This is a genomic window from Klebsiella sp. 10 (genome assembly GCF_018223925.1).
GTDB classification, from domain to species: domain Bacteria; phylum Pseudomonadota; class Gammaproteobacteria; order Enterobacterales; family Enterobacteriaceae; genus Klebsiella; species Klebsiella pneumoniae.
In genome coordinates this window covers 1-113919 of the sequence record NZ_JAGRRB010000001.1, presented here as the reverse complement: position 1 = coordinate 113919, position 113919 = coordinate 1, and the positions used below count along the sequence as shown (strand labels likewise).

Sequence of the window (113919 nt, the reverse complement as noted above, 5' to 3'; positions counted from 1 at the left end):
CTGTCAAAGGAAGAATAATAAACATAAAATAATATCTGGAATATCTGCACGCCTCTCTTTACTTAATACATACTTCTTCCCCCAGGTGATATCCCCTACATTAATAATTTTTCACTTCGAACGCCAATTGCCAGACGACCTTATACTCGCGAAAATCGCCTTAATTACTATTGCATGCTCTATACAATAAAAAAAATACACTAACAACAAAATAATCAGAATTATAAGCAAATAAAACAGACATTTTCTGATTAGGTGGCAACAGTGGGTATACCTCGCTAATATGACGACTATTGCTCCCTATCATTTTGCGTTCGCCATAACCTATGGGAAATCCAAAGCGTTCGCGCATCCATCGCTGCGTCATTACTGGTTCAAGACTAAAAGGCAGCGGATTAGGAAATAACCAAGCCGTTTTATTTTCATCTTCTAACCGCAAAGTCACTTCCTCAAGATTTTTTCTGGTTATTTATAAAAGATGAAAATATTCTTTCTCGCCTCATATCCAGCCTGAAAATATCATCACTAACAGTAATCGTTGGTTTTGTTTTGTAGGGAATTAAACCTTGTTCATAAATATCCTGATAAGGTTTACCTAATTGCTTCACAAGTGTTCGATATCAATATTCATTTGCCACCAAGTCGCTTTTTCTCCAGCGCAATATGAATCTCCTTTGCTCGCTCCAGTGGATAAAAAGTCACGGTTTCTGAAAATAAATCCTTGTTATAGGTAAATCCGACAGAACTATTTTGATGAGGTATAGGTAAGGTATATATCTCTTCCCCCCTATAAGCAGTCATAACAATTTTTGCTTCAACGTAAACCATCGGAAATCCTAGATAAGCCCGCACCCACTGGTGAATCATAACTCGTTCCAGACCAAACGGCATAGGATTAGGAAACAGCCAGTCAGTTTTGGCTTCATCTTCAAACCTTAACATTTCTTCTTTCAGATTTTTAATGAGCACCACCTTTTCCGTTGACAATCATCGTTGATGACGATGAAATAATTTCACTACTGTACATGATTTTACCATCCATTAGAAAAAAACCTTATATGTTGAACGCCACCGATTTTTTAAAATAAGATATAGCATCACACATTATTTATTAACGACACAACGAAATACATACTGCGGACCAACACCATATTTTTCATAGTCACCATCAACTTCTTCTGGGAGTGGTGAAGCAGATTGTCTAAACATAGTCAATGCGTACTGTCTGTCGCCGCCAACATTCCCACGCAACACTTTCTTGGTCCCTTGCTCTGGTCCCTGAGGATTCTTTACCGGAGAGTTGGAGTAATAATCTGCTGCATACCAGTCATTGGTCCATTCTGAACCACTCAATCCCATATCATACAGCCCTAAGGGATTTGATGGGTATTTACCTACTGGATAAATGGGAAGCCCCATCCCGTCAGTGTATTTATTCAGTTCATCCTGGCTTGGGACATTTTTTCCTGGTGAAAACTCACCATTGTTAGTAGCAAACGGAAGATACTGACCTCTGGATCTTGCTGCAAACTCCCATTGTGCCTCTGTCGGCAAATCAATTTTTTTACCGGATTTTTTACCTAACCACTGACAATAATCTTTTGCCTGTTGCCAGATAACACCTGCAGGATAATCCCCCTTTAGCAGAGAAGGATGACGTTTTGCCAGTATATCCACAGGTGGATTTTTTTTATCTGTTACTTTCAAATAAACATTAAAATCATCGTTGGTGACTTTATATTTTGATATCGAAAAATCACTTAAAATAACCTTATGTAAAGTTTTATCATCCTGTTGTATGCTGAAAAGTAATTTTTCACCAACTAATGGACCAAAATCACCCATTAAAAACTCACCACCCTGAACAGGGACCATATTAGAGACCGATTTATCCACAAGTGCTTTAGCTGCTTTTTCACTCCCGGTGGTATTTCCCTGATCGCACCCGAGCAGTAAACTGGCGGCAACAGAAGCAACTACGATTAATTTTATCATCTTATCACCTCAGCCATTGCATCAGGCAGTCATTATCCCCGTCGGGTGCTGGTCATCAATCATGGCAAGATATTCTGACATCAGGAAATCCGGCGTAGATTAAATATCCTATCCGGTTCAGCCGAATATTCGTTGAGCATTCTGATTCGGTTAAAATAAGAGATAGCATCACACATTATTTATTAACGACACAACGAAAGACATACTGCGGGCCAACACCATATTTTTCATAGTCATCGTCTTTATCGATCTTCGGAACTGGCAATTTTGATTGCCTGAACATGGTTAAAGCGTACTGTCTGTCGCCGCCAATATATCCACGCAGGACTTTTTTAGTACCCTGCGCAGGTCCCTGGGGATCGTTTACCGGAGAATGAGAGTAATAATCTGACGCATACCAGTCATTGGTCCATTCTGAGCCACTAAGTCCCATGTCATACAGACCCAGGGGATTTGGGGGATATTTGCCTACTGGGTAAAATGGGAAACCAAAACCATCTGTATATTTATCTAATTCATCTTTACCCGGAACATTTTTTCCAGGTAAATACTCACCATTATTTGTTGGAAACTGAAAATATTGACCTCTGGATCTTGCTGCATATTCCCATTGCGCCTCTGTTGGTAAATCAATCTTGTTACCAGACTCCTTACCTAACCACTGACAATAGTCTTTTGCCTGTTGCCAGGTAACACCAACAGAATAATCTCCTTTTTGCAAGGATGGATAATTTTTTAAAAAAATATGGATGGGTGCTTTTTTTACCCCTGTTATTTGCAGATATTTATTATAATCATCGTTGGTAACTTTAAACTTTGATATCGAAAAATCACTTAATACAACTTTATGTAATACCTTATCATCCTGGTTTATGCTGAAAGGTAGTTTTTGACCGACTAATGGTCCAAAATCCCCCATTAAAAACTCGCCGCCCTGAACGGGAACCATGTTAGAGAGTGACTTAGCAACAAGCGCTTCAGACAGGGTTTCACGCTTGTCAGTACTCTTCTGGTCACACCCGAGCAGTAAACTGGCAGCAACAGAAGCAACTACGATTAATTTTCTCATCTTATCACCTAAGCCTTTGCATCAGGCAGTCATTGTCCCCGTCGGGTGCTGGTCGTCGATCATGGCAAGATATTCTGACATCAGGCTATCCGGGACAGGTTTAAACAGGCTGTCCAGCGGAATATTATATTCATTGAGCGTTCCGACTATAATATAGTATTACAGTCAAACGATATTATTTATTAATAACGCAACGAAATACAAAAAGAGGACTAACTCCAAACTTTTGATAATCATCACGCCCAGCAAATTTTGGCACAGGTTGTGACGATTGCCTGAATATAGTCAAGGCATACTGACGATCTCCGCCAACATACCCCCTTAAAACTTTTTCATTACCCTTAACTGGACCTTGAGGATCATAAACAGGGGAGTGGGAATAATAATCAGTTGAATACCAATCATTACTCCATTCGGCTCCACTTAGCCCCATATCGTATAAACCTAGCGGATTCGGAGGATATTTCCCAATTGGATAAATAGGAAAACCATAACCATCTGTGTATTCATCTAATTTCTTTTGTTCAGGTATATTAGAACCAAGCTCGAAATTTCCATTATTAGTCGAAAAAGGAAGATACTGCCCTCTTGACCTTGCCGCATATTCCCATTGTGCTTCTGTCGGTAAATCAATATTTTTATCGGACTCCTTACCTAGCCACTGACAATAATCTTTTGCCTGTTGCCAGGTCACACCAACAGAGTAATCATCTTTTTGCAAGGATGGGTACTCTTTTACCAGAATATTAATGGGAGGTTTTTTTATTCCTGTTATCTGCAGATATTTATTATAATCATCGTTGGTAACTTTAAACTTTGATATCGAAAAATCGCTTAATACAACCTTATGTAATACCTTATCATCCTGGTTTATGCTGAAAGGCAGTTTTTCACCGACTAATGGGCCAAAATCCCCCATTAAAAACTCGCCGCCCTGAACGGGAACCATGTTAGAGAGCGACTTAGCAACAAGCGCTTCAGACAAGGTTTCACGCTTGCCAGTACTTTTCTGGTCACACCCGAGCAGTAAACTGGCGGCAACAGAAGCAACTACGATTAATTTCCTCATCTTATCACCTAAGCCTTTGCATCAGGCAGTCATTGTCCCCGTCGGGTGCTGGTCGTCGATCATGGCAACATATTCTGACATCAGGCTATCCGGGACAGGTTTTAATAGTCTCTCCGGTTTATTGGAACATTCATTCAACGTTGTTGCTCCGGTTAAAATGATATATGTCACCACCAAACGACATTATTTATTGATGACGCAACGGAAAACATACTGCGGACCAACACCATATTTTTCATAATCATCGTCTTTATTGATCTTTGGAACTGGCAAATCTGATTGTCTGAACACGGTTAAAGCGTATTGTCTGTCACCGCCAACATTCCCGCGCAGGACTTTTTCGGTCCCCTTTACGGGTCCCTGAGGATCGTTTACCGGAGAATGAGAGTAATAATCTGACGCATACCAGTCATTGGTCCATTCTGAGCCACTAAGTCCCATATCATACAGACCCAGGGGGTTTGGGGGATATTTCCCCACTGGATAAATAGGAATACCTGCTCCATCAGTATATTCACTCAGCTCATCCTGGCTGGGGATGTTTTTACCGGGCAGGAACTCACCATTATTCGTTGCAAACGGAATGTATTGCCCTCTGGATCTTGCTGCATATTCCCATTGCGCCTCTGTTGGTAAATCAAATTTTTTACCAGACTCCTTACCTAACCACTGACAATAGTCTTTTGCCTGTTGCCAGGTGATGCCAACAGAATAATCACCTTTTTGCAATGATGGGTAATCTTTTAGCAGAATATTAATGGGTGGTTTTTTTACTCCTGTTATCCGCAGATATTTATTATAATCATCATTGGTGACTTTGTATTTTGATATTGAAAAATCGCTTAATACAACCTTATGTAATACCTTGTCATCCTGGTTTATGCTGAAAGGCAGTTTTTCACCGACTAACGGTCCAAAATCGCCCATTAAAAACTCACCGCCCTGAACGGGAATCATGTTAGAGAGCGACTTACCCACAAGCTCTTTAGCCGCTTTTTCACTCCTGGCAGCATTTCCCTGATCGCACCCGACCAGTAAGCATACAGTAACTGAAATAGCTATAATGTTATTTTCCATTTCAATGCCTCAGTAATTTAATCAAGCAATCATTGTATTAGTTGGATGCTGCTCGTCAACCATGGCAAGATATTCTGACATCAGGATGTCAGGTATGGGTTTAAATGGCTCATCCGGGTCAACAAAAACCGGGAGGTTATTATGCAGTAAGGTGAGCTTTTCGCCATAATTGGTGTAAAAAAACAATTTTTGTTCCCCGATACCTAAAAAGTTAATCACATCTTTTTCATTTAGTTCTTTATTACCTTTCTTCTCCCCTGGCGACAACGTCAAATGCTGCATGACATTGTTATAATCTGCCTGACTTTGTATCCACTTCAGCGCCATAAACACCGCTTGTTTTCGCCTCTTTAGAGGACCGAGCTTCCAGCTGTTAACGGAAAAAGAATCATTATTCTGATTGCGAGGGTCAAGCCAGTCCACCCAGTTCTGATCAATTAATGTGGCAATCACTGCCCCTTTTGTTTCCGGAGGGGTATATTTAAGCTGATCAGGATTAGACAAAATACTGTCCATCAAATTAACGCGTTTGTTTTCATCCTTAAGATCTGCTCTAATTTGTTGCAATATTACGACCATATTCTTAAGCATGGCCTCACCCACCTGTATCCCTTGCGCCGCCATAATAATAGGAATTGCACATAAAGATCGAAAGGCATCCCCTGCCATCATCTGCTCAAGCTTCTGATAATCCACATTCCTCTGCATATACATAAAGCTCTTCATAAAAGCCGCAAAGCTGCTGCCATCAACTTCAAAACCGACTTCCCCTTTGGCTCCCACTCCCCAACATAAAGCCGCTTTACAGTAAATACGAAAACGTCCCTGAATATAGGTGATATAAAAAACCCCACTTCCCCCAGCGCCTGCCTGCACCGTCATCCCCGCTTCCAGTTTGGCTATCGCGGCAAACTTCTTCTCTTTATTGACAAGGGGTTTGTTATCTTTCTCAACACCTATAGCTACTGGCGTATCATCAGGATGCGGGTCAAACCACTCAATGGCACCACTGATATTACCTCCCGCCTGAGCACCAACAAAAACACCAATTTCACCTCCCCCCTGTGCTTCAGGTATTGTTGAGGTCTTTAAATTCACCTGCTGCTGTCCTGGCAACGGTGGAGCAGTCAGGGTTGCAGGACGGCCTTTAATGCCATAGCCCTTTCACATTTCTCCACTCCAGTCTGCTGTCACCCCTAATTCAATTGCAGCACTGGCACCAACGCTACCTGACAATACCAGTTTCATGGCAAAACGCAGCGCTCCCATATTACAGACACCATCCGGTGTCTGTGGCGTCACTTTTTTCGCCGGAAATAAAAGGCTGACACCTAACCTGTCCGGCAGGTACAGGGCCGTTTCGGCCTTCGCCTCCCCCAGTGCAAAACTGGCATGACCTTCAATTTTTCCCTCCAGTTTTTTTTCTGACGGATTATATTCCGCTGATGCTCCCGCTCCATGACTGAAGCGCATCAGTTGAGCCAGTGCGCTAATGTCAATATACTGATGGATTAGGAAATAGCCAGTTGGTTTTACTTTCATCCTCGAATGTCAGCGTCACTTCTTTAAGTTTTTTTCCAGATCATTAATAAACGCTAGATATATTCCCTCACGTTTCATATCTAATCTATAAATATCATCACTAACCGTAACACTTGGTTTTGTTTCGTAGGGGACTAACCCTTGCTCATAAATATCCTGATAAGGTTTACCTAATTGTTTCACAAGTGTTTCGACATCAATACTCATTTGATAAATACACCACACGTCCTTGTATCCTGCTAGTACTATCTTCATTGCGCAAGGAAATGGTCCAGCTATGAGCGAACCATTGCAGAACAATTACCCACCCAACCTTTTTATCTCTAACGCGGCTTGTATTTCTTTGGCTCGCTCAATTGAGTAAAATGTGACTTTTTGTACAAAAAAATCTTTGTTATAGGTAAATGCAGCAACGATATATTGATGAGGGACAGGCAAAGTATAAAATTCCTTCACACCAACATAAATAGTCATGATTATCTGCGCATCAGTGTAAATCATTGGATGACCAAGTTTGGCCCTTACCCATTTCTGGGTCATTACTGGTTCAAGACCAAATGGCAGCGGATTAGGAAATAACCAATCCATTTTATTTTCATCTTCTAACCGCAAAGTCACTTCTTCAAGATTTTTTTCTTGGTTATTGATAAAAGATAAAAATATTCCTTCTCGCCTCATATTCAACCTGGAAATATCATCACTAATAGTACCCGTTGGTTTTGTTTTGTAGGGCATTAAACCTTGATCATAAATATCCTGATAAGGTTTACCTAATTGCTTCACAAGTGTTTCGACATCAATATTCATTTGCGACCAAGTCGCTTTTTCTCCAGCGCAACCTGAATTTCTTTGGCTCGCTCCAGCGGATAAAAAGTCACACTTTCAACAAAAAAATCTTTATTATAGCTAAATGACGCAACTATATTTTGATCAGGAGCTAATAGCGGATAAAACTCCTTTACTCCTCTATAGAGCGTCATAACCACTTTCGCATCAACATAAATCATCGGCAACCCAAAACGCGCCCGTACCCACGGCTGCGTCATCACAGGCTCCAGACCAAAAGGCATCGGATTAGGAAACAACCAGTCACTCTTGCTTTCATTCTCTAACGTTAATGTTACTTCTTTCATTTTTTTTTCAAGATCATTAACAAATGCTAAATATATACCCTCATGCTTCATATCCAGCCTGGCAGTATTATCACTAACCGAGCCATAAGGTTTTGTTTTATAATTAATCAAACCTTTATTGTAAATTTCTTGGTATGGCTTTCCTAATTGCTTTATCAGTGTTTCGACATTAACATTCATTTAATATAACCCCACATTTCGGTTTAACTTATGTAGTTTTGCTCTGATCTCTTCGATTTTCTCGTTACTCATACCATATTCATTCTTAAGGCATTCAGCATTCGCATCCCAGTTGGCATTGACGGCAGCTTCTAAGTCACGAGCATCTAGCTCTTTTTTAGTTATCATCTCGCCGCTTTCTGTCTCTACCTTACGATTATTACGCCCGCCATAGGTTTCACTACATTTTTGATGAACAGCTATTGGAATAGCAACTGAAGCAACCTTATCAACCATCTTATCTATATATTTACTTCCCTCATCAGGATATAAATCCTCTAAATATACACGAACCGCATCTCTAGATGGAATATGATCGACTTGATATTTTCCCTGCCTTGAACGGCCTTCAAAATTTTCATAATAGTCAACCTCATACTCTTCCACAGGGGCTTTCTTAAAATACACATAGATTGCCGGGACAACCCCCATCGGGTCAACAATAATAAAGTCATTGAAATCCCGGTCTTCGATGGGCAATGTTTCAATATTTGGTCCCTGTTCCTCCGGGATCGGCGTTCCCGGTACGGGCGGTAACGATTCCGGGGCCGGGTTAGGCAATCCCCAGACGCTCCGCGGTTCCGGAATGGGTGTAGGCGGTGTGGTAGAGCCGCCAGCGCTCCCGTCATGGACAGTCGTCTGGCTGGCTCCCCACTCAAATTTTCCCTGCCCGGCAGACCGGGACCAGACAAATGTTCCTTTAATTGAAGGCTCTTCAAAGCCCCATGTCTCTTTATCCAGCTGTTTTGCAAACCGCACCCGGACCCGATCCAGCCCGCTTTTTTCCCCCACCTCATAGCTGCGGGAAACCAGTTCCCCTGACTCAGGATCTTCTTCAATACGAAAGCGCACCCTCGTGCGCACTGTGCCATTTTGTCGGGCTATTTCCCGGAGTTCATATTCCGGGACATAATCCCCCTGAATGACCGTTGAGTTTACGCGGGTAAAAGCGCCCACCATCATCTGGCCATGGATCAGATTCTGATAGAGCTGGTCGCCACGTATATCTTGTAGCATTTCCGTCTCACCTTCATTCAGTGACGGAGAATAGAAGATAGCCAGCAGAGCAACGGTGAGGGGATTAGGCGCAGCCAGCGCCCGTGCGCCCGCGACGCCTTCTCCGACACCTGCCGCAGTCCCCGCCCCTAATGAAAGCGAATTTCCCAGCGTTGTGGCTGTTGGCCCTGCATAATAACCACTCATTGAGGCAGCCAGCGCCATTGATTCAAAAAATACCTGTGCGGGTTTACGTTCAACAACCGGCTCTTTTGCGGCTGATGATGTTTTTCCCTCTCCGGTTCCCAGTATTTGTGTCATCCCTGCTTTCTCCTGTCCATGGCTCACAGTAGCTCTATTTTTATTGATTCAGGCAATGCGGTATAAACGCTGGCCGTTTTCCCATCAGCATCTGCCCGGCCTTCGAATACCTGGCCTTTTTCAGTGGTGATGCGGTAACGGGCAAAAAGAACAATTTCATCGGTCTTATGATCACATTAGGGGAGCAGCTCTTCTTAAGAATGTGGTCAACATTGCGGGAACAGTACAGAGATCAGGGAATATGAATTAGCTCTGTAAAAAATCATCATTTACAAGCAGTAAAACATTAACGCTTATTTATTCATTAATCTATTTCGCTCTGACGCAGCCTGAATTGCTTCTGCATGCGCCAAAGAATAAAAAGTCACACTAACAACAAAAAGGTCGGCGTCATAAACAAATAAAACAGCAATGTTCTGATTAGGTGGTAACAGTGGGTATACCTCACTGATACCACGACTGTAACTCCCCATAGTTTTATGGCTCGCCATAAATCATTGGGAACCCAAAACGCTCACGCATCCAGTTTTGAGTCATTACAGGTTCAAGATTAAAAGGCATTGAATTCGGAAAGACCCAGTCTGTTATGTCATCATCTTCTAATGTTAATGTAATTCCTTTGAAGGTTTTATTTTTATCATTCTCGAAAGATAAAAATAATCCTTCTCGTTTCGTATCTAATGTAGCTGTATCATAGCCCACTGTGGCAGTTGGTTTTGTCTTATATTTAATTAGCCCACTATCATAAATTTCCTGATAATCTTTACCCAATTGCTTCACAAGTGTTTCGATATCAATATTCATTTACCACCAAGTCGCTTTTTCTGTAACGCGACCTGTATCTCTTTGGCTCGCTCCAAAGAATAAAAAGTGATTTTTTTTACAAAAAAATCTTTATCATATGTGAGCGCTGCTGCAATATGCTGGTTGGGCATTGGTAAAGCGTAAATTTCTTTAACCCCCATATAAATAGTCATAACAATCTTTGCCTCAACATGAACCATCGGCAAGCCTAAATTCTCACGAGCCCACTGCTGGGTCATCACCGGTTTCAGACCAAACGGCATAGGGTTAGGAAATAACCAATCTGTCTTACCCTCATCTTCTAATCTTAGTGTGACTTCTTTAAGTTTCTTTTCTGAATCATTAACAAAGACCAAAAGCATTCCTTCACGTCTCATATCCAGGTCAGCTTCATCTTCATCAATAGGACCATGGGGTTTTGTTTTATAAGGAATCAATCCTTTCTCAAAAATCTCCTGGTACGGTTTTCCTAAGTGTTTTATAAGTGTTTCAACATCAATTTTCATTTAGTACAACCCCACTTTTCTGTTTAAGTCATGCAATTTTGCTCTAACTTCTTCAATTTTCTCATCACTTATGCCATATCTTTCTTTAAGACACTTAGCATTAGCATTCCAATTCGAGTCAACGGCAAATTCTAAATCACGAGCATCAAGTTCTTTTTTAGATATTGTCTCACCATTTTCTGTTTCTATCCTACTATTATTACGCCCTCTGAAGGTTTCACTACAGTCACGATGTACATCTATAGGGATAGAAACGACTGCAACCTTACCAAGTAATTTTTTTATATCATCCTTTTCTGCTTCAGGATATTTATTAATCAAATATTCTCTAACCGCCGCTTTTGATGGTAAATGGTCAACCTCGTACATTCCTTCTCTTGACCTCCCATCAAAGTCGTTATAATAACCGGTTTCTAGAAATCCGGCAGGAGCCTTCTTAAAATACACATAGATTGCCGGGATAACCCCCATCGGGTCAACAATAATAAAGTCATCGAAATCCCGGTCTTCGATGGGCAATGTTTCAATATTTGGTTCCTGTTCCTCCGGGATCGGCGTTCCCGGTACGGGCGGTAACGATTCCGGGGCCGGGTTAGGCAACCCCCAGATGCTCCGCGGTTCCGGAATGGGTGTAGGCGGTGTGGTATAGCCGCCAGCGCTCCCGTCATGAACAGTCGTCTGGCTGGAACCCCACTCAAATTTTCCCTGCCCGGCAGACCGGGACCAGACAAATGTGCCTTTAATTGAAGGATCTTCAAAACCCCATGTCTCTTTATCCAGCTGTTTTGCAAACCGCACCCGGACCCGATCCAGCCCGCTTTTTTCCCCCACCTCATAGCTGCGGGAAACCAGTTCCCCTGACTCAGGATCTTCTTCAATACGAAAGCGTACCCTCGTGCGCACTGTGCCGTTTTGTCGGGCTATTTCCCGGAGTTCATATTCCGGGACATAATCCCCCTGAATGACCGTTGAGTTTACACGGGTAAAAGCGCCCACCATCATCTGGCCATGGATCAGATTCTGATAGAGCTGGTCGCCACGTATATTTTGTAGCGTTTCCGTCTCACCTTCATTCAGTGACGGAGAATAGAAGATAGCCAGCAGAGCAACGGTGAGAGGATTAGGCGCAGCGAGCACCCGTGCGCCCGCGACGCCTTCTCCGGCACCTGCCGCAGTCCCCGCCCCCAATGAAAGCGAATTTCCCAGCGTTGTGGCTGTTGGCCCTGCATAATAACCACTCATTGAGGCAGCCAGCGCCATTGATTCAAAAAATACCTGTGCGGGTTTACGCTCAACAACCGGCTCTTTTGCGGCTGATGATGTTTTTCCCTCTCCGGTTCCCAGTATTTGTGTCATCCCGGCTTTCTCCTGTCCATGGCTCACAGTAGCTCTATTTTTATTGACTCAGGCAATGCGGTATAAACGCTGGCCGTTTTCCCCTCAGCATCTGCCCGGCCTTCGAATACCGGGCCTTTTTCAGTGGTGATGCGGTAACGGGCAAATGGCACAATGGCACCGGTCTTCTGATCTTTGACAGTAAAACGCTCTTCGAACCCTTTAGGCAATTCCAGCGGAGGCACCCGAAAATCCGCCTTACCCATTTTCTGCACATTGGCCGATTTCAGCAGAATATTCCCAGGGCAGCCCAGCTCGATATTGCCACCACTTAGCCTGATATACGCTCCCGCACAGTTCACCACCAGTTCCTCCGCCGCCGTGATTTCCACTCGCCCTTCCACGCTGGTCACGGTGATATCCTTTTTCGCCGTCGCCTCCAGCGCATCATCCTGCGCCTGGATTTCAATCTTTCCCTTCGCCGCAAACAGCTTCATCCCCGCCTTTCGCGCCAGCAGGCTGACGGCTTCTCCCGCCGCCACCGTAAAACGTTTCAGCGCACTGATGTCCGTATTCTGCTGTGACACAATCCCCACGCTGGCGCTACCCGAAGACAACCGTACCGCCTGCGGACTGCTGATGCTCACGCCCTGCGGCGCATTCAGCACTATCCCCGGCTGCGCCAGCTCTTTCAGCGCATCGTTCAGCGTCTGCTGGTTGCCGGTATCCGATGGCAGGGCCTGAGCCGATTCCGCTGCCGACGCCAGGCTTTTCGCAATACCCAGGGCATTTTCAAGCTGCGCAATCGCCTCCTCCATTGCCAGCATCCTGTCGCCTGCCGAAGGCTGTTTATCCGCACTGATAAACACCCCCGCACCGCCCCGGATGCTCACCCATTTATCCGTACGCAGTTCCGCACCCTCGCCCCGCAACTCCCTCTGCGCATTCACGTTATGCCCCAGGTTCAGCTGCGTCTTGCCGCCGTACTCGGTGCTGAGCTTGATATGCTCCTCGCCGCGCTTGTCCTCCATTCGCAGCTTATTATTGGCCGGAGTACGAATCACATTGCGGGTGCTGTTTTTCTCCGTCACAGGATCGACATGCCGCGAGTCATGCAGCGCATGCGCAATATACGGCCGGTCGGGATCGCCTTCGTGGAAAGCAATCGCCACCTCCGTGCCCTGGATCAGCGGGAAGTGAAAGCCGTACACGTCGCCGCCGTAGGGTTTGGCGAGACGCACCGGCATGCTTTCCTGACCCTGCCCTTTCTCGTCTCTGTCAGCGTCAAATTTCACCCGGTACAGGCCGGACGCATCTTGCCAGGCATAGATATCATTCGCCTTCGCGCTGGTCACCCGCGCCGTCATGGTGCCAGTCACCTTCGGGCGCGGCAGCAGCGGCGGACGCCAGCACAATGTTTCGCTGTAGGGCACCGCAAGCAGGGACACCCGCAGCGCCTCCCGGCGGCTGGCGGTAAAACCGGTGCCGGTGATTAACAGCGGATCCTGTACGGGCGCAGGCAGGGTCGACGGCAGACTGTCGGTAACGTTCAGCACCTGGGCCGGCGCCAGCCAGGCTGCAGTACTGCTCGCGGTAATAAGCGTCTGGTGAGCCAGAAAACGCTCATGGTCGAGGCGGGCATAAAAGTTGGCGGTCTCCGTCTGCGGGTCGATTTTATCGCCACGCTCCCGGTGGCGAAGCTTATAGTGGTATACCTCACCGTAAGTGAGGCCTTCACCATTTCCCCGGGTCATATCCGCTGTTGCCGACTGGAGAACGCTCTGCGCATCGCGGGGGTTATAATCCCGGGTAGTGACGTTCGCCTCTACGACATTGTGGGTGATGCTCAGACCCCATATCGATTCCGTACCGCTGTCGCTCATCCCGGACGGGCTGTTTACAGGAAGTGTTTTATCGAACATCAGCGCCCGCTGCGCGTCGGCGAAATGGACCACTTCGCTCTGGGCCTCTTCCTGCAGGGTGAAGAAATAAAATATCCCCACCTCTGCCAGCAGGCGCTGGATAAACGCCAGGTCGCTCTCCTGATACTGATTAATTTGCTCGCGCCGTGGATAGTGTTGCTTGAGATTAAACTCATACTCCCAGTCATGCAGGTGATGTTCCTGCAATACCTGCTCCACCACCTCCGGTACCGATTTGTTGACGAAAAAACGATGGCTGCGAAACTGTTTATCTAGCAGGGAGAGAAACGGCTGGAGGGTTATCTGATAGGTCGACTGATCTTCAGAACGATTGACGCGCCGGAAGGTGGTAATCACACCATGGACGCGTTTGCAGTCCGCCAGCTGCTGCAGTGCGCCGCCGCCCATCGTCAGCATGGCGGGTTTGCTCAGGAGCTGTGCGGCATCAATATTTTTCTCTGCGCTGGTAAACGTAATAGTGTAATAATAAAGTTCACTCAGTTTTTCTGCCCCACTGAATTCTTCCACATCCAGCGATGCGGTACATGAAGGAATACCCAGCTGGTAACGGTTAAGGGTGGTGCCGGTAATTATTGAAGAGGTATCCATTATATTCCTGTTTTACTCCGCTGTAATGACTATCAAAAATCAATTCACAGGACGCCCTGTTTAATTTTGTTTAATGATAATCATCTCATTCATCATAAATATATTTATGTGCATATCGATATATCAGATACCCCACCAGGAGTTTCGTAACTAAAAGGTAACCCCAGGGATATTTATATTCACAGACTGAGAAATAAAAAAAGCAGCCAGAAACCGGAGCCTTCAACGTTTATCGCCGCCAGCATTTCTCTGCCACTGTCCTTAGCGCTATCCATAATGATCTCCTTTATCCATCCCCTTTCCTGCGCTTCATCCCCGCAGAGGCCGCGCTTTGCCGACAAGTTTGACTGGCTGCAGGCACGCTACCGCCCATCGCTGTTTCCTGTTTATCAGGGACCCGTAGCGCACAAGGTCAGGCAGGCAGATTGTTGTTCAACCTCCGCGATCGGGGTCGCTGATTACTCGGTTTCGCTTTTTAATCCGTTAGTCTCTGCTCCTGAGGTATTGGCCGTGCCCGGCGTCAGACAGGCGTCCTTCTGCGGGACCAGACTGATCTCCACCCGGCGATTTTGCGCCCGCCCCTCTGGCGTCTCGTTGCTGGCGACAGGACGACTTGCGCCGTAGCCCTGCACCGCAAAACAGCTCTCCGGCACATCGCCGGTATCGCGCATCCAGTCGCGGACCGCCTCGGCACGCTTCAGGGAGAGTTGTTGATTGGATTTATCGTTGCCGATGCTGTCGGTATGGCCTGCCACCACGATCAGCCAGCCGGGTTTCGCCTTAATGCCCAGCAGCGAGTTCACCAGCAGCTTTGTCGAACCCGGTTTCAGCGCCGATTTGCCGGTATCGAACAGCGCCATGCTATCGAGGCGGATCGTCTGCGGCCCCTGCACAACCTGCTTAATGACCGGACGCGGCGGCGGGGGCGGCGCCCAGTAATTGATAGCGGCTTCAACGAAGGGGATCAGCCGCCCCCCCTGATAAAGCCCCAGCCGATAACGCAGCGGCTCCCCCCGGCGCAACCAGTCATCCAGCAGGCGGCTGTCGGCACGCAGACGCTGCTGCGCCTGCAGCTTCGGCGTCGGCGGCGTGCCGCTGAGGCGGTGGTACACCGCCAGATGATCGCCGACGCTACGCACCAGGCGCTGGTTGTTGATAAAGGAAGCCAGCATCGCCAGCGCCAGAAAGAGGAAGCCCACCCCAGCGGCAAGACCGGCATCGCGCATCCGGCGGCTGACCCCGTGGCGGTGCGGCAGTGACGACAGAAGAAGATCCGGCAGCGGGTGAGGACCTGGCGCCGCGTCGTTGCCCGGGGAGAGCGTGGTGATCGCGGCGATTTGCTGTTGCCAGAGGTTGTTCGCCACCGCCGCTACCGGTGTCAGGCAGATGCCCGCGGCACACAGGTTCAGCGGAGGAAGTTCCGCCTGCCGGGCGCGGAATGGCCGGAAAAGAGCGTTTTCGGCCAAGGTCAGAATGCTCTCCAGCCACAGCGTCTGATGCAGGCGTGAGGCAGGGCTGCCCTCCCGCTGCCACTCGGCAACCGCCTGGGGCGCTTGTCCCTTCTGCTGCACCTGGAGACCAGGCCTCTCCGGCGTGACGGTAAACCAGCGGCTTTCCACGGCCTGGCCGCCTGGCGGCGTCACCCAGAACACGCTCCACACCGGCGGCAGACCGTTTAGCCAGGTTCGGCACTGAACGATACTCCGCCGCCAGTCGCGCAGCGACTGCGCCAGATGCTCCCCGGAGGGGTGGTGCTCCGGTACCACCGCCAGCAGCACGGAAACCTGCGATACCAGCGCCGGACGCGCCGCCGCCAGGTACTGCGCCAGCCGCGGCAATTGCTCCGCGCTGTCTCCCCGTAGATACCAGCCGTGACGGGTTTCGCCGTGCGCCGAACGCCCGGGAAACAGACCGTCGGTATCCCCGCAGACCAGAACCACTGCCCCCTGAAAATCCTCGGGTGGCAGGACGATTTCCGATCGCTGACGGCTGACTGCCCGGCGACGCTGACGCCAGAGCGCCGCGCCGCCCGCCAGCAGGATGCACAGACTGAAGATCACCTGGTTGCCGATGGACAGCGGCCAGAAGCCCAGCACTAGCCACAGGGCCAGGATGACGGTCAGTATCGTAAGCAGACGACGGGCGTTATCACGCATCTCTTATCCCTGCCCTGCTATCTGCGCCACCATCTGTGACAGCATGGCGGAGCAGGTCAACCACAGCGCCGCCAGCGCCACAATGCCAGCCGCCCAGCCGCACCAGTACATCCGCCGTCCGCTGCGCAGCCGGGAGGCACGAACCACCACCGGCGCCTCCTGGGTCAGGCTGAACGGCGGGACCCGCGCGCCAAGCGCTTGCGCCACGTCCTCACGCCGTTCGTCATCCTCGGCGCGGTACTGTCCGACAAACCCCAGTTGCAAAGTACGAAAGAAGCAGGTCAGCACTGCCGCATCCGCCGTGGGCTCTCGCAGCAGCTGGCGGATCCGTTCCCAGAGCTCTTCCCCGGCGTTGAGAGTGCTGAAAAAGCGCGCCTGCAGCGGATCCTTGCGCCACCTGCGGTAGCCATCATCCTGACTGGCGCGGTTGAGGACGCTCTCATCGAGCAGCGCGCAGTAGGCATAGAGCATCTGCTCAGCGCTGGCTTCACTGACTCCCCCCGCCGTCAGCGCCTCGCGCGCCTCGGTCACCCATCGACAGGCCTGGCGATAGAGCGCCTCGCCATCCGTCACCGGCTGGCCGCAGCGTAACTGGCTGACCATCAGCCAGCCCGGGTAAAAAGTTATGTTGATCAGATCGCTTTCAGAGGTATTCATGAGCGCAGTACCGCAAAGAGTTCAAGTTTCACGTCGCCAAGCGATTCCGGGGTATAGAAGGTGCAGTTGCCAGCCTCCAGCATCGCGCGGGCGGCATCGGTGGAAAGATCCAGAGCGAAATATTGGTTTTCCAGACGTAGCGGAATGGCCGCCGGCACATGGCTCAGCGGTTTGATCGCGATGCCGCTGAGGGCAATATTGACGACCTCGGCGACATCATCATGGCTACCCGCCTTACAGAGCTGCGGAAAGCGGCTCTGTAGCTGGTGAGGGGGGAGTGAAGAGCGCACCGACAGATAAAAATCCGCCCCCTCGCGCAGCCGCGCATCGTGCAGCCTGCCCCGCCAGATCTCCCGGTCGGCGCCCTGCTCCAGAACGATGGCGATCACCCTTGAGGGCAGGCTGACTTCGAGCAGCGTATCCAGCAGGGCAAACAGCGGTGGGAATACCTGCTCTGGCGAGGCATGCCGGTAGCGGGGGATTGCTTCCAGATGATGTTCAAGGGAGAAAGTCAGCAGACTGCCGGCCAGCCTGGCCAGTTCGCGATAGAGCAGCTCCGGATGGCGCGAAGGGTACTGATGCAGCTCGCTGAGCACCGGTTCAGCGCTGTTCAGCGCATTGAGCAGCCAGAACAAGGAGACATCCGCCACGGCAAAATCAGCCATCCGCGCATTGCTTTCACGGCGCATGGCCATCAGGCGTCTGCGTCGGGCCTGCAGGCGATGTAACAGCTCACCCAGCTCGCTAACCAGCGTCGGGCTTGCCGCCAGCGACAGCAGCGGCGGGATGAATTCCGGGTCAACGATCCACTGCCCCTGGGCGTCGCGCACCAGACGCGCTACCGGGCAGGTGAGGAAGGCTGCATTTTCCTCGGTGGAGAGACGCAGCGTTAGCGCGTGCCGCAGAACGGCCAGCTCGCTGCGTTCATGGCCGGCCAGCTCCTGGACGGTCACCTGCTCGGCGCGCCAGCGGCGCGGGCGGGCGCTCTCCTGGCCGTCATCAAGATTGCCGCCGCTGGCGCTGAGCAGCGGCAGAGCGAGCAGAACCTCCACGCTGTCCTGCATCACGTCCGATACATCGCGGACCGGTGGCAAAATATCCGCCAGCTCGGTGTCAATCAGCGTTCCGTCGGCGAAACGCACGATCAGCCGGGTAGCGTTGAGCCGGGAAAGGGTGAGCGCGCTCGCGTCAAACTCCGCGCGCAATACCCCCCACGGGTGGGCGAGCGCCATGCGGGAGACCGTATCGGCGACGTGCGCGTCCCAGCGGGCCTGTTGCTGAAACTGCTGCGGGACCAGAAAAGCCCCGTCGCGCCATAATGGGCGGAAAATCTTCATTGCACCTCCTGTGCCTTTCGCTTTCATTGGTCTGCAGACAGGACCAAATGCCCGGACGGATATCCCTCATCCGCCGTGTGTTCGGCTGGATTTATTACCTGCCGCTTCAGGGAAAGGAAATATCTCCCCTGCCCGCGAGAGTTTCGAAGTCAGATGGTATTTTTTGGTCAAGGGATGTTTATCATAAAGCGAAAGAGTCAGGGGGAGGTAACGCCTGGCCCTAAATAATATCTGAATTCAACCCAAGGTAGCTTTATTGCTCTCGGTCATCACATGTAGAAGGAATATTCCATAAGCGACCCTTTTATTATTTTCCTGTTGAATATTAATTAGCGAATTAATCCCTCCGTCAGGAATATTTATATTTACCTTAAATATAAATAATAATAAAAATATCACCGCAATCGATATACCCTCAGTAGCAATGAGTCCAGAGTCTCCCCGGCAACTGCCAGATGCCCGGAGGAGTGCCCCGCCCCCACCCGGCCATTGCCAGGCGCTGCATTACCCCGTATTTTGGTTTCCCGCTCCGCTGTGGGCGGGTATCAGGGCGAACGAGAGAGAGAAAATGAAACCACTATTTGTCTATGGGACGCTCTGTCCCGGTCGCAGCAATGCGCATATTCTGGAGGCGATCGGGGGCGAGTGGCGTCCCGGCTACGTCACCGGCACCTTTTACGCGCGCGGCTGGGGCGCAGCCGCCGATTTCCCGGGGATCGTCCTCGACGCTCACGGCCCACGGGTCAACGGCTATCTGTTCCTGTCCGATCGGCTGGCGGCGCACTGGCCCATGCTGGACGACTTTGAGGAAGGGTACGATCGGGTGCCGGTGGAAGTGACCACCGACGATGGACAGCAGATCAGCGCCTGGATTTATCAGCTTCAGCCCCGGGGGTAATCCCCCGCCGCGCTGCGCGGCATGGTACAGCAGCCCAGCGCGATCGCGAGTCTGGCGTCGTTTCTGCCAATGCAGGTATACTTGCCAGATGTTTCCTCAGTTTCAGACACGCAGATGACAAAACTCACCTTACAAGAGCAGATGCTCAAAGCCGGGCTGGTCAGCAGCAAAAAAATGGCTAAAGTCCAGAGGACGGCGAAAAAATCCCGCGTTCAGGCCCGTGAGGCCCGGGAAGCGGTGGAAGAAAATAAAAAAGCCCAGCTGGAACGTGATAAACAGCTTAGCGAGCAGCAAAAGCAGGCGGTGCTGGCGAAAGAGTATAAAGCTCAGGTCAAGCAGCTGATCGAGATGAACCGCATTACGGTCGCCCGGGGCGATATCGGCTTTAACTTTACCGATAATAATCTGATCAAAAAAATCATGGTCGACAAGCCCACCCAGACCCAGCTGATTAACGGCCGTCTGGCGATTGCCCGCCTGGCGGTGGATAACAAGCCCGAAGGTGAATATGCGATTATTCCGGCGGTGGTGGCTGAGAAAATTGCCCAGCGCGACGCCAGCAGCATCGTGTTGCACAGCGCCCTGAGTCAGGATGAGCAGGATGAAGACGATCCGTACGCCGACTTTAAGGTGCCCGACGATCTGATGTGGTAACCCCGGGCTTTCCCGCCGCGGGCGATCAAAACGGGCTCGCCTGCTGGATATGCATCGGCTCATGGCTGACGGGGTGGACAAAGCGCAGTTCGCTGGCGTGCAGCATCAGCCGCGGAGCCTGTTCCGTGCCGGGCAGCTCCCGGCCACCGTACAGATCGCAGCCAAGGATCGGATAGCCCAGCAGCTGGCAGTGAATACGCAGCTGATGGGTCCGTCCGGTCTCCGGAGTGAGCGTCACCCGGGTTAACGCCAGCGCCCTCTCGCCTTCTCGCGCCTGATACAGGCGGTCTATGACCCGATAGCGCGAACGCGCCGGTTTGCCGTGGCGGGCGCAGAGCGCCATGCGCGGGAAACGGGCCGGATCTTTGGCGATTGCCGCCTCCACTATCCCCTCATCTTCCGCCAGATGGCCGCACAACAGCGCCGTATAGACCTTGTCCACCGTGCGCTGGCTGAACTGCTGGCACAGCAAGGCGTTAATGCCCTTGTTGCGGGCGATCACCATCAGGCCGGAGGTGCCGAAGTCCAGGCGGTGCACCAGGGTGCAGCCCGGAAAGCGCTGTACCAGCCGGTGATGCACGGAGTCGAGGTTGCGCGGATCTTTGCCCGACAGGCTCAGCAGCCCGGCGGGCTTATTGATCAGCACCAGGTGTTCGTCCTGATACAAGAGGGTGATCTGTTCGCGACACGGCGGCGCGACAAAGGTATCGATAATGGTGGACATCAGGCGGCCCGAAGAAGGAGTGGCTGGCGATAGTACCCCATTTTGCCCAGCGGCACGATGCTGGCGCACAATCCGCCCTCGCGGCGGCGTCATTTATCACCCACACTTATCGCAAAGGCATGGCCTGTACAGGCAATGTGCTTTACACTGCGCGCTGCAAAATTTGTGTTAACCAACGAGTAATACGGTAATGGCGATGAACGGAACAATCACAACGTGGTTTAAAGATAAAGGTTTTGGATTTATCAAAGATGAAAACGGCGAAAATCGTTATTTTCACGTGATTAAGGTCGCCAATCCTGATCTTATCAAGAAAGACGCGGCGGTGACTTTCGAACCTACCACCAACAATAAAGGGCTGTCGGCCTACGCGGTGAAGGTCATTCCGGAAAGCAAATATATCTATATTGCCGGCGAGCGGTTGAAGCTGACCTCCATCAAATCCTATGTGGTGTACCGGGAAGAAGAGCCGGTCGAGACCCGCGTCGATAAAGAAAACGCCGTGCTGTCGGTCGGGCTGCTGATGAACAGCATCCGGCCAAAAGCCACGGTGCAGCCGGGAGAGATGCGCTCGGTGAAAAAGCTGGCGATCACCACCTTTCAGGGGACAACCCTGATCTTTTCGGAAGACGAAATCGATATCGATGCCACGGTAAAACTGCTTAAGGTGTAAGCCCTGGCGCGCGGTTTCCCGCGCGCCCGAAGTCCTGCCCGATATGCTACCCGCCATCGCCCCTCGCCGGACGGGGCGATGGCGCCAGAGAGCCGATAAGGATGCCACCATGCCCGTAAATTTTGACTTCAACGATCTCTACGCCTTTCGCGCCCTGATGGAATATGGCAGTTTTCGGCTGGCGGCCGAATCCATCTGCCTGTCGCAGTCGGCCCTTAGCCGACGCATCGAAAAGCTGGAGACGGCGCTGGGCAACCGGCTGTTCGATCGCACCACCCGGCGGGTGACCCTCACGCTGTATGGACAAAATTTTGCCGAACGTTCGGAGCAGCTGCTGGCCCATGTCGAGACGGTGCTGGCGGATATCAGCCAGGTCAGCAAGGCGCGCACCGGGCTGGTGACGGTGGCGACAGTGCCTTCCGCCGCCTACTACTTTATGCCGGAAATAATCCGCAGCTTTCAGGCGCGTTATCCCCAGGTGCGCATCCGGTTGATTGACAGCAGCGTCGGGAATGTGATCGAGGCGGTCAGCAGCGGACAGGCTGACTTTGGCCTCTGCTTTGCCAAAAACCTGCCAGCCAGTATCGAATTCACCCCTCTTGCCGACGACCGCTATGTGGCCGCCTGTCGGCACGATCATCCGCTGGCGCGCAAGACGCACCTAAGCTGGCAGGCGTATTTTGAACAGGATTATATTGGCCTGGATCGGGTCTCCGGCAACCGGACGCTGCTTGACCGGGAGCTGGCGCATCTGACGCCGGCGCGGCCAAGTATCTGCGAAACCCGCCACGTCACCACGATGCTGGGGATGGTGGAAGCGGGCATCGGCATTGCCGCCGTGCCCGCGATGTCGATGCCCGCCGGGGAGCATTCCGTTCTCCGCGCTGTGCCGCTCACCGACCCGGTGGTCACGCGTACGGTAGGCCTGATCCGCCTCAGCGGCCGTATTCAGTCCTACGTGGCGGCAGAGCTGGAGAAGCTGATTATTGAACAGTATCCTTCTGGCTGACCGGCGCGGCGGCGGCTACGCTTCGCATACCGGTGGCGTGGATGGTCTCCTGCGCCGCCGGTGACGCCAGATACGTCAGCAGCGCCTTGCCTTCCTGCGGGTGGTCGGCGCTGATGGTCACCGCCCCGGCAAAGCGGGTGATGTACTGCAGGTTATCCGGCAGTTCGCCGACGAAGGTTACGCCGGGCACCGGCAGCAGTTCGCTCACCTGCTGAAAACCGATCGCATACCGTCCCTTGGCCACTTCCGAGGCCACCGGAATGCGCTCCACCATCTGCGCTTTACTCTGCATCGCGTCATCAATGCCCAGGGTGTGGAACAGCGTCGAGCTGACATAGCGTCCGCTGGCGCTGTCGGAGTACGCGACCGATGGCGCCGCCCGCAGCTGGTCTGCGTTGTGGATAGCCGGCAGCGGCGCCCCCGCCTTCACCACCACGCCGATCGGCGAGTCGGCCAGCTCCCGGCGCGAATCCGGTTGCGTACGGCCCGCTTTCTCGAGGCTGGTCAGCGCGTCCCCGACCATGATCACCACGTCCGCGTGTTCGCCGCGCGCCAGACGGTTAGGGATCGCCTGCGGCGTTTTTCCCATCGACGGGCCAGGGATCACCACGAGGTGGTTGCCGGTTTGTTTTTCCCACGCCGGGGCCAGCTTTTCCAGCGCCGCTTTGAAGCCGCCGGAGATCATCACGGTGACCTCAGCGGACAACGCGCTGCCGCCGGTGGCGGCCAGCAGCAGCGTGGCTAGCAGGGTTCCTGTCGTTTTACGCATCATCTTCTCCCTGATTAACGTGCCGTCTGCAGCGCAACGGCGCTACGGCGATAGAGGTAGCAAGTGGCCAGCAGACCGCAGATGGCGGCAAAGCTCATCCAGTAGCCGGGAGACGCTTTATCACCGGTATACTCAATCAGCGCCGTGGAAATCACCGGCGTGAAGCCGCCAAACACCGCGGTCGCCAGGCTGTAGGCCAGCGAGAAACCTGCCACGCGCACTTCGGCGGGCATAATTTCGGTCAGCGCCGGGATCATCGCCCCGTTGTACATGCCGTAGATAAACGACAGCCACAGCAGCACGCTCAGCATCATCAAAAAGCTCGGGGCGTTCGCCAGCATGGTCAGCGCAGGCCAGGCGGTAGCCAGCGCCAGCAGGGTCATGGCGATCAGCACCGATCGGCGGCCAAAGCGGTCGGACAGCGCCCCGCCCACCGGCAGCCAGAAGAAGTTGGAAATCGCCACCAGCAGCGTGACCAGCAGGCTGTCAGAGGCGCTGAGCATCAGCACCTTTTTACCAAAGGTCGGGGCATAGACGGTGATCAGGTAGAACGCGGTGGTGGTCATCGCCACCATCATCATCCCGGCGATAACCACCTGCCAGTTCGCCAGCAGGGTGGCGAATACCTGGCGCATCGCCAGATGATGGCGGCGGGCAGTAAACTCCTGGGTCTCCTCCAGCTTACGGCGCAGGATAAAAATGAACGGAACAATCAGGCAGCCGAAAAGGAACGGAATACGCCAGCCCCAGTCGCTGATAGCGCTCGGCTCCAGTACCGCGTTGAGGGCAAAGCCCATCGCGGCTGCCACCATGATGGCAACCTGCTGACTGCCCGACTGCCAGCTGGTGTAAAAGCCTTTGCGGCCCGAGGTGGCGATCTCGGCCAGATAGACCGACACCCCGCCCAGCTCGGCGCCGGCGGAAAAGCCCTGCAGCAGACGGCCGATCAGCACCAGCAGCGGCGCCCACAGGCCAATGGTCTGATAAGAGGGGATCAGCACGATCAGGAAGGTGCCGGTGGCCATGATCGACAGGGTGACGATCAGCCCCTTGCGCCGCCCCACCTTGTCGATATAGGCGCCAAGTACGATAGCGCCGATGGGGCGCATCAAAAAGCCGGCGCCAAAGACCGCGAAGGTCATCATCAGCGAGGCGAATTCACTGCTCGCCGGAAAAAAGGTATGGGCGATGTAGGTGGCATAAAACCCGAACAGGAAAAAGTCGAACTGTTCGAGAAAGTTACCGGACGTGACGCGCAGAATGGCGCCGATCCGGTCACGGGTACTCATCTGTGAGGTTGTTGAATGCATGCAGGTCTCCAGTTTGTTATCCACGCGTTGTCGCGCGCCTGTCGCTGAAGACTGAAACAGAACCGGGAACGAAATAAGCGTAATAAACGCATCCACTAATGCATTTTACGCATGAATAACATTTAACTAATTAACATTACTTTTACATACAATCATTTAACACACACCGTCCTAACCACGCCGCGGGTGACGGCGAAAAAGTCAGTTTTCCGTTTTGTGACCGGGGCCAGGATATGTCGCCGTGGGTTGACGGCATAAAACCTGGCCTGGGGTAACGATATACGCTGCCGGCTGGAAAGCGCGTCAGGAAGCGGTGGACTCCCCCACCAGCGTCTGCAACAGGGAGATAAGCCAGCGGGTAGCCTCGCGTTTCCCGCTGCGTTGGTGGGCGTAAATCTTGACGTCAAACGGCGGAACCGGAAACGGCAGCGGGAAAATGGTCAGCCGGGCGGCGCGGGCCATCGTCTCCGCCGCCCGCCGGGGCAGCGCCATCAACAGGTCGCTCTGCTCAATAATAAAGGGCGCGCTCAGCATCGAGGGGGTTTTCATCGCCACCTGCCGCGAATAGCCCTGTCGCTCCAGCTCACAGTCCAGCACCCCCTGCCGCTCATTCCACGGGGTCACCACCAGATGACGGGCCGCAAGGTAGGCGTCCAGGGTCAGCGCCGTCCGGTTGGCCTGGCTGATGACCACATATTCGTCCCGCAGCCAGTTAATCTCCTCAAGATCGGGATGGGCTGGCTCGTCAGGGGTATTGAACCCGAGGGCCAGGTCGACCTCGCCCGCCAGCAGCTCGGTCAGCGCCGGGCTGTGGGGCAGATAACGGAGCTCAAACCGCAGCCCGGGCGCCTCACGCTGCAGATGATGCATCAGCGTCGGAAAGACGCAGAACGCGGTGAAATCGGTGATCGCAATCTGCATGCAGTCGGTGCTGGCGGCCGGCACAAACGCCGCCGGCGGCGTCAGCTCCTGGTTGAGAAACTTCAGCGCCGAAGCGATAGAGGGCGCCAGCTGGCTGGCATAGACGCTGGGGCACATCCGGTGGCCTTCGCGGTAGAACAGCGGATCGTTGAGGGCGCTGCGCAGCCGGGAAAGCGCATGGCTCAGCGCCGAGGTGCTCATCGCCAGCTCTTCCGCCGCCAGGCGTACCGAGCGGGAGCGATAGACCGCGTCAAAGACCGGCAACAGGTTGAGGTCAATCCGGCGCAGGACAGGATGCATAATATTCATCGTTTGCTGATTTCATTGCACTTAATTCTTTTCACAATACCGCTTATCCTCAGGGTCAGCAATTTTGCTCTCTTTTAACTATGGATACAGGACACCCCATGAGCATCACAATCCGCCAGGCCACCCCGGACGACGCCACCGCTATCTACGACATGATTTATGAACTCGCGGTCTACGAGAAAGCCCCCGAAGAGGTAGTGACGACGCCAGAGGAGATCAGAGAGACACTGTTTGCCAGCGGCAGCAAAACCGAAGCGCTGATCTGCGAGGTGGCGGGCAAAGCGGTGGGCTACGCGGTGTTCTTCACCAGCTACTCAACCTGGCTTGGACGCAATGGTATCTATATGGAGGATCTGTACGTCACCCCCGACTATCGCGGGATCGGCGCCGGAAAAGCGCTGCTGAAAACCATCGCGCAATATGCTGTACAACGTCAGTGCGGGCGTCTGGAGTGGAGCGTGCTCGACTGGAACCAGCCGGCGATTGATTTCTATCTGAGCATTGGCGCGCAGCCGCAGGATGAGTGGGTGCGTTATCGCCTCACTGGCGATGCGCTGCGGGCCTTTGCGGAGTAAAGCGGCTCGCCAGCAGGTCGGCGCCAGGCGTCGACCTGCTGGCCGCGGATCAGGCTTCGACCGCGCTCTTCTGCAGCTGCGGACCGGCCAGCGCCAGACGCGCACCCGCTTCGGTATCGCTGTACTGCTTGAAGTTATCCATAAACAGCTGAGCCAGGCTCTCGGCCTTCTCCTGCCATTTATCCGCTGAACTCCAGCCATTACGCGGATCCAGCACCGCGCTGTCTACCCCTGGAATGCTCTGCGGGATCGCAAGACCGAACACCGGGATGGTCTCCTCGCGCAGCGGGCCGGTAGTGCCGTTGAGGATCGCGCTAATGATGCTGCGGGTATCGCGCAGCGACAGGCGTTTGCCTTCGCCGTTCCAGCCGGTGTTGACCAGCCAGGCTTCGGCACCGGATTCCGCCATCTTCGCCGCCAGGACGCTGGCGTACTGGGTCGGGTGAAGCAGCAGGAACGCCGCGCCATAGCAGGCGGAGAAGGTCGGCGTCGGCTGGGTAATGCCGCGCTCGGTGCCCGCCAGCTTCGAGGTGAAACCCGACAGGAAATGGTACTGCATCTGCTCGGTGGTCAGACGGGAGACCGGCGGCAGGACGCCAAACGCATCGGCGGCAAGGAAAATCACCTTCGACGGATGGCCCGCGCGGGACACCGGCTTGACGATATTGTCGATATGCGACAGCGGATAGGAGACGCGGGTGTTTTCGGTTTTGCTGCCGTCGGCATAATCCACGCTGCCGTCAGCGCGCACTACCACGTTTTCCAGCAGCGCATTGCGGCGGATGGCGCCATAAATCTCCGGCTCCGCCTGCGGATCGAGATTGATGGTCTTGGCGTAGCAGCCGCCTTCGAAGTTAAACACGCCGTCATCGTCCCAGCCGTGCTCATCATCGCCGATCAGCTGACGATGCGGATCGGTCGACAGGGTGGTTTTCCCGGTCCCGGAGAGGCCGAAGAACAGCGCCACGTCCCCTGCTTCGCCACGGTTGGCCGAGCAGTGCATCGACGCGATGCCTTTCTGCGGCAGCAGGTAGTTCATGACCGAGAACAGCCCTTTCTTCATTTCGCCGCCGTACCAGGTACCGCCGATGAGCTGAATACGCTCGCTGAGATTAAAGGCGACAAAGTTCTCGGAGTTCATCCCCTGCGCCTGCCAGTTGGCATTGGTGCAGCCCGCGCCGTTGAGCACCACGAAGTCTGGCGTAAAGCTGGCCAGCTCGTCGGCGCTTGGCACGATAAACATGTTTTTGACAAAGTGGGCCTGCCACGCCACCTCGGTGACGAAGCGTACGCCAAGACGGGTGTCCGGGCTGGCGCCGCACCAGGCGTCGATGACGTACAGTTTTTTGCCGCTCAGCTGGCCCGCGACCAGGCTTTTCAGGCTGCGCCACACGTCTGGCGATAACGGCTTATTGTCATTACGGCCGAGGCCGGAGTCTGCCCACCAGACGGTGTCGCGAGTCTGTTCGTCGCGGACGATGTATTTATCGCGCGGCGAACGGCCGGTGAAGATCCCGGTATCAACAGCCACAGCGCCAGAGTCGGTCATCACGCCGCGGGCCGCGCCGGTCAGCTCAGGAGAGGTTTCATGTGCAATAAGCAAATCGTAATCAGGGTTGTAAAAGAATTCGCCGCTTGCATTAATCCCCAGCTCCTGCAGAGCCATTTTTACTGATTCAATTTGTTGTGACATGGAACTCCTGACAAACTATTTAAGGTAAGAGGCCTGGGTTATTCATTGCTTTCGTCATCGTCGCCGGCTATTTAATAAGATAAGTCCTGGACAATGAAATAAAGCAATAAATAACCGTGAGTCGCGATTTCATATCGTGCTCATGTAGGGTCGCCGATATGCATTCATAAATCTCAACTTTCCAAAAAATGTTAACACCTGTCGATAATTATGTTAATTGCATAGTTTCTATGCGCTATGCTAAAATTGCATAGCCTTTATTGCGTTTTTGAGGACTGGATCGGTGTTGGCAAATCTGGAAGTAAAATGGCTGTATGATGTGATTGCCCTTGAGGAGTCGCGCAGCTTTACCCTGGCGGCCAAAGCCCGCAACATCTCTCAGTCTTCGTTCAGTCGACGCATCCAGTCGCTGGAGGCTTCCCTCGGATTCAGCATCTTCGATCGTAGCGCCAACCCTCTGCAGCTGACCAACCGCGGGAAAATTTTTGTCGGCTATGCGCGAAATATGCTCGATGACATGGATTTTCAGATCAGCCGTATTAAAGGCTTAAATAACACTACCCAGAAAATAAGAATCGACGCCGCCCCTTCGCTGTCGGTGTTATTACTGCCGGAGATCATCGCCGGTTACACCGACCGTAAAAATAAGACTTTTCATGTTGAATCGATTAACGTCAACGACGCCGTATTTAACCTGAAAGAGGGAAAAAGCGATTTTATCCTCTCCTTCTATAATGAAGAATTAATGAACTATCCGTTTATTAATCATAAAATTTTTGATTCTTACCTGCACCTGGTCTCCCCCTGCGACGAACATGGCCGCCCGCTGTTTCATTTACATCGCGGCGTGCTGCCGCTGATGAAATACGCCAACGACAGCTATATGGGGCGCCAGGTGAACCAAGTGATCGACCGCACGCCGGAGATCACCTTCTCTCTCACCTTTGTCTCTTCCATGAGCGAGCTGCTCAAGCGCATGATCCTCAATGGCGACGGCGTGGGCTGGCTGCCGCAGTACTCCATTCAGCGCGAGCTGGACGAAGGCCGGCTGACGATCCTCGATGAGAGCCTGTCGCTGCCGATCGGCGCCTGGCTCTACCGCTCCGGCTCGCGGCTTAACCAGGCCGCCGAACGTTTCTGGCAGCACATTAAAACCCGTAACGAACCGCGGGAATAACCCCCTCAGCCGCTGATCCCCAGATATGCCTTACGCACCTCCGGGTCGTTGAGCAGCGTCTGGCCGCTACCGCTCAGGCGGATCTGGCCGTTCACCATCACGTAGGCGCGGTCCGACAGATTGAGGGCATGGCGGGCATTCTGCTCCACCAGAAACAACGTCATCCCTTGAGCCGTCAGCTCGCGCAGGATCTGAAAAATCTGCTTCACCACCAGCGGCGCCAGCCCCAGGCTCGGCTCATCCAGCAGCAGCAGGCGCGGTCGGCTCATCAGCGCCCGGGCGATGGCCAGCATCTGCTGCTCGCCGCCGGAGAGGGTCATCGCCCGCTGTCCCCGCCGCTCTTCCAGCCGGGGGAACAGCTGGTACATTCGCGCCTTGTCCTCGGCCTGATAGCGGTTGCCAATGGCAATGGTCCCCATTAGCAGATTCTCCTCGACGGTCATATCGGGAAAGATGCGCCGCCCTTCCGGGGCCTGGGCGATGCCGTTGCTGGCGATAAAGTGGGTCGACTTCCGGCTGATCGCCTCCCCGCGATAGAAAATCTCCCCGCCGGCAATGCGCGGCTGGCCGAAGACCGACATCAGCAGCGTTGATTTACCGGCGCCGTTGGCGCCGATCAGCGCCACCGTCTCCCCCTCGTTGACGGTGAGGGAGACCTGCTTCAGGGCCTGGATCGGCCCGTAGAAGACATCCACCTCATTAAAGGCAAGCAAAGGCTGGCTCATCGGCGCGTCTCCTCTTCCTCAGCGCCTAGATAGGCGGCAATCACGCTGGCGTTGGCCTGGATCGCCTGCGGCGCGCCGCGGGCGATGACGTCCCCGTGATCGAGGACGATGATATGATCCGAAATCTCCATCACCATCCCCATATCATGCTCGATCAGTAGCACCGTGATGCCGTGCTGCTGGCGCAGAAAGCGAATAATCCGGCTCAGCGCCTGGGTTTCCACCGGGTTGAGGCCGGCGGCCGGCTCGTCCAGACAGATCATCTCCGGACGGGTGCACATGGCGCGGGCGATCTCCAACCGCCGCTGCTGTCCGTAGGAGAGGGTCCCCGCCAGACGGTTGGCGCAGTCCACCATCTCCACCACCTCCAGCCAGTAAAAAGCGCGATCCAGCGCCTGATTCTCCGCCTGCCGATACCCACGGGTATTGAGGATCCCGGCCAGCAGATGGCGGTTGACCTGGGTATGCTGGGCCACCAGCAGGTTCTCGATCACCGACATCTCGCGGAATAAACGTATATTCTGGAAGGTGCGCGCCATGCCAGCGCGGTTCACCAGATGGGTGCCACCGAACATCTTGTAATAGATCCGCCTCCCCAGCTGCGCCGGGCGGAGAAAATCGTCCGGGTGAAGCTTCTGCCCCAGCACCTGAATGACATCGGTGACCTTTTCCCGCGCCCGCAGCACGATACTACCCCCCGTCGCCCGATAAAAACCGGTCAGGCAGTTAAACACCGTGGTCTTGCCCGCGCCGTTGGGGCCGATCAGGGCGGTGATCGACCCCCGCTCCACCTCCAGATTGACATCATTCAGCGCTTTGATGCCGCCGAAATGCATCATCAGATGCTCAACGCGTAAGATGCTGTCGGTCATGGCGCGACTCCTTTTCGCAACGCAACCCCGCTGCGGCTGGTGCGCACCAGGCCGCGCGGCCGCCAGATCATCATCATCACCATCAGCACGCCGAACAGCAGCACCCGATATTCGTCAAAACCGCGCAGCAGCTCCGGGGTGACCGTCAGAACAAACGCCGCCAGTACCACTCCCAGGGTGGAGCCCATTCCCCCGAGCACCACAATCGCCAGGATCAGCGCCGACTCAAAAAAGGTGAACGACGTCGGGTTAACAAACCCCTGATAGCTGGCGAAGAACACCCCGGCGATCCCGGCCGTCGACGCGCCGAGCATAAACGCCGAGAGCTTCACCAGCACGTGATTGAGCCCCATCGCCCGACAGGCGATCTCATCCTCTCGCAGCGCCTCCCAGGCGCGGCCGATGGGCATCCGCGTCAGGCGATGCTTCACCAGCAGCACCAGCATCACCACCAGGCACAGCACGGCGTAGAGAAAGATGAATTTCAGGTTGGGGTTGTAGCTGACGTGGAAAAACTCATGGATGGGGATGCCGCCATCCTTGGCCCGGCGGGTAAACTCGAGGCCAAACAGCGTGGGGGATGGCACCGGTACGCCGTTAGGGCCGCCGGTGAAGCTCACCCAGTTGTTGAGCACCAGGCGGATAATTTCGCCAAAGCCGAGGGTGACGATGGCCAGATAGTCGCCATGCATACGCAGCACCGGAAAGCCCAGCAACGCCCCGGCGAGGGCCGCCATCACCGCCCCCAGCGGCAGCATCGCCCAGAAGCCGAGGCCCAGGTACTGGTAGCCCAGCGCCAGGCCGTAGGCGCCGATGGCGTAAAACGCCACATAGCCCAGATCGAGCAGACCCGCGAGGCCCACCACAATATTCAACCCCAGGCCAAGCAGAACGTAGATCAGCCCAAGAATGGCCACGGTCAGCAGATATTTTGTGGCGAGAAACGGAAAGACAATGGCCAGCCCCACCAGCAGCGGTATTATCCAGCGCAGCCGCGAGCGGTAGCCCGGCGGCCGGACGTACACCCCGTCATCCGCCCCCTCAAAGCGGGCAATAAAGGCTTTTCCCCTGTGGCTCTGCAGCAGCAGACTGAGCGCCAGCCTGCCGGCCATCACCACCGCCACCAGAATCGCCACCCGCGCAGGCGCGAGGGTAAAACCATACCCTTTGAGCACCACGCCGACGATCGGGCCAAAGACAATTAACGCGCAAAGGCCGGCCAGTACGCTGTCGATCAGCGCGTTTTGGATAGCCCGCGCAGGCTGGCGCGTAATTTCACCCATAAAGCCTCCTTAGACCTTGGCCACCAGCGGACGTCCCAGCAGCCCCTGCGGGCGAAAAATCAGGATCGCCACCAGCAGCGCAAAGGAAAAGACATCTTTGTAATCCGAATTCACCAGCCCGGCGAACTGGGCTTCGGCCACCCCAAGCAGCAGACCACCCAGCATCGCGCCAGGCAGCGAGCCGATCCCGCCCAGCACCGCGGCGGTGAAGGCTTTGATGCCGATAATAAATCCGATATAGAAGTCGAAGGTGCCGTAGTTCATGGTCACCAGCACGCCGGCCAGACCGGCCATCGCCGCGCCGATGACAAACACCAGGGAGATCACCCGGTCGGTATTGATGCCAAGGATCGCCGCCATGCGCCGGTCCTGCTGGGTGGCGCGGCAGATGCGCCCCAGCCGGGTATACTGAATAATCCAGGTCAGGATAAGCATCCCCACCAGCGCCGCGACGAGAATAAACACCTTGGTCCAGGTGATCTGCACCACCCCATCGCCCACCGTCATGCGCAACGCGCCGCTAAGCAGCGTCGGGATCCCCTGCTGGTTCGGCCCCTGGCTCAGCTGGACATAGTTCTGCAGGATCAGCGACATCCCGATAGCCGAGATCAGCGGTGCCAGCCGCGTCGAGTTGCGCAGCGGCCGGTAGGCGATGCGCTCGATCGCCCAGCCGTATACGCCGGTGACCACGATGGTGAACACCAGGGTGGCGAAAATCAGCAGCGGGAAGGAGTGGATCCCGAAGAAAGAGAGCAGCGCCAGGCCGATGGCGCACAGGTAGGCGGAGACCATATACACCTCGCCGTGGGCGAAGTTGATCATGCCGATGATCCCATACACCATGGTGTAGCCGATGGCGATTAAGCCGTACACTGCGCCCAGCGTCAGCCCATTGATCAGTTGTTGCAGAAAAAACGCCGTCATAGCCCCTCCAGCCGCCAGGCAGACGGCCGCCGGGTTCCGTTCCCGGTCAACCGCCGTCATGTGACAATTCGCAAGTCAAAAGGACAGAGCGTCCTCAGGTCGTGGCCGATCAGAGCTGGTGATATTTGCCCTTGTCGTCCCACTGATAGACCACGTAGTCGGACACCTTGAGGTCGCCTTTGCCATCCCAGGCTTTCTTGCCCATCACCGTCTCGACGTCGTGGCTCTTCAGCCAGTCGCTGGCTTTGGCGTTATCGGTACCGACGGCGTTCCAGGCCGCGGCGATAGCCTGAATAGAGGCGTAGGCGTAGAGGGTATAACCTTCCGGCTCAAAGCCGCTGGCGCGGAACTTCTCGATCACCGCTTTGCCGTCCGGGAGGGTGCGCGGATCCTGACCAAAGGTCATCAGCACGCCGTTGGTGAACTGCGGCCCGCCGGCGGCCGTGACCAGCTCCTCGGTGACGATACAGTCGCCGGAGAAGAATTTGGCCTGCACCCCCTGCTCGCGCATCTGGCGCACCAGCGGGCCCGCTTCCGGATGGCAGCCGCCAAAGTAGACCACGTCCGGCTTGAGGGCGCCGATCTTGGTCACCAGGGCGTTAAAGTCTTTTTCACCGCGGGAAAGGCCTTCGTACAACACTTCTTTGGTACCCCGCTTCGCCAGCGCCGCGCGGGTGGCATCGGCCAGCCCCTGACCATAGGTGTCTTTATCGTGGATGACGGCGATTTTCTTCGCCTTCAGCACGTCCAGCATATAGTTGGCGGCGATCGCCCCCTGCTGATCGTCACGACCACACATGCGGAAGAGATCTTTCATGCCGCGCTCGGTGATCTGCGGGTTGGTCGAGCCGGGGGTAATGGTCAGGATCCCGGCTTCGTCATATACCTCGGAGGCCGGCATCGTTGAGGAAGAGCAAAAGTGCCCCACCACGGCGGAGACTTTCGCTTCATCCACCAGCCGGTTGGCCACCGCCACCGCCTGCTTCGGTTCGCACGCGTCATCCCCCTGCACCAGCACAATCTTTTCGCCTTTGATGCCGCCGGCGGCATTGATATCAGCCACCGCCTGCGAGGCCCCTTTCCAGTACTGGGCGCCGTAGGTGGCGTTGGGTCCGGTAAAGGGGCCGGCGACGCCGATCTTCAAGTCTGCCTGGGCGTAAAAGGCCATGCTCATACAACCTGCTATCACAACATGAAGCGTCATTGTTTTCAGTTTCAAAGACATTCGGATATTCCTCAGCGATGTAAAGCCTGGCGTCATGAAATGACGCAGAAAATATCACTTACCGTGTGGTGCCGACGTTGGCGCAGCGCCAGGACGGCCAGGGTGGAAGAAGCAAAAATCCCGCCAGGAAGGAGTGGAACACCGGAGAACAGTCGCCCCGGTCGGTACGCACGCGACGGCAACCCGTGCCGCATCGGCAAGGGCGCATTCCCTTTCAGGTCAGGAGATCGGTTGCCATCACGTGGCGAGCCGGACAACGCGGTATCCGTACCGGCCCGTGAGCTAAACATAGATGCAGTTAGCGGTCGCTGCGCGCCAGCGTGGTGCAAAAATGCGAATATGATCAACAGTGGTGATTATTTTGTTGCGGTAATGTGAAGATGATAACAGGAGAGCCCGTTAAAGGCTCTCCTGTGACCCGGTGGCCGCTCAGAGTTGACTGGTGAACGTTCGGGAGATCACATCCTGCTGCTGTTCGCGGGTCAGCGCGTTAAAGCGGACCGCATAGCCGGAGACGCGGATCGTCAGATTCGGATACTGCTCCGGGTGTTCTATCGCATCGAGCAGCTTTTCCCGGTTCAGCACATTGACGTTGAGATGCTGTCCCCCCTCCACCGTCTCCTCGTGGTGGAAGTAGCCGTCCAGCAGGCCCACCAGGTTGTTTTCCTGCGCTGACGGGGCTTTGCCGAGCGCCGCCGGCACGATGGAGAAGGTATACGAGATGCCATCTTTGGCGTAGGTAAACGGCAGTTTCGCCACCGAGGTCAGCGACGCCACCGCCCCTTTCCGGTCGCGGCCATGCATCGGATTGGCCCCCGGAGCGAACGGCGTCCCCGCCCGACGTCCGTCCGGGGTGTTGCCGGTTTTCTGGCCGTATACCACGTTGGAGGTGATGGTCAGGATCGACTGGGTCGGCACCGCCTGACGCCAGGTGGGGAGCGCCTGAATTTTGCGCATAAAGCGCTCCACCAGGTCGCAGGCGATGGCATCGACCCGATCGTCGTTGTTGCCGTACTGCGGATAGTCGCCTTCAATGACAAAGTCCACCGCCAGCCCGTGGTGATCGCGCACCGGCTTCACCCGGGCGTACTTTATCGCCGACAACGAATCCGCCGCTACCGACAGGCCGGCGATGCCGCAGGCCATCGTGCGGTAGACGTCGCGGTCGTGCAGGGCCATCAGCGCCGCCTCGTAGCTGTACTTATCATGCATGCAATGGATGATGTTCAGCGCGCTGATGTACTGCACCGCCAGCCAGTCCATAAAGTGGTCGAGGCTGGCCATCACGGTGTCGTAGTCCAGCACCTCATCGCGCAACGGTGCGGTTTTCGGCCCCACCTGAATCTTCAGTTTCTCATCCACCCCGCCGTTAATCGCGTAGAGCAGCGTTTTGGCGAGATTGGCGCGGGCGCCGAAGAACTGCATCTGCTTGCCGATCACCATCGGGCTGACGCAGCAGGCGATGGCGTAGTCGTCGCTGTGAAAATCGCTGCGCATCAGATCGTCGTTCTCATACTGCAGCGACGAGGTGGCGATAGAGACCCGGGCGGCATATTTTTTAAACGCCGCCGGCAGCGCTTGCGACCAGAGCACGGTCAGGTTCGGCTCCGGCGCCGGGCCCATGGTATGCAGAGTATGCAGATAGCGGAAGGTGGTTTTGCTGACCAGGGTGCGACCATCCAGCCCCATGCCGCCCAGCACCTCCGTCGCCCAGATGGGATCCCCGGAGAACAGCGAATCAAATTCCGGGGTGCGCAGGAAACGCACCATGCGGATCTTCATGATGAAGTGGTCAATGAGCTCCTGGGCCTGCACCTCATTTAATAAACCGGCGCGCAGATCGCGTTCGATATAGATGTCGAGGAAGGTGGCCGTGCGCCCCAGCGACATGGCGCCGCCGTTCTGCGACTTCACCGCCGCCAGGTAGGCGAAGTAGAGCCACTGCACCGCCTCCCGGGCAGTGCGCGCCGGGTGGGCGATATCGCAGCCGTAGCGGGCCGCCATCTCCTGCATCTGCAGCAGCGCGCGCCGCTGTTCGGCCAGCTCTTCGCGCAGGCGCAGGGTGGCCTCCAGCGCCTCGCCGCGCTCAAGGGCCGGCTGCAGGTCGGCAAACTGCAGCTCACGTTCGCGGACCAGGTAGCGAATGCCGTACAGCGCCACGCGGCGGTAATCGCCGATGATCCGTCCGCGGCCATAGCCGTCCGGTAGCCCGGTCAGCACCCCGGATTTGCGGCAGCGCAGCATATCCGGGGAATAGACGTCAAAAACGCCCTGATTGTGGGTCTTACGCAGCGCCGTAAACTGATACTCAAAGTCAGGATCCATTTCGCGACCATAGGCCTCGAAGGCGCTTTTGATCATCTTGATGCCGCCAAAAGGATGCAGGGCGCGCTTCAGCGGCTGGTCCGTTTGCAGGCCGACGATCTTTTCCAGCGGCTGGTTGATATAGCCCGCCGCGTGGGCGGTGATGGAGGTGGCGACATTGGTGTCGAAATCCACCGGCGCATGGGTGGCGTTCTCGACGCGGATCCCGGCCATCACCTGCTCCCAGAGGGCGGTGGTCGCTGGCGTCGCGTCGGCGAGGAAAGACTCATCGCCCTCGTAAGGGGTGTAGTTATGCTGAATAAAGTCGCGAACGTCGATCTGCGTTTGCCACGCCGTACCGCGAAAGCCCAGCCAGGCGTCGGCGTATCGTACATCCTGGGTATCGATATCTACTTTCATGAACATCGTCTCTCTACAGAATAAAAAGTCAGGCCAGCGCCGCCGCGGTGTGGATCCGGCCTAAGCGGATCGCATCGAGGGCAATCATGCGCTCTTCATTGGTAGGAATAACCGCGCAGCGCACCCGGCTGCCGTCGGCGGAGATCAGGCGCTCGCCGGCCGAATTGGGCTGCTGATTGCGGGCGGCGTCCATCGCAAGGCCAAAGACCGCCAGCCGCTCGCTCACCAGTCGACGGATCAGCACCGAGTTCTCGCCAATCCCGCCGGTGAAAATAATGCCGTCGAGACGCTGCAGCGCCGCGGCGTGGCCGGCAATATGGCGGGCGATACGATGGACAAAGGTTTTAATCGCCAGGCGGGCGCGGGCATGGCCCTCATGCCACGCCTGCTCCAGCACCCGCAGGTCGGAGGAAAGACCGGAGATCCCCAGCAGGCCGGAGGCGGTGTTGGCCACCCGCTCCAGGTCGCTGAGGGTCTGCCGGGTTTCCGCGGCAATCCACGCCATGGCGCCGAAGTCGACATCACCGCTGCGGGTGCCCATCATCAGCCCCTCCAGCGGCGTCATCCCCATCGAGGTGTCCACGCTGCGGCCGTTACGCACCGCGCAGATCGAGGCGCCATTGCCCAGGTGGGCGATCACCAGGCCGCTCTCCTGCTCCGGCAACCCGAGCAGCGCCAGGGCGCGCTGGGACACATAGCGGTGCGAGGTGCCGTGGAAACCGTAGCGGCGTACCCCGAGATTCTGGTAATACTCCCACGGCAGACCATAGAGAAAAGCTTCCGGGGCCAGGGTCTGGTGAAAGCTGGTATCAAAGACCGCCACCTGCATCACCTCCGGGAACAGCCGCTGCGCCGAGGCGATGCCGCTGAGACTGGCGTAGTTATGCAGCGGGGCCAGGGACGATACCTGGCGAATGTTATTGATAACCTCCTCGCTAATAATGACCGACTCGGTGAACAGGTCGCCGCCGTGGGCGACGCGGTGGCCAATCAGGGCCACGCTGTCGATGAGGTCGCGTTGGGCTAATGCTCCGGCAATCGCCTGCAGGGCGCCTTCGTAGCCGCGCTGCGCCAGCGCCACCGACTCGCCGCCGTTGAGCGAGAGAGACGCCCGTTCCGCGTTGATGCCCTCGGCCACGCCGTTGAGCAGGCAGTCGCAGCTTGCGGCGTCCAGGACGGAAAATTTGATCGACGACGAGCCGCAGTTAATCACCAGTACTACCGGAAATTCAGTCATGTTGTACTCCGCGTGGCCTGAGCCGGATTAGAACAGTTTGTAAGCAATGTTGAGGATGGTCAGCAGACCGATAGCGGTCACAAAGAGGTTGTCGAGACGGCCACGGTATTTGGCCAGCGAAGGCGCTTTACGAATGGCGTACATCGGCAGCAGGCACAGCAGCGAGGCGATAATCGGCGCGCCCATGGCCTCAATCAGGTCGAGGATATTGGGGTTGGCATACGCCACCACCCAGGTCGATCCCATGATGAACACCATGCTCAGGGTATTGAGCTTGCCGCTGGAGACCCGGGTTTTATCCCCTTTATAGCCGAAGCGCAGGATCAGACCGTTCAGCCCCTCGAGCGTGCCGAGATAGTGGCCGAAAAACGATTTGAAGATGGCCACCAGGGCGATGATCGACGCGCCATACTCCAGCAGGGTGGCAAAGGTGGATTTGGTGCCCGACATCGAGGCAAAGTGGTTCGCCAGATAGGAGAGCACCGGGATATTCTGCGCCTTGGCGTCCGCCATGTTCTGCGGTGAGAGGGTAAACAGGCAGCTGAAGGCGAAGAACATCACCACCGCCACCATCAGCATGCTGGCCCGGGAGATGATCTGTGAGCATTTGCGTTCGGTATACTCGCGGCCAAACTGCGCTTCATACTCTTCGCGTTTGGAGACCACAAACGAGGAGACGATCGGCGAGAAGTTGAAGGAGAACACCATGATGGAGATGCCCAGCCATACCGTCACCAGAATGCCGTCGTGACCGGTTAAGGCGATATCGCTGAGGTTGACCTGGTCAATCACTGCGCTATTCCAGTAGGGGATCAGGGACAGGGAGATCACCACCAGGCTGGCGATAAACGGCCACACCAGATAGCTCATCACCTTGACCATCAGGTCTTTACCAAACCAGATGACAAACGCCATCAGCAGCAGCAGGAGCAGCGCCACCACCCCGCGGTTGAGAGCCGGCATCTGCAGCTGGTTCTCCCAGAAAGTCATAAAGGTATTGGTGATCGTGACGCCATAAATCCACAGCAGCGGGCAGATGGCGAAGAAGTACAGAAAGGTGATCACCACCCCGCCGGTTTTGCCAAAATGCTCTTCCACCGTTTCGGTGATATTGCCGGAGGGGTTAGCCCCCGACAGGCATAGCCGGGCCAGGGCCCGATGGCAATAAAAGGCGATGGGATAGGCCAGCACCAGCATCACCAGGATCGGGATCAGCCCGCCGAAGCCGGCGCGGATCGGGAAAAACAGCACCCCGGCGCCGATAGCGGTGCCAAACAGGCCCAGGGTCCAGGTGGTGTCAGATTTACGCCAGGACGAAAGGCTTGTCTGGCTGGATGCAATGCTCTCAGTCGTACTCATATCCTGTCCTCACTTATGTATTGAATTAAGCGTCCACAAAACCGGTAATTTGCGATACCCGGGAGAGATCGATATTGCCCCCGGAAATCAGGCTGACCGTTTTGCGGTTCTGGATATAGCTGTCGAGTTTGCCGCTTAATAACGCGGCGCAGGCTAACGCCCCGGCCCCTTCGGTGATCACTTTATTGCGCTGAATTAAGGCGACCATGCTCTGGCGAATGTCATCCTCACTCACCAGGACGATGTCATCCACCAGCTGGCGGGCGATTTCATAGGTCAGTTTCCCCGGGCGGGCGACGTCGCAACCATCGGCTAAGGTGCCGGCGTGGCGATGGCTGGTGATTTCCCCGGCATACCAGGAGGCGGCCATACCGTGAACATTCTCCGACTGCACGCCGATAATGCGGATTGTCGGGTTAATGGATTTAATCGCAATCGCGATACCGGCAATTAAGCCGCCGCCGCCAATGGGCACGATGACATTATCCACGTCATACAGATCTTCTAATATTTCGAGTCCAATCGTCCCCTGCCCGGCGATAACCTGCGGGTCGTCATAGGGGGGAATAAAAATGCGGCCCTCAAGTTCAACAATATCGCTGGCTTTGGCGAGGGTATCGTTAAAATTATCGCCATGTAGCACCACTTCCGCCGAATAATCACAGGTGGCGGCAACTTTCGATTTCGGCGCCCCTTTCGGCATCACCACTTTCCCGTCGATGCCGAGCATGGCGCAGGAGAGCGAGACGCCCTGGGCGTGGTTGCCCGCTGAGCAGGCCACCACCCCTTTGCGTTTTTCCGCCGCGGTTAAACCGCACAGTTTATTAAAGGCGCCGCGAATTTTAAATGAACCCGTGCGCTGCATATTTTCGAATTTAAGAAATATTTCGCCCTGGCAGCGCTCGCTAAAATAATTCGAACGGGGCATGCCTGTTTTATATATTTTTCCCGCGAGGCGTTGTTTCGCTTCGAGAATATCGTCAATAGATACCGGAAGATCGTAGGTAATATGCATTATGGCCTCTGTATCTTAATATAAAGTCAATGACCGGGCGTCATCCTGCTGATAACAGCGAGGACGTGTGTTGGATTATTTAACGACTTTCAGTTACGCAATAATTTGTAATGGCTGCCAGTGGCGGTTGCCCTGCCCCGAGGAATAGTGTTTCGCCATCTCCACCAGCGACGCCGCGGCGGTTTTTAACCGGTAATTTTTCGACCATACCGCCGCATAGCGCGCCACCGGCAAGGCCTCTTTAATGGGGATGGTGACAAACTGGCTCGAGCCAAACGGCGTGGTCATGTCGCAGGGGATCACCGTCAGAAAATCGGCATTGAGCACCAGGTTATAGATCGTCACCACCGAATCGGTATTAACGATATTTTCACGGCGGATACCGCTGCGCTGCAGGGTGGTCAGCAGTTCGCTGTAGTAGCCCATATTGGTCTCCGGCAGCACCCACTGCTCGTGCTGGAGCGAGGCCAGGCGGACGGTGCCGTTGCCGATCCGCGCCCGGTTCGCCACCAGCACAAACTCAGACTCAAACAGCGGCTCGACGTGCAGGTCCTGCAGTTTCATCTCATCGCTCAGCGTCCCGATGGCGAAGTCGAGGCGCCCGTCGCGGATTGCCGGCAAAAAGGCGGAGAGCTGCGCCTCATACATCGAGACCCGCGCCTTGGGGAAAGTCATTTTAAACTGATGCACCATCTCCGACATAAAGGTAAACCCGACCAGCGAAGGGAAACCAAAGGAGACATCCACCACCGCGCTGTTGGTCAGAGCATTCATTTCATTGACCATATTTTTCATTTCACGGGTGATCGCTTCTGACCAGTTGAGAAATACCTGCCCGGCCTCGGTGAGCGAGACGCCGGTATTTCGCCGGACGATTAATTCGCTGCCAAAATAACTCTCCATGTCGCCAATAATTTTACTGACCGCCGGCTGAGTGAGTCCTAACGCTTTTGCTCCGGCCCCGATTGACCCGCTGCGGATCACTTCCTGGAAAACTACCAGATGCTGTGTTTTAGGCAGAGAAAAAGTATTCATCACGTCTCACTTTCATTCCTTTGTTGACGGCGGAAAGTGTAACAAATCGCAATTGCCGGGTTATGTGAGAGCTCTCACAAAGGCTCCGCCGCGGCGGATAAGCAGGATCCACGAGCCAGAATAAGTAAAGTAAAATCAATATATTAAAAGCATCATGAACGCTATTTGCGCGCCTTTTGCCGTGGCCGAATGCGGGGATAAAAATAATTGATGGCGATAACATCGACGGCGAAATGGCGATAAAAAATACGCCTTTTGTACGTTATTCGACCCGCGCTATCAGGGTGAGAAGAAAGCCGAAAATTAAATTAATGCTGTAAAGAATAAAAAGCAGACGTAATAAACGCCATTATTTAACGACAAGCCGGTCGGGCATCACATTTTATCCCCGGCGGTTGGGGAAAATGCACGGTCATTATTTACACCAAAGAAACATTAAATTCACAATTTTTCTTTTGGGTCGCGATAGGCAGCGATCTTTTTTCCGCCATAGCGCAGTTGGTCATACTTTGATTAAAATCAACCCTGGTAATTTATCTTTTACGACGGCCATTGGAGAGTCATTTGTGTTGCCGATCACAAATCCATAAAACAACGACCCGGCCTATCGTGAAGAGATGATCCCGCGGCTGCGCCAGCAGCTTAACGAGCAGCTGATGAGCGACCAGCTGGCTGTCGACCTGCTCTCTTCCTATCTGCGAATGGATCTCAGCGCCCAGCCGTGGGACCAGCCGCTATAGCCCGCCCCGGCGCAGATCGCTGGCCCAGGCATTTCGCCTATAGCTGGCTGACCCCCAGCGCCGCGGCCTCATCCCGCCACGCCAGCAGCGGCGCATAGGCCTCCCGCGACATATCGCTATAGCCGCAGATCAGCAAGGCGTCGCACAGGGAACGATAGCGATCATCGCTTACCAGCTGCTGGAGCGCCTCGCGCAGGCTATTCAGCGTCGCCGCCGGGGTGGCGCCGGCGGTGATCAGCGGCAGCCCTGGCGCGGCCGGGCTCCAGCCGATCGCCACCAGGCCAGCCAGAGCCTGCGGCTGATGGCGCTGCAGCAGCGCGTAGGTCACGCAGTCGATGGCGGCGATATCGGCGTTTTCCTGCTGCAGCTCACGCAGCGACTGCCGATGGCTGCCGCTGAACATCACCGCTGAAAAAAAACGCCCCTCCCGGGAGAGCGGCGCGACCATTTTACGCAGTACGTTGTAGCCGGACTGCGAGTGCTCGGCATTGCACACCGCCCGACGGCCAAAAAAGTCCCCCAGCATCCGGTGACTATCCGCTTCGCGGACCACCAGCAGGCTGCGATAGCGGCGCCCTTCGCAACCGGGCGCAGCGTAGTGGAAGCAGCCCACCGTCTGCACCTCCGGCAATTGGGTCACCAGCGGGTAGCCACAGGTCTGGCTCAGCAACAGCGTCGGCTGGCGCCAGTGAGCCAGCAGATCCCCGGGGTCAGCCGCCGGAGGGTCCCCCGCCACCATCACGCCGCGTTCGTCCAGCAGCGACTGCACCGCCTGCCACAGGGCCTGGGTCTGTTGACGGTGGATGGCATACATCGGAAAGGTCATGCGTTCAGCCATGTTCTCCTCCCGCCTGCGCCTGCTCGCCAAAGCCCGGATGGGCGTTCACCGCCACCGCCCGGCGGCTAAAATGGCGTCGCCACTCGCCGTACCCGCGCACCAGGAACCCCTGATTACGCTGCAGATACGCCGCCTGGCGATGCAGATACAGTTGACGCAAAGCGTACCAGGGGACCCCTGGCAGATCATGATGCACCGCATGGTAGTTGAGATTGAGGAACAGCACCCGCCAGGGGAGCCCGGCCTCGTTGATCACCGAGCGGGCCAGCGGGTCATCCGCGGCGCGGTGTTCGAGAAAAGAGCGTACTTTGGTCAGGGCCAGCGCCGGGTAGCTCACCGCCAGCACAAACCACAGCGGAGAAAAACCCTGCGCCGCCATCCAGGTCAGCAGGCCCGTCAGCAGCAACAGATGCAGACTCCACATGGCGATAGCGCGGCGGTCGCCCTCGCGGAAAGCCCACAGCGCGCTGTTCAGGGTGTGAATAATATCCATCATCGGCGCCAGCAGCAGACGCCCCCAGAAGGTGTTGCGCAGGTGGATAAGGCGGCGCTGCCAGGCTGAGAAGCGCTGCCAGCTTTCCGCCGTTACGTAGTACGATTCGGGGTCATCCTCAGGGTGCGTCAGCAGATGGTTGCGATGGTGCGCCAGGTGGCTGTCGCGGTAGACGCCATAGGGATACCAGACCGCCAGCGGCAGCGTCCCCAACAGCTGGTTAAACCATGCCAGCCGGGTGGGATGCCCATGGATCAGCTCATGCTGTAAGGACATATACCAGGCGGTAAACCAGATCAACAGCAGCGTGGCCGGAAACAGTCCCAGCGTCCGCCAGCCCGCCACGCAGGCAAACCAGCCGCCGTAAACCGTCACAATCAGCAGCCAGGTCGGCAGCTCGCTGCGCCACAGCCAGCCGCGCGCCAGCTGGCGGATCAGGATGCGCTGTTGGTCATCCACATAGACAGCCGTCTTCTTTTCCGTCACTTCCGATACCTTGCCGTGTTGCCTCATTCCCACCGAAGATGTGAGATAACACGTTAAATAACAAAGTATTTAATTGACTTAGCTTTGCCAAAAAGCGCGTTTGTGTTCAGCAGGACAAAGAGAATACCGTCCATGGCGCAACAGGTTGGCGGTGTTTACATTGCGCTCGATTCTCGCTGCCGTTGTACTTGTAACTGTTTGAAGATCTCCTCAACTGCCATCCGGTTATGATACTTCGCCTGAAGACTATAATCGTATTTTGTTAATGCGCGGTCCCAGTAGGTGGCAACAGCCTGCTGGACTTCAGGGAACGAGAGTAACTGAAGACCCACTTCAAACTCACCCTCAAACCAGATTTGCTGCGCGTGCGATAAGGCTGTTTTATAAATTGGTTTTTCAAACCCTCCTTTATGGTCCGTTACCCACTGAACAATATCGGGATAGTCCATGATAAGCTCATCTGCTAATAACATATGAATTTGACAATCGCGGGACCGCGTTGAAAAAGCGACTTCGTGGCTATGGATACTAAGCGTAAAATACCGGGACCATCCGCTATGCGCCCCTGGGAATAGACTAAACACCCAAACCCCTTCTTTATGTCGCCATTTCTCACAACCGGCGATAGCGAATAGTTTTACCAGGTAATCTCTCAACCCCTGGTGATGAAAAAGTCGGTCGATTTTAGGTTTAGTCGTCAACGGTTGTTGATCAAGGCTGGCAAGATGATGGGCAGCCAGTTCAGGCGTGACATTAAATAGCTCTTTCTGATTTGCAATAGTCCGCACGCGAGAATCGCGAAAAAGATAGTGCAGCCAGGTTTCGACATTATGCCAGTCAGGTACGCTACGGTAGTCTGCTACCCGCCATGGGGCATATAAACAATAGGGTGGCTGGGTATTAATCTCCTTACACCGCTTCTCTGGCAAATAATCCGTGCCACCAATTTTAATATACGGTGTTTTATCTGATACCAGTATATATACGTAGCCATACGTATTTTCATTATTCATACTGCCTCCTGCAACATATTCTCCTCAGTTACAACAGAATACGGTATGGCATGAATGCTTTAATTATCCTGGTATCACATATTTCTTATTACGTTTCACCGAACCTGCGTTTCGGTTGTATATCACGTTTCGTTCGCGGGCTGACCTCCTGTTGGCCTTCGCACCACAATTAAATGCAGAGAACCTCGCCAGACGTGCAACGTACTCAGATACAACGCAGGAAAATACTTAGTACAGCCCGAAAGCCCCTTTCCCAGGCCGGACAAGAACAGCGGCGTCGCTTTTGTGCCGGGCGGCGGCTGCGCCTTGCCCGGCCTACGATCCGTGCTGCCTGTCGTTAATTTTTTTACCGCTGTTGCTGAAACTCGCTGTAGTCGGTCTCAACACCACTGATACTTTACCGCCAGGTCGAGGATACTTAAGGACTCCAGCGCCTTACCCGCCTTCGCGCCGACGATACCGGCGGAGCGTCACAGCGACTACTCCTCTTCCCGCTCCGCTGGCGTCCAGGTCGGCAGAGTCTGGAAGGTGTGCAACAGCCCTTCGGACCACGCCTTGCGAATGCGGTTGAAGTAGGGATCGCTGTCGGTGATGCGATGCTGCCCGGCACTGCTGAAGCTGCCGCTGCGGTAGAGCAGCGTATCCAGCGGCAGGCCGACGGACAGATTACTGCGCAGCGTCGAGTCAATGGAGATCAACGCGCAGCACATCGCCTGCTCCAGCGGCGTGTCGATGGTCAGCACCCGATCGATGATCGGTTTGCCGTATTTGCTTTCGCCAATCTGGAAATAAGGCGTGTCGCGGGTGGCTTCAATAAAATTGCCCTCCGGATAAATATGGAACAGACGATGGGTTTCGCCGGCGATCTGGCCGCCAAGCAGCAGGTTGCAGTTGAAGTTGGTGTTACTGCAGGTCTGCTGGTTGCTGCTGTCGCGCTGGATCACCTCCAGCAGCGTTTTACCGATCAGCATCGCGGCGTCGTAGAGGGAAGTGACCTGCATCAGATTCGGCTCCTGCTGGGTACGGATGCGCGCGCTGAGCAGGCTTATCACGCTCTGGGTGGTGGCCAGATTGCCGGCGGATTGCAGCACCAGCACCCGTTCCCCCTCCTGATGGAAAACGTGCAGCTTTTTAAAAGTGGCAATATGGTCGACGCCCGCATTGGTGCGGGAGTCGGAAGCAAACACCAGTCCATCCGCCAGGCACATGGCCACACAGTAGGTCATTGCGGTTATTCCCGTATTATTGCTGCTGCGCCTGCTGGCTGTGTTCGCGCACTTCAGCGTTAGTTAACATAATCTCCCCGCCGCCGCCCAGCCGGGTGCCCCGTACCGGGCAGGCGTCGAGATAATCCAGCCCGGTCGCCAGCCGTAAATGCTGATTCAGGCGACGGGTATTATTGGTGATATCAAACGACAGCCAGCGGCCGTCGAGCCAGACTTCCGCCCAGGCATGCATCGCCACATGCTGGGCGTTATCGCTGTAGACATAGCCGCTGACGTAGCGCGCCGGGATCTCCAGCGCGCGGCAGCAGGCGAGAAAAACATGGGTATGATCCTGGCACACCCCCTTCGCGCGGGCGAAGGCGTCGGCGGCGGAGTCCTGCACCTGGGTCGCGCCGGGGGAGTATGGCATTCTTAACAGCAGATCCGCCATCAGTTGATTCAGACTCTCTTCCGCCGCATCGGGACGATAGAGGCGCTGGGCAAACTCACGGATCGCCCTATCGGCGCGGGTTAGCGGCGTACAGCGCAGAAAAACCAGCGGCGACAGCAGCTCGGCCTCTTCATCACGCGTCTCCTCCCCTTCGTCGGCGATATCGACAATCCCGCTGGCGCGGATGGTGATCTCCTTGTGCGGGTTATCCAGCGTCAGCACATGTAGCACATTGCCCCAGCCGTCGGTAGTGGTCACCGCCGCGCCGTCCGGCAGGGTCAGCGTCCAGGCGGTGATCGTCTGCCGGGCGGTACTGCGCGGCGTCAGGCGCAGATACTGGGTGGAAAACTTCACTTCTTCATCGTAGCCATAGCGGGTGAGATGATCGATGACCAGTTTCATAAGGCCTCCAGATAGGTTTGTCTGATGCTGTCGGACAGCGCGTTAATTCTCGCCAGCAGCCCGTTAAGGGTGGTCTGCAGGTCCGCCTGCGCCAGGTCGTCACGGGTGCTGAAGCGCAGATCAACGTTAAGCTGATGGGCGAGGCGCAGCGGTTGATAGGAGCGGTCGTTGGCGATCTTCTCCAGCTCGCCCACCAGATCGGCAATGCTGGCGCGCAGCGAACGCGGAATATCGTTGCGCAGGATCAGCAGCTCCATCACCGTTTCGCGACTGACCGGCTGGCGGTAGAGGCTGTTGTAGGCTTCGCGGGCGCTGACCGCATTGAGCAGGGTATCCAGCCGGTAGTATTCCCGCACCGGGTCCGGATCGTTGGTCAGCTGTTGATCCTTAATCAGCAGCAGCTGGGTGGTGGCGAAGGCGCGCTCAATCAGGGTGCCGATACCGATAAAGCTCAGGGCGTCGTTGCGCAGCAGCGTGCCTATCACCGCTCCGCGAAACAGATGCACCCGCTCTTTCACCCACTCAAAAAAGCCGTCGCTCCCCAGCTCGCCCAGCCCTTGCTGGCGGAGGGTCCGCAGTTCAATGCGGGTGGCATTGATGCTCTCCCACACTTCGGCCGACAGACTGCCGCGCACCGCGTGCGCGTTGTTCCACGCCATCTCCACGCAGCTGTAAATACTGCAGGGGTTGTTGCCATCAAGGGCAAAAAAGTTGAGCAGATTGCTCATGGTAAAGCGGGCATGGCGCGCCTGAAACAACTCGTGGGTCATCGACAAATTCAGCGGTAGCGCCAGATCCCGCGACTGCTGGCTGTGGCGGGGGATCATTGATAATTTCCAGGTCACGTCCAGCACCCGGGCGTAGCTCTCCGCCCGCTCGAGATAGCGGGCCATCCAGAACAGTTCACTCGCCGTACGACTTAGCATGATGCGTCATCCTCCATCACCCAGGTATCCTTGGTTCCGCCGCCCTGCGACGAGTTGACCACCAGCGACCCTTCGGTCAGCGCCACGCGGGTCAGGCCGCCGGGCACCAGCCGCATCTCCTGCCCGGACAGCACGTAGGGCCGTAAATCGATATGCCGCGGCGACAGCCCTTCATCAACGAAGGTGGGGCAGGTCGACAGCGCGAGGGTGTCCTGGGCGATATAGTTGGCCGGATTGGCCAGCAGGCGCTGGCGGAAGGCCTCCCGCTCCTCTTTGGTGGAACGCGGGCCGACCAGCATGCCGTAGCCCCCGGCGCCATGGACCTCCTTGACCACCATCAGCTCGAGATTGCTCAGCACGTAGCGCAGGTCCTCCGCTTTCCGGCACTGCCAGGTGGGGATATTGCTGAGGATCGGCTGTTCGCCGAGGTAAAAGCGGATCATCGCCGGGACGTACGGATAGATCGATTTGTCGTCAGCCACCCCGGTGCCGATGGCGTTGGCCAGCACTACGCCGCCGGCGCGATAGACGGACAGCAGCCCCGGGACGCCGAGCATCGAATCGGCGCGGAAGGCCAGCGGGTCGAGCCAGGCGTCGTCGATGCGGCGATAAATCACATCCACCCGCCGCGGCCCCTCGGTGGTGCGCATATACACCGCGCCGTTTTTAATAAACAGGTCGGCGCTCTCCACCAGCTCGACCCCCATCTGCTGCGCCAGGAAGCTGTGCTCGAAGTAGGCGCTGTTGAAGCGACCCGGGGTCATCACCACGACGCAGGGATCATCCACCAGCGAGCTTTCGCGCAGGGTCTGCAGGAGGTAGCTCGGGTAGCGCTCCACCGGCGCAATATGATGCTGCTCGAACATCTCCGGATAGAGGCGCATCATCATCTTACGGTTTTCGAGCATGTAGGAGACGCCGGACGGCGTGCGCAGATTATCCTCCAGCACGTAGTACTGACCGTCGTTATTGCGCACCATATCGACGCCGGTGATATGGGCATAGGTATTGTTTGGCAGGTTGATGCCCTGCATGCACGGCTGATACTGCTCGTTGGCCAGCACCTGCTCGGCCGGGATCAGCCCCGCGCGCAGGATATTCTGCTCATGATAGATGTCATAGAGGAAGGCGTTCAGCGCTTTCACCCGCTGGCGTATGCCGCGGTCAATGCGCTGCCACTCCCCGGCAGGTATGATCCGCGGCACGCTATCAAACGGGATCAGCCGCTCGGTCCCCTCATCCTCGCCGTAAACGTTAAAGGTGATGCCGATACGGTGAAAAAGCAGTTCCGCTTGCGCTTTTTTCTGCCGGATAGAGAATTGATCGGTGTTGCGAAACCATTGCCACCAGGCATTATAGTGCGGCCGCTGTTCACCCTGCGCGGTCAGCATCTCGTCATAATAATGCCCGTCAGGAAGCGTTATTTTTATCATGGCCGTCTCCTCCGGTTGTACTCACTTTGTGGTAATCCCGATAAGAGATAAGCATTAATTATGCCAGGTCCTCTGCCGCCGCGGCGTTGTGCAAATCGGTTCAGCCCCGCCGTCTGGTTGTGCAAAAAATCACCAAAACAGCCGCCCGCGCCCGGCGGCGGCTGCACCGTCGTGAGGCAGGGCGACGTTTTTTGCGCCATCGTGGACGCCAGCGCCCTCAGCCAGGCGGCCCAGCCCGCGGCGGTCTCAGGAGACCTGGCAGGTAAATCCTCTGTTTTCACGCAAAATGTTACCCCTGACACGCGCAGCGGCAGATATTCGTCTAAGGTTTTTGGATGGCCAAACGTCGTGGCCCGCAGTCGATAATGATAAGGAGAACTCCCCATGACGAGTACTGATGCACGTCGTCCCGCTGCTTTGCCCTGTTCCCTGCGCCTGGCGATCGGCGGCGCTCTGATCGCCCTGATGAGCCTGAACGCTCAGGCGGAAGACGGCAAAACCGCGCCGCCCCCCTCGCCGGATATTCTGCTGGGCCCGCTGTTCAATGATGTCCAGAGCGCGAAGCTGTTTGCCGATCAGAAAACCTTCGCCGACGCTATCCCTAACAGCGATCCGCTGATGATCCTTGCCGATTACCGGATGCAAAAAAACCAGGCCAGCTTCGACCTGCGCCACTTCGTCGAACTGAACTTCACGCTGCCGAAAGAGAACGACACCTATGTGCCGCCCAAAGGGCAAACTCTGCGTCAACATATCGATGGCCTGTGGCCGGTCCTGACCCGCAGCACCGTCGAGGTGGAAAAATGGGACTCGCTGCTGCCGCTGCCTAAGCCCTACGTGGTGCCCGGAGGACGTTTCCGCGAAGTCTATTACTGGGACAGCTATTTCACGATGCTGGGTCTTGCCGAAAGCGGTCACTGGGATAAAGTCGAGGATATGGTCGCCAACTTCGCCGCGGAAATTGACGCCTGGGGCCATATCCCCAACGGCAACCGCACCTATTATCTCAGCCGTTCGCAGCCCCCCTTCTTCTCCTTTATGGTGAGCCTGCTGGCGACGCACGATGGCGACCAGGTGCTGAAAACCTACCAGCCGCAGCTGGAGAAAGAGTATCGCTACTGGATGGCCGGAGCGGACGCGCTGGCTCCCGGCAGCGCCGACAAACGGGCGGTGCGGATGGCGGACGGCGCGCTGCTCAACCGCTACTGGGACGATAACGACACCCCGCGTCCCGAGTCCTGGCTTGACGACGTCAAAACCGCCAAAAGCAACCCGAATCGTCCGGCAACCGAGATCTATCGCGACCTGCGCTCCGCCGCCGCCTCCGGCTGGGATTTCAGCTCCCGCTGGATGGACAATCCGCAGCAGCTCGCCACCATTCGCACCACCTCGATTGTCCCGGTCGATCTCAATGCCCTGATGTTCCATCTGGAGAAAACCCTCGCCCGCGCCAGCAAGGCATCCGGGGACAGCGCTGGCGCTACGCAGTACGATGCGCTGGCTAACGCCCGCCAGCAGGCCATCGAGAAATACCTGTGGAATGATAAAGAGGGATGGTACGCCGACTACGATCTGAAAAGCCACAAGGTGCGCAATCAGCTGACCGCGGCGGCGCTGTTCCCGCTGTACGTCAATGCCGCGTCACGCGAGCGGGCGACGAAAGTGGCCGCCGCCGCCGAGTCGCGCCTGCTTAAACCCGGCGGGCTGACCACCACCACCGTCAACAGCGGCCAGCAGTGGGACGCCCCCAACGGCTGGGCGCCGCTGCAGTGGGTGGCGGTCGAGGGGCTGCAAAACTATGGTCAGCAGAAGATCGCCATGGAGGTCACCTGGCGCTTCCTGACCAACGTGCAGCATACCTATGACAGTAAGCAAAAGCTGGTGGAGAAGTATGACGTGAGCTCGACCGGCACCGGCGGCGGCGGCGGGGAATATCCGCTGCAGGACGGCTTTGGCTGGACCAACGGTGTCACCCTGAAGATGCTGGATCTGATCTGCCCGCAGGAGAAACCCTGCGATGCGCTGCCCGCTACCCGTCCGGCGACAACCCCTTCACCGCAGGACAAACCTGTTGCGGCGCCCGCGGCTAACGACCCCGCCCCTGCGGAACCGCAAAAGACCGGCTCCTGACGCTTCGCCGCCCCCTACCAAAATCGGTAGGGGGGAGCGGTCTCCCTGGTCACTACCGTCCCGCGCAGACCCATTCTGCGGCTCGCGGGAAACACATCCCCACCCCCTCGCGTTGAACAGGTCACCTTTTCGCTTGATCGCACAAATACAAACAATAATAATTCGCATTACTTTTTAACGAATAATGACAGATTCGTTTTTCACGCGGCGGCGTACAGGAGTACCAGACCGCGTTGGTTCAGGATGATCTTATGAACGTGGCTATTTCTCGAAAACGCCCGGGGCTGCTGTATGCCCTTGCGGTCACACTCCCCTTCACCGCGCAAGCCGAAGAGACGGTGGTGGTCACTGCCACCCCGCCGGCGTCCGCCAGCGCGCCGACGGAGGGCTACAGCGCCAGCACCTCGCTCGGGGCGACGAAAACCGACCAGCCGTTAATCACTACCGCCCAGTCGGTGTCGGTGGTCACCCGCCAGCAGATGGCGGATCAGGGGGCGAATACCATCAGCCAGGCGCTGGAATATACCCCGGGGGTCTACTCCAGCTTCGGCGGCGGCGCCACCCGGTTCGACGCCATCTCCCTGCGCGGCTACCACGGCGGCGACGTCGATAACCTGTTCCTCGACGGCATGCGCCTGATGAGCGACGGCGGCAGCCATAACGTACTGCAAATCGACCCGTGGTTTATCGAACGCGTGGATGTGATCCGCGGCCCCTCCTCCGCGCTCTACGGGCAGAGCGTGCCGGGCGGCGTGGTCAACCTGACTTCCAAACGTCCGCAGTTCAGTCAGCAGGGCCACATCCGCCTGACCGGCGGCACGCAAAATACCAAAGGCGCGGCCTTCGATTACACCGACGCCATCAATGACCAGTGGGCATGGCGGCTGATCGGGATGACCCGCAGCAGCGATACGCAGTATGACCATACCCGCGAAGAGCGCTACGCGATTTCGCCTTCCCTGCTGTGGCAGCCGGACAGCGACACCTCGCTGCTGCTGCGCGCCTATCTGCAAAAAGATCCTTCCGGCGGCTACCACGGCTCTTTGCCGCTGGACGGCACCCGCTACGCGCACAATGGCCGTAAGCTCTCCCCCAGCACCAACGAAGGCGATCCGGGAGATGGCTATCAGCGCCGCCAGCAGATCTACAGCTATGAGTTTGACCACCAGTTCACCGACGTCTGGTCGGTCTATTCCGCCGGGAGCTACACCCATACCAACGTCTCCCTCGATCAGGTTTACCAGGTCGGCTGGATAGATGACAGCGACATGCTGGCCCGCGGCTACAGCGGTTCGCGCGGTTCGCTGGACGGCTGGTCAACCGATAACCGCCTGCGCGCCGATTTCAATACAGGCGACCTGGCGCACACCCTGATCCTCGGCGCCGAATATCATCGCTTCCGTAACGACCTGTGGACCGGCGCCGGCGGCGCGGCGCCCCTTAACCCGTTTAGCGGCTATACCGCGCAGACCGGACATACCGTTACCTACAGCGACGACAATAATCGCCGCTATTACCAGACCGGGCTGTATCTGCAGGATGAGATGGTCTGGAACCGCTGGCATGTGGATGTTTCCGCCCGCTACGACCGCATCGTTTCCCAGCAGGTCAGCGATACCCAGGGGACCTCAAACCGCCGTTCAGACGACCATATCAGCGGCCGCGCCTCGCTGTTGTACGCCCTGGACAACGGTCTGTCGCCCTACCTGAGCTACAGCCAGGCAATCACCCCGGCGATGCTGCCGGGCGCGGACGGCAAACCGTTGAAACCGACCACCGCCGAACAGGTTGAAGCCGGCCTGAAGTTCCAGCCGCCGGGCAGCAGCGATCTCTATAGCATCGCGATTTACGACCTGACGCAAAAGGATGTCGCCACTCGCGACCCGAACATCGCCACCGCCACCTATATTCCGGCGGGTAAGGTCCATTCCCAGGGCGTTGAGCTGGAAGCGCACCACCAGATCACCCCGCAGCTGAGTACTATCGCCTCGTATACCTGGAATCGTCTGCGTTTCCAGGACACCAAAGACGGGACCGACAATAACACGCCGCAGCTGACCCCGGATCAGATGGCCTCCTTCTGGGCGCGCTATCAGTTCCCGGCGGGGATCTCCGTTGGCGCCGGCGTCCGCTACATCGGTAAACAGTGGGCGGATGATGCCAACACCGCGCGGCTGCCGTCGGTCACGCTGATGGACGCCATGATGCGGGCCGACCTCGGCGTCTGGTCGCCAACGCTGAAAGGCGCTTATGTGCAGGTTAACGCCAACAATATCGGCGACCGCGAGTATATTTCCGGCTGCTATGGCACCGGCAACTGTTACTGGGGAGCAGAGCGCAGCGTTATAGCCACCGTGGGCTACGATTTCTGAGGACGTGGCCTCCGGGAGACTACCGGAGGCCAAACGAGGGATTACATGGCGTCCAGCGCTTTCTGGAGTTTCCAGATATAGCGCGGCGCCTGCGGTGCCGGGTGTTTTTTCACCACATGTTCGAAGAACTCATCGGCGTCGAGATCGTTAATCTCCTCGATGGCGTCCTGGCGGTTCGAGGAGAAGGTACGCAGCAGCGCGCCAGCGCCGTTGGCATAGGAGACCACCACCGCATAGCGCATCACCTGCGGGTCTTTGATCCCCGCCAGCGGACCGTTCTCCAGAATGCTCAGATAGGCGGCCCCCATCGAGATATTACGTTCCGGGTTTTTCAGCTCACTGACCGACGGCTCGCTGCGCCACCCCATCCGCCGATAGACATCGCGTCCGGAGGTCGACGGCTTGAGCTGCATCAGCCCGACGGCGCCGGATTTACTCACCACTGCAGGATTACCACCCGACTCGATGGCGATGATCGCCGTGATCAGCTGCGGATCCACGCCCCAGGCGGCGCCGGCTTTTTCACTGATCGGCATCCACTGCATCGCCCGCTTCACCGGGACCTCGGGGTTCCACGGCGGGTTAGTGTAATCATGTTTCGAACTACAACCGGCCAGAAAAACGACTAAAATAAGCAACCATCTCAATTTCACACATCTATCCTTATCTACCCAAACGCCATCATGCTACAGAACGACGGCCGCGGTACGTCTCCCGCCTGCCGACAACCTGAAGGATGACGGGTGCGGACTGAAGTTAGCCACCTGGAGATGACAATCGCCATTCCAGGCGGCATCATAACCCTTTCATTCATAGCAAGGAATTATCATGTCTCAGTTTTATCTGGTCGCGCCATCCGGTTATTGCATCAACCAGCAGGCGGCAGCCCGCGGCGTCGAGCGTCTGCAGCAGGCCGGACACGAGGTGGCCCACCAGCAGGTCATTCCCCGCCGGCAGCAGCGTTTCGCCGGGACTGAACATGAACGGCTGGCCGATATTAACCAGCTGGCCCAGTTGCCCGGCCGCAACCGGATCGTCCTCGCCGTGCGCGGCGGCTACGGCGCCAGTCGCCTGCTGCCGCATATCGACTGGCAGGGGCTGGTTGCCCGCCAGCAGCGCGACCCGCTGCTGATTTGCGGCCACAGCGATTTCACCGCTATCCAGTCGGGCCTGCTGGCCATGGGCAACGTCATCACCTTCAGCGGGCCAATGCTCGCCGGCAACTTCGGCGCGGAGACACTCGACCCGTTTACCGAGCACCATTTCTGGCAGGCGCTACGCCAGCCGGAATTCACCCTCGAATGGCCGGGCGAAGGGCCGAACTGCCGGGTGGAAGGCACCCTGTGGGGGGGAAATCTGGCGATGCTGACCTCGCTTATCGGCACGCCGTGGCTGCCGGCGATCCGCGACGGCATCCTGGTGGTGGAGGATATCAACGAGCACCCGTTCCGCGTCGAGCGCATGCTGCTTCAGCTGTTGCACAGCGGCGTGCTGGCGGCGCAGAAAGCGGTGATCTTCGGCAGCTTCACCGGCAGCGCGCCGAACGACTATGACGCGGGATACGATTTGCCGCAGGTCTTTGATTATCTGCGCCAGCAGCTATCCCTGCCGCTGATTAGCGGACTGGAGTTTGGCCACGAGCAGCGCACGGTGACCCTGCCGCTGGGCGCCCGCGCGCGCCTGGTGAATCAGGCGACGGCCACCACCCTGACGATCGGCGGCCATCCGGTGCTGACAGAATAAATTTCCCGAACGCATAGGCGGATCCCCTGCGAATTGTTAAAATAGTGTCACTTTTAGCCATTTTTTCACGCCAGTCAGGGAGTACGTGAACATTGGACGCCGCTGCGGTCATTAGTCTGTTTATTCTGGGTTCTGTTTTAGTAACCTGCAGTATCTTATTGAGCTCCTTTTCTTCGCGCCTTGGCATCCCGATTCTGGTCATCTTTCTGGCCATCGGGATGCTGGCAGGCATTGACGGCATCGGCGGCATCCCCTTCGACAACTACCCCTTCGCCTATATGGTGAGTAACCTGGCGCTGGCGGTGATCCTGCTGGATGGCGGGATGCGCACCCAGGCCAGCTCCTTTCGCGTCGCGCTGTGGCCCGCGCTGTCGCTGGCGACGGTTGGGGTGCTAATCACCTCGGCGCTGACCGGGATGATGGCGGCCTGGTTGTTCAAGCTGGATCTGATCGAAGGCCTGCTGATCGGCGCCATTGTCGGCTCCACCGACGCCGCGGCGGTCTTCTCGCTGCTCGGCGGCAAGGGGCTCAACGAGCGCGTCGGCTCGACGCTGGAGATAGAGTCAGGCAGTAACGACCCGATGGCGGTCTTCCTGACCATCACCCTGATCGAAATGATCCAGCAGCACCAAACCGGCCTCAGCTGGATGTTCGCCGTGCATATCATTCAGCAGTTCGGCCTCGGGATCGCCATCGGCCTCGGCGGCGGCTACCTGCTGCTGCAGATGATTAACCGCATCGTGCTGCCCGCCGGCCTCTATCCGCTGCTGGCGCTGAGCGGCGGGATCATGATTTTTGCCGTCACCACCTCCCTCGACGGCAGCGGTATCCTCGCCGTCTATCTCTGCGGCTTTCTGCTGGGCAACCGGCCGATCCGCAACCGGCACGGCATCCTGCAGAACTTCGACGGCCTGGCGTGGCTGGCGCAGATCGCCATGTTCCTGGTGCTGGGCCTGCTGGTGACGCCCTCCGACCTGCTGCCGATCGCTATCCCGGCGCTGCTGCTGTCGATGTGGATGATATTCATTGCCCGGCCCCTGTCGGTGTTTGCCGGCCTGCTGCCGTTTCGCGGCTTTAACCTGCGCGAACGGGTGTTTATCAGCTGGGTTGGCCTGCGCGGCGCGGTGCCCATTATTCTCGCGGTGTTCCCGATGATGGCCGGCCTGGACAACGCCCGCCTGTTCTTCAATGTCGCCTTCTTCGTGGTGCTGGTGTCGCTGCTGCTGCAGGGCACTTCGCTGTCGTGGGCGGCGAAAAAAGCCAAAGTGGTGGTTCCGCCCATCAGCTGGCCCATCTCCCGCGTCGGGCTGGATATTCACCCGGAAAACCCGTGGGAGCAGTTTGTCTACCAGCTGGGGGCCGATAAGTGGTGCATCGGCGCGGCGCTGCGCGACTTGCACATGCCACCGGAGACGCGGATTGCCGCGCTGTTTCGCAACAATGTCCTGCTGCACCCCACCGGCAGCACCCGCCTGCGGGAAGGCGATATCCTGTGCGTTATTGGTCGGGAGCACGACCTGCCGGCGCTGGGCAAAATGTTCAGCCAGTCGCCGCCGGTGGCGCTCGATCAGCGCTTTTTCGGCGACTTCATTCTTGATGCTGAGGCCCGCTTCGCCGATGTGGCGCAAATCTACGGTCTCGACGGCGGTGAGGAGTTCCGCGAGCATCAGCAGTCGCTCGGGGAAGTGGTGCAGCAGCTGCTGGGCGCGGCGCCGGTGGTGGGCGACCAGGTGGAGTTCGCCGGGATGGTGTGGACGGTAGCTGAAAAAGAGAACGATCACGTGCTGAAGGTTGGGGTGCGGGTCGCGGAAGACGAGGCGGAGTGATCCGCCCCGGAATAGGTTACAGGGTCACAACTGGCACCCGCGGCGCCAGGGCGCACATCAGCTCATAGCCGACGGTGCCGCTGCTGGCCGCCACGTCGTCGATTTTAATCTCTTTGCCCCACAGTTCGACCGGCGCGCCGATCCCGGCCTGCGGACAAGGCGTTAAATCGACCGCCAGCATATCCATCGATACGCGTCCAACGGTGGTGGTGCGTACGCCATCCACCAGCACCGGCGTGCCGCTCGGCGCCACCCGCGGATAGCCATCGGCATAGCCGCAGGCGACGATGCCGATCCGCTGCTCCTGGGTGGTGCGGTACAGGCCGCCATAGCCAATCGCCTCGCCGGGGCGCAGGTTCTGCACGCCGATAATCTCGCTGCGCAGCGTCATCACCGGCTTCAGCCCGGTGTTGGCGATGTCCTGCCACTGCCCGGAAGGCGACGCGCCATACAGCACGATGCCTGGACGAACCCAGTCAAAATGCGCTTCCGGATGCCAGAGGGTCGCCGCCGAGTTGGCCAGCGAGCGCGGGCAATCCAGCCCCTCCGCCGCCTGTTCGATACGGCGCATCGGCTCGACAATTCCCTGCGGGTTCTCAGCCTCCGCGAAGTGCGACATCAGCGTCATCTCGCCGACGTTGCTTATCGCCCGCAGCTGCTGCCAGACGGTGTGGACCCGCTCAGGCATAAAGCCCAGCCGGTTCATGCCGCTGTTCACCTTGAGATAGATATCCAGCGGCGCGCGCAGCTTCGCCTGTTGCAGGGCCTTAATCTGCCAGTTGCTGTGGACGCTGGTGGTTAAACGATATTGATCCAGCACCGCCAGCTCATCGGCATGGAAGAAGCCCTCCAGCAGCAGGATCGGGCCTTTCCAGCCCTGCTCGCGCAGCAGGATCGCCTCTTCCAGGTTGAGCAAGGCGAAACCATCCGCCGCGCTTAACGCACTCCATACGCGCGCCACGCCGTGGCCGTAGGCGTTGGCCTTGACCACCGCCCACAGGCGCGACCCGGGGGCCGCGCGACGCACTATCTGTAAATTCTGCCGCAAGGCCAGCAGGTCGATGCTGGCCACTACCGGACGGGTCATGCAAGCTCCTTAGTTGTGTGCGCCGTGCAGGTGCTGCGGGCGCGCCGGGGTAAAACCGGGGCTGTAGCGGGCAACCGCCAGATCGTCGTAAGGGATCGCCGGCGTGCGGCCGGAGATCAGATCGCTGATAAGCTGCCCGGAGCCGCAGGCCATGGTCCAGCCAAGCGTGCCGTGGCCGGTGTTGAGCCACAGATTTTTATACGCTGTGCGGCCGACCACCGGCGTGCCGTCCGGCGTCATCGGCCGCAGGCCCGCCCAGAACGTCGCCTGCTCCACGTGGCCGCCGCGCGGGAACAGATCGCGCACCACCATCTCCAGGGTTTCGCGACGCGGCTGCAGCAGCGCTTTGTTAAAACCGACGATCTCCGCCATGCCGCCGACCCGAATGCGCTGATCGAAGCGGGTGATGGCGATTTTGTAAGTCTCATCAAGGATAGTTGAAACCGGCGCGCCGTCCTCCTGAGCGATCGGAATAGTCAATGAGTAGCCTTTCAGCGGGTAGACCGGTATATCCACCAGCCCTTTAAGCATCGCCGTCGAGTAGGAGCCGAAGGCCATCACATAGGCGTCGCCCTTGATAATCTCATCGCCGCATTTCACCCCGGCAATGCGATCGCCCTCGTGCAGCAGCGCATCCACTGCGGTGTTGAAGCGGAAGGTCACGCCGGCCTGTTCCGCCATCGCCGCCAAACGGGTGGTAAACAGCTGGCAGTCGCCGGTTTCATCATTTGGCAGACGCAGGCCGCCGGTCAGTTTGTGGCTTACCTCCGCCAGCGCCGGCTCCACCTCCGCCAACCGCTTCGCTTCCAGCAGCTGATACGGCACGCCGGCGTCCTCCAGCACCGCGATGTCGCGGGTGGCATTTTCATACTGTTTGGCGGTACGGAACAGCTGCAGCGTCCCGCCCTGGCGCCCTTCATACTGAATGCCGGTGGTGTCGCGCAGCGCCTTCAGGCAGTCGCGGCTGTACTCCGCCAGGCGCACCATACGGCCTTTGTTCTCCATATAGTGGCGGGTGTCGCAGTTGCGCAGCATCTGCCACATCCACTTCAACTGGAACGAGGTGCCGTCAAGACCGATCGCCAGCGGCGCATGGCGCTGAAACATCCATTTGATCGCCTTCAGCGGCACCCCCGGCGCCGCCCAGGGCGCCGCATAGCCGGGAGAAATCTGCCCGGCGTTGGCCGCGCTGGTCTCCTCTGCCGGACCGGGCTGACGGTCGATGACCGTCACGTCATGACCCGCCTGACTCAAATACCACGCGCTGGCTACCCCAACCACCCCACTTCCCAGTATGACGACACGCATAGCGACTCCGTAACAGTTAAAGAACAATCATCTAATTACAAATTGATAACTCAGTTGAAAATATTATTCAACATACGCTTTATTTATGGTGAATTAACTCACAGCAAACCGCACCAGCCCTGCGCTGTGAGATTTACGATCTCATGCTGCGCTTTATTTTTACCCAGCATTAAATTCTGCAAACAAGGCAAAAAAACGGCTTTGAGATGGGGAAATCGCGAAGAAAAGCGATTGGCGTACAGCACAGTTTGCTGCACCGTGTTCTATGCTTGTTTAGAGGTTTTCCGTTCAGAGAAAACCAACAACAACGAGGGCGCGCTAATGGCTACGATTGACTCCATGAACAGGGACACCACCCGTTTAAGCGATGGACCCGACTGGACGTTCGAGTTACTGGAAACCTACCTGGCCGAAGTGGACCGGGTCGCCAAGCTCTATCGTCTTGACACCTACCCGCACCAGATCGAAGTCATTACTTCCGAGCAGATGATGGACGCCTACTCCAGCGTCGGCATGCCCATCAACTATCCGCACTGGTCGTTTGGCAAAAAATTTATTGAGACCGAGCAGGCCTATAAGCACGGTCAGCAGGGTCTGGCGTATGAGATAGTCATCAACTCCAACCCCTGTATCGCCTACCTGATGGAGGAAAACACCATCACCATGCAGGCGCTGGTGATGGCCCATGCCTGCTACGGGCATAACTCGTTTTTTAAAAATAACTATCTGTTTCGCAGCTGGACCGACGCCAGCTCGATCATCGACTATCTGATCTTTGCCCGTAAGTACATCACCGAGTGCGAAGAGCGCTATGGCGTCGACGAAGTAGAGAAACTGCTCGACTCCTGCCACGCGCTGATGAACTACGGCGTCGACCGCTATAAACGTCCGCAAAAAATCTCTCTGCAGGAGGAGAAAGCGCGGCAGAAAAGCCGGGAAGAGTATCTGCAAAGCCAGGTGAATATGCTGTGGCGCACCCTGCCGAAGCGCGAGGAAGAAAAAGCGATTGAATCCGCTCGTCGCTACCCTTCCGAACCGCAGGAGAACCTGCTGTACTTTATGGAGAAGAACGCCCCGCTGCTCGAACCGTGGCAGCGCGAGATCCTGCGCATCGTGCGTAAAGTCAGCCAGTATTTCTACCCGCAGAAACAGACCCAGGTGATGAACGAGGGGTGGGCCACCTTCTGGCACTACACCATCCTCAACCATCTCTACGATGAAGGGAAAGTGACTGAGCGCTTTATGCTGGAGTTTCTCCACAGCCATACCAACGTGGTGTTCCAGCCGCCGTACAACAGTCCGTGGTACAGCGGGATTAACCCCTACGCGCTGGGCTTCGCCATGTTCCAGGACATCAAGCGCATCTGTCAGTCGCCCACGGAAGAGGATAAGTACTGGTTCCCCGATATCGCCGGTTCTGACTGGCTGGAAACGCTGCATTTCGCCATGCGCGACTTTAAGGATGAAAGCTTTATCAGTCAGTTCCTGTCGCCGAAGATCATGCGCGATTTCCGCTTCTTTACCGTGCTCGACGACGATCACAACAATTATCTGGAGATCTCGGCGATTCACAACGAAGAGGGTTATCGCGAGATCCGCAATAAGCTCTCCGCGCAGTATAACCTCAGCAATCTTGAGCCGAACATCCAGGTGTGGAACGTTGACCTGCGCGGCGACCGATCGCTGACCTTGCGCTATGTGCCGCACAACCGCGTCCCGCTGGACAAAGGCCGGCGCGAAGTGCTGAAGCATGTGCATCGTCTGTGGGGGTTCGATGTGCTGCTGGAGCAGCAGAACGCCGACGGCAGCATTGAGCTGTTGGACCGCTGCCCGGCGCGGCCGAACGCGCTATAGCATTGCGGGGCGAGTAAAATAACAAAGGGGGCCATTGGCCCCCTTGTTCTGTTTATCGATCGCGAAAAGCCCGCTTAACGCATATTCATGGCTAAATCACCGGGCAGCGATTTCTGCATCCGGTGCCAGATCTCGCCGCTGTCATGGCCGTAGCGACGAACCAGCTCGTAAACCTGGTCATGCAGGCCAGCCTCACACACTTTCGCCAGCTGATGATAGAAACCGAGCGCCAGGCTGCGCGCTTCCGGGCTGGAGAAATAGTGGCGGCCGATGCGGGTATACAACCCCTTCATGCCGTTGAGGATCAGACCGTAGATCGGGTTGCCGGAGGCAAACGCCAGACCACGGAAAATATTATAATCAAGCTCGGCGAAGGCGTCGGCGTGATCCTCCACCTCCCGGGCGCTGTCCAGGACCGCCAGCGCTTTATCCGGATGCTGGCGAAACGCGGTGCGGATAAAAATCGTGGAAATGTTGGTGCGCACGGAGAGCAGATTATCAATCAGCTGCGGCACGCTGTCGTGATCGAGGCGCGCCAGCGTTTCGAGGATATTCAGGCCGGAGGTTTCCCAAAAGTTATTCACTTTAGTGGGCTTACCATGCTGAATGGTCAGCCAGCCGTCACGGGCCAGACGCTGCAATACTTCGCGCAGGGTTGTGCGGGTGACACCGATCAGCTCAGAAAGCTCGCGTTCAGCGGGGAGAATCGATCCGGGAGGGAAGCGGTTATTCCAGATACTCTCAATGATGTACTCTTCCGCGAAACCCGCAGGGCTCTGCGCCTTAATGACCATAGTAAGATTTCCATTACACAGCGTTACAATTGCACTCATCATACCAGAGCCGCTATAGCGCAGATAGCATGGCAAGTGAATTAAAAAGGGATCGCCGTTTCATTTTCCGCTTTTACTTTGCGCTTTTCCTTATCTTCACAAACCGCCAGCGCGGCGCGAAGAAAGTTGCTTCTCATTTTGCTCAACTGGTACTCTTGCCAATCGTTATGCACAAAACCATGCACTCATTGACGGGGAAGGATTCTGTCGTGGAAATTTCTTATGGCCGCGCGCTGTGGCGCAATTTTCTTGGCCAGTCGCCGGACTGGTACAAGCTGGCATTAATCATTTTCTTAATCGTAAATCCGCTGGTGTTCGCCGTGGCGCCGTTTGTCGCCGGCTGGCTGCTGGTGGTCGAGTTTATCTTTACCCTCGCCATGGCGCTGAAGTGCTATCCGCTGCTGCCGGGTGGTCTGCTGGCTATCGAGGCGCTGCTGATCGGCATGACCAGCCCGGCGCACGTCCGGGAAGAGATCGCCGGCAATCTGGAGGTGCTGCTCCTGCTGATGTTCATGGTGGCGGGTATCTACTTTATGAAACAGCTTTTGCTGTTCGTGTTTACGCGCCTGCTGCTGGGGATCCGCAGCAAAATGCTGCTATCGCTGGCCTTCTGCCTGGCGGCCGCCTTCCTCTCGGCCTTTCTCGATGCGCTGACGGTGGTGGCGGTAGTGATCAGCGTCGCCGTCGGGTTCTACGGCATCTATCACCGCGTCGCCTCGGCGCGCCCGGACGATAGCGACCTGCTCGATGACAGCCATATCGAGCAGCACTACCGTGAGGTGCTGGAGCAGTTCCGCGGCTTTCTGCGCAGCCTGATGATGCACGCCGGCGTCGGGACCGCGCTCGGCGGCGTCATGACCATGGTCGGCGAGCCGCAAAACCTGATTATCGCCAAAGCCGCGGGCTGGCATTTTGGCGAGTTCTTTCTTCGCATGGCGCCCGTGACCCTGCCGGTGATGGTCTGCGGTCTGTTAACCTGTCTGCTGGTCGAAAAGTATCGCCTGTTTGGCTACGGCGAACCGCTACCGCCGACGGTGCGCAAGGTGCTGCAGGAGTTTGACGATCGCAGCCGCGCCCAGCGCAGCCGTCAGGAGCGACTGCGGCTGATTGCCCAGGCGCTCATTGGCGTTTGGCTGATCGTGGCCCTGGCTTTTCACCTGGCTGAGGTCGGCCTGATTGGCCTGTCGGTGATCATCCTCGCCACCACCTTTACCGGCGTTACCGATGAGCACGCCATTGGCAAGGCGTTCACCGAGGCGCTGCCCTTTACCGCGCTGCTGACGGTCTTCTTCTCCATCGTCGCGGTTATCATCGATCAGCAGCTGTTCACGCCGGTGATCGAGTTTGTCCTGCAGGCCTCGCCGCACGCGCAGCTGTCGCTGTTTTATCTGTTCAACGGCCTGCTGTCGTCCATTTCGGATAACGTGTTTGTCGGCACGGTCTACATCAACGAAGCGAAAGCGGCGCTCGAACATGGCGCCATCAGCCTGCCCCAGTTTGAGATGCTGGCGGTAGCGATCAACACCGGCACCAACCTGCCCTCGGTGGCTACCCCGAACGGCCAGGCGGCGTTTCTCTTCCTGCTGACTTCCGCCCTGGCGCCGCTTATTAGGCTCTCCTATGGCCGTATGGTGTGGATGGCGCTGCCCTACACCATCGTACTGACGCTGGTCGGCCTGTTATGCGTCGAGTTCACCCTGATGCCAGTCACCGACTGGCTGCTGGCGCACGGCTGGCTGGTGACGCCCACCTTGCCCTGAGTCAGTTTTTGCCCGGGTTCGCCCGGGCGCATCAATAACCCGTTACGGAATATTTTCCGCCGCGCCTCTGGCGTCGGTTCGGTTTTCGTTTACACTGCCATGATTTAGCATCTTCCAGGGAAATGATTATGTTGCAATATTTAAACCAGTGCTCAAGAGGACGCGGTGCCTGGCTCCTGATGGCGTTGACCGCTTTTATTCTCGAACTTGTCGCGCTGTGGTTCCAGCACGTGATGCTGCTGCAGCCGTGTGTCATGTGTATTTACGAACGCTGCGCGCTGTTCGGCATCATGGGCGCGGGACTGGTGGGCGCTATCGCCCCCAAAACGCCGCTGCGCTATGTCGCCATGGCAATCTGGTTGTACAGCGCGATACGCGGACTACAGCTGGCGTGGGAGCATACGATGATCCAGCTGCACCCTTCACCGTTCCAGACCTGCGATTTCGCCGCCCGCTTCCCAACCTGGCTGCCGCTGGATAAATGGCTGCCGCAGGTTTTCGTTGCGTCCGGAGACTGTTCAGTACGTCAGTGGCAGTTCCTGTCGCTGGAGATGCCGCAATGGCTGGTGGGGATTTTCGCCGCCTATCTGCTGGTCGCTATTCTGGTGATCGTTGCTCAGCCTTTCAAAGCGAAAAAACGCGATCTGTTTGGTCGTTAAGCCGCGGCGAGTACAGCCCACAATGAAACGCCCTGCGGGGCGTTTTTTTATGCCTCCTGCGCATCACTGAATCGTTTCATGTCTATGGTTGACCACAGCTGCCAAAAGGCGCATATTAAATACATCTTTTAAAACCCCACAGGAGCTCACATGTCATCTTTACTGATCCCCGCAGACTGGAAAGTTAAACGCTCCACCCCATTCTTTACCAAAGAGAATGTCCCTGCCGCCCTGCTGAGCCACCACAACACCGCGGCTGGCGTCTTCGGCCAGCTGTGCGTCATGGAGGGCACGGTCACCTATTACGGTTTTGCCAATGAACAGGCGACGGAGCCGGAGAAAAAAGTCGTGATTCATGCCGGGCAGTTTGCTACCAGTCCGCCGCAGTACTGGCACCGCGTCGAACTCAGTGACGACGCCCGCTTCAATATTCACTTCTGGGTGGCGGAAGAAACCGACGGTGAAAACGGGCTGTTCCACGCGAAGAAAGCGTGACGGCGCTTAGCGCGCCCTGTCAGGCAGATTGAGGATATGATCCTGCCAGTCGACCACCGTGGACTCAGGCACTGCAATATGGCGAACGGAGATGCGTTCGCCGTGCATCGCCGCTTTTGAGCCAGTCAGCAGCGGGTGCCAGGCCGGCAGAGGCTTGCCTTCCGCCAGCAGGCGATAGGCACAGGTCGGCGGCAGCCATTCAAAGGTCGGCAGATTTTCGCGGGTAAGCTTGATGCAGTCCGGCTCATACTCAAAGCGACGCGCGTAGTTACGACACTGGCAGGTTTTGATATTGAGCTGACGACAGGCGACGTTGGTGAAGTAGATCTCGTCAGTGTCTTCATCCATCAGCTTGTGCAGGCAGCACTGGCCGCAGCCGTCACACAGCGATTCCCACTCCGCGTCGCTCATGTCATCCAGTGTTTTTTGTTGCCAGAAAGGTTGTTCGCTCATCGGAGTGTCCGTCGTTGCCAGTTAAGGGTGCACCTTATAACCAGTCTGGCACGCCGATGCAAGTTTTGCCGCCCCAAAAGGCGGCAAATAGCGCTTACAGCACGCGGGTAGTGAGCGCCAGGTCGTTGAAGCCGACCTCCAGCTCGTCACCGCTGTGCAGCGGCCCCACGCCTTCCGGGGTGCCGGTGAGGATCACATCCCCGGCTTTGAGGGTAAAGAAGCGCGACATATAGGCGATCAGCGGCACAATCCTATGGATCATGTCGGCAGTGGTGCCCTGCTGGCGCACTTCGCCATTAATCTTCAGGCTTAACGACGTATTCTGCGGGTCGCCGTGGAACTCAGCGGCCGGGATAAAGCCGGAGATCGGACAGGCGTTATCGAAGCCTTTGGCCTTCTCCCAGGGTTGTCCCGCTTTTTTCATTTTCGCCTGCAGGTCGCGCAGCGTGAGATCCAGCGCGACGCCATAGCCGGCAATCCCTTTCAGCACATGCTCTTCCGTCGCCTGACGCAGCGTGCTGCCGATAAGCACCGCCAGCTCGACTTCGTGATGCACCGAGCCCAGCCCCTCAGGAAGCACCAACGGCTGACGAAGATCGCACAGCGCAGTCTCAGGTTTAATAAACAGCACCGGCTCTTCCGGCGTCGCACTGCCCATTTCCTTGATGTGTTTCGCATAATTACTGCCGACGCACACTACTTTGCTTACTGGATAATCCAGAAGCGCACCCTGCCAGTTATGATGTTGGTACATTATTTTCCCTCGTGGGTTAATCGGATTGTTTCCCCTGTTCCGCCAGGTGTTTCTTTAGTAGATTTTCAGACGGCGGAGGCAGTTGCAGGTAATAGCCCTGTTCGCTTAACGCCTGTTTCACTTTTTCCAGATCGGCGTTAACCAGTTTTTTGCGCCCATCCAGCGGCAGCAGCATCGCCATTTGCGGCGTGCCAAAGCTGCTCATTAGCTCGTCAGGAACGCGCGAGAAATCGTCCTTTTTTTCGACGTATAAATAGGTTTGTTCACGTTTAGTACTTCGATAGATCACACAAAACATAGTTTTACTCGGAATTAGACCCGTGGTCACTTGCCTCAATATATGAGTGACTATAACATGCCTTTTAGTCTTCGGAATATCACCGCACTTCGGCGGTTGATAAACAGCAAATTGAGTAAGGCCAGGATGTCAAATACGCCAATCGAACTTAAAGGCAGTAGCTTCACGTTATCTGTCGTTCATTTGCACGATGCAAATCCCGAGGTTATTCGTCAGGCGTTAGAAGACAAAATCGCCCAGGCTCCCGCCTTTTTACGTCATGCTCCGGTGGTGGTGAATATCGCCAGCATTGAGGAGGAGGTAGAATGGCGCGCCATCAACGAGGCTATCGCCGCGACCGGTTTACGTATTATGGGCGTTAGCGGATGCAAAATTCCGCGCCTGAAAACCGAAATCGACCGCGCCGGCATCCCGTTATTAACCGAAGGGAAAGAAAAAGCCTCTCGTCCGGCACCGTCCGAACCCACCCCGCCGCCGCCAGTTGCTAGTCAGATCACAAAAACGCGTTTGATTGATCAGCCGGTACGTTCCGGTCAGCGCATTTATGCGCCACACTGTGATCTTATTGTTACAAATCATGTGAGTGCCGGTGCGGAACTTATCGCTGACGGAAATATCCATGTATATGGCATGATGCGAGGACGCGCGCTGGCAGGCGCCGGTGGCGACAGAGACGCCCAGATATTTTGTACCCACCTTGCGGCGGAGCTGGTCTCCATCGCCGGGGAATATTGGCTGAGCGATAACATCCCGGCCGAATTTTATGGCAAAGCGGCGCGCCTGCGTTTAGGTGAAAGCGCTTTGGCAATTCAACCGTTAAATTAATCCCTTTTTAACAAGGAATTTCTATGGCACGCATTATTGTTGTGACTTCGGGTAAAGGGGGCGTTGGCAAGACCACCTCCAGCGCGGCCATCGCTACAGGTTTGGCCCAGAAGGGAAAGAAAACCGTCGTTATCGACTTCGACATCGGCCTGCGTAACCTCGACCTGATTATGGGCTGCGAACGTCGCGTCGTTTATGATTTCGTCAACGTCATTCAGGGCGATGCCACACTGAACCAGGCGCTGATTAAAGATAAGCGCACGGAAAATCTCTACATTCTCCCGGCTTCCCAGACCCGGGATAAAGACGCTCTGACTCGCGAAGGCGTCGACAAGGTTCTCGAAGAACTGAAGAAAATGGAATTCGATTTCATCGTCTGTGATTCCCCGGCAGGCATTGAAACCGGTGCGCTGATGGCGCTTTACTTTGCTGATGAAGCCATCATCACCACTAACCCGGAAGTCTCCTCCGTTCGCGACTCCGACCGTATCCTTGGCATTCTCGCCTCTAAATCCCGCCGCGCGGAAAATGGCGAAGAGCCAATCAAAGAGCATCTGCTGCTGACCCGCTACAATCCAGGCCGCGTTAATAAAGGCGATATGCTGAGCATGGAAGACGTGCTGGAAATTCTGCGCATCAACCTGGTAGGCGTGATCCCGGAAGACCAGTCAGTCCTGCGCGCATCCAACCAGGGTGAGCCGGTGATCCTCGATGCCGCCTCGGACGCAGGCAAAGCCTATGCCGATACCGTTGAACGTCTGCTCGGAGAAGAACGCCCTTTCCGCTTCATTGAAGAAGAGAAGAAAGGATTCCTCAAACGCCTGTTCGGAGGATAAATTATGGCTTTACTCGACTTTTTTCTCTCGCGAAAAAAGAACACGGCTAATATTGCGAAAGAACGCCTGCAAATCATCGTCGCCGAGCGCCGCCGCGGAGACGCGGAGCCGCATTACCTGCCGCAGTTACGCAAAGATATCCTGGAAGTGATCTGTAAATACGTACAGATCGACCCGGAGATGGTCAGCGTGCAGCTGGAGCAGCGGGACGGGGATATATCCATTCTTGAGCTGAACGTGACCCTACCCGAAACGGAAGAGTCGAAATCCTGACCTGTCGCGCTATCGCGAAAAAAAACCGGCTACGCCACGCGCCGCCGGTTTTTTAATGCTCTGAACCTGGCCGCGAACTAGCGCGGAAAGTCGTTTAACAGCCTCTTCAGCCGCTCGGCCATCAGCTCCCCGCGCCAACCGGAAATCAGCTCAGGTTCACCGGCTTGCGTTTTCAGCTGCCAGTGCCAGTTCAGCAGCTGGTTGATCTGCCGACGCGACGCCAGCAGCTCCGCGCTTACGCCCTTCTCCGTGCTCACTTCCTGCACCAGCGCTTTAATATCTTTAAAGACTTTGCGGTAGCCCGGCATGTCGATCAGGTTCTGCAGCGGCGCTGGCAGGGCCGACTCCGGCAGCGCCTGCGCTTTTTCGACCAGGCTAATCAGCGTTTTGCCGTGGAAGCGAATTTCGCTACCGGACAACCCGAGGCTGTCGAGCTCGCCCAGGCTGGTGGGCATATAGCGCGCCACGCTCCACAGATGCTCTTCCCGCACCACAAAGTTTACCGCCAGGTCGCGCTCGCGCGCTTTGCGCAGGCGCCACTCCGCCAACAGCTGCAGACAACCCAGCTGGCGGGTACGCAGCTGCCAGGCGTTGCCGATATCGCGCCAGGCCTCGGCCGGGTCGACCACCTCCTGACGACGCTGCTGCATCACGCGGCACTCGTCGAGCGCCGCCGGCAGCCAGCCAGCGCGATCGGTCTCCGCCATTAACTGGCTGGCGATCGGCAGCAGATACCAGACGTCGGCCGCGGCATATTCACACTGACGCTCAGTCAGCGGGCGCGCCAGCCAGTCGGTGCGGGATTCGCTTTTATCCAGCGCTACCCCGGAATACTCTTCCACCATCGAGGCGAAGCCCCAGGACATTGGGCGGCCGCAGAAGGCCGCCAGGATCTGGGTGTCAATCAGCGGCTGCGGCATCAGGTTAAATGCATTAAGGAAGACTTCTAAATCTTCGCTGCCGGCATGCAGGTATTTAGTCACATCCTGGTTGAGCAGCAGGTCGCGCATCGGCGCCCAGTCGTTAATCGTCAAGGGATCGATCAGAGAGACCTGCTGGCCGTCGAACAGCTGCAGCAGGCCCAGCTGCGGGTAATAGGTGCGGGTGCGGACAAATTCCGTATCCAGAGCGACGGCGGAGGCCGTGCTTGCCGCTTCGCAGACAGCGCGCAGGCCATCGTCGGTGGTGATCATCTGATAGTTCAAAGCATACTCTCTTAACTTGCGCCCATAAAAAACGCCGGCGTAGCCGGCGTCAGGCGACTCATTCGTTACTTAGCCTTTATTGTCCACTTTAGCGCGCGCTTCGTCACGCAGTTCTCGCCGCAAAATTTTCCCGACATTGGATTTCGGCAGTTCGTCACGGAATTCCACCAGCTTCGGCACTTTGTAGCCGGTGAGATGGCGGCGGCAGAACGTAATCAGCGCCTCTTCGGTTAACGCAGCATCTTTCTTGACTACGAAAATCTTCACCGCTTCGCCGCTGCTGCCGGACGGCACGCCGATGGCCGCCACTTCCAGCACCCCGCTATGCTGCATGACCACATCTTCGATTTCGTTCGGATAGACGTTAAAACCCGACACCAGGATCATATCTTTTTTGCGATCGACGATGCGCAGGAACCCCTCTTCATCCATCACCGCGATATCCCCGGTGTGCAGCCAGCCGTCTTTGATAATCTCATCCGTCGCGTCAGGACGCTGCCAGTAGCCCAGCATCACCTGCGGCCCTTTAATACAGAGCTCGCCCGGCTGACCCGGCGCCACTTCGTTATCATCATCATCCACCAGTTTGGCTTCGGTGGAAGGCACCGGCAGGCCAATGCTGCCGCTGTGGTAGTCAATATCGTGCGGGTTAACGCTGACCAGCGGGGAACACTCTGTCAGGCCGTAGCCCTCCAGCAGATATTGCCCGGTCAGTTTTACCCAGCGCTCGGCCACCGCCTGCTGCACCGGCATCCCACCGCCGGCGGACAAATGCAGCGAGGAGAAATCAAGCTGCTGGAACTCTTTGTTGTTCAGCAAGGCGTTGAACAGGGTGTTGACCCCGGTCATGGCGGTAAAAGGATACTTCGCCAGCTCCTTCACCAGCCCGGGGATATCGCGTGGGTTGGTGATCAGCAAATTTTGCCCGCCCAGTTCGATAAACAGCAGGCAGTTCATGGTCAGGGCGAAAATGTGATACAGCGGCAGCGCGGTCACCACGAACTCTTTGCCGCGATGCAGCAGCGGGCCGTAGGTGGCATTGACCTGCTCGAGGTTAGCCAGCATATTGCGGTGGGTGAGCATCGCACCTTTGGCCACGCCGGTGGTGCCCCCGGTGTACTGCAGAAACGCCAGATCTTCCGCAACGATCTCCGGCTTGACGTACTGCATGCGATAGCCGTGCTGCAACGCGCTGCGAAACGAGATGGCGTCCGGCAGATGGTACTTCGGCACCAGGCGCTTAATGTACTTGACCACAAAGTTCACCAGCGTGCCTTTGGCGGTGGAAAGCTGGTCGCCCATGCGCGTCAGGATCACATGCTGGACCTGAGTTTTCGCCACCACTTTTTCCAGGGTATGGGCAAAGTTGGAGACTATGACGATCGCCGCCGCGCCGCTGTCGTTGAGCTGATGCTCCAGTTCGCGCGGGGTATATAAGGGGTTGACGTTAACCACGATCATCCCGGCGCGCAGGATGCCAAACAGAGCCACCGGATACTGCAGCAGGTTAGGCATCATCAGGGCCACGCGATCGCCCTTCTGTAACCCCAACCCCTCCTGAAGATAAGCGGCGAAGGCGCGACTACGCTCCTCCAGCTTACGGTAGGTCATCACTTCACCCATATTGATAAACGCCGGTTGGTCGGCGTAACGGGTGGTGGCATGTTCAAACAGTTCAACCAGGGATTGATAGCGGTCAGGATTTATCTCCGCCGGAACATCTGCGGGATAACGGTTTAGCCAAACCTTTTTCACTGCATCACCTCTGAAATAGTTATTCGTCGTCATCACAGCCCCTGGATAATACATTTTGTTAACATTATATTAACTCAGCGTACCAGTTTATTAATTAGGCAATGAGCAGGTTGCGAAGCGCGTCACTATTTTTTTTCTTATTCGACTGAAAACAAAGAAACAGCGGACCGGCCGCTGTTTCTTTGAACTAACATAAACAACAAAATCATTCGGTTACAACGTTTCTCACCTCAGCAGGGCCGGGATTGTACCAGCCCCAGCCGCCATAGCCGTAGCTCCAGGGGCGCGGACCCAGCATCCACGGGTCGATAGGTTGCGGAGGCATCACCACCTGCTGCACTACGTTCCAGCGCTTGTAGCCGGTGGCGTTCATCAGCATAAATTTATACGGCGTGCTGCCCACCTTGCCGTCAACCACCCCGGCGATCGGTCCGACCACGGTCACTAGTTGACCGCGGAAATCCACCGGATCGAGGAAGCCATTGACGTCAGCAAAAATCCTTCCGCGGGACGGCTCGCCCAGCACTGGCCGCGCGCCGCTGTCCAGCGGTACGGTGGCGATTTCTAAGCGGGTTTTCCCCTGCTGGTTTTGCACATTGACCACCTTACCGCCAAAGCGCGCTTCCTGGCCAACGTACAGCTGCGGGGCGTTCATCACCCGCACCAAATCCTGCTGCGGCGTCGGGCTGGTGCCTTTGATGGCATCCGGCACCGATACGCAGCCGCTTAGCGCAACGGCAACCGCTGCGGCCAGCAGCCAGCGAACGCCCTGTTTTTGACCCGCCATGATGCGACTCCTTTTCTCAGTCTTCTTGTTACTGAGATTCACTCGCGGCCTGGAAGTTTCTTCCACGCCACCTCGTTTCGCAAATAAACCGGCTCCGCTTTCTCCACGGCCACGGTTTTCCCCGCCGCCAGCAGGTAACAGGCTAACGGCAGCATATCCTCCGCCGCCGGCAATTCAATTTCGCCGCTGCTTAAGGTCAGTCCGCTCGCTTTCGCCAGATCCGGCCACGCCTGCCAGCCGGTGCCGACGGTGGCCCATTCGCCGGAAAGCTGTGCCAGTCGTTCGGCTACCGCGTCCGGTTTGAGCACCGCTTCCGTCTCTTCGCCATGCCAGACGCCCTGCTCGTCGCGCTGGTACTCGGCCCAGTAGACTTCGCCCATACGCGCATCAATGGCCGCCAGCACACGGGTGGCGCCGGTTTTGCGCCAGGCGCCCTGCGCCATGGTGGCCAGCGTGGAAACGCCAATCATTGGCAGTTCGGCGCCCAGCGCCAGCCCCTGGGCGATACCGATGCCGATGCGCACGCCGGTAAAGCTGCCCGGACCGCGACCAAAGGCCAGCGCGTCCAGCTCGCTCAGCGTGGTGCCGCTCTCGGTGAGGACCTCCTGCACCAGCGGCAGGATACGTTGGGTATGTTCGCGGGGACAAATTTCGAAATGAGCACTAAGGGTGCCATCATTCCACAGAGCCGCGGAGCAGGCCTCTGTGGCGGTATCGATAGCCAAAATTCGCATGGGTGGTCACGCTCTCGTTACATAGTTCAGGCCTTCAGGCAGCCTGATTTCCGGCAAACGGCCAACCCGCCGCCATGCCGCCCGAAGTCTATTGGGAACCGCTAATTAACAAAATGGCGCGCAGCTTAACACATTTTAGTGCGGATTACCTTGCCGGCGGTACGGCGAGAAAGCGCACCGCCCGACGGATATCGCGGGTTCGCGGCGCCGGCGGCAGACTGGCCAGGAACACCGCGCCGTAGGGGCGCATCACCAGCCGGTTGTCGCAGATCACCAGCACCCCGCGGTCGTCGATATCGCGGATCAGGCGACCCACCCCCTGCTTGAGGGTGATCACCGCATCCGGGAGCTGCACTTCATCGAAGGGATCGCCGCCGCGCAGCCGGCAATCTTCCATCCGCGCTTTTAGCAGCGGATCGTCCGGCGAGGTGAACGGTAGCTTATCGATAATCACCAGCGACAGCGCGTCGCCGCGCACATCGACTCCCTCCCAGAAGCTGCTGGTAGCCACCAGCAGCGCGTTGCCGGCGCTGACGAACTGCTGCAGCAGCTGGCCTTTACTGGTCTCGCCCTGCAGCAGCACCGGTAGCGTCATGGTGGCGCGGAACTGCTCCGCCAGATCGCGCATCATGGCGTGCGAGGTGCACAGCATAAAGCAGCGACCGTCGTTGGCCTCGATCAGCGGCTTGAGCATCGCCGCCAGGTGGCGCGCCGCGCCGGGCTGGTTCGGCAGGGGTAGGTTGCGCGGCACGCAGAGCAGCGCCTGGTGCTGATAGTCAAAGGGACTCGGCAGCAGCAGAGTCTGCGCCTCGTCGATCCCCAGCCGGGCGGTAAAGTGATGCAGATCGTCGTTCACCGACAGCGTCGCCGAGGTAAAGATCCAGCTCCCCGACTTCTGCGCCATCACCTCTTTAAACTTCTCGGCCACGGTCAGCGGCGTCAGCGCGAGAGTAAAGTGGCGCGAGGTACACTCATACCAGTAGCTGTAGCCCGGCTGGTTGATCTCTTTCAACCGCTTCAGGCGCCCGCGATAGAGGGTGGCGCGCTCAAAAGCGGCGTCGAGCAGCGCCGAGCGACCCAGCGAAAGTTTGGCGACGTCATAGCATAGCTCGAGCGCGTCATCGAGCAGCAGCAGCGCTCGCTGAATGTGGCTGTCCGCCAGCAGCTCGCGCAGATTGCCGCGGTAGCCCGGGTCTCCCAGCTGCAGGCGGAAATCCTGCGCGCTTTGCGCCAGGCGGTCGGCGCATTTTTGCAGCTGCTGAGTGTCTTTCAGTTCGGTGCGGTAGGCAATGGTGATGTCTTTCGCCAGGTCCAGCAGCTGGCGGCTGGAGAGCGACTGGCCAAAGTACTGACTGGCGATATCCGGCAGCTGATGGGCTTCATCGAAGATCATCACTTCCGCCTCGGGGATCAGCTCGGCAAAGCCGCTCTCTTTGACCACCATATCGGCCAGAAACAGGTGATGGTTGACCACCACCACGTCGGCGTCCATCGCTTTTTTACGCGCCTTCACCACGAAGCAATCTTTATACAGTGGGCAGTCGCTACCGAGACAGTTATCGTTGGTGCTGGTGACCAGCGGCCAGGCCTGAGAGTCTTCCGCGACGCTGGCGCAGGTGCTGATATCGCCATCCTGGGTTTGATTCGACCAGGAGCGCAGGAGGATCACATCGCTGAGGGTTTGCACCGGCAGATCGCCGCCCGCCAGCGCCTGCTGCTCAAGACGTTCGAGACACAGGTAGTTGGAGCGCCCTTTGAGCAGCGCCAGTTTCCCGGTGAATTTGAGCGCTTTGGCGACGGTGGGCAGATCGCGGCTGTAAAGCTGATCCTGCAGCGCTTTCGAGCCGGTGGAGATAATCACCTTTTTTTTCGCCCGCAGCGCAGGCGCCAGGTAAGCGTAGGTTTTACCGGTTCCGGTCCCCGCTTCCACCACCAGCGGCCGGGAGGCCTCAATCGCTTCGCTGACCGCCACCGCCATCTGGCGCTGCGGCTCGCGCGGTTTAAATCCCGGTATGGCTTTGGCTAGCTGGCCGTCTGCTGCAAAATCGTCGATCACATTGCCCCCTGGTTATTTGGACAGTGATTATGTCAGGGAGGACGGCGTTTCGCCAGTCCGGGTAGTGACGCGAGCGGCACATTATGGCAGTCTTGCCGCAGCCGAATGGAATGCTTAAAGAGGAAAAAGCAATGACAATTACGCGTATTGATGCCGAAGCCCGTTGGTCAGACGTGGTGATCCACAACCAGACCCTGTACTACACCGGCGTGCCGGCAAATCTCGATGCCGACGCTTTCGAGCAGACCGCCAATACCCTGGCGCAGATTGACGCGGTGCTGGAAAAACAGGGCAGCGACAAGTCGCGTATTCTTGACGCCACCATCTTCCTCGCCGATAAAAGCGACTTTGCGGCGATGAATAAAGCCTGGGACGCGTGGGTGGTGGCTGGTCACGCCCCGGTGCGCTGCACGGTGGAAGCGACGCTGATGAACCCGCAGTATAAAGTTGAGATCAAAATTATCGCCGCGGTGTAATTACTCGTCCTCATCCTCATCTTCAAAGCGCGCGACGATCTGCTCGCCGGTATGCGTTGCGCGCAGCTCTTCCGCCACCAGGGCAATCGCCTGGCCGCTGCTTATCCCCTGAGCCATTAGCTCATGGATACGTTCGACCGCTTTTTGCTGTTGCTCGTGGCTCAGCGAAGGTAAACCTGCAAACATCTTTTACTCCTGCTACATTGTGGGGCGTAATTATTTCACGCCGTCCCCGACTACGCCAGAGGGGCGGCAACGTTCAGGATCGAGAAAGATGTTGTCCCCCGCGATTATTACCCTGCCCTGGCGCCCGGATGCGGCCGAACACTATTTTGCGCCGTTAAGCGCCCTGCCCTGGGCGATGCTGCTGCATTCCAGCTTTGCCGACCATCCGCATAACCGCTTTGATATTCTGGTGGCTGCCCCGCGCGCCACGCTACTGACGCGCGATGAACAGACGTGGGTCGACGACGGCGAAACCGTTGTTGTCTCAGCGGAAGATCCGCTGCAGCTCCTGCAGCAGCAGTTGGATCGTCAGCCGTTCACGCCGCAACCCCATGACGATCTGCCGTTTCTCGGCGGCGCGCTGGGATTATTCGGTTACGACCTGGGCCGTCGCTTTGAGCGTCTCCCTTCGCACGCGCAGGCCGATATCGCGCTGGCGGATATGGCGGTGGGGATCTATGACTGGGCGCTTATCGTCGACCACCAGCGCCAACAGATATCGCTGCTCAGCTATGACGACCCGCAGCAGCGTCTACAGTGGCTGGAGGCGCAAACGCCGACGCCGGGTGAAACCTTCGCCCTGACCTCTGCCTGGCAGTCAAATATGAGCCGCCAGCAGTACGGCGAAAAATTTCGCCAGGTACAGGCCTATCTGCACAGCGGCGACTGCTATCAGGTCAACCTCGCCCAGCGTTTTCAGGCCAGCTACGTCGGTGATGAATGGCAGGCCTTCCGCCAGCTGAACGCCGTCAACCGCGCCCCCTTTAGCGCCTTTATTCGCCTCGATGAAGGGGCGATTTTAAGCCTGTCGCCGGAGCGCTTTATCCAGCTGCGCCAGGGGGAGATCCAGACGCGGCCGATAAAAGGCACCCTACCGCGGCTCGATTCACCGCCGGAAGATGCGCAGCAGGCTGAGAAGCTGGCGAATTCGCCGAAAGATCGCGCCGAGAATTTAATGATTGTTGACCTGATGCGCAACGACATCGGCCGCGTCGCCGTCCCGGGCAGCGTCCGGGTCCCCGAGCTGTTCGTGGTGGAGCCGTTCCCGGCGGTCCATCATCTGGTCAGCACCATCACCGCCCGCCTGCCAATGACGCTGCACGCCAGCGACCTGCTGCGCGCCGCCTTTCCCGGCGGCTCGATCACCGGCGCGCCGAAAGTGCGGGCGATGGAGATTATCGATGAACTGGAGCCCCAGCGTCGCAACGCCTGGTGTGGGAGCATTGGCTACCTGAGCTATTGCGGCAATATGGATACCAGCATCACCATTCGCACCCTGACGGCATGGCAGGGACAGCTGTACTGCTCCGCCGGCGGCGGAATTGTGGCGGATAGCGAGGAAGCGGCGGAATATCAGGAAACTTTTGATAAAGTTAATCGTATCCTGCAGCAACTGGAGAACTAGACCATGGCGGATCGCGCCCTTAATCTGGATGATTTTCTGTCCCGCTTTCAGCTTCTGCGCCCGCAGCCTTCGCGCCATGCGCTCAATCAGCGGCAGGCGGCGGTGCTGGTGCCGATCGTGCGCCGGCCGCAGCCCGGCCTGCTGCTGACCCAGCGTTCGCCGCTGCTGCGCAAGCACGCCGGCCAGGTCGCCTTTCCCGGCGGCGCAGTAGATAATACCGACGCGACGCTTATCGCCGCCGCCCTGCGCGAAGCTCAGGAAGAGGTGGCGATCCCGCCGGAGGCGGTCGAGGTGATCGGCGTCCTGCCGCCGGTGGACAGCGTCACCGGCTTTCAGGTGACGCCGGTGGTGGGCATTATTCCCCCGGATCTGCACTATCACGCCAGCCAGGACGAAGTCTCCGCGGTATTTGAAATGCCGCTCGCCGAAGCCCTGCGCCTTGGGCGCTACCATCCGCTCGATATCCACCGCCGGGGCAACGACCACCGCGTCTGGCTCTCCTGGTACCAGCATTATTTTGTCTGGGGAATGACCGCCGGGATCATTCGCGAGCTGGCGCTGCAAATTGGCGCACGTCCTTAGCTATACTGATAATGAGAGGGCGCTCTCATTATTAGTAAAATCGCGGTTAGCCATTAGTTTAATTCATGTGAATAGTTGAACTGACAGGGCGCTTCCCTCTTACACTATGCGCAGTTATTACATCGTTACCGCACCCGCGGTAACCCTGTCAGGAGTATTATCGTGATTAGTCTATTCGACATGTTCAAGGTGGGGATTGGTCCCTCATCTTCCCACACTGTTGGCCCGATGAAGGCCGGAAAACAGTTCGTCGATGACCTGGTCGAAAAAGGATTGCTTAATGCAGTGACTCGTGTGGCGGTTGACGTCTACGGTTCACTGTCATTAACCGGCAAAGGCCACCATACGGACATCGCCATTATCATGGGACTGGCGGGCAATCAGCCCGATACGGTCGATATTGACGCGATCCCGGCTTTTATCCGTGACGTCGAAGCGCGCGGTCGTCTGCTGCTGGCCAACGGCCAGCATGAGGTCGACTTCCCGGCGGATGACGGCATGCGTTTTCGCAGCGACAACCTGCCGCTGCACGAAAACGGCATGACCATTCACGCCTGGGCCGGCGAGAAAGAGATCTACTGCAAGACCTACTACTCGATCGGCGGCGGCTTTATTGTCGATGAAGAGCACTTCGGCAAGGAAAACGCCAACGAACTGCAGGTGCCCTACCCATTTAAATCGGCGCAGGAAATGCTGGCCTACTGCAAAGAGACTGGCCTGTCGCTCTCCGGGATGGTGATGCAGAACGAGTTGGCTCTGCACAGCAAAAAAGAGATCGAGGATTATTTCGCCAACGTCTGGCAGACCATGCGCGCCTGTATCGACCGCGGGATGAACACCGAGGGCGTGCTGCCTGGCCCGCTGCGCGTACCGCGTCGCGCCTCGGCGCTGCGTCGTCTGCTGGTGGCCAGCGATAAGCTCTCCAGCGATCCAATGAACGTTGTTGACTGGGTCAATATGTTCGCGCTGGCGGTCAATGAAGAGAACGCCGCCGGCGGTCGCGTGGTAACCGCGCCGACCAACGGCGCCTGCGGCATCGTTCCGGCGGTACTCGCCTATTACGATCACTTTATCGAGTCCGTCAGCCCGGAGATCTATATTCGCTACTTTATGGCCTGCGGGGCGATCGGCGCGCTGTATAAGATGAATGCGTCCATTTCCGGCGCGGAAGTCGGCTGTCAGGGCGAGGTGGGCGTCGCCTGCTCGATGGCGGCGGCGGGCCTGGCTGAACTGCTCGGCGCCAGCCCGGAACAGGTTTGCGTGGCAGCGGAGATCGGCATGGAACACAACCTCGGCCTGACCTGTGATCCGGTCGCCGGCCAGGTGCAGGTGCCATGCATTGAACGTAACGCCATCGCTTCCGTCAAGGCGATCAACGCCGCGCGAATGGCGATGCGCCGCACCAGCGAACCGCGCGTCTCGCTCGATAAGGTGATCGAGACCATGTATGAAACCGGTAAAGACATGAACGCCAAGTACCGCGAAACCTCGCGCGGCGGCCTGGCGATTAAAGTTCAGTGTGACTAAACTTTTCGTGCCCCTCTGCGCCTGCAAAGCGCGCAGGGGGTTAACCCTGGTGACTGAAATCTCCCTGATGCGCCTTCAACGGCGCATTTTCTTTTTTCTATACCTGGCGATATTCTGCCACTACACTTGCTCTATAAAATAAGCCACGCTTAACCACTCGTCCTGTCGACAGGGTGTCGCACATGCAGACTGCACAAAAAGTCATTACGGCCTATCGTCACAAACGCATTATTGTCTGCCTGCTGGTAGCCCTGGCGACCCTGGGCGCCACATTAGCCATCCGATTTATTTCGCAGCGCAGCGTAAATGAAGATTATATTCGCACGGCCGCCAGCCAACGGGTGGCAGCGCTCAATGACATCTTGCGCCCGCTAAGCGCGCAGCGAGCCACCCTGCTCCCTCTGGTGGGCAAACCCTGCCCTGATATCCATCTGACGCTGCGCAAAATGGCGGCCTCGTTGCAAACCATTCGTTCCGTCGCCCTCGTCACGTCAGGTATCGTTTACTGTTCCAGTATTTTTGGCCCGCGACAGGCAGACTTACATCGCCTGCAGCCCGCGCTTCCTGCGCCCCGCCCTCTGCTGCTCTTCTCGAACGACAGCTCCTTGCTCAAAGGCTCGCCGGTACTGATCCAATGGTATCCAGCCGCGGAGAGCGGCCTGGACGGCGTGATGCTGGTGGTGAATATTGAGCTGCTGGGAACCTTAATTCTTAATGAAAAATCGGCCCTGATCAGCGACGTCAGCCTGCAGGTTGGCGATCGTTATTTTAGCAGCCGCCATGGGCTTCTCGAAAAAGCGCATGTCCCGCAGGGCACGGTGATTTATCGCCAGCGCTCTACGGAGTTTCCGTTTACTGTCAATATTAACGGCCCTGGCGCCTCGGCGATTGCGCTTGAGGAGCTGCCCGGCGAGCTGCCGCTGGCGCTGATTTTTAGCCTGCTAATGACCGGCATCGCCTGGCTGGCCACCGCCGGCAGAATGAGTTTCTCGCGGGAAATAAGCCTTGGCATTTCGGCCCGGGAGTTTGCCCTCTGGTGCCAGCCGCTGCAGGATGCGCGCAGCGGCCGCTGCTGCGGGGTGGAGATCCTGCTGCGCTGGAATAATCCCCGCCGTGGGACGATTTCGCCGGAGGTATTTATCCCCATCGCCGAAGGCAATAATCTGATCATCCCTCTCACCCGCTATGTGATTGCCGAAACCGCTCGCCGCCTGGACGCTTTTCCTCGCGACCGCCATTTTCACATCGCGATCAATGTCGCCGCGCGCCATTTCGCTAACGGACTCCTGCTGCGCGACCTGCACAATTACTGGTTCAGCGTGGATCCGGTGCAGCAGCTGGTGGTCGAGCTAACCGAACGCGATGTCCTGCAGGATGGCGACCAGCATATGGCCGAACATCTGCACTTTAAGGGCGTACAGCTGGCGATCGATGATTTTGGTACCGGCAATACTTCGCTCTCATGGCTGGAAAAGCTGCGCCCGGATGTTTTGAAGATCGACCGCTCGTTCACCAGCTCGGTCGGCATAGATAGCGTGAACGCGACGGTGACAGATATTATTATCGCCCTCGCCAACCGCCTGCATATTGTTACCGTTGCCGAAGGGGTGGAGACGCTGGAGCAGGAAAACTACCTGCGTAGCCACGGCGTCGATGTGCTGCAGGGGTTTTATTATGCGCGGCCGATGCCGGTGGAGGCGTTCCCGGCGTGGCTGGCCAGCAGGGAGGAGAGTGAGAGTGAGGGTGAGAGCGAGACGACAGAATAACTCGCCGGCCGCAGCGGCCGGCGAGCCTGGCGATTACTCTTCTTCGTCGCTCGGCGGGCGAGTGACCACCGCGCGCACCAGATCGACCCGGTAATCATTCGCTTCCACTACGGTAAAATGCAGCGGCGGAAGCGACACGACGTCGCCAATGCGCGGGATATGACCATTGGCGGAGATCACCAGCCCGGCAACGGTGGCAATATCCTCATCGTCATTGATCAGTGGATCCAGCCCCAGCGCCTGCTGCAGCGCATGCAGGTCGGTCGACCCCTTAATAAGCCAGCCATCGCCATCGATGACAATCTCTGGCGTCTCATCAGCGTCCGGGAATTCACCGGCGATGGCTTCAAGGACGTCCAGCGGCGTGACCAGCCCCTGCACCACGCCAAATTCATTAGTTACGATGACGAAGCTGCCGCGCGCCCGACGCAGGACCCCGAGCAGATTGATCGGGTCCAGCGTTTCCGGAACGACAATTGCCGGGGAGGCAGAAGCCAGCGCCGCGACGTTTTCCCCCGACTCCAGGGCCACCAGCATCTCTTTCGCCCGCACGATACCAATGATTTCATCCAGCTCTCCGCGGCAGACCGGGAAGAGGCTGTGCGGCGACGACAGCAGCTGACGACGAATTTCATCTTCACTCTGCTCAGCGTCGACCCAGCTGATTTCTCCGCGCGGGGTCATGATGCTGCGCAGGGAGCGCTGGGCCAGGGTCAGCACGCCGTTAATCATGTAGCGCTCTTCTTCCGCAAAGGCGCCCTCAGGAACGGGCACCGCGGCTGGACTGTCTGCGTCATGGCTGACGGAGGCCTGTTTGCGGCCGCCCATCAGGCGCAGGATGGCATCCGCGGTCCGAGCGCGCAGCGGCAGCGTCGACTGGTGGCGAACAAAGTTACGGCGCGCCACCTGGTTAAAGAACTCGATAATGATCGAGAAACCGATCGCCGCGTACAGATACCCTTTTGGAATATGGAAGCCAAACCCTTCAGCCACCAGGCTAAGGCCAATCATCAACAGGAAGCTCAGACAGAGCACGACCACCGTCGGGTGCTGGTTGACAAAGCGCGTCAACGGCTTGGAGGCCAGCAGCATCAAGATCATCGCGATCACCACCGCCGCCATCATCACCGGCAGATGGTTAACCATCCCGACCGCCGTGATCACGGCGTCCAGGGAGAAGACGGCATCCAGCACCACTATCTGCAATACTACTACCCAGAAACTGGCATAGCCTTTACCGTGACCGGCATCGTGCTGGCGGTTTTCCAGCCGTTCATGCAGCTCGGTTGTCGCCTTAAACAACAAGAAGATCCCGCCGAGCAGCATGATGAGATCGCGCCCGGAAAAGGAGAAATCGGCGATGGTAATCAGTGGTTTCGTCAGCGTTACCATCCAGGAGATGACCGACAGCAGCCCCAGGCGCATCACCAGCGCCAGTGACAGGCCGATCAGACGCGCTTTATCGCGCTGCTTCGGCGGCAGTTTGTCCGCCAGGATGGCAATAAACACCAGGTTGTCGATACCGAGCACAATTTCCAGAACGATAAGCGTCAACAGGCCGGCCCAGATTGAGGGATCCATTAACAATTCCATGTACGACTCCGGTTTGCGGCAAGGTCAGTCATCGCCATGCCATGCAGGGGCGCGACACCAGGTGCTGAAAGAAATGCGGGATACGTAGAGGTGGCAATCAGATGCCAGAAAGTGAAAAGACGTCGATGACGGTCCATACTGCGGGCTATGCCCTATACTCCTGAGTAATTAAACGGAAGTTAAACATAGCAAAATATAGATCGAAATTGGAAATAATTTACCTGAATTTGCAATAACTAAGGCTATTTTTTGCGCTGCAAAATTATTCGCAGACGATACGTGATTAACGGATCTTCATCACATTAATTATTTTTTCACTGTCTAAAATAATTCGCGGTAGTAACTATTTTCTATCTTACACCCTAACTGAATCGATTTTGTCCTCAAGAGTGATTCAGGATGTATCAAAGCAGATGATGCATTCACGATAATAAAGGAGGTAGCAAGTGACGATTGCTATTGTAATAGGCACACATGGTTGGGCTGCAGAACAGCTGCTGAAAACAGCAGAAATGCTGTTGGGCGAGCAGGAAAACGTTGGCTGGATCGATTTCGTTCCGGGTGAAAATGCCGAAACGTTGATCGAGAAATACAACGCCCAGTTGGCAAAACTGGATACCAGTAAAGGCGTGCTGTTTCTCGTCGATACATGGGGAGGCAGCCCTTTCAACGCTGCTAGCCGCATTGTCGTCGATAAAGAGCATTACGAAGTTATCGCCGGCGTCAATATCCCGATGCTGGTGGAAACCTTCATGGCCCGCGACGACGATCCTTCCTTTGATGAACTGGTCGCCTTAGCGGTTGAAACCGGCAGCGAAGGCGTGAAAGCGCTTAAAGCCAAACCGGTGGAAAAAGCGGCCCCTGCGCCCGCGCCTGCCGCAGCGCCAAAAGCCGCCGCACCGGCCAAACCCATGGGCCCGAACGACTACATGGTAATTGGCCTTGCGCGTATAGACGACCGTCTGATCCATGGTCAGGTCGCCACCCGCTGGACCAAAGAGACCAACGTTACCCGCATCATCGTTGTCAGTGATGAAGTGGCCGCGGATACCGTACGTAAAACTCTGCTGACCCAGGTTGCGCCGCCGGGCGTCACCGCTCACGTGGTGGATGTGGCCAAAATGATCCGCGTCTACAACAACCCCAAGTATGCCGGACAGCGCGTTATGCTGCTGTTTACTAACCCGACCGACGTTGAACGTATCGTCGAGGGCGGCGTGAAAATCACCAGCGTCAACATCGGCGGTATGGCGTTCCGCCAGGGTAAAACCCAGGTTAACAACGCGATTTCAGTCGATGCCAAAGATATTGAGGCGTTTAAAAAGCTGAACGCCCGCGGTATCGAGCTGGAGGCACGTAAAGTGTCCACCGACCCGAAACTGAAAATGATGGATCTGATCGCTAAGGTTGATAAATAACCCGGCGGATCGCGCCCCAGTTTTCACTTTAAGACTTAATCAACAGGAGAAGTACAATGGAGATTACCCTTCTTCAGATTGTGCTGGTGTTCATCGTCGCGTGTATTGCGGGTATGGAGTCGGTACTTGATGAATTTCAGTTCCACCGTCCCCTGATCGCCTGTACGCTGATCGGCGCCGTTCTCGGCGATATGAAAACCGGTATTATCATCGGCGGTACGCTGGAGATGATAGCCCTGGGCTGGATGAACATCGGTGCGGCGGTAGCCCCTGATGCCGCGCTGGCGTCCATTATTTCCACCGTCCTGGTTATTGCCGGCCATCAGAGCATCGGCGCCGGTATCGCGCTGGCTATCCCGCTGGCGGCGGCAGGCCAGGTGCTGACCATCATCGTGCGCACCATCACCGTGGCCTTCCAGCACGCGGCGGATAAAGCGGCAGAGAATGGCAACCTGACCGCCCTGTCGTGGCTGCACGTCTCGTCCCTGTTCCTGCAGGCGATGCGTATCGCTATCCCGGCCGTTATCGTGGCGATTTCCGTCGGCACCAGCGAAGTTCAGGGCCTGCTGAATGCTATCCCGGAAGTGGTCACCAGCGGTCTGAACATCGCCGGCGGTATGATCGTGGTTGTCGGTTATGCAATGGTCATCAACATGATGCGCGCAGGCTATCTGATGCCGTTCTTCTACCTCGGCTTCGTCACCGCCGCCTTCACCAACTTCAACCTGGTGGCCCTGGGCGTGATTGGTGCGGTCATGGCAATCCTCTACATCCAGCTGAGCCCGAAATATAACCGCGTCGCCGGTGCGCCGGCTCAGGCGGCTGGTAACAACGATCTCGATAACGAACTGGACTAACAGGTGAGCGAAATGGTTGATATGACTAAAAATACCACCGAGAAAAAACTCACACAGAGTGATATTCGTGGCGTGTTCATTCGTTCTAACCTGTTCCAGGGTTCATGGAACTTCGAACGTATGCAGGCGCTGGGGTTCTGCTTCTCTATGGTTCCGGCGATTCGTCGTCTGTACCCGGAGAACAACGATGCGCGTAAGCAGGCGATTAAGCGTCACCTTGAGTTTTTCAACACCCACCCTTACGTTGCCGCTCCGGTACTGGGCGTAACGCTGGCGATGGAAGAGCAGCGCGCCAATGGCGCAGAGATTGACGATGGCGCTATCAACGGCATCAAAGTCGGTCTGATGGGACCGCTGGCCGGCGTTGGCGACCCGATCTTCTGGGGTACCGTGCGTCCGGTGTTTGCAGCCTTAGGCGCCGGGATCGCGATGAGCGGTAGCCTGCTCGGTCCTCTGCTGTTCTTTATCCTGTTCAACGCGGTGCGTCTGCTGACCCGTTACTACGGCGTCGCCTATGGTTATCGCAAAGGCGTGGATATCGTTAAAGATATGGGCGGCGGCTTCCTGCAGAAACTGACTGAGGGGGCGTCAATCCTCGGCCTGTTTGTCATGGGGGCGCTGGTTAACAAGTGGACGCATGTGAACATTCCGATGGTGGTGTCAAAAATCACCGGCTCTGACGGACAGGTTCACGTCACCACGGTGCAGACTATCCTTGATCAGCTGATGCCGGGTCTGGTGCCGCTGCTGTTGACCTTCGCCTGTATGTGGCTGCTGCGTAAGAAAGTTAACCCGCTGTGGATCATCGTTGGCTTCTTCGTCATCGGTATCGCCGGCTACGCGGTCGGCCTGCTGGGTCTGTAATTTCCAGGCTGTACGCCGGGGGCTTGCCCCCGGCTTTTTTTTATCAGGAGAAACGCAAAGCAATGACCTTCACGGACCTGGTGATCATCCTGTTTATCCTTGCGCTACTGGCCTACGCGATATATGACCAGTTTATTATGCCGAGGCGAAACGGCCCGGTACTGCTGGCCATCCCCCTGCTTCGCCGCAGTCGCGTTGACGGCATGATCTTTGTCGGCCTCACCGCCATTCTGATCTATAACAACATCACCCAGCACGGCACGGCGATCACCACCTGGCTATTATCTGTGCTGGCGCTGATGGGGCTCTATTTATTCTGGATCCGTACGCCGAAAATCATTTTTAAACCGCGCGGCTTTTTCTTCGCCAACGTGTGGATAGAATATCAGCGGATTAAAGAGATGAATTTATCCGAGGACGGTGTGCTGGTGATGCAATTAGAGCAACGGCGGCTGCTGATACGCGTACGAAATATCGACGATCTGGAGAAGATATACAAACTTCTCATTACAACTCAATGACTTAAAAATATAGCCAGCGCTATATTATTCCCGTTAGCAGCGGAGAAATATTATAGCCACGGCTATATTTCCCGCCTAACCTTATCTTTTTTATTAACTATTTTTTCACTTATAAATTTAAATGAAAATCGTTATCATTTGGTTATTAAAATAGCCCTCCTCTGTTATTGTTTTATATTCTAAAAATATGTTAAGGTTGCGCCCGTCGTTGGGGAGTAGCCGATTTCCTGCCCGCCAGGAAATGTACGTGTCAACATACTCGTTGCAAAACGTGGCACGTACGGGTTGAAGAGATTCAATCAGGCGAGACCATAGATACATCACTGCTGTACGTATTGCTCAGCCATTGAGCGGCTCCGCGTATGTTTACTGGGGGCAGCGATGTGTCATATGGATTATCCCCGGTCAGGACACGCACATGAATTTATCCGCTACCATTCTTCTCGCTTTCGGCATGTCCATGGACGCCTTCGCAGCCTCCATCGGCAAAGGCGCCACCCTGCATAAACCCAAATTTTCAGAGGCAGTACGCACCGGGCTGATTTTTGGCGCCATTGAAACCCTGACACCGCTGGTCGGCTGGGGGCTTGGCATGCTGGCCAGCCAGTTTATCCTCGAGTGGAATCACTGGATTGCCTTTATTTTACTGGTGTTTCTCGGCGGGCGAATGATCGTCGAAGGTTTTCGCGGCGACAGCGACGAGGCGTGCGAGGCGCCTCACCGACATGGTTTCTGGCTTCTGGTCACCACCGCCTTCGCCACCAGCCTTGACGCGATGGCCGTCGGCGTCGGTCTGGCCTTCCTGCAGGTCAGCATTGTGACCACCGCGCTGGCGATCGGCTGCGCCACCTTTATCATGTCGACGCTGGGGATGATGGTCGGTCGCTTTATCGGCCCGCTGCTTGGCAAACGAGCCGAAATTCTCGGCGGTATCGTGCTGATTGGCATCGGCAGCGAAATCCTCTGGAGCCATTTCGCCGGTTAAGCTTTACGCTTCGCGCTGCCAGCAGTGGATCATAAAATCGGTCTGGCAACCAAAGGTCGGCTGCTGACGCAGCGCGGCGTGCACTTCGGCTTTAGCCCGCCATGCGAACGGCGTCATCTGCAGCAGGGCCTGCGCTTCACTTCCCGTCAGGATCATCGGGTAAGCCAGCTGCTGCTGAGCCTCCAGGCGGAACCCCGGCATCGCTTCCGTCTTCAGCTCATGCAGGCGAACTTCATCGTAAATCAGCCCTTTCAGCTCCAGTAGGTGACGGGGACCCGGCGTGGCGGTGATCACCCAACCACCGGGACGCACCACCCGCGCCAGCTCTTCGGCGTTGCAGGGCGCGTAAATGCGCACTACCGCGTCGAAGCTAGCGTCGGAAAATGGCAGGCGCTGGCTGGAGGCCACGCAAAAATTCACCTGCGGGTAGCGTTTTGCCGCCGCGCGGATCGCCGGCTTCGACACGTCCAGCCCCCAGCTGCGGCTGGCGATGGCGGCAAACGCGTGGGTGTAATACCCCTCGCCACAGCCGATATCCAGTAAATCCGTAGGGGCGTAATGTCGCAGCCGCTCAGCGATAGCATCCCGTAGCGGCTGATAATGTCCGGCGTCGAGGAACGCCCGCCGGGCCTGCATCATTTCGGCGCTATCGCCGGGATCGCGCGACCGCTTGAACTGCACCGGTAGCAGATTGACGTACCCCTCTTTCGCCAGATCGAACTGGTGCCGCTGCGGGCAGGAATAGTGGTTGTCGCTACGGCTGAGCGGCGCGTGACAAAGGGGGCAACTGTATGACATGACGGCTCCGGTGTTGCTGAAAGGGCGAAAGTGTAGCGCTATTCGCCCCTGCAGACCACTGTTACAGCGCCGGCCCCTGTGGGTGGCTATCGTGCATTACGATCAGATTCTCCGCCCCTTGCGGCATGCCGTCCGGCATGACGTTCTCCAGCCGCAGGACATCGCCCATGATCTGGCTGAAGACCGGCGCGGACACAGCGCCGCCGTAATAGGAACCATTGCTCGGATCGTTCATCACCACCACCAGCGCGAACTGTGGTCGACTGGCGGGCGCCACGCCGGCGGTATAGGCCACATACTTATCGATATATTTGCCGTCCGGGCCAATTTTCTTCGCCGTGCCGGTTTTTACCGCCACCCGGTAGTCGCGTACCGCCGCTTTGGTACCGCCCCCGCCCGGGAGCGCCACGCTCTCCATCATATGTTCCACGCTATGCACAATACTCTCCGGCATCACCCGCGTGCCCATCACCGGCGGATCGATGCGGGTAATCGACAGTGGTCGCGCAATGCCGAAGCCGCCGATGGTGGCGTAGACGTGGGCGAGCTGGAGCGGGGTGACCATCAAACCATAGCCGAAGGCGAAGGTGGCGCGATCCAGTTGCCCCCAGTAGCGGCGATGCGGCATCAGCCCGGCGCTTTCGCCGGTCAACCCCAGCCCCGTCGGTTCGCCAAAGCCGAAAGCTTTATAGGTATCGATCAGATGCTGCACCGGCATGGCGAGCGAGAGATGGGACACGCCGGTATCGCTGGATTTCTGCAGGATCCCGGTCAGGCTCAGCTCCGGATAATAGCCCACATCGCGAATACGATGGCCATCGAGGACGAACGGATGGGTATCCACCACGCTGTCTGGCTGGACAATCCCCTGCTGTAGCGCAGTCATGATCACCAGCGGTTTGACCGTCGACCCGGGCTCGAAGGTGTCGCTGATGGCCCGGTTGCGAAAATCATCCAGCGTCGCGCTATCGCGATTGTTCGGATTGAAGTCCGGATAGCTGGCCATCGCCAGGATCTCGCCGGTATCAATTTTGATCAATACCGCCGCCCCGGACTCTGCTTTGTTCCAGCGGACGGCGTTGTCGAGGGCGTCTTCCGTCACCGTCTGCAGGCGTTCATCAATACTCAGCTGCAGATTATGCGCCGGAACCGGCGGCACTTCGGTAATGTTCTCAATGACATTGCCATGTTTATCTTTACGCACCAGACGTCGCCCGGGTTTACCGGTCAACTGGGCGTTAAAGCTTTTCTCCACCCCTTCGATGCCCTGATTATCAACATTGGTAAAGCCCAGCAGATTGGCAGCCACGTGGCCCGCCGGGTAGAACCGTCGCGATTCATCGCGCAGGTAGACGCCCGGCAGATGCAGTTTATCAATCCACTCAGCCTGCTCGGGATTGATCTGACGCGCCAGATAGAGAAAGCGAGCGTGGGGATGACTCTGTACCCGCTGGGCCAGCTCTCCGAGGTTGAGGTGCAGCGCTTCGGCCATCGCCTGCCAGCGGGGCCCATAGCCCACACCGCCCTTCTCCATAGTGGTCTGCGGGTCGATCCAGATAGCACTGACCGGAACGCTCACCGCCAGCGGCCGTCCTTCCCGGTCGCTGATCATCCCCCGCTCAACCGCTACGGGTTCTTCGCGCAGGGAGCGCATATCTTCTTGTTTTACCAGGTTATCGGGGGAGATAATTTGTAGCCAGCCCACGCGGACCAGCAGCAGCCCCAGACAACCGAGAATGGCCACACACAGTAACCCGAAGCGAATCGGGGTGAAACTGGCGGCGGACTTCGTTTTTTTCTTTAGCACCATAGCTCCGGCATTGTTTTGCAACCAACTGATTTAACAGAAAATTAGCAAAACAGACTGCTACACAATGCTAATAAAGATGAGTATTTGCAACAAGACGCGACGGGAGGGGGAAAAATGACATGCTTTGCAATAAAAATGCAAAAGCCCCGCGCAGGCGAGGCTTTTATACAAGAAGAGTGGTCTTGTATCAGATAGCAGTTACGTTAACTGCAGCCGGACCTTTCTGGCCGTCCTGAATTTCGAACTCAACGTTCTGGCCTTCAGCCAGAGTTTTGAAGCCGTTACCCTGGATAGCGGAGAAGTGTACGAACACGTCTTTGCTGCCATCAGCCGGAGTAATGAAACCAAAACCTTTAGACTCGTTGAACCACTTAACTTGACCTTTAATCTTTGCCATTTGCAAAATTCCTTAGACTGTTTTCTTCGCCTGCTGGCGTTTACCTAGATAAAACTGACACATAACTGCATGAGGCACTAATTTAAGGTTCGGCAGAGAAGCGGTATTCAACGACAACGTGTTTACTCAGGACTTCTTTACTGAAAATGCCACACATAAACAGAACTGTACCTCGTTTAACCCGAAACGTGTTATCACACACTACGTAAATAATGGCAAGCCATTTTTAAACGTGTCTCGATCGTTCGCACAAATTATAAGGTAATCATTTGATCGCCTGCACATTTATGCGTCTTTGCCGCCCCTGGCAAGGCGCTACAGCATAAGCCAATATCGCCCATTCGCTGCCTCATTACTGCAACTTTTTTACCATAGCTCAACAACTTCGCTTCGTCCAGGTATGTCCGTACACGAACTGCTGTGATGTAAGCGTCTGGTGGGCAACGGTGAATATTGATGCGCATAATTCGTTATAACTCCAGACTAAAAATCGCTAAGCCGTGCCAGTGTAGTGATAATAAAACCTGTTAGTCGTCACGCTAAAAATAGTGCTAATTCTGCACCTTAATAATGAAAAAAAGATGACAGTGTCACGTTACCCAACAATAAACGCGGCGAGAATGACTTTATTTACAGCGTGTAATAAAGAGGATATTGCACTAAGAAAGGAATAATGGAATAAGAATAAGATATTACCGCCCGCTATCATGCAGGTGCGCATCTTATGATGCACACCTGTCGGGCGCCTTAACGTTCAGCTACCAGGCGGATAAACTCATCCTCCCCTTTCGCCTTGCCGGCGACGGTCGGCTCAGCCACATCCTCTTTCTCTGGCGCATTAGCTTCGCACAGGCGACGTAACAGCGCATTCTGCCGCTTTTGCTGATCCAGCAGCGCTTGCAGCAGCTCTATCTGCTCATTCGCCCGCGAACTGGCGCGGTTGACGAAGAACCATAACAACAGACCGACAAGCAGCAGCGCCACGGACACAGCCAGCGATGCCAGATTTAAAATCCCAGGATTTAGTAACTCACTCATTTCACCACCTCAAAGAGAAGGCGTTCATTCTACCACCCGCGGCGCAGAAGGAAATCAGTCGGCAGAAAAATGTCTTACCACGGAATAAATTTATTAATAGTGCAAATGCCGCTGAAAAACTGAACATCCTGGTCGCACATTACGTTAAGCATCTGAGTCCACAGCAACAGGCAGCCTGCTATGATGACTATCAGTAAAACCCACCGTAATTTTTTCACTCCACTCTCCGCATCAGTACGCAATGTCGCCAGGATAGCACGGCCTTCTTAAACCGCGGCTAACTGTATTACGAAAGGTAAGTTTAGGAATCATCGACTTGTTTCAAAACGTGTTCGTGTCAAAATCAAGCCAGGGATCATACAAATAATGAGGCATCAATGCGATTAATCATTCGTACTATTATCTTGGTGGCTATCTTATGGATTGGCGTATTATTGAGCGGTTATGGGGTGTTATTCCACAGTGAGGAAAACGTCGGCGGTCTGGGTCTTAAGTGCCAATACCTCACCGCCCGCGGAGTCAGCACCGCACTTTATGTTCATTCCGACAGCGGAGTGATCGGCGTCAGCAGTTGCCCTCTGCTGCGTAAAAGCACAACCGTGGTTGATAACGGCTAACATCGAACCGGCGATCGCGACGTAGCGCCGCGGTCGCCAACCCCGTTATCCGCCGCCTCAGAACGGATAGTCGTTGTATCCCATTTGTTCAGAAATCTTACGCGCCGCCTGGTGGAGCATCGCCACGTATTCATGCAAGCGTTCTTCAGAGAAACGTAGCGTTGGGAAAGAGATGCTTAGCCCGGCGATGACCACGCCGAAACGGTCAAACACCGGCACGCCAATGCAGCGCAGCCCCTCTTCCTGTTCCTCATTATCCTCGCCATAGCCCTGCTCGCGAACGCCATCCAGCACTTTTAGCAACTCCTCGGTGCTGGTAATGGTCCGCTCGGTGCTGCGCTTATACTCCACGCCGTCGAGGATCTGCTCCACTTCGCTGCGATCGCGCCATGCCAGCAGCACCTTGCCAATCGCGGTACTGTACAGCGGGTTGCGGCGGCCAATACGCGAGTACATCCGCAGGTTATACATCGAGTCAATTTTATGGATGTAGACGATACTGTCTTCATCCAGCGCCCCAAGATGGATGGTCTCTTTCGTCAGTCGCGAAAGTTCGCGCATCTGAATATCGGCGCTGCGCACCAGGTCGACGTTCTGCAGCGCGCGCGCGCCCAGTTCGAACAGCTTGAGGGTGAGAGAGTATTTCTCAGACTCTCCTTCCTGTGCCACATAGCCCAGTGATTTCATGGTCTGTAAAAAGCGATAAACGGTGCTTTTCGACATCATGACGCGCTGGGACAGTTCGGTAATGCCAATTTCACGCTCTTCACCCAGCGCCTGTAGGATGCCGAAAACCTTCAATACCGAAGAGACAGAATCTGGCTGTTTATCCAAATCTGCACCTGCCATTTATCACCTCGTCGTAACTGTTTTATAAAAATTAGAACCGGTTTTTATTATAAATTCGCCGCCTCTGAGCCGCAATCATTCTTCTGCCACTTCGTTACAAATCTGCGACATACTGCGAATTAATCAATGCTAAACTCATCATTCAAAAAACCGTTTCATTTAAGACTCATATTCACCATGGATAAAAATTCTTCTGATGGCGTGCCGTTGCCGCAACGCTATGGCGCCATTCTGACCATCGTGCTTGGGCTGACCATGGCCGTGCTCGACGGGGCTATCGCCAACGTCGCGCTGCCGACTATCGCCAGCGATCTCAACGCCTCACCGGCGGCTTCAATCTGGATCGTTAACGCCTACCAAATCGCCATTGTCATCGCCCTGCTGCCGCTCTCCTTCCTCGGCGACATGGTCGGCTATCGGCGTATCTATAAGATAGGCCTGGTGGTGTTTATCTTTACCTCGCTGGCCTGCGCGCTGTCGCGTAGCCTCGAAATGCTAACCTTCGCTCGCGTCGCGCAGGGATTGGGCGGCGCCGCGCTGATGAGCGTCAACACCGCGCTGATCCGTCTGATTTATCCGCAGCGCTTTCTTGGTCGCGGCATGGGCATTAACTCCTTTGTCGTTGCCGTCTCTTCGGCGGCCGGCCCGACTATCGCCGCAGCGATCCTCTCCCTCGCCTCATGGCAATGGCTGTTTTTAATTAACGTGCCTCTCGGCATCGTCGCCTTTGTTCTGGCCATGCGCTTTCTGCCGCCCAACAGCGCGCGCAGCAAAATCATCCGCTTCGATCTGCCGAGCGCCATTATGAACGCCCTTACCTTCGGGCTGCTAATCACCGCCCTGAGCGGTTTCGCCCAGGGGCAGTCCACTCAGCTGGTGCTGGCGGAGGTCGCCGCTATGCTGGTGGTGGGGTTCTTCTTCGTTCGCCGCCAGCTCACGATGCCCGTCCCCCTGCTGCCGGTCGACCTGCTGCGTATCCCACTCTTCTCTCTCTCTATCTGCACTTCCATCTGCTCCTTCTGCGCGCAAATGCTGGCGATGGTCTCCCTGCCCTTTTTTCTGCAGTCGATGATGGGGCGCAGCGAAGTGGAGACTGGTCTGCTGCTAACGCCGTGGCCGTTAGCGACCATGGTGATGGCGCCGCTGGCCGGCTATTTGATCGAGAAATGTCATGCCGGGCTGCTGGGGGCTATCGGCCTGCTGATTATGGCCTGCGGCCTGTTCGGCCTTGCGCTGCTGCCCTCGTCGCCCTCCGATCTGGATATCATCTGGCGCATGGCGCTGTGCGGCGCCGGCTTCGGGCTGTTTCAGTCGCCGAACAACCATACCATCGTCGCCTCGGCTCCGAGCCATCGTAGCGGCGGCGCCAGCGGCATGCTGGGCACCGCTCGCCTGCTCGGACAGAGCACCGGCGCGGCGCTGGTGGCACTGCTATTCAATTTGCTCGGTAACAACGGCACCCACACCGCCCTGCTGCTGGCCGGCACCCTGGCTATCGTCGCCGCGCTAATTAGCGGTCTGCGGGTCACTCAGCCGCGCGCAGCCTGACGGACGGTAAAAAAAATCCGCAGCTTGCGGGCTGCGGATTTTCGTTTTCAGCGTCAGAAGATGGATTATTTCAGATATTCACCGCTACGCAGGGCTTCAATACGCTTATCCAGCGGCGGGTGAGTCATAAACAGTTCGCTCATGGATTTCGCTTTACCGTTAATGCAGAACGCCATCATGCTGCTGGCTTCCTGCGGCTCATAGCTGGTTTTCAGACGCTGCAGGGCTGCAATCATCTTCTCGCGGCCTACCAGACGCGCCGAGCCGGCGTCAGCATGGAACTCACGGTAACGCGAGAACCACATGGTGATTATGCTGGCCAGAATACCAAACACCAGCTCAAGCACCGTGGCGACGGCGAAGTAGATCAGCGGGTTGCCATTGCTGCTCTCCCCTTCATCTTCCCTGTTGCCGCCGAGGAAACCGGCCGCAATCTGCGCGATAACGCGGGAGATAAAGATAACGAAGGTGTTCACCACCCCCTGGATCAGGGTCATGGTAACCATATCGCCATTGGCGATGTGGCTGATTTCATGGGCAATGACCGCTTCCGCTTCATCACGGCTCATGTTTTGCAACAGCCCGGTGCTGACGGCGACCAGCGAGGCGTCACGACGCGCGCCGGTGGCGAAGGCGTTAATGTCAGGCGCGTGATAGATAGCTACCTGCGGCATGGCAATACCTACCTGCTGCGCCTGCTGCGCAACGGTATTCATCAGCCAGCGTTCCGTTTCGTTGCGCGGCTGCTCGATCACTTCCCCACCCACTGACTTCAGCGCCATCCACTTCGACATCATCAGCGAAACGATAGAACCACCGAAGCCGAACAGCAGGGCCATAATCAGAAGACCGGTCATGCTGCTGGATTGGATCCCCGTGAGGCTTAACACCAGCCCGAACACGACCATCACTGCCAGGTTCGTCAGCAGGAAAAGCGCGATTCGCATCATAATTTTCTTTTTACCTCAATTTAACAAAACGCACTATGCGATTACCCACATCGTATGGGTCAGGCTGCAATTTTCAACCATCAGCCCCCGCTAAGTCACGATAAAAACACAACTTTACATTTTGTAGCATCTTGCTGACAGCGGCAGCGCAGGTTGACATTTTGTTAGATGAGCTGAATGGCGATGACAACGCGCACAAAAAAAACGGGCACCTCTCAGGGTGCCCGTTAGCAACTTATTTGCTGGCCGGCGGTTCCACCGCCGGGCGCGCTTTTTCCAGATGCGCCAGGTCTACCGCGATATGGACCGTTTCATCAAGATATGGATCCGGCTCCTGGTAATCCTTCGGCAGATCGTCCAGTTTTTTCAACGGCGGCTTGCCTTCGCGTTTCAGGCGATCGTTAATCCGCGCCAGACGAATCGCATCATCTTCTTCGTTCTCTTTCTCACGCTGGGCGTAGTTCAGAGAGACGATGTTACGTTTGTCCTTCATCGCGTTATAACGGGCAATATCCTTCATGATGTACTGGAATTCAGGATCCTGCGCAATACGCTCGTCGTGGCGCTTGAGCAGCTCCGGTCCAAACGGGATCAGATCCCCGGACTTCACATAGGTGGCCGCGTTGATGCTATCCCACGGCAGCGCGTTGTCTTCATACTGCTCGCCGGTTTCGCGATCTTCATTGCCGGTTGGCATCATGATATCCGGCGTCACGCCTTTGCGCTGCGTACTGCCGCCGTTAATACGATAGAACTTCTGGATGGTGTACTGGACGGAACCCAACGCCGGCCACTCCGGACGCAGCATTTGATCGTAAATACGATTCAACGAGCGATACTGCTGTACCGTCCCTTTACCGAAGGTCGGTTCGCCAACGATCAGCGCGCGGCCATAGTCCTGCATCGCTGCGGCGAAGATCTCAGACGCCGAGGCGCTAAAGCGGTCAACCAGCACCACCAGCGGCCCTTTGTAATAAACCACGCCATCGTTGTCGCTGTCTTCGCGCACTTTGCCATTATTATCCCGCACCTGCACCACCGGACCGGACGGAATAAACAGACCCGAAAGCGATACCGCCTCTGTCAGCGCTCCGCCGCCGTTGCTGCGCAGGTCAATGATGATGCTGCTGACGTTCTGTTTTTCCAGCTTCTGCAGCTGCACTTTCACGTCATCGGTCAGGCCAACGTAAAAGCCTGGAATATCCAGCACGCCGACTTTTTCTTTCCCGACGGTTTTCACCGACATCTTCACCGCACGGTCTTCCAGACGAATGCGCTCGCGGGTCAGCGTTACAATACGCGTCTTGGCTCCTTTACCGGCCGGCAGGATTTCAAGACGAACCTTGCTGCCCTTCGGCCCTTTAATCAGCGCCACGACGTCATCCAGACGCCAGCCGATGACATCAACCATCGACTTCCCGGTCTGGCCAACGCCAACGATGCGATCGCCGACGCTGATCGCTTTGCTTTTCGCGGCTGGACCGCCCGCCACCAGCGAATTAATGACGGTATAGTCATCATCCATCTGCAGCACGGCGCCGATCCCCTCGAGTGAGAGGCTCATTTCGGTGTTGAACTGCTCGGTATTACGCGGCGACAGATAATTTGTGTGCGGATCGATTTCGCGAGCGAAGGCGGTCATCGCCAGCGAGAAGACATCTTCGCTGTTGGTTTGCGCCAGGCGACGGATAGCAAACTTATAGCGACGGGTTAAGGTGTCGCGGATCTCTTTATCGTCTTTACCCGCCAGCTTCAGGCTTAACTGGTCAAACTTAACCTTAGCGTCCCACAGCTTGTTCAGCTCGGCCTCGTCTTTTGGCCACGGCGCTTTGGAGCGGTCAAGGTTGAAATTATCATTGCCGGTAAAGTCCATCGGACGTTCAAGCACCTTCAGCGCATACTGATAGCGCTCGAAGCGGCGCTGCTGCCCCAGGTTGTAGAGGTCGTAAAAGACGTCCAGTTTCCCGCTGCGCAGCTCATCGCCAATTTGGTCTTTTTTAGCCGCAAACTTCGCCACATCGCTGGCCAGCAGCACATTGTGGCTGTAGTCCAGCAGGTTCAGGTAACGGTCAAAAATCTTTGCCGAGAAGGCGTTGTCGAGATCAAACTGACGGTAATGAGAGCGGGTAAAGCGCGACGTCACGCGCTCGCTTACCGTCGCGTGCTGCGGCTCTTCTTTCAGCACGGGGATTTGATCTGCGCGGGTTATGTCATCAACAGCGAATGCATGGCCTGCTATTGCCAGCAGGCCCGCAAGCGCGGTGATTTTAAAAAATGTGTTCATGCCTGGCCCGGCCTCCGTTTCAGAACACCAGGTGTTCTGCGCGTACAATCATTGACATACCAGAAGTCAGCTGTACACGAACGCCATCTTTGGTGATTTCCAGAACGGTGGCGTCCATGGCGTTATTGCCTGCTTTTACCTTCAGCGCCTGGCCGACGGTCAGAACGGAAACATCCGATACCGGAGTAAGACGCTCTTCACGCGGGGCTTTGGCCGCAACAGGACGCGGTTTACGCTGTTCAGCGCCTTCTTTACGACGCGGCTGCTGAGGACGCGGTTTACGCTCGCGGCGAACGCCTTCATCCTGCTGGCCTGCGGCCGCAGCGGCTTCGCGTTTTTTCGCCTGCTGGGCTGCGCGCTGCGCCTGAACGCGAGCTTTCGCTTCTTCCAGCTGCTGACGCGCATGGGCAATGTGCTGCTCTTCCAGTTCGCCGCACGGATTGCCATCCAGGTCAACGCGAATAGCGCCGGCTTTTACGCCGTACAGATAACGCCAGCTGGACGTGTAGAGACGTAATGCAGCGCGAAGCTGGGTCTTGCTGAGATTCATCTCACCACCCACTCGCTCAACGAGATCCTGAAAAATTCCGATTTTCAGGGGGCGCGCTTCACCTTCAGCGCTAAAGCACTGCGGGAAACGTTCGGCCAGAAAGGCGATAACTTCTTTACTGCTATTCAACTTAGGTTGATTTTCCATGAAATTTCCTGATTACAACGGACGTAGCCAACAAGCCGCAGGCATGAACAGGCGACATTATAATGACGTCCTCGCTAAATGCTACGTTATCCGTTGATTATCCCACGACACGGGTAAAGATTTTTTGATAATCCGTGGCCGCAATGAGTTTTTCCAGATGCTCGACCAGCGTGCGCAACCCCTGCTCATCTTCAGCGGTGAAGCGCCCGTAAGCCGGACTATCGATATCCAGCACGCCGATAATCTGGCCATTCACGCGCAGAGGGAAGACAATTTCCGAATTACTGGCGGCATCGCAGGCAATGTGGCCGTCAAAGGCGTGGACGTCCTCGACGCGCTGGACCTGAGCCTGCGCCACCGCCGCGCCGCATACGCCTCGCCCGACCGGGATCCGCACGCAGGCCAGTTTGCCCTGGAACGGTCCCAACACCAGGGTATCGCCTTCCAGAAGGTAGAAACCGGCCCAGTTGACCTCGCTCAGCCGCTCGAACAGCAGCGCGCTGGTATTGGCGATCATCGCCAGAAAACTGGTTTCACCTGCCATTAATGCCTGGAAATCGCGGTTCAGATCCGCGTAAAATTCTGTTTTGCTCATTATATCTTCACTTTGTTGTCTTACTGCCTGATACGTACAGCCTACTAAAATAAGCATTAAATGCGCTTGGGCTCAAGATGAATTCATTCATAGGTTAAGATAGTGAGATACATTCATTCCTGTACGTAATAAATGCCGATAAAAACACCCACCCTCAAACCTGCGAAAAAGATGGTCGTGCATACTGTCAGCACGCCGCTTCCCTATGCGCATTATCAGCGCTGTACGCAGTGTGACATGCTCTTCCGCTTACCGGTGCTCAAACGCAACCAAAGCGCCTGGTGTCCGCGCTGTAACGCGAAGGTGCGCGATGGCCGCGACTGGTCGCTGACCCGCCTGGGCAGCATGGCCCTCGCGATGCTGTTGCTCATGCCTTTCGCCTGGTCGGAGCCTCTGCTGCGCCTGCATCTGTTGGGCGTACGCATCGACGCCAACGTCCTGCAGGGGATCTGGCAGATGACCGCGCAGGGCGATCCGATTACCGCCGCCATGGTGCTGTTTTGCGCGGTGGTCGCCCCGGTGCTGCTGGTGGTCTCCATCAGCTATCTCTGGCTGGGCAATGTGCTGGGGATGAACCTGCGGCCGGTGCTGCTGATGCTCGGCAAGCTTAAAGAGTGGGTGATGCTGGATATCTATCTGGTGGGCATCGGCGTCGCCTCCATCAAGGTGCAGGATTACGCCTTCCTGCAGCCGGGCATCGGTCTGGTGGCGTTTATCTCCCTGACGTTGTTGAGCATCCTGACGCTTATTCATATGAACGTCGAAGAGCTATGGGAGCGTTTCTATCCCGAGCGTCCGGCGACCCGCGCCGATAATAATCTGCAGGTGTGCACCGGCTGCCATTACACCGGCTATCGCGACGCGCGCGGCCGCTGCCGACGCTGCCACACGCCGCTGCATCATCGCCGACCGCAGAGCCTGCAGCGCAGCTGGGCGGCGCTGATTGCCTCGCTGGTTTTCCTCTTTCCGGCCAACCTGTTGCCAATCTCCATCATCTACGTCAACGGCGCGCGCCAGGACGACACGATCCTCTCGGGGATCATCTCCCTGGCCAGCAGCAATATCGCCATTGCCGGGGTCGTGTTTATCGCCAGTATTTTGGTGCCATTCACCAAAGTTATAGTGTTATTTACCCTGCTGCTCAGCATACAATTCAAGTGCGAGCAGGGATTGCGCACCCGCATCCTGCTGCTGCGGCTAATCACCTGGATTGGCCGTTGGTCGATGCTGGATCTGTTTGTTATCTCACTCACCATGTCGCTAATAAATCGCGATCAGCTCCTCGCCTTCACCATGGGGCCGGCTGCGGTTTACTTTGGCGGCGCGGTAATTTTAACTATTCTTGCAGTTGAATGGCTGGACAGCCGCTTACTTTGGGACGCACATGAGTCAGGAAACGCCCGCTTCGCAGACTGAAGCCAGAATAAAAACCAAACGCCGTATTTCGCCATTCTGGCTGCTGCCGGTCATCGCGTTGCTGATTGCCGCCTGGCTAATCTGGACCAGCTTTGACGATCGCGGATCGACGATTACGATTGATTTCCAGTCCGCGAACGGCATCGTGCCGGGACGGACGCCGATCCGCTATCAGGGGGTTGAAGTCGGCACCGTCCAGGATATTAGCCTCAGTAAAGATCTGAGTAAGATTGAGGTTTCGGCCAGCATCAAACGCGATATGAAAGATGCGCTGCGCAAAGAGACCCAGTTCTGGCTGGTCACGCCGAAAGCCTCTCTGGCCGGCGTATCGGGCCTCGATGCGCTGGTGGGCGGGAACTACATCGGCATGATGCCGGGCAAGGGTGAACCCGAAGATCACTTTGTCGCCCTCGACACCCAACCTAAATACCGCATCAACAACGGCGAGCTAATGATCCACCTGCAGGCGCCGGATCTTGGCTCTCTGAACAGCGGCTCGCTGGTCTACTTCCGAAAAATCCCGGTCGGGCGGGTGTATGACTATTCCCTGAATGCCAATAATCAGGGGGTGACCATCGATGTGCTAATTGAGCGCCGGTTTACCAATCTGGTGAAAAAAGGCAGCCGCTTCTGGAACGTCTCAGGCGTCAAGGCCGACGTCGGCCTGAGCGGGGCCAAAGTGCAACTGGAGAACCTGTCCGCGCTGGTGAACGGCGCCATCGCCTTTGACTCCCCCGCCGATTCGCATGTCGCCTCGCAAAACGATGAATATCACCTGTATGAAGATCTGGCGCATAGCCAGCGCGGCGTGGTAGTGACCCTCGATCTGCCTGATGGCGATGGACTGAAAGCGGGCTCGACGCCGCTCATGTATCAGGGGCTGGAGGTGGGCCAGTTAAGCAAACTGAATCTAAACCCCGGCGGCAAAGTTACTGGCGAGATGACCGTCGACCCGAGCGTGGTGACGCTGCTGCGGGAGAAAACGCTGATTCAGATGAAGAAGCCGAAGCTCTCCCTCGATAACCCCAGCATTAGCACCCTGCTCACCGGCAATACCTTTGAGCTGGTGCCCGGCGAAGGCGAGCCACGCAATCACTTCTCGGTAATGCCGGCGGATAAAGCGCTGCTGGATGAGCCCAACGTCGCCACCGTTACTCTCTCGGCGCCGGAGAGCTACGGCATCGACGGCGGTCAGCCGCTGGTGCTGCACGGAGTAAAAGTCGGCCAGGTGCTGGAGCGTAAACTGACGGCCAAAGGGGTAACCTTTCAGGTTGCCATTGACCCTGAATACCGCGATCTAATTCACGGCGACAGCAAATTTGTGGTTAACAGTCGTCTGGACGTCAAAGTGGGGCTCGACGGCGTGCAGGTGCTGGGCGCCAGCGCCAGCGAATGGGTGAACGGCGGGATCAGGGTGATCCCCGGCGAAAAAGGCAAAATGCAAAGCAGCTATCCGCTGTACGCTAACCTTGAAAAGGCGCAGGAAAATAGCCTGAGCGAAGTGCCGACTACTACCCTGAGCCTGTCTGCTGAGACGCTGCCTGACGTTCAGGCCGGCTCGGTGGTGCTGTATCGTAAATTCGCCGTCGGCGAGATCATCGCCGTCAAACCGCGCAAGGATGCATTCGATATCGATCTGCATATCAAGCCGGAGTACCGCTACCTGCTGACCAACAACAGCGTCTTCTGGGCGGAAGGCGGTGCGAAGGTCAAGCTTGACGGTAACGGACTCACCGTGCAGGCCTCGCCGCTGGCGCGCGCGATCAAAGGGGCGATCAGTTTCGATAACCTCAATGGCAGCAGCGCCGGAGCACGGCTGAATAACAAACGTATCCTTTATGCATCTGAAACGGCGGCGCGCGCCGTGGGCGGCCAAATCACCCTGCACGCGTACGACGCCGGGAAGATGGCGGCCGGGATGCCGATTCGTTATCTCGGCATCGACATCGGTCAAATCCAGTCGCTGGAGCTAATCACCGCCAAAAACGAAGTGCAGGCGAAAGCGGTGCTCTATCCGGAATACGTCGGCACCTTCGCCCGCGCCGGGACCCGCTTCTCGGTGATCACTCCGCAAATCTCCGCCGCGGGCGTGGAACATCTCGACACCCTGTTCCAGGCCTACATCAACGTTGAGCCCGGCCGCGGCCCGGCACGACGCGATTTTGAGATCCAGGATACGACGATCAGCGATTCGCGTTATATCGACGGCCTGAACATCGTGGTGGAAGCGCCGGAGGCGGGGTCGCTTGGCATCGGTACGCCGGTCCTGTTCCGCGGACTGGAAGTCGGGACGGTTACCGGACTGTCGCTGGGGTCGATGTCTGACCGGGTGATGGTTAAGCTGCGCATCAGTAAGCGCTACCAGTACCTGGTACGTAATAACTCGGTGTTCTGGCTGGCCTCGGGTTACAGCCTCGACTTCGGCCTGATTGGCGGGGTGGTGAAAACCGGTACCTTCAATCAGTTTATCCGCGGCGGGATCGCCTTTGCCACGCCGCCGGGCACGCCGCTGGCGCCGAAGGCCCAGGATGGCAAGCACTTCCTGCTGCAGGAGAGCGAGCCGAAAGAGTGGCGGGAGTGGGGCACCGCTCTGCCGCAGTAATGCCCCCTTCTCCCGCCCCGGGCAACGCCGGGCGCGGGGAGAGGGTAAACCGCACGCCCCGGTGTCACGCGCCGGGGCGTTTGTGCTAAACTGCGCACCCTTTTTTTCTGTGGTGCGCTGCCCGTGGCTGAAAATACTGTCTATTTCCCTGAAGCGTTTCTCGCTCAAATGCGCGCGGCGATGCCAGCGCATCTCTCTTTCGACGACTTTATCGCCGCCTGTCAGCGCCCGCTACGCCGCAGTATTCGCGTCAATACGCTGAAGATTAGCGTCGATGATTTCCTCTCTCTGGTTGCCCCCTACGGCTGGCAGCTCGCGCCGGTGCCCTGGTGCGCAGAGGGATTCTGGATCGAGCGAGAGGATGACGACGCGCTGCCGCTGGGCAGTACCGCCGAACATCTCAGCGGGCTGTTCTATATTCAGGAAGCCAGTTCGATGCTGCCGGTCGCCGCCCTGTTCGCCGATAACCGGCAGCCCGAACGGGTGATGGACGTTGCCGCCGCCCCGGGATCGAAAACCACCCAAATTGCAGCCCGAATGGGCAACGCGGGCGGCATTCTCGCCAATGAATTCTCCGCCAGCCGGGTGAAGGTGCTGCATGCCAACATCAGCCGCTGCGGCATCAGCAACGTCGCTCTGACCCACTTCGACGGCCGGGTTTTTGGCGCGGCCTTGCCCGAAACCTTCGATGCCATCCTGCTTGACGCCCCCTGCTCCGGCGAAGGGGTTGTACGTAAAGACGCCGACGCGCTGAAAAACTGGTCGCCGGAGAGCAACCTCGACATCGCCGCCACTCAGCGCGAGCTTATCGACAGCGCCTTCCATGCTCTGCGCCCTGGCGGGACGCTGGTGTATTCCACCTGCACCCTGAATCGTGAAGAAAATCAATCGGTCATTGAGTGGCTGCTGTCCCGCTATCCGCAGGCGGTTGAGATCCTGCCGCTGGGAGAGTTGTTTCCCGGCGCAGCCGACGCCTTAACCGCGGAAGGTTTTCTGCACGTTTTTCCGCAAATTTACGATTGCGAAGGCTTCTTTGTCGCGAGGTTGCGCAAAACTGCGGCGATCGATCCGCTCCCGGCGCCAGGCTATAAGGTCGGTAAATTCCCGTTTACGCCGCTGAAGGACCGGGAGGCCGCCGCGGTAACTGCCGCCGCCAGGGCTGTTGGCCTGGAGTGGGACGCAGGCCATACGCTGTGGCAGCGGGATAAAGAGCTGTGGCTGTTTCCGCTGGCTTTGGAGCCCCTGTTCGGCAAGGTGCGCTTTTCTCGCATCGGCGTGCGCCTGGCGGAGCTGCACAATAAGGGGTACCGCTGGCAGCATGAGGCGGTTATCGCCTTTGCCGCGCCGCAGCGGGCCTTCGAGCTGTCGCAGGAGGAAGCGGAGGAATGGTATCGCGGGCGCGACGTCTATCCGCAAACCGCGCCTGGGCAGGATGAAACCATTGTGACCTTCCAGGGCGTCCCGCTGGGCCTGGCGAAGCGCGTCGGCTCCCGACTGAAGAACAGCTATCCGCGCGAACTGGTGCGCGATGGAAAACTTTTTGCCGGCAAGGTGTGAGGCCGCGCAAAAAATGCGCACTTTTTGACTGGCGCTTTTCGCCCCATTGACTACGCTGAAAAATAACGGCCATAACTGGTCGTACCACAACTCAGCTGAAAAATGGGGTGAAGCGATGAGTAAAACCAATGTCCGCATCGGCGCGTTCGAAATAGACGATGCCGAACTGCACGGTGAGCATCAGGGTGAGCGAACGTTAAGCATACCCTGCAAATCCGATCCAGACTTATGTATGCAGCTTGACGCCTGGGATGCCGACACCAGCGTGCCCGCGATTCTCAATGGCGAACATTCCGTTCTCTACCGTAAACATTACGACCGCCAGTCCGATGCCTGGGTCATGCGCCTTGCCTGACACCAATGAACCCGTCGCCTGAGACGGGTTATTTATTTCCCCGTCTCGCCGTCATCCCCTACACTAAATAATATGTGAACCCGAGCATGAGGCCAGGATGTTTGCCTTAGTGTTGTTTATTTGCTATCTGGATGGCGGCTGCGAGGACATTGTGGTTGACGTCTACCGCGAGGAAACGCAGTGCTTAGTGGCGATGGAGGATCAGCGGATCCGCCACGGTGGCTGCTACCCGATAGAAGATTTTATTGATGGCTTCTGGCAACCCGCCAGCGAATACAGCGACTTTTAGCCTGCCGACTGCAGCGCCACCAGCGTCAGCGTCCCACCAAACACAGCGCCCGTATCAATATAGTGTTGATTATCGTGGTCATAACGCGCCTGAAGCGGCGTATGGCCAAACCAGAAATGGTCTGCGCCGGCAATAGCGCCATGGCGCCCCGCCAGGTGTTCACTCAGACGATGGCGGCTCCATAGTACCCGTTGGGGATCCACCGGCTGCTGCCAGCGATAGACCGGCGCCGGGTAATCGGCGTGGGCGATCACATGCCGCGCTTTCCCGCATTCCACTTCAATAATCAACGGTAGCCGCCGACAGTGCGCCAGCAGCCGATCGACGTCGGCCCGCTGCCGCGCATCGCCCTTGACGTACCAGTCGCCACCGTTCATCTGCCAGAGCCGCATATCTCCGCTCTCCAGCGCCTCCAGCGCCATCTGCTCATGATTCCCCCGAACGGTCCTGAACCAGCGACAGCGCAACAGGCCAAGACAATCGGCGCTCTGCGGCCCGCGATCGATCAGATCGCCCACCGAGATCAGCAGATCGGCCCAGGGATCAAAACGCAGCTGACGCAGGCGATTCATCAGCAGCGCAAAGCAGCCATGCAGATCGCCCATCAGCCAGATATTACGCCAGTCGCTGCCGTTAATACGTTGATACATATAATTACCTCTCAGCGGTAATTATAGGTAATTCCAGCAAAGGTCCACGGAATTTAATTTACACCTCAATCAATTTTAAACAGACGGCAAATATAGTCCGCCAGAGGATTAAGCTTGTCAGTGGCTCGCTTTAAAATAGGGGGAAATCACAACGAGGTGTTTATCGTGACAGACAATAGCCTGCATTCATCCGGCGTGCTAGCGCCGCGCTCGCATCTTATTGCCGATCTGGTGATGGGCAGATTGACACCTGCCCCCATCTGGCGGCAAAAAAATTACCGCTTTAAGTTTTTGCTGCGCACGGCCTTATTTTATAACGCCACCAGAGCGATGCTGGAAGCGCTCAGCGCTCGGGATGATTTTAATCAGCTGCTGGCCGCGCAGGCTACGCTGCCGGGCAAAGTACACCGTCAATATCTGACCCGCGATCTCAACGCCTGGCAGCGGGCGGTGGCGGTAATCAACCATTATCGCTATATCGACACCCTACGCGGATCGCGGCTGGCGCACGCTATGACCGCGGTGTCTGAGGTCCCGCTGCTGACGTTAAACGGAAAAGAGGACCGCCGGTTTACTCTTTATGCCTCCTCGGCAGGCAAAGCCGAACGTGAGGGTGAAACCACTCTGTGGCTGCGCGACAGCGACCACACCCTGCTGGCCAGCGCCACCTTCAGCGTAACCCGTGATCACGATGCCTGGCAGCTGGTTATCGGCGGTCTGCAGGGGCCGCGACGTCACGTTTCTCATGAGGTGATTAAGCAGGCGACTCGCGCCTGCTACGGCCTGTTTCCGAAGCGCCTGCTGCTGGAGTTTATCTGGCAACTGGCCGCGCGCAGCCAAATCGCGGCTATTTACGGCGTCAGCGATAACGGTCACGTGTTCCGCGCCCTGCGCTATCGCCTGAGCAAAGGCCGCCATTTCCACGCCAGCTACGACGAGTTCTGGCAGTCTATCGACGGCCACCCGGAAAGCCCCTGGCGCTGGCGGCTACCGCTATGTCTGGAAAGAAAATCGCTGGAGAGTATCGCCAGTAAAAAACGGGCTGAATATCGGCGGCGATTCCAGCTGCTGGATCAGCTGACGGAGCAGGTGGCAATATTGACGCAGCGGCATGCCGGTGACTAAATTGCGCTGTAGGTGAAGCCGAATTACAACATGGCGTTTGCTTATTATGTCAATATTTCGCTACTATCAGGGTCCCCGAAGGCCACCGGATAGTCGCTTGCATAATGAGTAAAACCGAAATTTTTCTGCTGATTATTCTGGCGGTCATTCTGCTCGGGAGCATATGGTTTATTTTCAGCGATGAAATTTGGCTATTGCTCTGCTATCTGGAAAGTCAGATATACCCTACATTCAGCGTTCCGCAATAATATTTTCCGCCCGCAAAAGTGCTCGTGCTTATTATTTATGCCACCTCGTCAGCCGGCGAGGTGTAATCGCATGAATTGCCAAATCGTTTAGATTTTGCTTATTTTATTTATCATACAAATATGTATACTAGCAGGCTTCCGATGTTGGCCCGCCAGTTAACCTGCACGCCGGGCCTGTTTAGGTGCAGGTTTTTTCTTTTCTCCGCCCTCGTTTACGGTTCCACCGTTGCCACCTCCCCTTCCACAGGATGCGATTTATGTGTAAATGAATTGTGTATGCTAAAAACGGTGTGCTATAACGGGACATCCAGAGGCCAGCGGGTGTTTGACTGACAGGATGTCGCTGGCTCTTGGGAAAGAAGACAGATAAAGATAAAAAGAGACCGAATACGATTCCTGTATTCGGTCCAGGGAAATGGCTCTTGGGAGAGAGCCGTGCGCTAAAAGTTGGCATTAATGCAGGCTAAGTCGCCTTGCACTATAAGAATAGTTTAACGCGTCAGCTTTTCCAGTCCGCGGCCAAAGTGGCTGCATAATTCCTGGAAAGGGGGCCTCTGCCAGCGAAAAAACCGCCACTGCCGTTGTCCGGCAAGGGCGGTTTTTTTAATGTTATTACAGCAGGATAGCGAGAAAGTTTAGCAGAGCTTCTGCGCTCGCTCGATAAAGGGCGCGAGGCTCATTTTTTGTCCCGGATGCTGCGGATCGTCGATCTGGATCACTGAGATCGGCTGCGCGGTGGTTTTGCCGGCTTTGACCTGCTGCTCAGCCACCTCATTGAGCGGATACTGGACCAGCGTGCTCGGGTTGATGGCGTAAAGCGCGTTACCCGGTCGACAGGTCAACATAACCTCTTCCCGGTTGAACGCCCAGCTCTCCTTCCCCACCTCAAAACGGCTCACGGTGATAATTTGTGGCGCTGCCAGAGCAGCCCCGGAGCTTGCCAGTAACAACATGGTCAGAACAATTTTTTTCATGATTTTGCCAGTTAATTCAATAAGGTTCCCAGGTGGCAAACAGACTGACGGCCAGCAGCGCCAGCGCGCCGAGTCCTATTTCAGCCTGCGTGGTTCGCAGGATCAGGCTTTCCGCCCGCGAACCGCTTGCCGACATGCGCGGTACCAGAACATACCTGTTCACTAACGCAATTACCACCATCCCGGCGACCAGCGCACATTTGATCAACAACATGCGTCCCCACGGCGATGCGCCAATCAATCCTCCCTGGATCAACAGCGCATTGAGCGCTCCGCTGGCAATCGTGCCGGCGACGGCCAGATGCCCGTAACGTGAAAAGCGCGCCATGGTATAGACCGCGGCCGGCCGCCAGCGCCCCTGCGCCAGGCGCAGGCAATAGATAAAGGGCAACAGACCGCCGAACCAGCTGGCGACGCAGAAGAGATGCACAGCGTGGTTTGTCCGCTGCAGTACGCCGGTGAGACCATCGTGCATAGCGGCGTGCCCTACCCCGGCGGAAAGCAGCAGCTGTGCCGCCAGCAGGGCCACCAGCTGGCGGGCGCCGTGACGGGGACGGATCCACACTACCGCGAGTGCGATCCACGCCAGTAGGATCTGCCAGATCCACACTCCACCAAAGCGGGTCCCGGCCACCGCCTGCCACACGGCGGGTCGCCAGACATCCGTCCAGCCCTCGCCCATCATTCCTCCCTGCAGGAGATACAGCGCCAGCGTAGAGATCGCGCCGATCAGCAGCAGCGGGCGCAGTAGTGGATAAAAGCGCAGCATCAGCACGCGTCTCAGCGGTACCGGCGCCCACCAGGCGCCATACAGCACGCAGCCAAAAGCCAGCATCAGGGAGATAAAGTGCCCAAAGCGCAGGGTAATATAGAGCCCGGTCAGCATCGCTTACTTCACGCTAAAGGTATATTGCCCTTTGGTTTTATGACCATCCACCGAGACCACATGCCATGCCACGGTGTACTCTCCCGGCGGCAAGGCTTCCGCCAAAGGTAACGTGACCTCGGCCGGATTATCGGCGCTGCGGGTCAGTTTTCCGGTAGCCACCGCATGCTGCTGCGGACCGGTGACGGTCACGCCGCTGAATGCGGGTTCAATACCTTCGGAAAAACTGAGCGTCAACGTCTGTGGGGAAGCTGAAAGCTGCGCCCCGGCGGTCGGGATCTGCTGCTGCAGGTGAGCGTGGGCGAAGGCGCCCGCCGCGGTTAACATCCCGGCAAGCGCAACGGAGAGGCGCAACGCGCGTCCAGCAAGAAGTCGCATATTCGTCATTCCCTTTTGTTATGTCTGTAGCACAGAGAATAACCCTGTATAATGCCAGAGTCGAGCCAGGCATCTGGCCCTGACCGGATTTATAAGCAGAGTGGAGTGGATGATGGAAAGAAATCTGGCCAAAATTTCGCAAGATGAGATGGATAAAGTCAATGTCGATCTCGCCGCCGCCGGCGTTGCTTTTAAGGAACGGTACAATATGCCGGTGGTCGCTGATTTAGTCGAGCGTGAACAGCCCGCACATCTGCGCGACTGGTTCCGTGAACGACTGATCGCCCATCGGCTGGCCTCCGTCTCCCTTTCGCGACTACCGTGGGAGCCGAAACAGAAATAATGCGCGCTCGCCTCCTCCCCGTCGGTTGGCAAGCCCGGCCAATTCCATTACGCTTATTGTTTTGCTCTGGAGCGAGCCATGCTGCGCGTCATTGATACCGAAACCTGCGGCCTGCAGGGGGGCATCGTTGAAATCGCCTCGGTCGATATAGTCGACGGGCAAATTACCAATCCCATGAGCCATCTGGTGCGTCCCGATCGGCCCATCAGCCCGCAGGCGATGGCTATCCACCGGATCACGGAAGAGATGGTCGCCGATAAGCCGTGGATTGAGGAGATTATTCCTCACTATCATGGCAGCCCGTGGTACGTCGCGCATAACGCCAGCTTCGATCGCCGGGTGTTGCCGGAGATGCACGGCGAGTGGATCTGTACGATGAAGCTGGCCCGACGCCTGTGGCCGGGAATCAAATACAGCAATATGGGGTTATATAAGTCACGTAAGCTGAACGTGACTACGCCGCCGGGACTGCATCACCACCGGGCGCTGTATGACTGCTATATCACCGCCGCGCTGCTGCTGGATATCATCAATGTTTCCGGCTGGACCCCTGACGAAATGGCCGATATCACCGGTCGGCCGGCGCTGCTGACTACTTTTACCTTCGGCAAATACCGGGGTAAGGCCGTCGCCGAGATTGCTGAAAACGATCCAGGCTATCTGCGCTGGTTATTCAACAATCTCGACCGCATGAGCCCCGAACTGCGCCTGACGCTCAGGCATTACCTCGGGGAATAGCGCCTACACTGCCGCTTTTCCCGGCAGTGTCCCCTGCGCCAGGGCGATGAAAAAGGCGTACTCCAGCGCCACCCCTTCATAGCTTTTAAAGCGCCCGGATTTTCCGCCGTGTCCGGAATCCATATCGGTGCAGAGCAGCAGCAGGTTATCGTCGGTTTTCAGTTCCCGCAGTTTCGCCACCCATTTAGCCGGCTCCCAGTATTGCACCTGGGAATCATGCAGACCGGTAGTCACCAGCATGTGGGGATACGCCTGCGCCCTCACGCCGTCATAGGGACTGTAGCTTTTCATATAATGATAATAGGTTTCATCCTGCGGATTTCCCCACTCTTCAAATTCACCGGTGGTCAGCGGAATAGTTTCATCCAGCATGGTGGTCACCACATCGACGAACGGCACCTGGGCTATCACGCCATGGAACAGCTCTGGCCGTTCATTCACGGCCACGCCCATCAGCATTCCGCCGGCGCTGCCCCCCATGCCGTAGCAGAGCCGCGGATCGCCGTACCCCTGGGCAAGCAGCGCGTCACAGACGTCCAGATAGTCGTTGAAGGTATTTTTCTTACACAGGAATTTACCGTCTTCATACCATTGCTGACCCAGCTCGCCGCCGCCGCGGACGTGGGCGATGGCGTAGACAAAGCCGCGGTTGAGCAGGCTCAGCCGGCTGGCGCTGAAATCGGCATCGATACTCTCGCCATATGAGCCATAGCCATAGACCAGCAGCGGGTTGCTCCCTTTGCGAAAATGTTCGCGATGGTAGACCAGAGAGACCGGGACTTCGACGCCATCGCGGGCGGTCACCCACAGGTGTTCGCTCTGGTAGCAGCTCGTATCCAGCCCCTTTACCTCCTGCTGTTTGATCACTCTTCGTTCGCCGGTATCCATATCCAGTTCAAACAGCGTATCCGGCGTAGTCATGGAGGAATAGCCGTAGCGCAGTCGCGACGTTTCGGGCTCCGGATTATAGGCAAGCCAGGTGACATAGGCCGGATCGTCAAAAGCGATCCCCACCACCTCCCGGGTCTTGCGGTTAATTTGCCGCAGACTGGTCAGGCCACGCTGACGCTCTTCCACAACCAGCCAGTCGGTAAACAGGGTAAATCCTTCGAGCATCACGTCGTGACGCGGCGGGATCAGCGTGGTCCACTGTTCTTCATCACGCAGTACGGTACGGTAGAGGCCGAAATTCTTCCCCTCCCGGTTGGAACGAAGATAGAAAGCGTGCTGATAGTGATCAAGACTGTATTCATGATCTTTACGCCGTGGCAGAAAGCAGACCGGCTCGGCGTCTGGCAGTTCGGCGTTGAGCAGCAGCACTTCGCTGGTGGTGGCGCTGGAGAGATAAATTACCACGAACTGCTGGGAGGTGGTTTTATGCACGCTGACGTAGAAGGTCTCATCTTTTTCCTCGTAGACCAGCGCGTCGCTCTGCGCCGGTGTCCCGACGGTGTGGCGCCAGACCTGATAAGGGAGCAGCGTGGTGGGATGTTTACGCACATACCAAACAAAGCGTGAATCGTTGCTCCAGGCAAAGCCGGAGGTGACATTTTCGAGGATTTCCGGGTACCACTCGCCGTTGCTGAGGTCGCAAAAGCGCAGGCCGTACTGGCGGCGGGAAAGGTAATCTTCCGCCACCGCCATTAGCTGGTTGTTGGGCGCAATGCCCAGTCCGCCCAGGGTGTAGAACTCGCTCTTCGCCGCCCGCTGGTTGGCATCGAGCAGGATCTCCCACTCATCCCACTCTTCTTTCAGCACCGACTGCCGCTGGTAGATAGCGTATTCGCAGCCCGGCTCATACACCTGACGGTAGCGAAAGCCGTTTTTACTGTAGGGGGCAGAGACTTCCCGCTGCGGAATGCGGTCGATAATCTCCTTCAGCAGACGCTCCTGCAGGCTGAGCTGCGAATCCATCACTTGCTTGCCGTAAGCGTTCTCCGCGTGCAGATACTCCAGCACGTCAGGTCGCGCGCGCTCATCGTCGCGCAGCCAGTAATAATTATCGATGCGTGTATCGCCATGCAAGGTCATGGCGTGAGGGATCCGTTTAGCTTTAGGTGGCATGTTATTCTTCTGCTGCTTTATCGTGACACAAGAGCATTCAGGCCGCAGGGTGGCGCCTGAATGATGACGTGTCTATAAGGGTGGCAAAAGACGCGAGCGATGCAAGCGAAACGTGATGATTTAGACGCTTAGCGCTTGTTTTTGTGACTGGATATCCTGTTCTATATCGGCCCGGACATCTTTCGGCAGCGCCAGGGCGTCTCCCAGCGCATTAAGGTAGCTACGCTCCATAAAATGGTCGATATCAATCACCGCGCAGCTGACGTAGTAGATCTCCAGCGCCTCCTGCGGGTCGATGATGCCCTCGGCGAGACGCTGCGGATCCAGCGGCTGGGCCAGCGCCTGGTCAATTAGCACCCGGGCCTGAACGTCAATATTGGCCGCCCGCAGCTGAGTTTCAATATTCGCCCGCTCGTGGTCATCAATATGACCGTCGCTTTTCGCGGCAAATACCAGGGCCGTGATCAGCCGGACGCTGCGCGGATCGACATCCGTCGGCGCCGCTGCCGTCTCAGGCGCCTGGGCGGACGTATTCTGCGCGCGCATTTTCTGCTGATACTTGTTCCATAACACCGTGCCCGCCACCGCCCCGCCGCCTGCCAGC

Annotated in this window: 111 protein-coding genes and 11 pseudogenes; 41 read left to right on the top strand and 81 right to left on the bottom strand. The window is 56.8% G+C overall.

From position 1 onward, the window contains the following. Positions 1-160: 160 nt before the first annotated feature. The 25 genes and pseudogenes from KHQ26_RS26175 to KHQ26_RS26200 form a co-directional block, all read right to left on the bottom strand. Positions 161-439, bottom strand: a complete 279-nt coding sequence (locus KHQ26_RS26175; protein ID WP_015874919.1) for a DUF6392 family protein — start codon at positions 437-439, stop codon at positions 161-163. A 10-nt stretch (positions 440-449) separates the two neighbouring features. After that, positions 450-631 (bottom strand): annotated as a pseudogene (locus tag KHQ26_RS26205) (DUF6392 family protein). Then, the gene (locus KHQ26_RS25920; protein ID WP_109208470.1) at positions 628-942 is read right to left on the bottom strand and encodes a DUF6392 family protein; all 315 of its coding nucleotides are present in this window, start codon (positions 940-942) and stop codon (positions 628-630) included. Before KHQ26_RS25920 ends, KHQ26_RS26205 begins: the two are co-directional and overlap by 4 nt. A 162-nt stretch (positions 943-1104) precedes the next feature. Further along, positions 1105-1995, bottom strand: coding sequence for a formylglycine-generating enzyme family protein (locus KHQ26_RS00580; RefSeq protein ID WP_029497087.1), 891 nt, complete (start codon positions 1993-1995; stop codon positions 1105-1107). Positions 1996-2170: 175 nt separating this feature from the next. Then, complete coding sequence (locus KHQ26_RS00575; RefSeq protein ID WP_004184615.1) at positions 2171-3064, bottom strand: formylglycine-generating enzyme family protein; 894 nt, start codon at positions 3062-3064, stop codon at positions 2171-2173. Positions 3065-3085: 21 nt separating this feature from the next. Beyond that, complete coding sequence (locus tag KHQ26_RS00570; protein WP_071787070.1) at positions 3086-3187, bottom strand: hypothetical protein; 102 nt, start codon at positions 3185-3187, stop codon at positions 3086-3088. A 52-nt stretch (positions 3188-3239) separates the two neighbouring features. Next, positions 3240-4133, bottom strand: coding sequence for a formylglycine-generating enzyme family protein (locus KHQ26_RS00565; protein ID WP_016946122.1), 894 nt, complete (start codon positions 4131-4133; stop codon positions 3240-3242). A gap of 21 nt (positions 4134-4154) precedes the next feature. Continuing rightward, the gene (locus KHQ26_RS00560; RefSeq protein WP_032410376.1) at positions 4155-4271 is read right to left on the bottom strand and encodes a hypothetical protein; all 117 of its coding nucleotides are present in this window, start codon (positions 4269-4271) and stop codon (positions 4155-4157) included. A gap of 45 nt (positions 4272-4316) precedes the next feature. Next, entirely contained in the window at positions 4317-5210 is an 894-nt protein-coding gene (locus KHQ26_RS00555) for a formylglycine-generating enzyme family protein (protein WP_014343203.1), read from the bottom strand. A gap of 21 nt (positions 5211-5231) precedes the next feature. Further along, positions 5232-5312 (bottom strand): annotated as a pseudogene (locus tag KHQ26_RS26265) (hypothetical protein); the annotation flags it as partial. A 248-nt stretch (positions 5313-5560) separates the two neighbouring features. Then, a pseudogene (locus KHQ26_RS00545) lies at positions 5561-6590 on the bottom strand (hypothetical protein). Positions 6591-6720: 130 nt separating this feature from the next. After that, positions 6721-6977 (bottom strand): annotated as a pseudogene (locus tag KHQ26_RS00540) (DUF6392 family protein); the annotation flags it as partial. Between the two features lie 75 nt (positions 6978-7052). Next, on the bottom strand, positions 7053-7559 hold the full coding sequence (locus tag KHQ26_RS00535) for a DUF6392 family protein (RefSeq protein WP_004175509.1): 507 nt from the start codon (positions 7557-7559) through the stop codon (positions 7053-7055). Then, positions 7556-8065 carry a DUF6392 family protein gene (locus tag KHQ26_RS00530; RefSeq protein ID WP_071067782.1) on the bottom strand — a complete coding sequence of 170 codons (510 nt, stop codon included), beginning with the start codon at positions 8063-8065 and terminating at the stop codon, positions 7556-7558. The genes KHQ26_RS00535 and KHQ26_RS00530 overlap by 4 nt, the downstream gene beginning before the upstream one ends. Continuing rightward, positions 8066-9421, bottom strand: a complete 1356-nt coding sequence (locus tag KHQ26_RS00525) for an S-type pyocin domain-containing protein (RefSeq protein WP_032410378.1) — start codon at positions 9419-9421, stop codon at positions 8066-8068. 23 nt (positions 9422-9444) lie between these two features. Then, a pseudogene (locus KHQ26_RS26260) lies at positions 9445-9594 on the bottom strand (type VI secretion system tip protein VgrG); the annotation flags it as partial. Positions 9595-9714: 120 nt separating this feature from the next. Beyond that, positions 9715-10225 (bottom strand): annotated as a pseudogene (locus KHQ26_RS00520) (DUF6392 family protein). After that, on the bottom strand, positions 10222-10731 hold the full coding sequence (locus tag KHQ26_RS00515) for a DUF6392 family protein (RefSeq protein WP_004184626.1): 510 nt from the start codon (positions 10729-10731) through the stop codon (positions 10222-10224). Before KHQ26_RS00515 ends, KHQ26_RS00520 begins: the two are co-directional and overlap by 4 nt. Continuing rightward, positions 10732-12087 carry an S-type pyocin domain-containing protein gene (locus tag KHQ26_RS00510; RefSeq protein ID WP_004184628.1) on the bottom strand — a complete coding sequence of 452 codons (1356 nt, stop codon included), beginning with the start codon at positions 12085-12087 and terminating at the stop codon, positions 10732-10734. A gap of 23 nt (positions 12088-12110) precedes the next feature. Continuing rightward, a complete protein-coding gene (locus KHQ26_RS00505; RefSeq protein WP_020805188.1) occupies positions 12111-14597 on the bottom strand; it encodes a DUF2345 domain-containing protein in 2487 nt (828 codons plus the stop codon). Between the two features lie 150 nt (positions 14598-14747). Continuing rightward, positions 14748-14872, bottom strand: a pseudogene (locus KHQ26_RS00500) (hypothetical protein). A gap of 183 nt (positions 14873-15055) precedes the next feature. Beyond that, positions 15056-16753, bottom strand: a complete 1698-nt coding sequence (locus KHQ26_RS00495; protein WP_020805184.1) for an OmpA family protein — start codon at positions 16751-16753, stop codon at positions 15056-15058. 3 nt (positions 16754-16756) lie between these two features. Next, positions 16757-17410, bottom strand: a complete 654-nt coding sequence (gene tssL, locus KHQ26_RS00490) for a type VI secretion system protein TssL, short form (protein WP_020805187.1) — start codon at positions 17408-17410, stop codon at positions 16757-16759. Next, positions 17407-18747, bottom strand: coding sequence for a type VI secretion system baseplate subunit TssK (tssK, locus tag KHQ26_RS00485; protein ID WP_004899025.1), 1341 nt, complete (start codon positions 18745-18747; stop codon positions 17407-17409). Before tssK ends, tssL begins: the two co-directional genes overlap by 4 nt. Before the next feature lie 237 nt (positions 18748-18984). Further along, positions 18985-19229, bottom strand: a pseudogene (locus tag KHQ26_RS26200) (hypothetical protein). Positions 19230-19315: 86 nt separating this feature from the next. Between KHQ26_RS26200 and KHQ26_RS00480 the strand changes: the two are divergent. After that, positions 19316-19645, top strand: a complete 330-nt coding sequence (locus KHQ26_RS00480; RefSeq protein ID WP_002910650.1) for a gamma-glutamylcyclotransferase family protein — start codon at positions 19316-19318, stop codon at positions 19643-19645. Between the two features lie 114 nt (positions 19646-19759). Beyond that, positions 19760-20299 (top strand): DUF2058 domain-containing protein, encoded by a 540-nt coding sequence (locus KHQ26_RS00475; protein ID WP_002910652.1) that lies wholly within the window; start codon positions 19760-19762, stop codon positions 20297-20299. Between the two features lie 25 nt (positions 20300-20324). Here KHQ26_RS00475 and KHQ26_RS00470 read toward each other — a convergent pair whose 3' ends face one another. Beyond that, on the bottom strand, positions 20325-21023 hold the full coding sequence (locus KHQ26_RS00470; RefSeq protein WP_002910654.1) for an RluA family pseudouridine synthase: 699 nt from the start codon (positions 21021-21023) through the stop codon (positions 20325-20327). A gap of 190 nt (positions 21024-21213) precedes the next feature. On the opposite strand from KHQ26_RS00470, the gene KHQ26_RS00465 reads away from it, so the two are divergent. Continuing rightward, complete coding sequence (locus tag KHQ26_RS00465; protein WP_002910657.1) at positions 21214-21696, top strand: cold-shock protein; 483 nt, start codon at positions 21214-21216, stop codon at positions 21694-21696. Positions 21697-21805: 109 nt separating this feature from the next. Further along, positions 21806-22705 carry a LysR family transcriptional regulator gene (locus KHQ26_RS00460; protein ID WP_004152315.1) on the top strand — a complete coding sequence of 300 codons (900 nt, stop codon included), beginning with the start codon at positions 21806-21808 and terminating at the stop codon, positions 22703-22705. Here KHQ26_RS00460 and KHQ26_RS00455 read toward each other — a convergent pair. The 3 genes from KHQ26_RS00455 to KHQ26_RS00445 form a co-directional block, all read right to left on the bottom strand. Further along, positions 22680-23477, bottom strand: coding sequence for a substrate-binding domain-containing protein (locus tag KHQ26_RS00455; protein WP_020804900.1), 798 nt, complete (start codon positions 23475-23477; stop codon positions 22680-22682). The genes KHQ26_RS00460 and KHQ26_RS00455 overlap by 26 nt on opposite strands. An 11-nt stretch (positions 23478-23488) precedes the next feature. Then, on the bottom strand, positions 23489-24784 hold the full coding sequence (locus KHQ26_RS00450) for an MFS transporter (RefSeq protein ID WP_004152313.1): 1296 nt from the start codon (positions 24782-24784) through the stop codon (positions 23489-23491). Between the two features lie 303 nt (positions 24785-25087). After that, complete coding sequence (locus KHQ26_RS00445; RefSeq protein ID WP_002910715.1) at positions 25088-26014, bottom strand: LysR family transcriptional regulator; 927 nt, start codon at positions 26012-26014, stop codon at positions 25088-25090. Between the two features lie 98 nt (positions 26015-26112). Here KHQ26_RS00445 and KHQ26_RS00440 point away from each other — a divergent pair, with 98 nt between their 5' ends. After that, positions 26113-26589, top strand: coding sequence for a GNAT family N-acetyltransferase (locus KHQ26_RS00440; RefSeq protein WP_002910717.1), 477 nt, complete (start codon positions 26113-26115; stop codon positions 26587-26589). Between the two features lie 49 nt (positions 26590-26638). On the opposite strand, the gene pckA is transcribed toward KHQ26_RS00440, so the two are convergent. After that, a complete protein-coding gene (gene pckA / locus KHQ26_RS00435; RefSeq protein ID WP_004148802.1) occupies positions 26639-28282 on the bottom strand; it encodes a phosphoenolpyruvate carboxykinase (ATP) in 1644 nt (547 codons plus the stop codon). Between the two features lie 283 nt (positions 28283-28565). Between pckA and KHQ26_RS00430 the strand changes: the two genes are divergently transcribed. Next, the gene (locus KHQ26_RS00430) at positions 28566-29459 is read left to right on the top strand and encodes a LysR substrate-binding domain-containing protein (protein ID WP_002910720.1); all 894 of its coding nucleotides are present in this window, start codon (positions 28566-28568) and stop codon (positions 29457-29459) included. Between the two features lie 5 nt (positions 29460-29464). Here KHQ26_RS00430 and KHQ26_RS00425 read toward each other — a convergent pair whose 3' ends face one another. The 5 genes from KHQ26_RS00425 to KHQ26_RS00405 all read right to left on the bottom strand — a co-directional run bounded on the left by KHQ26_RS00425 (position 29465) and on the right by KHQ26_RS00405 (position 34431). After that, a complete protein-coding gene (locus KHQ26_RS00425; RefSeq protein WP_004175491.1) occupies positions 29465-30184 on the bottom strand; it encodes an ABC transporter ATP-binding protein in 720 nt (239 codons plus the stop codon). Next, positions 30181-31056 (bottom strand): ABC transporter ATP-binding protein, encoded by an 876-nt coding sequence (locus KHQ26_RS00420; protein WP_016946446.1) that lies wholly within the window; start codon positions 31054-31056, stop codon positions 30181-30183. The genes KHQ26_RS00425 and KHQ26_RS00420 overlap by 4 nt, the downstream gene beginning before the upstream one ends. Further along, a complete protein-coding gene (gene livM / locus KHQ26_RS00415; protein ID WP_004148804.1) occupies positions 31053-32339 on the bottom strand; it encodes a high-affinity branched-chain amino acid ABC transporter permease LivM in 1287 nt (428 codons plus the stop codon). Before livM ends, KHQ26_RS00420 begins: the two co-directional genes overlap by 4 nt. A 9-nt stretch (positions 32340-32348) precedes the next feature. After that, entirely contained in the window at positions 32349-33263 is a 915-nt protein-coding gene (locus tag KHQ26_RS00410; RefSeq protein ID WP_004175489.1) for an ABC transporter permease subunit, read from the bottom strand. A 109-nt stretch (positions 33264-33372) separates the two neighbouring features. Next, positions 33373-34431 (bottom strand): branched-chain amino acid ABC transporter substrate-binding protein, encoded by a 1059-nt coding sequence (locus KHQ26_RS00405; protein ID WP_029496916.1) that lies wholly within the window; start codon positions 34429-34431, stop codon positions 33373-33375. 288 nt (positions 34432-34719) lie between these two features. Here KHQ26_RS00405 and KHQ26_RS00400 point away from each other — a divergent pair, with 288 nt between their 5' ends. After that, the gene (locus KHQ26_RS00400; protein ID WP_004225356.1) at positions 34720-34866 is read left to right on the top strand and encodes a hypothetical protein; all 147 of its coding nucleotides are present in this window, start codon (positions 34720-34722) and stop codon (positions 34864-34866) included. A gap of 51 nt (positions 34867-34917) precedes the next feature. On the opposite strand, the gene pflB is transcribed toward KHQ26_RS00400, so the two are convergent. From pflB to tdcA, 5 genes are all read right to left on the bottom strand, one after another. Beyond that, positions 34918-37212 carry a formate C-acetyltransferase gene (pflB, locus tag KHQ26_RS00395; protein WP_020804899.1) on the bottom strand — a complete coding sequence of 765 codons (2295 nt, stop codon included), beginning with the start codon at positions 37210-37212 and terminating at the stop codon, positions 34918-34920. Positions 37213-37240: 28 nt separating this feature from the next. After that, entirely contained in the window at positions 37241-38449 is a 1209-nt protein-coding gene (gene tdcD, locus KHQ26_RS00390) for a propionate kinase (RefSeq protein WP_020804920.1), read from the bottom strand. 27 nt (positions 38450-38476) lie between these two features. Then, positions 38477-39808: a threonine/serine transporter TdcC gene (gene tdcC, locus KHQ26_RS00385; protein ID WP_004145486.1), complete on the bottom strand. Its 1332-nt coding sequence runs from the start codon at positions 39806-39808 to the stop codon at positions 38477-38479. A 25-nt stretch (positions 39809-39833) separates the two neighbouring features. Next, positions 39834-40823: a bifunctional threonine ammonia-lyase/L-serine ammonia-lyase TdcB gene (tdcB, locus tag KHQ26_RS00380; RefSeq protein ID WP_002910762.1), complete on the bottom strand. Its 990-nt coding sequence runs from the start codon at positions 40821-40823 to the stop codon at positions 39834-39836. Positions 40824-40916: 93 nt separating this feature from the next. Next, complete coding sequence (gene tdcA / locus KHQ26_RS00375) at positions 40917-41858, bottom strand: transcriptional regulator TdcA (protein ID WP_002910764.1); 942 nt, start codon at positions 41856-41858, stop codon at positions 40917-40919. Between the two features lie 176 nt (positions 41859-42034). Here tdcA and KHQ26_RS00370 point away from each other — a divergent pair, with 176 nt between their 5' ends. After that, entirely contained in the window at positions 42035-42178 is a 144-nt protein-coding gene (locus KHQ26_RS00370) for a hypothetical protein (protein WP_004219597.1), read from the top strand. A gap of 297 nt (positions 42179-42475) precedes the next feature. Then, on the top strand, positions 42476-42598 hold the full coding sequence (locus KHQ26_RS00365; protein WP_004145488.1) for a nitrilotriacetate monooxygenase: 123 nt from the start codon (positions 42476-42478) through the stop codon (positions 42596-42598). Between the two features lie 37 nt (positions 42599-42635). Here the strand turns inward: KHQ26_RS00365 and KHQ26_RS00360 are convergent, their stop codons facing one another. From KHQ26_RS00360 to KHQ26_RS25915, 8 genes and pseudogenes are all read right to left on the bottom strand, one after another. Next, positions 42636-43436: a phosphate/phosphite/phosphonate ABC transporter substrate-binding protein gene (locus KHQ26_RS00360; protein ID WP_004189318.1), complete on the bottom strand. Its 801-nt coding sequence runs from the start codon at positions 43434-43436 to the stop codon at positions 42636-42638. Next, on the bottom strand, positions 43429-44415 hold the full coding sequence (locus KHQ26_RS00355) for a fatty acid desaturase (RefSeq protein WP_026008344.1): 987 nt from the start codon (positions 44413-44415) through the stop codon (positions 43429-43431). The genes KHQ26_RS00360 and KHQ26_RS00355 overlap by 8 nt, the downstream gene beginning before the upstream one ends. A 155-nt stretch (positions 44416-44570) precedes the next feature. Then, a complete protein-coding gene (locus KHQ26_RS00350) occupies positions 44571-45428 on the bottom strand; it encodes a GIY-YIG nuclease family protein (protein WP_014343226.1) in 858 nt (285 codons plus the stop codon). Positions 45429-45907: 479 nt separating this feature from the next. Continuing rightward, positions 45908-46654, bottom strand: a complete 747-nt coding sequence (locus KHQ26_RS00345) for a proteasome-type protease (protein ID WP_002910830.1) — start codon at positions 46652-46654, stop codon at positions 45908-45910. A 16-nt stretch (positions 46655-46670) separates the two neighbouring features. Beyond that, positions 46671-47486 carry a transglutaminase family protein gene (locus KHQ26_RS00340; RefSeq protein WP_021312750.1) on the bottom strand — a complete coding sequence of 272 codons (816 nt, stop codon included), beginning with the start codon at positions 47484-47486 and terminating at the stop codon, positions 46671-46673. Then, on the bottom strand, positions 47483-48412 hold the full coding sequence (locus tag KHQ26_RS00335; protein WP_002910835.1) for an alpha-E domain-containing protein: 930 nt from the start codon (positions 48410-48412) through the stop codon (positions 47483-47485). The genes KHQ26_RS00340 and KHQ26_RS00335 overlap by 4 nt, the downstream gene beginning before the upstream one ends. Continuing rightward, a complete protein-coding gene (locus KHQ26_RS00330) occupies positions 48406-49845 on the bottom strand; it encodes a circularly permuted type 2 ATP-grasp protein (RefSeq protein WP_032410384.1) in 1440 nt (479 codons plus the stop codon). Before KHQ26_RS00330 ends, KHQ26_RS00335 begins: the two co-directional genes overlap by 7 nt. A gap of 71 nt (positions 49846-49916) precedes the next feature. Beyond that, a pseudogene (locus KHQ26_RS25915) lies at positions 49917-50045 on the bottom strand (biopolymer transporter TonB); the annotation flags it as partial. A 184-nt stretch (positions 50046-50229) separates the two neighbouring features. Between KHQ26_RS25915 and KHQ26_RS00320 the strand changes: the two are divergent. Both KHQ26_RS00320 and KHQ26_RS00315 read left to right on the top strand, forming a co-directional pair. After that, positions 50230-51975 (top strand): alpha,alpha-trehalase, encoded by a 1746-nt coding sequence (locus KHQ26_RS00320; RefSeq protein ID WP_004211063.1) that lies wholly within the window; start codon positions 50230-50232, stop codon positions 51973-51975. Between the two features lie 251 nt (positions 51976-52226). Beyond that, the gene (locus KHQ26_RS00315; RefSeq protein ID WP_004175467.1) at positions 52227-54347 is read left to right on the top strand and encodes a TonB-dependent siderophore receptor; all 2121 of its coding nucleotides are present in this window, start codon (positions 52227-52229) and stop codon (positions 54345-54347) included. Positions 54348-54388: 41 nt separating this feature from the next. Here the strand turns inward: KHQ26_RS00315 and emtA are convergent, their stop codons facing one another. Next, the gene (emtA, locus tag KHQ26_RS00310; protein ID WP_040173980.1) at positions 54389-55000 is read right to left on the bottom strand and encodes a membrane-bound lytic murein transglycosylase EmtA; all 612 of its coding nucleotides are present in this window, start codon (positions 54998-55000) and stop codon (positions 54389-54391) included. A 175-nt stretch (positions 55001-55175) separates the two neighbouring features. On the opposite strand from emtA, the gene ldcA reads away from it, so the two are divergent. Further along, positions 55176-56090: a muramoyltetrapeptide carboxypeptidase gene (gene ldcA / locus KHQ26_RS00305; RefSeq protein WP_020804897.1), complete on the top strand. Its 915-nt coding sequence runs from the start codon at positions 55176-55178 to the stop codon at positions 56088-56090. 92 nt (positions 56091-56182) lie between these two features. Further along, positions 56183-57916 (top strand): potassium/proton antiporter, encoded by a 1734-nt coding sequence (locus tag KHQ26_RS00300; RefSeq protein WP_002910885.1) that lies wholly within the window; start codon positions 56183-56185, stop codon positions 57914-57916. Positions 57917-57932: 16 nt separating this feature from the next. Here the strand turns inward: KHQ26_RS00300 and dadX are convergent, their stop codons facing one another. From dadX to KHQ26_RS00285, 3 genes are all read right to left on the bottom strand, one after another. Continuing rightward, a complete protein-coding gene (dadX, locus tag KHQ26_RS00295) occupies positions 57933-59003 on the bottom strand; it encodes a catabolic alanine racemase DadX (protein ID WP_002910887.1) in 1071 nt (356 codons plus the stop codon). A 9-nt stretch (positions 59004-59012) separates the two neighbouring features. Continuing rightward, positions 59013-60311 carry a D-amino acid dehydrogenase gene (locus KHQ26_RS00290; RefSeq protein WP_029496920.1) on the bottom strand — a complete coding sequence of 433 codons (1299 nt, stop codon included), beginning with the start codon at positions 60309-60311 and terminating at the stop codon, positions 59013-59015. A gap of 98 nt (positions 60312-60409) precedes the next feature. Further along, positions 60410-60556 (bottom strand): hypothetical protein, encoded by a 147-nt coding sequence (locus tag KHQ26_RS00285; RefSeq protein WP_004145506.1) that lies wholly within the window; start codon positions 60554-60556, stop codon positions 60410-60412. A 76-nt stretch (positions 60557-60632) separates the two neighbouring features. On the opposite strand from KHQ26_RS00285, the gene KHQ26_RS00280 reads away from it, so the two are divergent. Next, positions 60633-62165 carry a SpoVR family protein gene (locus KHQ26_RS00280; RefSeq protein WP_002910889.1) on the top strand — a complete coding sequence of 511 codons (1533 nt, stop codon included), beginning with the start codon at positions 60633-60635 and terminating at the stop codon, positions 62163-62165. Between the two features lie 74 nt (positions 62166-62239). On the opposite strand, the gene fadR is transcribed toward KHQ26_RS00280, so the two are convergent. After that, complete coding sequence (gene fadR / locus KHQ26_RS00275; RefSeq protein ID WP_002910890.1) at positions 62240-62959, bottom strand: fatty acid metabolism transcriptional regulator FadR; 720 nt, start codon at positions 62957-62959, stop codon at positions 62240-62242. Between the two features lie 80 nt (positions 62960-63039). Beyond that, a complete protein-coding gene (locus KHQ26_RS26165; protein WP_004163532.1) occupies positions 63040-63171 on the bottom strand; it encodes a hypothetical protein in 132 nt (43 codons plus the stop codon). Between the two features lie 36 nt (positions 63172-63207). Here KHQ26_RS26165 and nhaB point away from each other — a divergent pair, with 36 nt between their 5' ends. The 3 genes from nhaB (at position 63208) to KHQ26_RS00260 (ending at position 65912) form a co-directional block, all read left to right on the top strand. Then, positions 63208-64758 (top strand): sodium/proton antiporter NhaB, encoded by a 1551-nt coding sequence (gene nhaB, locus KHQ26_RS00270; RefSeq protein ID WP_014343233.1) that lies wholly within the window; start codon positions 63208-63210, stop codon positions 64756-64758. A 128-nt stretch (positions 64759-64886) separates the two neighbouring features. Then, a complete protein-coding gene (dsbB, locus tag KHQ26_RS00265) occupies positions 64887-65417 on the top strand; it encodes a disulfide bond formation protein DsbB (protein ID WP_002910894.1) in 531 nt (176 codons plus the stop codon). A 150-nt stretch (positions 65418-65567) separates the two neighbouring features. Continuing rightward, positions 65568-65912 carry a DUF1971 domain-containing protein gene (locus KHQ26_RS00260; RefSeq protein ID WP_002910895.1) on the top strand — a complete coding sequence of 115 codons (345 nt, stop codon included), beginning with the start codon at positions 65568-65570 and terminating at the stop codon, positions 65910-65912. Between the two features lie 6 nt (positions 65913-65918). On the opposite strand, the gene KHQ26_RS00255 is transcribed toward KHQ26_RS00260, so the two are convergent. The 3 genes from KHQ26_RS00255 to KHQ26_RS00245 all read right to left on the bottom strand — a co-directional run bounded on the left by KHQ26_RS00255 (position 65919) and on the right by KHQ26_RS00245 (position 67417). Next, positions 65919-66365 carry a YcgN family cysteine cluster protein gene (locus KHQ26_RS00255; RefSeq protein ID WP_002910896.1) on the bottom strand — a complete coding sequence of 149 codons (447 nt, stop codon included), beginning with the start codon at positions 66363-66365 and terminating at the stop codon, positions 65919-65921. Positions 66366-66459: 94 nt separating this feature from the next. Beyond that, positions 66460-67119, bottom strand: coding sequence for a fumarylacetoacetate hydrolase family protein (locus KHQ26_RS00250; RefSeq protein WP_004175463.1), 660 nt, complete (start codon positions 67117-67119; stop codon positions 66460-66462). Between the two features lie 16 nt (positions 67120-67135). Beyond that, the gene (locus KHQ26_RS00245; protein ID WP_029496921.1) at positions 67136-67417 is read right to left on the bottom strand and encodes a YcgL domain-containing protein; all 282 of its coding nucleotides are present in this window, start codon (positions 67415-67417) and stop codon (positions 67136-67138) included. Between the two features lie 126 nt (positions 67418-67543). On the opposite strand from KHQ26_RS00245, the gene minC reads away from it, so the two are divergent. The 3 genes from minC to minE are packed head-to-tail and all read left to right on the top strand — an operon-like array spanning position 67544 to position 69351. Continuing rightward, entirely contained in the window at positions 67544-68242 is a 699-nt protein-coding gene (minC, locus tag KHQ26_RS00240; RefSeq protein ID WP_002910899.1) for a septum site-determining protein MinC, read from the top strand. A 23-nt stretch (positions 68243-68265) separates the two neighbouring features. Continuing rightward, entirely contained in the window at positions 68266-69078 is an 813-nt protein-coding gene (minD, locus tag KHQ26_RS00235) for a septum site-determining protein MinD (RefSeq protein ID WP_002910900.1), read from the top strand. A gap of 3 nt (positions 69079-69081) precedes the next feature. Further along, on the top strand, positions 69082-69351 hold the full coding sequence (gene minE / locus KHQ26_RS00230) for a cell division topological specificity factor MinE (protein ID WP_002910902.1): 270 nt from the start codon (positions 69082-69084) through the stop codon (positions 69349-69351). 77 nt (positions 69352-69428) lie between these two features. On the opposite strand, the gene rnd is transcribed toward minE, so the two are convergent. The 5 genes from rnd to KHQ26_RS00205 form a co-directional block, all read right to left on the bottom strand. Further along, a complete protein-coding gene (rnd, locus tag KHQ26_RS00225; RefSeq protein WP_049257092.1) occupies positions 69429-70544 on the bottom strand; it encodes a ribonuclease D in 1116 nt (371 codons plus the stop codon). A gap of 81 nt (positions 70545-70625) precedes the next feature. After that, positions 70626-72311 carry a long-chain-fatty-acid--CoA ligase FadD gene (fadD, locus tag KHQ26_RS00220; RefSeq protein ID WP_002910904.1) on the bottom strand — a complete coding sequence of 562 codons (1686 nt, stop codon included), beginning with the start codon at positions 72309-72311 and terminating at the stop codon, positions 70626-70628. 205 nt (positions 72312-72516) lie between these two features. Continuing rightward, entirely contained in the window at positions 72517-73098 is a 582-nt protein-coding gene (locus tag KHQ26_RS00215) for a Slp family lipoprotein (protein WP_020804914.1), read from the bottom strand. Positions 73099-73136: 38 nt separating this feature from the next. Beyond that, positions 73137-73832 (bottom strand): tRNA (adenosine(37)-N6)-threonylcarbamoyltransferase complex dimerization subunit type 1 TsaB, encoded by a 696-nt coding sequence (gene tsaB, locus KHQ26_RS00210; protein WP_004151443.1) that lies wholly within the window; start codon positions 73830-73832, stop codon positions 73137-73139. A 145-nt stretch (positions 73833-73977) separates the two neighbouring features. Continuing rightward, positions 73978-75888, bottom strand: coding sequence for an ATP-dependent DNA helicase (locus KHQ26_RS00205; protein ID WP_004175456.1), 1911 nt, complete (start codon positions 75886-75888; stop codon positions 73978-73980). 131 nt (positions 75889-76019) lie between these two features. Between KHQ26_RS00205 and KHQ26_RS00200 the strand changes: the two genes are divergently transcribed. Then, a complete protein-coding gene (locus tag KHQ26_RS00200; protein WP_002910910.1) occupies positions 76020-76364 on the top strand; it encodes a RidA family protein in 345 nt (114 codons plus the stop codon). Here KHQ26_RS00200 and KHQ26_RS00195 read toward each other — a convergent pair whose 3' ends face one another. Continuing rightward, complete coding sequence (locus tag KHQ26_RS00195) at positions 76365-76550, bottom strand: YoaH family protein (protein WP_004145519.1); 186 nt, start codon at positions 76548-76550, stop codon at positions 76365-76367. It lies immediately after the preceding gene. 88 nt (positions 76551-76638) lie between these two features. Here KHQ26_RS00195 and pabB point away from each other — a divergent pair, with 88 nt between their 5' ends. The 4 genes from pabB (at position 76639) to KHQ26_RS00175 (ending at position 81869) form a co-directional block, all read left to right on the top strand. After that, positions 76639-77994 carry an aminodeoxychorismate synthase component 1 gene (gene pabB / locus KHQ26_RS00190; protein WP_020804902.1) on the top strand — a complete coding sequence of 452 codons (1356 nt, stop codon included), beginning with the start codon at positions 76639-76641 and terminating at the stop codon, positions 77992-77994. A gap of 3 nt (positions 77995-77997) precedes the next feature. Continuing rightward, entirely contained in the window at positions 77998-78576 is a 579-nt protein-coding gene (locus KHQ26_RS00185; RefSeq protein ID WP_004180429.1) for a CoA pyrophosphatase, read from the top strand. Between the two features lie 162 nt (positions 78577-78738). Next, on the top strand, positions 78739-80103 hold the full coding sequence (gene sdaA / locus KHQ26_RS00180) for an L-serine ammonia-lyase (protein ID WP_004151445.1): 1365 nt from the start codon (positions 78739-78741) through the stop codon (positions 80101-80103). Positions 80104-80285: 182 nt separating this feature from the next. Next, entirely contained in the window at positions 80286-81869 is a 1584-nt protein-coding gene (locus KHQ26_RS00175; protein WP_016946458.1) for an EAL domain-containing protein, read from the top strand. 33 nt (positions 81870-81902) lie between these two features. On the opposite strand, the gene yoaE is transcribed toward KHQ26_RS00175, so the two are convergent. Then, positions 81903-83462, bottom strand: coding sequence for a CNNM family cation transport protein YoaE (yoaE, locus tag KHQ26_RS00170; protein ID WP_004145524.1), 1560 nt, complete (start codon positions 83460-83462; stop codon positions 81903-81905). A gap of 446 nt (positions 83463-83908) precedes the next feature. On the opposite strand from yoaE, the gene manX reads away from it, so the two are divergent. The 5 genes from manX (at position 83909) to mntP (ending at position 88107) form a co-directional block, all read left to right on the top strand. Further along, on the top strand, positions 83909-84880 hold the full coding sequence (manX, locus tag KHQ26_RS00165; RefSeq protein WP_002910917.1) for a PTS mannose transporter subunit IIAB: 972 nt from the start codon (positions 83909-83911) through the stop codon (positions 84878-84880). Between the two features lie 56 nt (positions 84881-84936). Then, positions 84937-85737 carry a PTS mannose/fructose/sorbose transporter subunit IIC gene (locus KHQ26_RS00160; RefSeq protein WP_002910918.1) on the top strand — a complete coding sequence of 267 codons (801 nt, stop codon included), beginning with the start codon at positions 84937-84939 and terminating at the stop codon, positions 85735-85737. 12 nt (positions 85738-85749) lie between these two features. Continuing rightward, positions 85750-86601 carry a PTS mannose transporter subunit IID gene (locus tag KHQ26_RS00155; RefSeq protein ID WP_004145526.1) on the top strand — a complete coding sequence of 284 codons (852 nt, stop codon included), beginning with the start codon at positions 85750-85752 and terminating at the stop codon, positions 86599-86601. A 62-nt stretch (positions 86602-86663) separates the two neighbouring features. After that, on the top strand, positions 86664-87122 hold the full coding sequence (locus tag KHQ26_RS00150) for a DUF986 family protein (RefSeq protein ID WP_004215046.1): 459 nt from the start codon (positions 86664-86666) through the stop codon (positions 87120-87122). 418 nt (positions 87123-87540) lie between these two features. Then, entirely contained in the window at positions 87541-88107 is a 567-nt protein-coding gene (mntP, locus tag KHQ26_RS00145) for a manganese efflux pump MntP (protein WP_002910921.1), read from the top strand. Between the two features lie 3 nt (positions 88108-88110). Here the strand turns inward: mntP and rlmA are convergent, their stop codons facing one another. From rlmA to mgrB, 6 genes and pseudogenes are all read right to left on the bottom strand, one after another. After that, positions 88111-88905 (bottom strand): 23S rRNA (guanine(745)-N(1))-methyltransferase, encoded by a 795-nt coding sequence (gene rlmA / locus KHQ26_RS00140; protein WP_002910922.1) that lies wholly within the window; start codon positions 88903-88905, stop codon positions 88111-88113. Positions 88906-88966: 61 nt separating this feature from the next. Next, positions 88967-90715 carry a peptidoglycan glycosyltransferase FtsI gene (gene ftsI / locus KHQ26_RS00135; RefSeq protein ID WP_002910924.1) on the bottom strand — a complete coding sequence of 583 codons (1749 nt, stop codon included), beginning with the start codon at positions 90713-90715 and terminating at the stop codon, positions 88967-88969. A gap of 187 nt (positions 90716-90902) precedes the next feature. Then, positions 90903-91112 carry a transcription antiterminator/RNA stability regulator CspE gene (gene cspE, locus KHQ26_RS00130; RefSeq protein WP_001062678.1) on the bottom strand — a complete coding sequence of 70 codons (210 nt, stop codon included), beginning with the start codon at positions 91110-91112 and terminating at the stop codon, positions 90903-90905. A gap of 85 nt (positions 91113-91197) precedes the next feature. After that, positions 91198-91269, bottom strand: a pseudogene (locus KHQ26_RS00125) (DUF2627 domain-containing protein); the annotation flags it as partial. A 590-nt stretch (positions 91270-91859) separates the two neighbouring features. Then, the gene (locus tag KHQ26_RS00120; protein WP_002911374.1) at positions 91860-92150 is read right to left on the bottom strand and encodes a YebO family protein; all 291 of its coding nucleotides are present in this window, start codon (positions 92148-92150) and stop codon (positions 91860-91862) included. A gap of 74 nt (positions 92151-92224) precedes the next feature. Continuing rightward, the gene (gene mgrB, locus KHQ26_RS00115) at positions 92225-92368 is read right to left on the bottom strand and encodes a PhoP/PhoQ regulator MgrB (protein WP_002911375.1); all 144 of its coding nucleotides are present in this window, start codon (positions 92366-92368) and stop codon (positions 92225-92227) included. Positions 92369-92527: 159 nt separating this feature from the next. Between mgrB and KHQ26_RS00110 the strand changes: the two genes are divergently transcribed. Further along, the gene (locus tag KHQ26_RS00110; protein WP_004145533.1) at positions 92528-92767 is read left to right on the top strand and encodes a YobH family protein; all 240 of its coding nucleotides are present in this window, start codon (positions 92528-92530) and stop codon (positions 92765-92767) included. 57 nt (positions 92768-92824) lie between these two features. Here the strand turns inward: KHQ26_RS00110 and kdgR are convergent, their stop codons facing one another. Then, entirely contained in the window at positions 92825-93616 is a 792-nt protein-coding gene (gene kdgR, locus KHQ26_RS00105) for a DNA-binding transcriptional regulator KdgR (RefSeq protein ID WP_002911378.1), read from the bottom strand. A 177-nt stretch (positions 93617-93793) separates the two neighbouring features. On the opposite strand from kdgR, the gene KHQ26_RS00100 reads away from it, so the two are divergent. Continuing rightward, complete coding sequence (locus KHQ26_RS00100; RefSeq protein ID WP_002911379.1) at positions 93794-95164, top strand: MFS transporter; 1371 nt, start codon at positions 93794-93796, stop codon at positions 95162-95164. Positions 95165-95229: 65 nt separating this feature from the next. Here KHQ26_RS00100 and htpX read toward each other — a convergent pair whose 3' ends face one another. The 4 genes and pseudogenes from htpX to KHQ26_RS00080 all read right to left on the bottom strand — a co-directional run bounded on the left by htpX (position 95230) and on the right by KHQ26_RS00080 (position 99690). After that, a complete protein-coding gene (gene htpX / locus KHQ26_RS00095) occupies positions 95230-96114 on the bottom strand; it encodes a protease HtpX (protein ID WP_002911381.1) in 885 nt (294 codons plus the stop codon). A 235-nt stretch (positions 96115-96349) separates the two neighbouring features. Next, positions 96350-98398, bottom strand: coding sequence for a carboxy terminal-processing peptidase (prc, locus tag KHQ26_RS00090; protein WP_020804913.1), 2049 nt, complete (start codon positions 98396-98398; stop codon positions 96350-96352). Between the two features lie 19 nt (positions 98399-98417). Further along, a complete protein-coding gene (gene proQ, locus KHQ26_RS00085; protein WP_002911385.1) occupies positions 98418-99095 on the bottom strand; it encodes an RNA chaperone ProQ in 678 nt (225 codons plus the stop codon). 81 nt (positions 99096-99176) lie between these two features. Then, a pseudogene (locus tag KHQ26_RS00080) lies at positions 99177-99690 on the bottom strand (GAF domain-containing protein). A gap of 132 nt (positions 99691-99822) precedes the next feature. Between KHQ26_RS00080 and yebS the strand changes: the two are divergent. The 5 genes from yebS (at position 99823) to KHQ26_RS00055 (ending at position 105909) form a co-directional block, all read left to right on the top strand. Then, on the top strand, positions 99823-101106 hold the full coding sequence (gene yebS, locus KHQ26_RS00075) for a membrane integrity lipid transport subunit YebS (RefSeq protein WP_002911387.1): 1284 nt from the start codon (positions 99823-99825) through the stop codon (positions 101104-101106). After that, positions 101075-103708, top strand: coding sequence for a PqiB family protein (locus KHQ26_RS00070; protein WP_002911388.1), 2634 nt, complete (start codon positions 101075-101077; stop codon positions 103706-103708). Before yebS ends, KHQ26_RS00070 begins: the two co-directional genes overlap by 32 nt. Before the next feature lie 123 nt (positions 103709-103831). Continuing rightward, complete coding sequence (rsmF, locus tag KHQ26_RS00065; RefSeq protein WP_004148845.1) at positions 103832-105265, top strand: 16S rRNA (cytosine(1407)-C(5))-methyltransferase RsmF; 1434 nt, start codon at positions 103832-103834, stop codon at positions 105263-105265. Between the two features lie 115 nt (positions 105266-105380). Next, the gene (locus KHQ26_RS00060) at positions 105381-105620 is read left to right on the top strand and encodes a YebV family protein (RefSeq protein WP_002911393.1); all 240 of its coding nucleotides are present in this window, start codon (positions 105381-105383) and stop codon (positions 105618-105620) included. Positions 105621-105717: 97 nt separating this feature from the next. Continuing rightward, a complete protein-coding gene (locus KHQ26_RS00055) occupies positions 105718-105909 on the top strand; it encodes a YebW family protein (RefSeq protein ID WP_002911395.1) in 192 nt (63 codons plus the stop codon). On the opposite strand, the gene pphA is transcribed toward KHQ26_RS00055, so the two are convergent. Further along, the gene (pphA, locus tag KHQ26_RS00050) at positions 105906-106559 is read right to left on the bottom strand and encodes a protein-serine/threonine phosphatase (protein WP_020804905.1); all 654 of its coding nucleotides are present in this window, start codon (positions 106557-106559) and stop codon (positions 105906-105908) included. The two genes, KHQ26_RS00055 and pphA, sit on opposite strands and share 4 nt — an antisense overlap. Before the next feature lie 156 nt (positions 106560-106715). Between pphA and KHQ26_RS00045 the strand changes: the two genes are divergently transcribed. Together KHQ26_RS00045 and KHQ26_RS00040 are read left to right on the top strand one after the other, a co-directional pair. Next, complete coding sequence (locus KHQ26_RS00045) at positions 106716-107684, top strand: VirK/YbjX family protein (RefSeq protein ID WP_014907334.1); 969 nt, start codon at positions 106716-106718, stop codon at positions 107682-107684. A 104-nt stretch (positions 107685-107788) separates the two neighbouring features. Beyond that, on the top strand, positions 107789-107932 hold the full coding sequence (locus KHQ26_RS00040) for an Ecr family regulatory small membrane protein (protein ID WP_002911398.1): 144 nt from the start codon (positions 107789-107791) through the stop codon (positions 107930-107932). 635 nt (positions 107933-108567) lie between these two features. On the opposite strand, the gene KHQ26_RS00035 is transcribed toward KHQ26_RS00040, so the two are convergent. From KHQ26_RS00035 to yobA, 3 genes are read right to left on the bottom strand one after another with little or no spacing between them, the layout of a single operon-like run. Next, positions 108568-108906 carry a YebY family protein gene (locus tag KHQ26_RS00035; protein WP_002911404.1) on the bottom strand — a complete coding sequence of 113 codons (339 nt, stop codon included), beginning with the start codon at positions 108904-108906 and terminating at the stop codon, positions 108568-108570. 16 nt (positions 108907-108922) lie between these two features. Further along, on the bottom strand, positions 108923-109792 hold the full coding sequence (copD, locus tag KHQ26_RS00030) for a copper homeostasis membrane protein CopD (RefSeq protein WP_004175431.1): 870 nt from the start codon (positions 109790-109792) through the stop codon (positions 108923-108925). Between the two features lie 3 nt (positions 109793-109795). Continuing rightward, positions 109796-110170 (bottom strand): CopC domain-containing protein YobA, encoded by a 375-nt coding sequence (gene yobA / locus KHQ26_RS00025; RefSeq protein ID WP_004151448.1) that lies wholly within the window; start codon positions 110168-110170, stop codon positions 109796-109798. 112 nt (positions 110171-110282) lie between these two features. On the opposite strand from yobA, the gene KHQ26_RS00020 reads away from it, so the two are divergent. Together KHQ26_RS00020 and exoX are read left to right on the top strand one after the other, a co-directional pair. Continuing rightward, positions 110283-110513 carry a DNA polymerase III subunit theta gene (locus KHQ26_RS00020; RefSeq protein ID WP_002911406.1) on the top strand — a complete coding sequence of 77 codons (231 nt, stop codon included), beginning with the start codon at positions 110283-110285 and terminating at the stop codon, positions 110511-110513. Positions 110514-110591: 78 nt separating this feature from the next. Beyond that, on the top strand, positions 110592-111251 hold the full coding sequence (gene exoX, locus KHQ26_RS00015) for an exodeoxyribonuclease X (RefSeq protein ID WP_002911407.1): 660 nt from the start codon (positions 110592-110594) through the stop codon (positions 111249-111251). 3 nt (positions 111252-111254) lie between these two features. On the opposite strand, the gene ptrB is transcribed toward exoX, so the two are convergent. Both ptrB and KHQ26_RS00005 read right to left on the bottom strand, forming a co-directional pair. Next, positions 111255-113315, bottom strand: coding sequence for an oligopeptidase B (gene ptrB / locus KHQ26_RS00010; protein WP_004151449.1), 2061 nt, complete (start codon positions 113313-113315; stop codon positions 111255-111257). Positions 113316-113435: 120 nt separating this feature from the next. Further along, positions 113436-113919: tellurite resistance TerB family protein (locus KHQ26_RS00005; RefSeq protein WP_073579024.1), on the bottom strand; the 484-nt coding region annotated here is incomplete at its 5' end.

Bases quoted from the DNA above. Each gene is read 5' to 3' on its own strand.
- htpX (WP_002911381.1), bottom strand. From the start codon at position 96,114: ATGATGCGAATCGCGCTTTTCCTGCTGACGAACCTGGCAGTGATGGTC.
- KHQ26_RS00525 (WP_032410378.1), bottom strand. From the start codon at position 9,421: ATGACACAAATACTGGGAACCGGAGAGGGAAAAACATCATCAGCCGCA.
- minC (WP_002910899.1), top strand. From the start codon at position 67,544: ATGTCAAATACGCCAATCGAACTTAAAGGCAGTAGCTTCACGTTATCT.
- KHQ26_RS00345 (WP_002910830.1), bottom strand. From the start codon at position 46,654: ATGACCTACTGTGTGGCCATGTGCCTGGCGGATGGACTGGTGTTTGCT.
- KHQ26_RS00470 (WP_002910654.1), bottom strand. From the start codon at position 21,023: ATGTCCACCATTATCGATACCTTTGTCGCGCCGCCGTGTCGCGAACAG.
- KHQ26_RS00195 (WP_004145519.1), bottom strand. From the start codon at position 76,550: ATGTTTGCAGGTTTACCTTCGCTGAGCCACGAGCAACAGCAAAAAGCG.
- KHQ26_RS00555 (WP_014343203.1), bottom strand. From the start codon at position 5,210: ATGGAAAATAACATTATAGCTATTTCAGTTACTGTATGCTTACTGGTC.
- tssK (WP_004899025.1), bottom strand. From the start codon at position 18,747: ATGAAGATTTTCCGCCCATTATGGCGCGACGGGGCTTTTCTGGTCCCG.
- proQ (WP_002911385.1), bottom strand. From the start codon at position 99,095: ATGGAAAATCAACCTAAGTTGAATAGCAGTAAAGAAGTTATCGCCTTT.
- mntP (WP_002910921.1), top strand. From the start codon at position 87,541: ATGAATTTATCCGCTACCATTCTTCTCGCTTTCGGCATGTCCATGGAC.
- KHQ26_RS00060 (WP_002911393.1), top strand. From the start codon at position 105,381: ATGAGTAAAACCAATGTCCGCATCGGCGCGTTCGAAATAGACGATGCC.
- KHQ26_RS00330 (WP_032410384.1), bottom strand. From the start codon at position 49,845: ATGATAAAAATAACGCTTCCTGACGGGCATTATTATGACGAGATGCTG.
- KHQ26_RS00245 (WP_029496921.1), bottom strand. From the start codon at position 67,417: ATGTTTTGTGTGATCTATCGAAGTACTAAACGTGAACAAACCTATTTA.
- exoX (WP_002911407.1), top strand. From the start codon at position 110,592: ATGCTGCGCGTCATTGATACCGAAACCTGCGGCCTGCAGGGGGGCATC.
- ldcA (WP_020804897.1), top strand. From the start codon at position 55,176: ATGTCTCAGTTTTATCTGGTCGCGCCATCCGGTTATTGCATCAACCAG.
- KHQ26_RS00420 (WP_016946446.1), bottom strand. From the start codon at position 31,056: ATGACCGACAGCATCTTACGCGTTGAGCATCTGATGATGCATTTCGGC.
- KHQ26_RS00020 (WP_002911406.1), top strand. From the start codon at position 110,283: ATGGAAAGAAATCTGGCCAAAATTTCGCAAGATGAGATGGATAAAGTC.
- KHQ26_RS00365 (WP_004145488.1), top strand. From the start codon at position 42,476: ATGATCCCGCGGCTGCGCCAGCAGCTTAACGAGCAGCTGATGAGCGAC.
- KHQ26_RS00280 (WP_002910889.1), top strand. From the start codon at position 60,633: ATGGCTACGATTGACTCCATGAACAGGGACACCACCCGTTTAAGCGAT.
- KHQ26_RS00290 (WP_029496920.1), bottom strand. From the start codon at position 60,311: ATGCGTGTCGTCATACTGGGAAGTGGGGTGGTTGGGGTAGCCAGCGCG.
- KHQ26_RS00360 (WP_004189318.1), bottom strand. From the start codon at position 43,436: ATGGCTGAACGCATGACCTTTCCGATGTATGCCATCCACCGTCAACAG.
- KHQ26_RS00185 (WP_004180429.1), top strand. From the start codon at position 77,998: ATGGCGGATCGCGCCCTTAATCTGGATGATTTTCTGTCCCGCTTTCAG.
- pabB (WP_020804902.1), top strand. From the start codon at position 76,639: ATGTTGTCCCCCGCGATTATTACCCTGCCCTGGCGCCCGGATGCGGCC.
- KHQ26_RS00475 (WP_002910652.1), top strand. From the start codon at position 19,760: ATGACAAAACTCACCTTACAAGAGCAGATGCTCAAAGCCGGGCTGGTC.
- KHQ26_RS00505 (WP_020805188.1), bottom strand. From the start codon at position 14,597: ATGGATACCTCTTCAATAATTACCGGCACCACCCTTAACCGTTACCAG.
- KHQ26_RS00465 (WP_002910657.1), top strand. From the start codon at position 21,214: ATGGCGATGAACGGAACAATCACAACGTGGTTTAAAGATAAAGGTTTT.
- KHQ26_RS00255 (WP_002910896.1), bottom strand. From the start codon at position 66,365: ATGAGCGAACAACCTTTCTGGCAACAAAAAACACTGGATGACATGAGC.
- yebS (WP_002911387.1), top strand. From the start codon at position 99,823: ATGCCGATAAAAACACCCACCCTCAAACCTGCGAAAAAGATGGTCGTG.
- yobA (WP_004151448.1), bottom strand. From the start codon at position 110,170: ATGCGACTTCTTGCTGGACGCGCGTTGCGCCTCTCCGTTGCGCTTGCC.
- minD (WP_002910900.1), top strand. From the start codon at position 68,266: ATGGCACGCATTATTGTTGTGACTTCGGGTAAAGGGGGCGTTGGCAAG.
- kdgR (WP_002911378.1), bottom strand. From the start codon at position 93,616: ATGGCAGGTGCAGATTTGGATAAACAGCCAGATTCTGTCTCTTCGGTA.
- yoaE (WP_004145524.1), bottom strand. From the start codon at position 83,462: ATGGAATTGTTAATGGATCCCTCAATCTGGGCCGGCCTGTTGACGCTT.
- KHQ26_RS00120 (WP_002911374.1), bottom strand. From the start codon at position 92,150: ATGAGTGAGTTACTAAATCCTGGGATTTTAAATCTGGCATCGCTGGCT.
- KHQ26_RS00250 (WP_004175463.1), bottom strand. From the start codon at position 67,119: ATGTACCAACATCATAACTGGCAGGGTGCGCTTCTGGATTATCCAGTA.
- KHQ26_RS00315 (WP_004175467.1), top strand. From the start codon at position 52,227: ATGAACGTGGCTATTTCTCGAAAACGCCCGGGGCTGCTGTATGCCCTT.
- KHQ26_RS00175 (WP_016946458.1), top strand. From the start codon at position 80,286: ATGCAGACTGCACAAAAAGTCATTACGGCCTATCGTCACAAACGCATT.
- KHQ26_RS00510 (WP_004184628.1), bottom strand. From the start codon at position 12,087: ATGACACAAATACTGGGAACCGGAGAGGGAAAAACATCATCAGCCGCA.
- fadR (WP_002910890.1), bottom strand. From the start codon at position 62,959: ATGGTCATTAAGGCGCAGAGCCCTGCGGGTTTCGCGGAAGAGTACATC.
- KHQ26_RS00260 (WP_002910895.1), top strand. From the start codon at position 65,568: ATGTCATCTTTACTGATCCCCGCAGACTGGAAAGTTAAACGCTCCACC.
- KHQ26_RS00040 (WP_002911398.1), top strand. From the start codon at position 107,789: ATGAGTAAAACCGAAATTTTTCTGCTGATTATTCTGGCGGTCATTCTG.
- dadX (WP_002910887.1), bottom strand. From the start codon at position 59,003: ATGACCCGTCCGGTAGTGGCCAGCATCGACCTGCTGGCCTTGCGGCAG.
- KHQ26_RS00350 (WP_014343226.1), bottom strand. From the start codon at position 45,428: ATGAATAATGAAAATACGTATGGCTACGTATATATACTGGTATCAGAT.
- KHQ26_RS00480 (WP_002910650.1), top strand. From the start codon at position 19,316: ATGAAACCACTATTTGTCTATGGGACGCTCTGTCCCGGTCGCAGCAAT.
- ftsI (WP_002910924.1), bottom strand. From the start codon at position 90,715: ATGGTGCTAAAGAAAAAAACGAAGTCCGCCGCCAGTTTCACCCCGATT.
- KHQ26_RS00320 (WP_004211063.1), top strand. From the start codon at position 50,230: ATGACGAGTACTGATGCACGTCGTCCCGCTGCTTTGCCCTGTTCCCTG.
- tdcB (WP_002910762.1), bottom strand. From the start codon at position 40,823: ATGCATATTACCTACGATCTTCCGGTATCTATTGACGATATTCTCGAA.
- KHQ26_RS00425 (WP_004175491.1), bottom strand. From the start codon at position 30,184: ATGAGCCAGCCTTTGCTTGCCTTTAATGAGGTGGATGTCTTCTACGGG.
- cspE (WP_001062678.1), bottom strand. From the start codon at position 91,112: ATGGCAAAGATTAAAGGTCAAGTTAAGTGGTTCAACGAGTCTAAAGGT.
- KHQ26_RS00530 (WP_071067782.1), bottom strand. From the start codon at position 8,065: ATGAATGTTAATGTCGAAACACTGATAAAGCAATTAGGAAAGCCATAC.
- KHQ26_RS00450 (WP_004152313.1), bottom strand. From the start codon at position 24,784: ATGCATTCAACAACCTCACAGATGAGTACCCGTGACCGGATCGGCGCC.
- KHQ26_RS00055 (WP_002911395.1), top strand. From the start codon at position 105,718: ATGTTTGCCTTAGTGTTGTTTATTTGCTATCTGGATGGCGGCTGCGAG.
- KHQ26_RS00340 (WP_021312750.1), bottom strand. From the start codon at position 47,486: ATGAAACTGGTCATCGATCATCTCACCCGCTATGGCTACGATGAAGAA.
- tdcD (WP_020804920.1), bottom strand. From the start codon at position 38,449: ATGACTGAATTTCCGGTAGTACTGGTGATTAACTGCGGCTCGTCGTCG.
- KHQ26_RS00445 (WP_002910715.1), bottom strand. From the start codon at position 26,014: ATGAATATTATGCATCCTGTCCTGCGCCGGATTGACCTCAACCTGTTG.
- KHQ26_RS00160 (WP_002910918.1), top strand. From the start codon at position 84,937: ATGGAGATTACCCTTCTTCAGATTGTGCTGGTGTTCATCGTCGCGTGT.
- KHQ26_RS00070 (WP_002911388.1), top strand. From the start codon at position 101,075: ATGAGTCAGGAAACGCCCGCTTCGCAGACTGAAGCCAGAATAAAAACC.
- livM (WP_004148804.1), bottom strand. From the start codon at position 32,339: ATGGGTGAAATTACGCGCCAGCCTGCGCGGGCTATCCAAAACGCGCTG.
- KHQ26_RS00455 (WP_020804900.1), bottom strand. From the start codon at position 23,477: ATGATGCGTAAAACGACAGGAACCCTGCTAGCCACGCTGCTGCTGGCC.
- KHQ26_RS00460 (WP_004152315.1), top strand. From the start codon at position 21,806: ATGCCCGTAAATTTTGACTTCAACGATCTCTACGCCTTTCGCGCCCTG.
- tsaB (WP_004151443.1), bottom strand. From the start codon at position 73,832: ATGCGAATTTTGGCTATCGATACCGCCACAGAGGCCTGCTCCGCGGCT.
- KHQ26_RS00100 (WP_002911379.1), top strand. From the start codon at position 93,794: ATGGATAAAAATTCTTCTGATGGCGTGCCGTTGCCGCAACGCTATGGC.
- tssL (WP_020805187.1), bottom strand. From the start codon at position 17,410: ATGAATACCTCTGAAAGCGATCTGATCAACATAACTTTTTACCCGGGC.
- copD (WP_004175431.1), bottom strand. From the start codon at position 109,792: ATGCTGACCGGGCTCTATATTACCCTGCGCTTTGGGCACTTTATCTCC.
- KHQ26_RS00575 (WP_004184615.1), bottom strand. From the start codon at position 3,064: ATGAGAAAATTAATCGTAGTTGCTTCTGTTGCTGCCAGTTTACTGCTC.
- tdcA (WP_002910764.1), bottom strand. From the start codon at position 41,858: ATGAATACTTTTTCTCTGCCTAAAACACAGCATCTGGTAGTTTTCCAG.
- ptrB (WP_004151449.1), bottom strand. From the start codon at position 113,315: ATGCCACCTAAAGCTAAACGGATCCCTCACGCCATGACCTTGCATGGC.
- KHQ26_RS00150 (WP_004215046.1), top strand. From the start codon at position 86,664: ATGACCTTCACGGACCTGGTGATCATCCTGTTTATCCTTGCGCTACTG.
- pphA (WP_020804905.1), bottom strand. From the start codon at position 106,559: ATGTATCAACGTATTAACGGCAGCGACTGGCGTAATATCTGGCTGATG.
- KHQ26_RS00535 (WP_004175509.1), bottom strand. From the start codon at position 7,559: ATGAATATTGATGTCGAAACACTTGTGAAGCAATTAGGTAAACCTTAT.
- KHQ26_RS00405 (WP_029496916.1), bottom strand. From the start codon at position 34,431: ATGGCCTTTTACGCCCAGGCAGACTTGAAGATCGGCGTCGCCGGCCCC.
- KHQ26_RS00155 (WP_004145526.1), top strand. From the start codon at position 85,750: ATGGTTGATATGACTAAAAATACCACCGAGAAAAAACTCACACAGAGT.
- KHQ26_RS00335 (WP_002910835.1), bottom strand. From the start codon at position 48,412: ATGCTAAGTCGTACGGCGAGTGAACTGTTCTGGATGGCCCGCTATCTC.
- KHQ26_RS00565 (WP_016946122.1), bottom strand. From the start codon at position 4,133: ATGAGGAAATTAATCGTAGTTGCTTCTGTTGCCGCCAGTTTACTGCTC.
- KHQ26_RS00215 (WP_020804914.1), bottom strand. From the start codon at position 73,098: ATGGCGGGTCAAAAACAGGGCGTTCGCTGGCTGCTGGCCGCAGCGGTT.
- minE (WP_002910902.1), top strand. From the start codon at position 69,082: ATGGCTTTACTCGACTTTTTTCTCTCGCGAAAAAAGAACACGGCTAAT.
- KHQ26_RS00495 (WP_020805184.1), bottom strand. From the start codon at position 16,753: ATGCGTGATAACGCCCGTCGTCTGCTTACGATACTGACCGTCATCCTG.
- KHQ26_RS00035 (WP_002911404.1), bottom strand. From the start codon at position 108,906: ATGAAAAAAATTGTTCTGACCATGTTGTTACTGGCAAGCTCCGGGGCT.
- KHQ26_RS00440 (WP_002910717.1), top strand. From the start codon at position 26,113: ATGAGCATCACAATCCGCCAGGCCACCCCGGACGACGCCACCGCTATC.
- tdcC (WP_004145486.1), bottom strand. From the start codon at position 39,808: ATGAGTACGACTGAGAGCATTGCATCCAGCCAGACAAGCCTTTCGTCC.
- KHQ26_RS00110 (WP_004145533.1), top strand. From the start codon at position 92,528: ATGCGATTAATCATTCGTACTATTATCTTGGTGGCTATCTTATGGATT.
- dsbB (WP_002910894.1), top strand. From the start codon at position 64,887: ATGTTGCAATATTTAAACCAGTGCTCAAGAGGACGCGGTGCCTGGCTC.
- KHQ26_RS00580 (WP_029497087.1), bottom strand. From the start codon at position 1,995: ATGATAAAATTAATCGTAGTTGCTTCTGTTGCCGCCAGTTTACTGCTC.
- prc (WP_020804913.1), bottom strand. From the start codon at position 98,398: ATGAACACATTTTTTAAAATCACCGCGCTTGCGGGCCTGCTGGCAATA.
- KHQ26_RS00410 (WP_004175489.1), bottom strand. From the start codon at position 33,263: ATGACGGCGTTTTTTCTGCAACAACTGATCAATGGGCTGACGCTGGGC.
- rlmA (WP_002910922.1), bottom strand. From the start codon at position 88,905: ATGTCATACAGTTGCCCCCTTTGTCACGCGCCGCTCAGCCGTAGCGAC.
- rnd (WP_049257092.1), bottom strand. From the start codon at position 70,544: ATGATCACCACCGACGATGGCCTGCGCGCTGTCTGCGAAGCGGCAAGC.
- pckA (WP_004148802.1), bottom strand. From the start codon at position 28,282: ATGTCACAACAAATTGAATCAGTAAAAATGGCTCTGCAGGAGCTGGGG.
- KHQ26_RS00200 (WP_002910910.1), top strand. From the start codon at position 76,020: ATGACAATTACGCGTATTGATGCCGAAGCCCGTTGGTCAGACGTGGTG.
- KHQ26_RS00515 (WP_004184626.1), bottom strand. From the start codon at position 10,731: ATGAAAATTGATGTTGAAACACTTATAAAACACTTAGGAAAACCGTAC.
- KHQ26_RS25920 (WP_109208470.1), bottom strand. From the start codon at position 942: ATGTTAAGGTTTGAAGATGAAGCCAAAACTGACTGGCTGTTTCCTAAT.
- pflB (WP_020804899.1), bottom strand. From the start codon at position 37,212: ATGAAAGTAGATATCGATACCCAGGATGTACGATACGCCGACGCCTGG.